Origin of the sequence: Aureimonas sp. Leaf324 (assembly GCF_001423245.1) — a bacterium.
Taxonomy (GTDB): Bacteria; Pseudomonadota; Alphaproteobacteria; order Rhizobiales; family Rhizobiaceae; genus Aureimonas.
On the sequence record NZ_LMOH01000012.1, the window covers coordinates 1 to 113,018 of the forward strand.

General features: G+C 65.7%; 104 protein-coding genes, 1 tRNA gene and 2 pseudogenes (1 of these 107 running past the window's edge). 57 read left to right on the plus strand and 50 right to left on the minus strand.

The annotated features are described in order from the left end of the window. Nucleotides 1-147: 147 nt before the first annotated feature. Nucleotides 148-1,641: pseudogene (gene istA / locus ASF65_RS07620) on the plus strand (IS21 family transposase); the annotation flags it as partial. Between the two features lie 5 nt (nt 1,642-1,646). Beyond that, nucleotides 1,647-2,375 (plus strand): IS21-like element helper ATPase IstB, encoded by a 729-nt coding sequence (gene istB / locus ASF65_RS07625; RefSeq protein ID WP_055887489.1) that lies wholly within the window; start codon nt 1,647-1,649, stop codon nt 2,373-2,375. A 394-nt stretch (nt 2,376-2,769) separates the two neighbouring features. Here the strand turns inward: istB and ASF65_RS07630 are convergent, their stop codons facing one another. The 10 genes from ASF65_RS07630 to ASF65_RS07675 all read right to left on the minus strand — a co-directional run bounded on the left by ASF65_RS07630 (nt 2,770) and on the right by ASF65_RS07675 (nt 11,485). Further along, nucleotides 2,770-2,961: a helix-turn-helix transcriptional regulator gene (locus tag ASF65_RS07630; protein ID WP_055887492.1), complete on the minus strand. Its 192-nt coding sequence runs from the start codon at nt 2,959-2,961 to the stop codon at nt 2,770-2,772. Nucleotides 2,962-3,061: 100 nt separating this feature from the next. Next, nucleotides 3,062-3,553, minus strand: coding sequence for a hypothetical protein (locus ASF65_RS07635; RefSeq protein ID WP_055887495.1), 492 nt, complete (start codon nt 3,551-3,553; stop codon nt 3,062-3,064). Between the two features lie 185 nt (nt 3,554-3,738). Next, nucleotides 3,739-4,227, minus strand: coding sequence for a hypothetical protein (locus ASF65_RS07640; RefSeq protein ID WP_055887498.1), 489 nt, complete (start codon nt 4,225-4,227; stop codon nt 3,739-3,741). Nucleotides 4,228-4,324: 97 nt separating this feature from the next. After that, nucleotides 4,325-5,224, minus strand: a complete 900-nt coding sequence (locus tag ASF65_RS07645; protein ID WP_055887501.1) for a carbohydrate ABC transporter permease — start codon at nt 5,222-5,224, stop codon at nt 4,325-4,327. Between the two features lie 11 nt (nt 5,225-5,235). Continuing rightward, entirely contained in the window at nt 5,236-6,177 is a 942-nt protein-coding gene (locus ASF65_RS07650) for a sugar ABC transporter permease (RefSeq protein WP_055887504.1), read from the minus strand. 77 nt (nt 6,178-6,254) lie between these two features. Further along, nucleotides 6,255-7,574: an ABC transporter substrate-binding protein gene (locus ASF65_RS07655; RefSeq protein ID WP_055888953.1), complete on the minus strand. Its 1,320-nt coding sequence runs from the start codon at nt 7,572-7,574 to the stop codon at nt 6,255-6,257. Nucleotides 7,575-7,656: 82 nt separating this feature from the next. Further along, nucleotides 7,657-8,715 carry a sn-glycerol-3-phosphate ABC transporter ATP-binding protein UgpC gene (gene ugpC, locus ASF65_RS07660; protein ID WP_055887507.1) on the minus strand — a complete coding sequence of 353 codons (1,059 nt, stop codon included), beginning with the start codon at nt 8,713-8,715 and terminating at the stop codon, nt 7,657-7,659. Nucleotides 8,716-8,854: 139 nt separating this feature from the next. Further along, complete coding sequence (locus tag ASF65_RS07665; protein WP_055887510.1) at nt 8,855-9,625, minus strand: SDR family oxidoreductase; 771 nt, start codon at nt 9,623-9,625, stop codon at nt 8,855-8,857. A gap of 36 nt (nt 9,626-9,661) precedes the next feature. Continuing rightward, nucleotides 9,662-10,657: a D-erythronate dehydrogenase gene (gene denD / locus ASF65_RS07670; protein ID WP_055887513.1), complete on the minus strand. Its 996-nt coding sequence runs from the start codon at nt 10,655-10,657 to the stop codon at nt 9,662-9,664. A gap of 51 nt (nt 10,658-10,708) precedes the next feature. Beyond that, nucleotides 10,709-11,485, minus strand: coding sequence for an FCD domain-containing protein (locus tag ASF65_RS07675; protein WP_055887515.1), 777 nt, complete (start codon nt 11,483-11,485; stop codon nt 10,709-10,711). 223 nt (nt 11,486-11,708) lie between these two features. On the opposite strand from ASF65_RS07675, the gene ASF65_RS07680 reads away from it, so the two are divergent. Further along, nucleotides 11,709-13,343, plus strand: a complete 1,635-nt coding sequence (locus ASF65_RS07680; protein WP_082505258.1) for a peptide chain release factor 3 — start codon at nt 11,709-11,711, stop codon at nt 13,341-13,343. Between the two features lie 99 nt (nt 13,344-13,442). Then, nucleotides 13,443-14,030 (plus strand): NADPH-dependent FMN reductase, encoded by a 588-nt coding sequence (locus ASF65_RS07685; protein ID WP_055887518.1) that lies wholly within the window; start codon nt 13,443-13,445, stop codon nt 14,028-14,030. 19 nt (nt 14,031-14,049) lie between these two features. On the opposite strand, the gene pncA is transcribed toward ASF65_RS07685, so the two are convergent. After that, entirely contained in the window at nt 14,050-14,679 is a 630-nt protein-coding gene (gene pncA / locus ASF65_RS07690; protein ID WP_055887521.1) for a bifunctional nicotinamidase/pyrazinamidase, read from the minus strand. 114 nt (nt 14,680-14,793) lie between these two features. Here pncA and ASF65_RS07695 point away from each other — a divergent pair, with 114 nt between their 5' ends. Beyond that, on the plus strand, nt 14,794-15,216 hold the full coding sequence (locus ASF65_RS07695; protein WP_055887524.1) for a DUF4174 domain-containing protein: 423 nt from the start codon (nt 14,794-14,796) through the stop codon (nt 15,214-15,216). 9 nt (nt 15,217-15,225) lie between these two features. On the opposite strand, the gene ASF65_RS07700 is transcribed toward ASF65_RS07695, so the two are convergent. Next, nucleotides 15,226-16,050: a polyphosphate kinase gene (locus ASF65_RS07700; RefSeq protein WP_055887527.1), complete on the minus strand. Its 825-nt coding sequence runs from the start codon at nt 16,048-16,050 to the stop codon at nt 15,226-15,228. Nucleotides 16,051-16,198: 148 nt separating this feature from the next. Between ASF65_RS07700 and ASF65_RS07705 the strand changes: the two genes are divergently transcribed. Continuing rightward, a complete protein-coding gene (locus tag ASF65_RS07705) occupies nt 16,199-19,516 on the plus strand; it encodes a DEAD/DEAH box helicase (RefSeq protein ID WP_055887530.1) in 3,318 nt (1,105 codons plus the stop codon). Between the two features lie 256 nt (nt 19,517-19,772). After that, on the plus strand, nt 19,773-20,810 hold the full coding sequence (locus ASF65_RS07710) for a heme-binding protein (protein WP_055887533.1): 1,038 nt from the start codon (nt 19,773-19,775) through the stop codon (nt 20,808-20,810). Between the two features lie 63 nt (nt 20,811-20,873). Here the strand turns inward: ASF65_RS07710 and ASF65_RS07715 are convergent, their stop codons facing one another. Further along, entirely contained in the window at nt 20,874-21,218 is a 345-nt protein-coding gene (locus tag ASF65_RS07715; RefSeq protein WP_055888959.1) for a cupin domain-containing protein, read from the minus strand. Nucleotides 21,219-21,503: 285 nt separating this feature from the next. Between ASF65_RS07715 and rplM the strand changes: the two genes are divergently transcribed. The 4 genes from rplM to argC all read left to right on the plus strand — a co-directional run bounded on the left by rplM (nt 21,504) and on the right by argC (nt 24,487). Continuing rightward, the gene (gene rplM / locus ASF65_RS07720) at nt 21,504-21,968 is read left to right on the plus strand and encodes a 50S ribosomal protein L13 (RefSeq protein WP_055887536.1); all 465 of its coding nucleotides are present in this window, start codon (nt 21,504-21,506) and stop codon (nt 21,966-21,968) included. Next, the gene (gene rpsI / locus ASF65_RS07725; RefSeq protein WP_055887538.1) at nt 21,968-22,444 is read left to right on the plus strand and encodes a 30S ribosomal protein S9; all 477 of its coding nucleotides are present in this window, start codon (nt 21,968-21,970) and stop codon (nt 22,442-22,444) included. Before rplM ends, rpsI begins: the two co-directional genes overlap by 1 nt. 115 nt (nt 22,445-22,559) lie before the next feature. Continuing rightward, complete coding sequence (gene speB, locus ASF65_RS07730; RefSeq protein WP_055887541.1) at nt 22,560-23,522, plus strand: agmatinase; 963 nt, start codon at nt 22,560-22,562, stop codon at nt 23,520-23,522. Nucleotides 23,523-23,563: 41 nt separating this feature from the next. After that, nucleotides 23,564-24,487, plus strand: coding sequence for an N-acetyl-gamma-glutamyl-phosphate reductase (gene argC, locus ASF65_RS07735; protein WP_055887544.1), 924 nt, complete (start codon nt 23,564-23,566; stop codon nt 24,485-24,487). A gap of 7 nt (nt 24,488-24,494) precedes the next feature. Here the strand turns inward: argC and ASF65_RS07740 are convergent, their stop codons facing one another. Next, entirely contained in the window at nt 24,495-25,571 is a 1,077-nt protein-coding gene (locus ASF65_RS07740; RefSeq protein ID WP_055887547.1) for a COX15/CtaA family protein, read from the minus strand. A gap of 216 nt (nt 25,572-25,787) precedes the next feature. On the opposite strand from ASF65_RS07740, the gene ASF65_RS07745 reads away from it, so the two are divergent. Continuing rightward, entirely contained in the window at nt 25,788-25,997 is a 210-nt protein-coding gene (locus ASF65_RS07745; RefSeq protein WP_055887549.1) for a DUF2842 domain-containing protein, read from the plus strand. A gap of 13 nt (nt 25,998-26,010) precedes the next feature. Here the strand turns inward: ASF65_RS07745 and ASF65_RS07750 are convergent, their stop codons facing one another. After that, nucleotides 26,011-28,014 carry a hypothetical protein gene (locus ASF65_RS07750; protein WP_055887552.1) on the minus strand — a complete coding sequence of 668 codons (2,004 nt, stop codon included), beginning with the start codon at nt 28,012-28,014 and terminating at the stop codon, nt 26,011-26,013. A gap of 186 nt (nt 28,015-28,200) precedes the next feature. Here ASF65_RS07750 and ASF65_RS07755 point away from each other — a divergent pair, with 186 nt between their 5' ends. The 3 genes from ASF65_RS07755 to ASF65_RS07765 all read left to right on the plus strand — a co-directional run bounded on the left by ASF65_RS07755 (nt 28,201) and on the right by ASF65_RS07765 (nt 31,376). Beyond that, nucleotides 28,201-28,761, plus strand: a complete 561-nt coding sequence (locus ASF65_RS07755; RefSeq protein ID WP_055887555.1) for a polysaccharide biosynthesis/export family protein — start codon at nt 28,201-28,203, stop codon at nt 28,759-28,761. 129 nt (nt 28,762-28,890) lie between these two features. Next, on the plus strand, nt 28,891-30,420 hold the full coding sequence (locus ASF65_RS07760) for an undecaprenyl-phosphate glucose phosphotransferase (RefSeq protein WP_055887558.1): 1,530 nt from the start codon (nt 28,891-28,893) through the stop codon (nt 30,418-30,420). Nucleotides 30,421-30,518: 98 nt separating this feature from the next. After that, nucleotides 30,519-31,376 carry a sugar phosphate isomerase/epimerase gene (locus ASF65_RS07765; protein WP_055887560.1) on the plus strand — a complete coding sequence of 286 codons (858 nt, stop codon included), beginning with the start codon at nt 30,519-30,521 and terminating at the stop codon, nt 31,374-31,376. Between the two features lie 42 nt (nt 31,377-31,418). Here the strand turns inward: ASF65_RS07765 and ASF65_RS07770 are convergent, their stop codons facing one another. Both ASF65_RS07770 and ASF65_RS21310 read right to left on the minus strand, forming a co-directional pair. Continuing rightward, the gene (locus ASF65_RS07770; RefSeq protein ID WP_055887563.1) at nt 31,419-31,763 is read right to left on the minus strand and encodes a RidA family protein; all 345 of its coding nucleotides are present in this window, start codon (nt 31,761-31,763) and stop codon (nt 31,419-31,421) included. Nucleotides 31,764-31,837: 74 nt separating this feature from the next. After that, entirely contained in the window at nt 31,838-32,011 is a 174-nt protein-coding gene (locus tag ASF65_RS21310) for a hypothetical protein (RefSeq protein WP_156369210.1), read from the minus strand. Between the two features lie 277 nt (nt 32,012-32,288). Here ASF65_RS21310 and ASF65_RS07775 point away from each other — a divergent pair. Continuing rightward, nucleotides 32,289-33,134, plus strand: a pseudogene (locus ASF65_RS07775) (ABC transporter substrate-binding protein); the annotation flags it as partial. A 64-nt stretch (nt 33,135-33,198) separates the two neighbouring features. Here ASF65_RS07775 and ASF65_RS21790 read toward each other — a convergent pair. The 6 genes from ASF65_RS21790 to ASF65_RS07800 form a co-directional block, all read right to left on the minus strand. Further along, the gene (locus ASF65_RS21790; RefSeq protein ID WP_200940010.1) at nt 33,199-33,363 is read right to left on the minus strand and encodes a hypothetical protein; all 165 of its coding nucleotides are present in this window, start codon (nt 33,361-33,363) and stop codon (nt 33,199-33,201) included. Between the two features lie 58 nt (nt 33,364-33,421). Further along, nucleotides 33,422-33,691, minus strand: coding sequence for a cell division topological specificity factor MinE (minE, locus tag ASF65_RS07780; RefSeq protein ID WP_055887568.1), 270 nt, complete (start codon nt 33,689-33,691; stop codon nt 33,422-33,424). After that, nucleotides 33,688-34,503, minus strand: coding sequence for a septum site-determining protein MinD (minD, locus tag ASF65_RS07785; RefSeq protein WP_055887570.1), 816 nt, complete (start codon nt 34,501-34,503; stop codon nt 33,688-33,690). The genes minE and minD overlap by 4 nt, the downstream gene beginning before the upstream one ends. 59 nt (nt 34,504-34,562) lie before the next feature. Further along, nucleotides 34,563-35,333: a septum site-determining protein MinC gene (gene minC, locus ASF65_RS07790; RefSeq protein ID WP_055888963.1), complete on the minus strand. Its 771-nt coding sequence runs from the start codon at nt 35,331-35,333 to the stop codon at nt 34,563-34,565. A 150-nt stretch (nt 35,334-35,483) separates the two neighbouring features. Beyond that, entirely contained in the window at nt 35,484-36,236 is a 753-nt protein-coding gene (locus ASF65_RS07795) for an SDR family oxidoreductase (protein ID WP_055887573.1), read from the minus strand. Between the two features lie 100 nt (nt 36,237-36,336). After that, complete coding sequence (locus ASF65_RS07800) at nt 36,337-36,861, minus strand: TspO/MBR family protein (RefSeq protein WP_244486589.1); 525 nt, start codon at nt 36,859-36,861, stop codon at nt 36,337-36,339. 68 nt (nt 36,862-36,929) lie between these two features. Between ASF65_RS07800 and ASF65_RS07805 the strand changes: the two genes are divergently transcribed. From ASF65_RS07805 to ASF65_RS07845, 9 genes are all read left to right on the plus strand, one after another. Further along, nucleotides 36,930-38,051 (plus strand): glycosyltransferase family 4 protein, encoded by a 1,122-nt coding sequence (locus ASF65_RS07805; RefSeq protein WP_055887576.1) that lies wholly within the window; start codon nt 36,930-36,932, stop codon nt 38,049-38,051. A gap of 182 nt (nt 38,052-38,233) precedes the next feature. After that, entirely contained in the window at nt 38,234-39,367 is a 1,134-nt protein-coding gene (locus ASF65_RS07810; protein ID WP_055887578.1) for a DegT/DnrJ/EryC1/StrS aminotransferase family protein, read from the plus strand. Nucleotides 39,368-39,480: 113 nt separating this feature from the next. Continuing rightward, entirely contained in the window at nt 39,481-39,711 is a 231-nt protein-coding gene (locus tag ASF65_RS07815; RefSeq protein WP_055887581.1) for a hypothetical protein, read from the plus strand. Next, nucleotides 39,708-40,010, plus strand: a complete 303-nt coding sequence (locus tag ASF65_RS07820) for a hypothetical protein (protein ID WP_055887583.1) — start codon at nt 39,708-39,710, stop codon at nt 40,008-40,010. The genes ASF65_RS07815 and ASF65_RS07820 overlap by 4 nt, the downstream gene beginning before the upstream one ends. Before the next feature lie 124 nt (nt 40,011-40,134). Then, nucleotides 40,135-41,172, plus strand: coding sequence for a cysteine synthase A (locus tag ASF65_RS07825; RefSeq protein WP_055887585.1), 1,038 nt, complete (start codon nt 40,135-40,137; stop codon nt 41,170-41,172). Further along, nucleotides 41,172-41,909, plus strand: a complete 738-nt coding sequence (locus tag ASF65_RS07830) for an alanyl-tRNA editing protein (protein WP_162239480.1) — start codon at nt 41,172-41,174, stop codon at nt 41,907-41,909. Before ASF65_RS07825 ends, ASF65_RS07830 begins: the two co-directional genes overlap by 1 nt. Before the next feature lie 25 nt (nt 41,910-41,934). Then, on the plus strand, nt 41,935-42,795 hold the full coding sequence (gene sseA / locus ASF65_RS07835; RefSeq protein WP_055887590.1) for a 3-mercaptopyruvate sulfurtransferase: 861 nt from the start codon (nt 41,935-41,937) through the stop codon (nt 42,793-42,795). Between the two features lie 10 nt (nt 42,796-42,805). After that, complete coding sequence (locus ASF65_RS07840; RefSeq protein ID WP_055887592.1) at nt 42,806-43,330, plus strand: GNAT family N-acetyltransferase; 525 nt, start codon at nt 42,806-42,808, stop codon at nt 43,328-43,330. Continuing rightward, nucleotides 43,317-44,351: an alpha/beta fold hydrolase gene (locus tag ASF65_RS07845; protein ID WP_156369211.1), complete on the plus strand. Its 1,035-nt coding sequence runs from the start codon at nt 43,317-43,319 to the stop codon at nt 44,349-44,351. The genes ASF65_RS07840 and ASF65_RS07845 overlap by 14 nt, the downstream gene beginning before the upstream one ends. Before the next feature lie 3 nt (nt 44,352-44,354). On the opposite strand, the gene ilvA is transcribed toward ASF65_RS07845, so the two are convergent. Next, nucleotides 44,355-45,608 (minus strand): threonine ammonia-lyase IlvA, encoded by a 1,254-nt coding sequence (gene ilvA / locus ASF65_RS07850; RefSeq protein WP_055887595.1) that lies wholly within the window; start codon nt 45,606-45,608, stop codon nt 44,355-44,357. A gap of 351 nt (nt 45,609-45,959) precedes the next feature. On the opposite strand from ilvA, the gene ASF65_RS07855 reads away from it, so the two are divergent. Together ASF65_RS07855 and ASF65_RS07860 are read left to right on the plus strand one after the other, a co-directional pair. Next, nucleotides 45,960-46,041 (plus strand) — tRNA-Leu (locus ASF65_RS07855). Nucleotides 46,042-46,299: 258 nt separating this feature from the next. Next, complete coding sequence (locus tag ASF65_RS07860) at nt 46,300-46,485, plus strand: hypothetical protein (protein WP_055887597.1); 186 nt, start codon at nt 46,300-46,302, stop codon at nt 46,483-46,485. Nucleotides 46,486-46,545: 60 nt separating this feature from the next. Here ASF65_RS07860 and wrbA read toward each other — a convergent pair whose 3' ends face one another. Further along, the gene (gene wrbA / locus ASF65_RS07865) at nt 46,546-47,145 is read right to left on the minus strand and encodes an NAD(P)H:quinone oxidoreductase (protein WP_055888972.1); all 600 of its coding nucleotides are present in this window, start codon (nt 47,143-47,145) and stop codon (nt 46,546-46,548) included. Nucleotides 47,146-47,337: 192 nt separating this feature from the next. Between wrbA and ASF65_RS07870 the strand changes: the two genes are divergently transcribed. Continuing rightward, nucleotides 47,338-48,084, plus strand: coding sequence for a competence/damage-inducible protein A (locus ASF65_RS07870; protein WP_055887599.1), 747 nt, complete (start codon nt 47,338-47,340; stop codon nt 48,082-48,084). Between the two features lie 32 nt (nt 48,085-48,116). Here the strand turns inward: ASF65_RS07870 and ASF65_RS07875 are convergent, their stop codons facing one another. After that, nucleotides 48,117-48,809 carry an LssY C-terminal domain-containing protein gene (locus ASF65_RS07875; protein WP_055887601.1) on the minus strand — a complete coding sequence of 231 codons (693 nt, stop codon included), beginning with the start codon at nt 48,807-48,809 and terminating at the stop codon, nt 48,117-48,119. Nucleotides 48,810-48,886: 77 nt separating this feature from the next. Here ASF65_RS07875 and gpt point away from each other — a divergent pair, with 77 nt between their 5' ends. Together gpt and ASF65_RS07885 are read left to right on the plus strand one after the other, a co-directional pair. Next, the gene (gene gpt, locus ASF65_RS07880) at nt 48,887-49,384 is read left to right on the plus strand and encodes a xanthine phosphoribosyltransferase (protein ID WP_055887603.1); all 498 of its coding nucleotides are present in this window, start codon (nt 48,887-48,889) and stop codon (nt 49,382-49,384) included. 446 nt (nt 49,385-49,830) lie between these two features. Next, a complete protein-coding gene (locus ASF65_RS07885) occupies nt 49,831-53,646 on the plus strand; it encodes a vitamin B12-dependent ribonucleotide reductase (RefSeq protein WP_055888975.1) in 3,816 nt (1,271 codons plus the stop codon). A 262-nt stretch (nt 53,647-53,908) separates the two neighbouring features. On the opposite strand, the gene ASF65_RS07890 is transcribed toward ASF65_RS07885, so the two are convergent. Further along, nucleotides 53,909-54,574 carry a hypothetical protein gene (locus tag ASF65_RS07890; protein ID WP_055887605.1) on the minus strand — a complete coding sequence of 222 codons (666 nt, stop codon included), beginning with the start codon at nt 54,572-54,574 and terminating at the stop codon, nt 53,909-53,911. A 400-nt stretch (nt 54,575-54,974) separates the two neighbouring features. Here ASF65_RS07890 and ASF65_RS07895 point away from each other — a divergent pair, with 400 nt between their 5' ends. The 3 genes from ASF65_RS07895 to ASF65_RS07905 all read left to right on the plus strand — a co-directional run bounded on the left by ASF65_RS07895 (nt 54,975) and on the right by ASF65_RS07905 (nt 57,213). Beyond that, nucleotides 54,975-55,838: an aldo/keto reductase gene (locus ASF65_RS07895; RefSeq protein WP_055887608.1), complete on the plus strand. Its 864-nt coding sequence runs from the start codon at nt 54,975-54,977 to the stop codon at nt 55,836-55,838. Between the two features lie 84 nt (nt 55,839-55,922). Continuing rightward, on the plus strand, nt 55,923-56,903 hold the full coding sequence (locus ASF65_RS07900; protein WP_055887610.1) for an aldo/keto reductase: 981 nt from the start codon (nt 55,923-55,925) through the stop codon (nt 56,901-56,903). A gap of 124 nt (nt 56,904-57,027) precedes the next feature. Next, the gene (locus tag ASF65_RS07905; protein ID WP_055887613.1) at nt 57,028-57,213 is read left to right on the plus strand and encodes a hypothetical protein; all 186 of its coding nucleotides are present in this window, start codon (nt 57,028-57,030) and stop codon (nt 57,211-57,213) included. Nucleotides 57,214-57,395: 182 nt separating this feature from the next. Here the strand turns inward: ASF65_RS07905 and ASF65_RS07910 are convergent, their stop codons facing one another. Then, the gene (locus tag ASF65_RS07910; RefSeq protein ID WP_082505262.1) at nt 57,396-57,752 is read right to left on the minus strand and encodes a cyclophilin-like fold protein; all 357 of its coding nucleotides are present in this window, start codon (nt 57,750-57,752) and stop codon (nt 57,396-57,398) included. A gap of 113 nt (nt 57,753-57,865) precedes the next feature. Then, a complete protein-coding gene (locus tag ASF65_RS07915; RefSeq protein ID WP_200940011.1) occupies nt 57,866-58,999 on the minus strand; it encodes an alpha/beta hydrolase in 1,134 nt (377 codons plus the stop codon). 360 nt (nt 59,000-59,359) lie between these two features. Here ASF65_RS07915 and ASF65_RS07920 point away from each other — a divergent pair, with 360 nt between their 5' ends. Then, nucleotides 59,360-60,253, plus strand: coding sequence for a LysR family transcriptional regulator (locus ASF65_RS07920; RefSeq protein ID WP_055887619.1), 894 nt, complete (start codon nt 59,360-59,362; stop codon nt 60,251-60,253). A gap of 179 nt (nt 60,254-60,432) precedes the next feature. Further along, a complete protein-coding gene (locus tag ASF65_RS07925; protein WP_055887621.1) occupies nt 60,433-62,061 on the plus strand; it encodes an MFS transporter in 1,629 nt (542 codons plus the stop codon). 66 nt (nt 62,062-62,127) lie between these two features. On the opposite strand, the gene ASF65_RS07930 is transcribed toward ASF65_RS07925, so the two are convergent. From ASF65_RS07930 to ASF65_RS07945, 4 genes are all read right to left on the minus strand, one after another. Beyond that, the gene (locus tag ASF65_RS07930) at nt 62,128-63,111 is read right to left on the minus strand and encodes a tripartite tricarboxylate transporter substrate binding protein (protein ID WP_055888980.1); all 984 of its coding nucleotides are present in this window, start codon (nt 63,109-63,111) and stop codon (nt 62,128-62,130) included. A 168-nt stretch (nt 63,112-63,279) separates the two neighbouring features. Continuing rightward, complete coding sequence (locus ASF65_RS07935) at nt 63,280-64,662, minus strand: MmgE/PrpD family protein (RefSeq protein WP_055888983.1); 1,383 nt, start codon at nt 64,660-64,662, stop codon at nt 63,280-63,282. A 56-nt stretch (nt 64,663-64,718) separates the two neighbouring features. Next, a complete protein-coding gene (locus tag ASF65_RS07940; RefSeq protein WP_055887625.1) occupies nt 64,719-65,621 on the minus strand; it encodes an SMP-30/gluconolactonase/LRE family protein in 903 nt (300 codons plus the stop codon). Nucleotides 65,622-65,667: 46 nt separating this feature from the next. Beyond that, nucleotides 65,668-66,426, minus strand: coding sequence for an SDR family oxidoreductase (locus ASF65_RS07945; RefSeq protein ID WP_055887628.1), 759 nt, complete (start codon nt 66,424-66,426; stop codon nt 65,668-65,670). 374 nt (nt 66,427-66,800) lie between these two features. Between ASF65_RS07945 and ASF65_RS07950 the strand changes: the two genes are divergently transcribed. Further along, nucleotides 66,801-68,672, plus strand: a complete 1,872-nt coding sequence (locus tag ASF65_RS07950; RefSeq protein WP_055887631.1) for an AAA family ATPase — start codon at nt 66,801-66,803, stop codon at nt 68,670-68,672. Between the two features lie 173 nt (nt 68,673-68,845). On the opposite strand, the gene ASF65_RS07955 is transcribed toward ASF65_RS07950, so the two are convergent. The 4 genes from ASF65_RS07955 to ASF65_RS07970 form a co-directional block, all read right to left on the minus strand. After that, a complete protein-coding gene (locus tag ASF65_RS07955; RefSeq protein ID WP_162239465.1) occupies nt 68,846-69,799 on the minus strand; it encodes an RES family NAD+ phosphorylase in 954 nt (317 codons plus the stop codon). Nucleotides 69,800-70,347: 548 nt separating this feature from the next. Next, nucleotides 70,348-71,160 carry an IclR family transcriptional regulator gene (locus ASF65_RS07960; RefSeq protein ID WP_348271171.1) on the minus strand — a complete coding sequence of 271 codons (813 nt, stop codon included), beginning with the start codon at nt 71,158-71,160 and terminating at the stop codon, nt 70,348-70,350. Nucleotides 71,161-71,245: 85 nt separating this feature from the next. Next, nucleotides 71,246-72,136 carry an NAD(P)-dependent oxidoreductase gene (locus tag ASF65_RS07965; protein ID WP_244486590.1) on the minus strand — a complete coding sequence of 297 codons (891 nt, stop codon included), beginning with the start codon at nt 72,134-72,136 and terminating at the stop codon, nt 71,246-71,248. Between the two features lie 226 nt (nt 72,137-72,362). Then, complete coding sequence (locus ASF65_RS07970) at nt 72,363-73,154, minus strand: cupin domain-containing protein (protein ID WP_244486591.1); 792 nt, start codon at nt 73,152-73,154, stop codon at nt 72,363-72,365. Nucleotides 73,155-73,467: 313 nt separating this feature from the next. On the opposite strand from ASF65_RS07970, the gene ASF65_RS07975 reads away from it, so the two are divergent. From ASF65_RS07975 to ASF65_RS07985, 3 genes are all read left to right on the plus strand, one after another. Beyond that, nucleotides 73,468-74,223: an aldolase/citrate lyase family protein gene (locus ASF65_RS07975; protein ID WP_244486592.1), complete on the plus strand. Its 756-nt coding sequence runs from the start codon at nt 73,468-73,470 to the stop codon at nt 74,221-74,223. A 94-nt stretch (nt 74,224-74,317) separates the two neighbouring features. Then, nucleotides 74,318-75,142: a glucose 1-dehydrogenase gene (locus ASF65_RS07980; protein ID WP_055887645.1), complete on the plus strand. Its 825-nt coding sequence runs from the start codon at nt 74,318-74,320 to the stop codon at nt 75,140-75,142. Nucleotides 75,143-75,163: 21 nt separating this feature from the next. Continuing rightward, nucleotides 75,164-76,618, plus strand: coding sequence for an aldehyde dehydrogenase family protein (locus tag ASF65_RS07985; RefSeq protein WP_055887647.1), 1,455 nt, complete (start codon nt 75,164-75,166; stop codon nt 76,616-76,618). Nucleotides 76,619-76,844: 226 nt separating this feature from the next. On the opposite strand, the gene ASF65_RS07990 is transcribed toward ASF65_RS07985, so the two are convergent. Together ASF65_RS07990 and ASF65_RS07995 are read right to left on the minus strand one after the other, a co-directional pair. After that, on the minus strand, nt 76,845-78,338 hold the full coding sequence (locus tag ASF65_RS07990) for an aldehyde dehydrogenase family protein (protein ID WP_082505266.1): 1,494 nt from the start codon (nt 78,336-78,338) through the stop codon (nt 76,845-76,847). 124 nt (nt 78,339-78,462) lie between these two features. Next, nucleotides 78,463-79,707 (minus strand): zinc-binding dehydrogenase, encoded by a 1,245-nt coding sequence (locus ASF65_RS07995; RefSeq protein WP_244486593.1) that lies wholly within the window; start codon nt 79,705-79,707, stop codon nt 78,463-78,465. A 118-nt stretch (nt 79,708-79,825) separates the two neighbouring features. Here ASF65_RS07995 and ASF65_RS21315 point away from each other — a divergent pair, with 118 nt between their 5' ends. Continuing rightward, a complete protein-coding gene (locus ASF65_RS21315; RefSeq protein ID WP_055887653.1) occupies nt 79,826-80,839 on the plus strand; it encodes a LysR family transcriptional regulator in 1,014 nt (337 codons plus the stop codon). A gap of 68 nt (nt 80,840-80,907) precedes the next feature. Here ASF65_RS21315 and ASF65_RS08005 read toward each other — a convergent pair whose 3' ends face one another. The 4 genes from ASF65_RS08005 to ASF65_RS08020 all read right to left on the minus strand — a co-directional run bounded on the left by ASF65_RS08005 (nt 80,908) and on the right by ASF65_RS08020 (nt 85,350). Next, nucleotides 80,908-82,410, minus strand: a complete 1,503-nt coding sequence (locus ASF65_RS08005; protein WP_055887657.1) for a tripartite tricarboxylate transporter permease — start codon at nt 82,408-82,410, stop codon at nt 80,908-80,910. 9 nt (nt 82,411-82,419) lie between these two features. Further along, entirely contained in the window at nt 82,420-82,908 is a 489-nt protein-coding gene (locus ASF65_RS08010) for a tripartite tricarboxylate transporter TctB family protein (RefSeq protein WP_156369213.1), read from the minus strand. Nucleotides 82,909-83,056: 148 nt separating this feature from the next. Then, entirely contained in the window at nt 83,057-84,022 is a 966-nt protein-coding gene (locus ASF65_RS08015; RefSeq protein ID WP_055888992.1) for a tripartite tricarboxylate transporter substrate binding protein, read from the minus strand. Nucleotides 84,023-84,423: 401 nt separating this feature from the next. Further along, entirely contained in the window at nt 84,424-85,350 is a 927-nt protein-coding gene (locus tag ASF65_RS08020; RefSeq protein WP_055887662.1) for a LysR family transcriptional regulator, read from the minus strand. A gap of 146 nt (nt 85,351-85,496) precedes the next feature. On the opposite strand from ASF65_RS08020, the gene ASF65_RS08025 reads away from it, so the two are divergent. The 4 genes from ASF65_RS08025 to ASF65_RS08040 all read left to right on the plus strand — a co-directional run bounded on the left by ASF65_RS08025 (nt 85,497) and on the right by ASF65_RS08040 (nt 90,295). Next, nucleotides 85,497-86,576, plus strand: a complete 1,080-nt coding sequence (locus ASF65_RS08025) for a tartrate dehydrogenase (protein ID WP_055887664.1) — start codon at nt 85,497-85,499, stop codon at nt 86,574-86,576. Between the two features lie 10 nt (nt 86,577-86,586). Beyond that, entirely contained in the window at nt 86,587-87,894 is a 1,308-nt protein-coding gene (locus tag ASF65_RS08030; RefSeq protein WP_055888994.1) for a glycerate kinase, read from the plus strand. 105 nt (nt 87,895-87,999) lie between these two features. Further along, entirely contained in the window at nt 88,000-89,484 is a 1,485-nt protein-coding gene (locus ASF65_RS08035) for an aldehyde dehydrogenase (protein WP_055887666.1), read from the plus strand. A gap of 169 nt (nt 89,485-89,653) precedes the next feature. Continuing rightward, entirely contained in the window at nt 89,654-90,295 is a 642-nt protein-coding gene (locus tag ASF65_RS08040; protein ID WP_055887669.1) for a hypothetical protein, read from the plus strand. 61 nt (nt 90,296-90,356) lie between these two features. On the opposite strand, the gene ASF65_RS08045 is transcribed toward ASF65_RS08040, so the two are convergent. Then, on the minus strand, nt 90,357-91,256 hold the full coding sequence (locus ASF65_RS08045) for a LysR family transcriptional regulator (RefSeq protein WP_055887672.1): 900 nt from the start codon (nt 91,254-91,256) through the stop codon (nt 90,357-90,359). A 405-nt stretch (nt 91,257-91,661) separates the two neighbouring features. Here ASF65_RS08045 and ASF65_RS08050 point away from each other — a divergent pair, with 405 nt between their 5' ends. The 6 genes from ASF65_RS08050 (at nt 91,662) to ASF65_RS08075 (ending at nt 98,532) form a co-directional block, all read left to right on the plus strand. Continuing rightward, complete coding sequence (locus ASF65_RS08050; RefSeq protein WP_055887675.1) at nt 91,662-93,134, plus strand: NAD-dependent succinate-semialdehyde dehydrogenase; 1,473 nt, start codon at nt 91,662-91,664, stop codon at nt 93,132-93,134. 415 nt (nt 93,135-93,549) lie between these two features. Continuing rightward, entirely contained in the window at nt 93,550-94,530 is a 981-nt protein-coding gene (locus ASF65_RS08055; RefSeq protein ID WP_055887677.1) for a tripartite tricarboxylate transporter substrate binding protein, read from the plus strand. 271 nt (nt 94,531-94,801) lie between these two features. Then, nucleotides 94,802-95,488, plus strand: coding sequence for an SDR family NAD(P)-dependent oxidoreductase (locus tag ASF65_RS08060; RefSeq protein WP_244486594.1), 687 nt, complete (start codon nt 94,802-94,804; stop codon nt 95,486-95,488). Nucleotides 95,489-95,531: 43 nt separating this feature from the next. Then, a complete protein-coding gene (locus ASF65_RS08065; RefSeq protein ID WP_055887683.1) occupies nt 95,532-96,017 on the plus strand; it encodes a tripartite tricarboxylate transporter TctB family protein in 486 nt (161 codons plus the stop codon). Between the two features lie 11 nt (nt 96,018-96,028). After that, nucleotides 96,029-97,522 (plus strand): tripartite tricarboxylate transporter permease, encoded by a 1,494-nt coding sequence (locus tag ASF65_RS08070; protein WP_055887686.1) that lies wholly within the window; start codon nt 96,029-96,031, stop codon nt 97,520-97,522. Nucleotides 97,523-97,569: 47 nt separating this feature from the next. After that, nucleotides 97,570-98,532: a tripartite tricarboxylate transporter substrate binding protein gene (locus ASF65_RS08075; RefSeq protein WP_162239466.1), complete on the plus strand. Its 963-nt coding sequence runs from the start codon at nt 97,570-97,572 to the stop codon at nt 98,530-98,532. Between the two features lie 263 nt (nt 98,533-98,795). On the opposite strand, the gene ASF65_RS08080 is transcribed toward ASF65_RS08075, so the two are convergent. The 3 genes from ASF65_RS08080 to ASF65_RS08090 form a co-directional block, all read right to left on the minus strand. After that, the gene (locus ASF65_RS08080; RefSeq protein WP_156369215.1) at nt 98,796-99,035 is read right to left on the minus strand and encodes a hypothetical protein; all 240 of its coding nucleotides are present in this window, start codon (nt 99,033-99,035) and stop codon (nt 98,796-98,798) included. A 314-nt stretch (nt 99,036-99,349) separates the two neighbouring features. Then, entirely contained in the window at nt 99,350-100,045 is a 696-nt protein-coding gene (locus ASF65_RS08085) for a hypothetical protein (protein ID WP_244486595.1), read from the minus strand. After that, on the minus strand, nt 99,981-100,331 hold the full coding sequence (locus ASF65_RS08090) for a hypothetical protein (protein ID WP_082505272.1): 351 nt from the start codon (nt 100,329-100,331) through the stop codon (nt 99,981-99,983). Before ASF65_RS08090 ends, ASF65_RS08085 begins: the two co-directional genes overlap by 65 nt. An 837-nt stretch (nt 100,332-101,168) precedes the next feature. On the opposite strand from ASF65_RS08090, the gene ASF65_RS08095 reads away from it, so the two are divergent. The 4 genes from ASF65_RS08095 to ASF65_RS08110 all read left to right on the plus strand — a co-directional run bounded on the left by ASF65_RS08095 (nt 101,169) and on the right by ASF65_RS08110 (nt 105,826). Next, on the plus strand, nt 101,169-102,128 hold the full coding sequence (locus tag ASF65_RS08095; RefSeq protein ID WP_244486620.1) for a sugar ABC transporter substrate-binding protein: 960 nt from the start codon (nt 101,169-101,171) through the stop codon (nt 102,126-102,128). A 46-nt stretch (nt 102,129-102,174) separates the two neighbouring features. Next, complete coding sequence (locus ASF65_RS08100) at nt 102,175-103,743, plus strand: sugar ABC transporter ATP-binding protein (protein ID WP_055887697.1); 1,569 nt, start codon at nt 102,175-102,177, stop codon at nt 103,741-103,743. Then, nucleotides 103,740-104,957, plus strand: coding sequence for an ABC transporter permease (locus ASF65_RS08105; RefSeq protein ID WP_055887700.1), 1,218 nt, complete (start codon nt 103,740-103,742; stop codon nt 104,955-104,957). Before ASF65_RS08100 ends, ASF65_RS08105 begins: the two co-directional genes overlap by 4 nt. Before the next feature lie 92 nt (nt 104,958-105,049). Continuing rightward, nucleotides 105,050-105,826: a glucose 1-dehydrogenase gene (locus tag ASF65_RS08110; RefSeq protein WP_055887703.1), complete on the plus strand. Its 777-nt coding sequence runs from the start codon at nt 105,050-105,052 to the stop codon at nt 105,824-105,826. A gap of 32 nt (nt 105,827-105,858) precedes the next feature. Here the strand turns inward: ASF65_RS08110 and ASF65_RS08115 are convergent, their stop codons facing one another. Next, on the minus strand, nt 105,859-107,775 hold the full coding sequence (locus tag ASF65_RS08115) for a hypothetical protein (protein WP_055887706.1): 1,917 nt from the start codon (nt 107,773-107,775) through the stop codon (nt 105,859-105,861). 82 nt (nt 107,776-107,857) lie between these two features. Next, a complete protein-coding gene (locus tag ASF65_RS08120; protein ID WP_055887708.1) occupies nt 107,858-109,264 on the minus strand; it encodes an MmgE/PrpD family protein in 1,407 nt (468 codons plus the stop codon). 232 nt (nt 109,265-109,496) lie between these two features. Here ASF65_RS08120 and ASF65_RS08125 point away from each other — a divergent pair, with 232 nt between their 5' ends. The 3 genes from ASF65_RS08125 to ASF65_RS08135 all read left to right on the plus strand — a co-directional run bounded on the left by ASF65_RS08125 (nt 109,497) and on the right by ASF65_RS08135 (nt 112,705). Beyond that, nucleotides 109,497-110,240, plus strand: a complete 744-nt coding sequence (locus tag ASF65_RS08125; RefSeq protein ID WP_055887711.1) for an SDR family oxidoreductase — start codon at nt 109,497-109,499, stop codon at nt 110,238-110,240. A 30-nt stretch (nt 110,241-110,270) separates the two neighbouring features. After that, complete coding sequence (locus ASF65_RS08130; RefSeq protein WP_055887713.1) at nt 110,271-111,125, plus strand: SMP-30/gluconolactonase/LRE family protein; 855 nt, start codon at nt 110,271-110,273, stop codon at nt 111,123-111,125. A 125-nt stretch (nt 111,126-111,250) separates the two neighbouring features. Then, nucleotides 111,251-112,705, plus strand: a complete 1,455-nt coding sequence (locus ASF65_RS08135; RefSeq protein WP_055887716.1) for an NAD-dependent succinate-semialdehyde dehydrogenase — start codon at nt 111,251-111,253, stop codon at nt 112,703-112,705. Between the two features lie 240 nt (nt 112,706-112,945). On the opposite strand, the gene ASF65_RS08140 is transcribed toward ASF65_RS08135, so the two are convergent. Beyond that, nucleotides 112,946-113,018, minus strand: the 3' end of a protein-coding gene (locus ASF65_RS08140) for a cupin domain-containing protein (RefSeq protein ID WP_055887719.1). It continues 392 nt past the right edge of the window; 73 of the gene's 465 nt are visible here — the last part of the coding sequence; the start codon falls outside the window, past its right edge; its stop codon occupies nt 112,946-112,948.

Sequence of the window (113,018 nt, forward strand, 5' to 3'; positions counted from 1 at the left end):
CCTGCCGTCCCATCGAACGACCCGAACGCAATGTCATTCGGCGTGCAACTTTGACCCCGTAGCGGGGGGTATCGGCGTCCAAAATTGACCCCCATCCGATGGACCTGAAGAGTTCGCTTTTCCTTCACGAGGATGGGCGGGCGGGGGATGAAGGGCGTGGACACAGTTGCGCGGATCCGGCGCGAGTTCTTCGTGCGGGGCCGGACGATCAAGGAGATCGTCCGGGAGCTGCATKTCTCGCGCAACACGGTCCGCAAGGTGCTGCGCTCGAACGAGACGGCGTTCGACTACGAGCGTTCGGTGCAGCCGATGCCCAAGCTCGGGGCGTTGAAGCCTGAACTTGATCGCCTCCTGACCGTCAACGAAGCCCGTCCCGCCCGCGAGCGCCTGACATTGATCCGGATCTTCGAGGAGTTGCGCGGGCTCGGCTACGAGGGCGGCTACGATGCGGTGCGCCGCTATGCTCGAGGCTGGCAGCGCAAGCAGTCCTCGTTGTCGGCATCGGCCTTCGTACCGCTGAGCTTCGACCCGGGCGAGGCCTACCAGTTCGACTGGAGCCACGAGGTCGTGCTGATCAACGGCACGACGGTGCAGGTGAAGGTCGCCCACGTCCGCCTGTGCCATTCCCGGATGCTGTTCGTGCGGGCCTATCCCCGCGAGAGCCAGGAGATGGTGTTCGACGCGCACGATCGGGCGTTCGCCTTCTTCCGCGGCGCCTGCACCCGCGGGATCTACGACAACATGAAGACCGCGGTGGAGACGATCTTCGTGGGGCGCGAGCGCGCCTACAACCGGCGCTTTCTCCAGATGTGCGGGCACTACCTCGTCGATCCGGTGGCCTGCACGCCAGCGTCGGGCTGGGAGAAGGGTCAGGTCGAGAACCAGGTCGGGCTGGTGCGCGAGCGCTTCTTCACGCCCCGCCTTCGGGTGAAGAGCTACGAGGAGCTGAACGCCTGGCTGCTCGACAGGACGGTCGCCTTCGCCAAGGCGCATCGCCATCCCGAACTGCGAGACAGGACGGTGTGGGAGGCGTTCGAAGCCGAGCGACCGAGCCTTGTTCCCTACCGAGGCCGCTTCGACGGCTTCCATGCCTTGCCCGTCTCGGTGTCGAAGACCTGCCTCGTGCGCTTCGACAACAACCGTTATTCGGTCATGGCGAACGCCGTCGGGCGTCCGGCGGAGATCCGGGCCTATGCCGATCGGATCGAGATCTGCCAGGAGGGTCGGATCGTGGGCGAGCACCCGCGCTGCTTCGGGCGTGAGCAGACGATCTACGATCCCTGGCACTACGTGCCCGTGCTGGCGAGGAAGCCGGGCGCCTTGCGCAACGGCGCACCGTTCAAGGACTGGGTTCTGCCGACGGGTCTGGAGCGTGTCCGCCGCAAGCTGGGCACGTCACCTGATGGCGGTCGCCAGATGGTCACCATTCTCACGGCGGTCCTGAGCGACGGCCTTCCGGCGGTGGAGGCAGCCTGCCTGGAGGCGCTCGGCGAAGGCGTCCACTCCGCCGACGTGATCCTCAACATCCTGGCGCGGGCTCGCGAGCCGGTGCGCCCGATCACCATCATGACCCCGGACGCGCTGCGTCTGCGCCACGAGCCGGTGGCCGACTGCGCACGCTACGACAACCTCAGGAGAGCACTGTGATGGAACGCTCCGAGATCCTCGGCGCCATGGGCGAGTTGAAGCTCTACGGCATGAAGGCCGCCTTCGACGAGATCGTCTCGACGGCCGTGAAGCGCCAGCACGAGCCGAGCCGCGTCGTCGGCGATCTCCTTCAGGCCGAGATCAACGAGAAGCAGGCGCGCTCGATCAAGTACCAGGTCACCATCGCCAAGCTGCCGCTCGCCCGGGACATCGACGACTTCGTCTTCGACGGCACGCCGATCAACGAGACACTGGTGCGCGACCTGGCGTCGGGCAACTTCATCGCCCATCAGCGCAACGCCGTCCTGATCGGGGGAACGGGCACTGGAAAGACCCATCTGGCGATCGCCATCGCCAGGGCCTGCATCCGGGGAGGCGCCCGAGGCCGCTTCTTCAACGTCGTCGACCTCGTCAACAAGCTCGAGGCCGAGACCCGAGCGGGCCGACAGGGCCGCATGGCCGACTACCTCTCGCGCATGGACTTCATCGTTCTCGACGAACTCGGTTACCTGCCGTTCGCCCAGTCCGGCGGTCAGCTCCTGTTCCACCTCATCAGCCGGCTCTACGAGCAGACCTCGGTGATCGTCACCACAAACCTGGCCTTCGGCGAATGGCCTTCGGTCTTCGGCGACGCCAAGATGACCACGGCGCTCCTCGACCGCCTGACCCACCACTGCGACATCGTCGAGACCGGCAACGAAAGCTGGCGCTTCAAGAACCGCCTCTGACCCCTTCGAGACCACGAGCCAGCGGTTCCGATCTCCGCTCCGCCTACGGCTCTACGGAGATCGGAACCGCGGCCGCACCCTCACGCCTCAGGGGTCAAAGTTGGACGCCGATCCGGGGTCAGTTTTGCAGGCCGTTTGACANTCCGATCTCCGCTCCGCCTACGGCTCTACGGAGATCGGAACCGCGGCCGCACCCTCACGCCTCAGGGGTCAAAGTTGGACGCCGATCCGGGGTCAGTTTTGCAGGCCGTTTGACAGGCTAACGCGACATGGACGCGACATGACCCCCTGAAGGCCCTGCAATGCATGGCTCCGGAGACTATTTGTAAACCGAAGGTCGGGGGTTCAATCCCCTCAGCCGGCACCAGTCGAGACCGCCCCTCGCCCCCTCAGATCAGCGCAGCAGCGCGTCGACGCTGACGCCGAAATAGCTGGCCAGCGACCGCAGCGATTTCGGTGAAGGAACGCGCCGGCCGCCTTCGATGGCGGCGATCAACGCGACCGGAAGGTTGGTGCTGCGCGCGACGTCTTCGATCGACTTGCCATCGGTCACCCGCAGGCGGGCGACATTCTCCGCGAGGGGCATCAGTTGGCGAGTCCTTCAAAATGGCGTCCGCGGGGTTCTAGCGGCCGGCATCCCTTGATGCCAGCCTCCGGTCAGCCGCGAGCGCGCTTCGAAGGACGTTTTAGCGCGACGGCCCGCGCAGGCTCTCGGTGATCGACTTCAGCAGGCCGTCGTAGGGATCGCGCAGGGCTTCGGGGTAGCGGACCGAGACCGAATGGGCAAGACGGCCTCGGAAGATGTAGCGCTCGTAGAAGATGCGGCCGTCCCTCAGGAAGCCGGACACGACAGCCCAGTTCGATCCGGTTCGCTGGTAGGTCACCTCGTCGAGAGACTTGCGCCAGCGCACGAGTTCGCGCGGCGTCGACCATTCGGGATCCTCGATCGCATAGACGACGAGTTCTGCGCCGGCGTCCGAGCGCCAGACCTGTCCTTCCGGCGTCGCCGGCTCGATGCGTGGAAACGCTTGCGCCGGGAAGGTCGCCGAGGTGCCGAAGGTCGGGTTGGTATAGGTATAGGCGCTGGCGGCCCCCGACAGAACGATGCCCGACGTGACGATCAGACCTGCCAGGGATCGCCGCAGAGCTGATGTCTTTCGCTGAAGCCGATCCGTCATTCGAACGCACTCCTCCGCATTCAGAGATCGACAAACGCGCCGAGGTGCCGGACAGTTCACGAGAGCCGGGACCGTCTGTCTCGTCGCAAGACCGCACCCCCGGCTTCGCCGTCTCAGGGAACAACTGAGGCGCCCCCGACGCGCTCCGTCGGGACGAGCGCCGGCGATGCGGTCCCGTCGGGCGATCAGTTCCCGCCCTCGCCCTCCTCGGGCGGATCCTTGGCCACGTTCTCCACGCTGACGGACAGCCGCTGGTAGACGCCGAGACCGACCATCAAGAGAATGCCCGAGACCAGCAGCAGCGTCGGATAGAGCATCAGCGGCATCGATTCCTTGCCCGCCTGGAAGACGGTGACGACCGCCTCGAGCAGCACCGCGATGACGATGGTCGAGATGAATTTCGTCAGGCTGCGGCGCGCCTCTCCGGCGCTGCGCATCTCGCGCCCCCGGATCGCCTCCTCCTCCAGGAGGTATTTGCCAACGTCGAAGACGGCGATCGCGATGACGGTATAGCCGACGGCCTCCAGAAGGGCCGCGCCGACATCGGCATCCGGAGCGCGGAAGCTGCCCCAGACGCCGGCGAAGGCGTAGACGATCAGTCCGCAGGCCAGCAGCATCAGGAGGAGGCTGGCCAGCCCGAACGCTGCCCGGGTGAAAAGATCGAACGCACGCATCACACTGTTTCCCGCCCGGAGCCGTCCGAGGAAACTGCTGCCGGGCGGCGAAACGGCAAGGGTCGGCGGCTCGGTGCCCGAACCGCCGTCGAGCGACTTATTCCTTCACCGCGCCCGTCATCGACGACACGTAATAGTCAACGAAGAAGGAGTAGAGGATCACGACGGGCAGCGAGCCGATCAGCGCGCCGGCCATCAGCGAGCCCCATTCATACACGTCGCCGCGCACAAGCTCGGTCAGAACGCCCACCGGCACCGTCTTGTTCTCCGACGACTGGATGAAGGTCAGCGCGTAGATGAACTCGTTCCAGGCAAGCGTGAAGGCGAAGATGCCCGCCGAGATCAGTCCCGGCACGGCGAGCGGCAGCACGACCTTGGTCAGGATCTGCCAGCGCGTTGCGCCGTCCACCAGCGCGCTTTCCTCCAGTTCGAACGGGATCGAGCGGAAGTAGCCCATGAGGAGCCATGTGCAGAAGGGAATGAGGAAGGTCGGATAGGTGAGGATCAGCGCCAGCCGAGAGTCGAAAATGCCGAGCTGGAACACGATGAAGGCGAGCGGAATGAACAGGATCGACGGCGGGATGAGGTAGGCGAGGAACACCATCAGGCCCGTCGCCCGCGCCCCGGTAAAGCGCACGCGCTCGATCGCGTAGGCCGCAAAGACCGAGGCGGCCAGCGCGATGATCGTCGAGCAGACCGCGACGATCACCGTGTTCCAGAGCCAGCCGGGATAGGAGGTCTCGAACAGGAGGTACTTGATGTGGTCGAGCGTCGGCCCGACCACCCAGAACGGGCTGTAGACGGAGTAGTTCGTCAGCTGATCGTTCGGTTTCACCGCCGTGATGGCCATCCAGTAGAACGGGAAGAGCAGCACGAAGATGAAGACGGCAAGCGGCAGGTAGATCACGAGGATCTTGCGCGCCAGCGTGTCGTGGTGGGACATGCCGACGACGTCGTCGGTGAGTTGCCCGGCGGTTTCGGTCGTGTTCGCGGTCATCGTCGCTCTCCTCAATCCGTACCGCCCTGCTGCCACTTGCGGCGCTGCAGGCCGAAGAAGCTGAACAGGATCGCCGCCAGCAGGAACGGCACCATGGCGACGGCGATCGCCGCCCCCTCGCCCAACGCCCCACCCGGAATACCGCGCTGGAACGACAGGGTGGCCATCAGATGCGTCGCGTTCACCGGTCCGCCCTTGGTCAGGACGTAGATCAGCTGGAAGTCGGTGAAGGTGAACAGCACCGAGAAGGTCATCACCACGGCGATGATCGGGGTCAGCAGCGGCAGCGTGATGCGCCGGAACCGCTGCCACGACGTCGCGCCGTCGAGCGCGGCCGCCTCGTGCAGCGACACGGGAATGGTCTGGAGGCCGGCGAGCAGCGAGATCGCGACGAACGGGATGCCGCGCCAGACATTGGCGGCGATCACCGACAGGCGTGCGTTCGTCGCGTCGCCGAGGAAGTTGATCGGCGCATCGATCACGCCCCACTGCATCAGCACCCAGGAGATGATCGAGAACTGCGAGTCGAAGATCCACCAGAACGCCAGCGCCGAGAGCACCGTCGGCACCACCCAGGGCAGAAGGATGATGGCGCGGAAGAACGTCTTGAACGGCAGGCTCTCGTTCAGGATGATCGCCAGCCACAGGCCGAGCGCGAACTTCAGGATCGAGGCGACCGCGGTGTAGACGATCGTGTTGAACACCGAGAGCCAGAAGACTTTGTCCTCCATCAGGTACTGGTAGTTTTCCAGTCCGATGAAGATGCCGGGACGCCCGATCCGCGTGTCGGTGAAACCGAGCCACACGCCAAGGCCGAGAGGATAGGTCAGGAAGCAGAGAAGGAAGACGGCCGCCGGCAGCATGAACAGGAAGCCGAGCCCGTTCCGGCTCTGCGACAGCCGTTCGAAGAAGGACGGTTTGGGTGGCAGGTCGCCCGCCGTGATGCTGGACATGGCAAGTCCCGATCGCGCGTGAGGGATGGAACCGCGCCCGCCCTCGAAGGGCAGGCGCGGCATCGGCGATGGCGGGGCTAGACCCGGTAGTAGCGGTTGGCGCGACGCTCGGCGTTCTTGATCGCGTCCTCGGGCGAGGACTGTCCGGTCACGGCCTCTGCGTACATGTCGACCAGGACGTAATCGGCCATCACGCCGGCGGACGCCGCGCCGAGCGGTCCGGCATAGCCGTTCGGCCGCAGGCTCGCCGACGCCTTCGCATAGGCCGCGTGGATCGGCTTCGAGGTCCAGACCGGATTGCTTTCGTAGGCCTTCAGCGGCTGGCAGCAGTATGCGCTGGCACCCTGGATCCAGGCGTTCATGTTGTCCGGCTGGTACAGGAACTGGAGATAGGCCTTGGCCGCCTCCGGGAACTTCGTGTGCTTGAAGATCGAGATCGTCGACGCCTGATGAAGCTCCACAGACTGGCCGACCGGGCCGATCGGCAGGTTCACCGAGCGCATGTCCTCGGCGATCTCCTTCAGCGCCGGATCCTTCAGCGCCGCGTAGTAGACCGACACGCCGTTGGCTGTCAGCGAGACCTGGCCGGCGAGGAAGGCGCGGTTGTTGTTGACGTCCTGCCAGCTCTCGGTGCCCGGAATGAAGGTCTTGTAGAGCTCCATCGCGTATTTGACGGACTCCAGCGTCTCCGGGCTGTTGATGGTAACGGTGCCGCTCTCGTCGACCATGCGCCCGCCATGGCTCCACAGGAGCCAGTGCGCGTAGTTGTTGCCGTCGCCGACCGCCTTGCCGTGCGGGAAGCCGGCAGGCGTCCCCTTCGCCTTCATCGCCTTGCAAAGCTCGAGGAAGCCGGCTGTGTCCTTCGGGAACTCCTGGAATCCTGCGGCCTTCATGTGGCTGTCGCGATAGACGACGGCGTTGCCGATGGCGCAAAGCGGCAGGGCGATGAAGCTGTCGCCGCGGCGCGCATAGCTCTCAAGGCCGGGGTACCAGCCGCCGCCCGCCGCGCCGATGGAGGTGCCGAGGTCGGTCACGTCGACCAGCTTGTCCGGGTACTGCTGCGGGTCGTCGAACCAGCTCATCACCATGTCCGGCCCGGAGCCGACATTGGCGGCCACGGCCGCCTTCGGGCGCACGTCCTCCCAGCTTTCCTTGTCGACGCGCACCTGAACGCCCGTCGCGTCGGTGAACTTCTTGGTGTTGGCGAGAAACGCCTCCTCCTCGGCGGGAACGAACGGCACCCAGCGCAGGAGGCGCAGGCTCGCGCCCGCTTCCGGCGTGAAGGTCGGCGCGGCGGTCTGCGCGAAGGCCGGGCCCATGCCGAGCCGGCCGCCGAGAGCCGCGCCGGCGACGATGCCGGCGGTGCCGGCAAGGATTTGTCTACGATTGATCACGATGTTCCTCCTCAAGGATCGGGGCGTTCTTTTGAGGTTTTCGCGCTGGTCGTGCCCCTTGCCGCCGGCGCCGATGCATTAGGCGCTAGAGGCGCTGTCCCGTGGCCGCGTCGAAGAGGTGCACGGCTTCCGGATCGATCGAGACGTTCAACGTCTCCCCCGGCTTCAGCGTCACTCGCTCGCGGAACACGCAGGTGACCGCCGTCTTGCCGAGTTCGCCCATGACCTGGCTTTCGAAGCCGGTCGGCTCGATCACGACCACCTTGATCGGGATGGGACCACCAAGGCTGATGGCTTCCGGCCGTGCGCCGTAGACGAGGTCGCGGCCCCTCGCCGCCTCGTGCCGGCCGCTGACCGGCAGCACCACGCCGTCCGAGGTGACGAAGCGCGTCGGATCGTTCGGGTCGAGCCGGCCGTGCAGCATGTTCATCGCCGGCGAGCCGATGAAGCCGGCGACGAAGAGGTTGTTCGGCCGGTCGTAGAGTTCGAGCGGCGCGCCGACCTGCTCGACGATGCCGTCGTGCATGACCACGATCTTGTCGGCCATGGTCATGGCCTCGATCTGGTCGTGCGTGACGTAGACCGTGGTCGTCGTCAGGCGCTGATGCAGGTTCTTGATCTCGGTGCGCATCGAGACGCGCAGCTTGGCGTCGAGGTTCGACAGCGGCTCGTCGAACAGGAACACCTGAGGATCGCGCACGATGGCGCGTCCCATCGCCACGCGCTGGCGTTGGCCGCCGGAAAGCTGGCGCGGGTAGCGGTCGAGAAGATGCGACAGGCCGAGAATTTCCGCCGCCGGCTTGACGCGGCGCTCGATCTCCTCGCGCGAGGCCTTCTTCAAGGCCAGCGAGAAGGCCATGTTGTCGGCCACCGTCATGTGCGGGTAGAGCGCGTAGTTCTGGAACACCATCGCGATGTCCCGGTCCTTCGGCGGCACGTCGTTGACGACGCGGCTGCCGATGCGGATCTGCCCGCTCGTCACGTGCTCCAGTCCCGCCAGCATGCGTAGCAGGGTTGACTTGCCGCAGCCCGACGGGCCGACGAGAATGACGAACTCACCGTCCTCGATCTGAATGTCGACCCCCTTGATCACGGGGTGCGAGCCGAACGACTTGCGAACGTCGACAATATCGACTGACGCCATCACTATCCTCCCGAAGGCCGGGACGGGAGAGCCCGGCTTATGCTGCCGGTTGCCTCGCCTCCACGGCCGTGTCTGTCTCTCTCAGGGGCGCGAGGCCCCCACTTCGTTGGTCGGCGGCCCGGCGGGCCGCCTCGAATGATCAGCCCCGTCCGACGAAGGGCATCTTGGTGGCCATGATGGTCATGGTCAGAACGTTGGCCTCCAGCGGCAGCGCCGCCATGTGGACCACCGCCGCGCCGACATGCGCCGGGTCCATCGTCGGCTCGGAGGCCGTGCGACCGTCGGCCTGCAGGATGCCGGCCGACATGGCGGCGGTCATGTCGCTGGCCGCGTTGCCGATGTCGATCTGGCCGCAGGCGATGTCGAACGGGCGCCCGTCCAAGGCGGTCGATTTGGTGAGACCGGCGATCGCGTGCTTCGTCGCGGTGTAGGGCGCCGAGTTCGGTCGCGGCGTCGTCGCCGAGATCGAGCCGTTGTTGATGATCCGCCCACCGCGCGGCTGCTGCGACTTCATCAGGCGGAACGCCTGCTGGGTGCAGAGAAAGGCGCCCGTCAGGTTGGCCGAGACGACTGTGCTCCACTGCTCGAATGACAGGTCTTCGAGCGGGATCGCCGGAGCGACCGAGCCCGCATTGTTGACGAGAAGGTCGAGCCGCCCGAACCGCCCGGCAATTCCCGCGAACAGCGCGGCGACGGACGCGGGATCGCCGATATCGGCCACCATCGCCACCGCGCCGTGGCCGATCTCGCCCGCCGCTGTCTCGAGAACGTCCTGGCGTCGACCGCAGATCACGACCGTCCATCCCGCCGCCGCCAGCGCCTTCGAGATGGCCTTGCCGACACCAGTGCCGCCGCCCGTCACCAATGCGATGCGGCTTGCCGTCCCGGAGTTTGCCGTCTCGTCCGCCATCCCGTCCAATCCTTCTCTTGCCGTCATCGTCATTCGTCAGGCCGGGGCCCGAACGGAGCCGCCGAGTTCATCCTCGATATGCGCGCGCACGATCTCCTCGAAGGAATCCTCGACGGTGAAGCCGAGGTCCCGCGCACGCTTCGCCTCGATGTCCGGCGCCCAGCCGTCCACGATTCGGATGATCGTCTCGTCCGGCACACGCTCGACGAGGGCGAGAGCCGCCTCGCCGGCCACGTCGCGAAGGGCCTTCAACTCGTCGCCGACTGTGGCGGAGAGGCCAGGCATGTTCAGGTTGCGGCGTGGACCGATCGCGCCAGTGTCCATCGTCGCGGCATGGAGGAAGAAGCCGACCGCCGCACGGGGGCTGGCGAAATAGTGCCGCACCGTGTCCGCCACGGGCAGGACCGCCGGCTTTCCGGCCATCGGCTCGCGCAGGATGTTGGAGAAGAAGCCGGACGCTGCCTTGTTGGGCGCACCGGGGCGCACGCAGATCGTCGGCAGGCGCAGGCCCACGCCGTCGAGGAAGCCGCGGCGGGTGTAGTCGGCGAGAAGTAGTTCGCCGATCGCCTTCTGCGTGCCGTAGCTCGTCAGCGGCGTCAGCGCGAAATCCTCCGGCACGCGATCGGCGAACGGTGCGCCGAATACGGCGATGGACGACGCAAAGACGACGCGGGGCTTGTAGCCGGAGCGCCCGTGCTCGTGCCGGATCGCCTCGAACAGGTCGCGCGTGCCGTCGAGATTGATGCGGTAGCCCTTCTCGAAGTCGGCCTCCGCCTCGCCGGAGACGATCGCGGCAAGATGGAAGACGACGTCAGGACGCTCGGCAATCAGGGGCTCGGTGGCGCCCGATGCGGAAACGTCGATCGCCTTGCAGACGACACGGCCGATCTTGCCGTCGGGTGCCTTCGGCTCGACGACATCCACCATCACCAATTGCTCGACAAGCTGGCCGCCGAGCCCGCCATCGGCCGCGATCCGCTCGGCGAGCTTGCGCCCGATCATTCCGGCCGCGCCGACGATCAGAACCTTCATGCGTCTTCCTCCCCTCGCGCCGGATGCCGCCTCCCCGCGGCCGGCCGGCGCCTAGCCCGTCAAACGGGCCTGTTCCCCATGGGCGTCGACCGGCGGCAGGCCCATCACGCGAAGCGTCGTGTCGTAGATACGCTGGATGTGCACGCCGAAGGCCCGAACCGTCGCGTCACGGTCCCGCCCATCGAGCGCCCGGACGATCTCGGTGTGATCCGCATGGCTGCGGGCAATCGCGCCCGGCTCCGAAACCGCGCGGTGGCGTTGCTGCATCATGTATCCGAACAGGTCGCCGACGAACTCGGCGAGCACCGGGTTGGCGCAACGACGGTAGATCGCGAGATGGAACTCGCGATCCAGCACCAGAAACCGAACCGGGTCCTGCAGTGCCTTCTCCTGCATCGCCAGGGACTGGTTGAGAAAACGCAGGGTCTCCTCGTCCATTCGCCCGGCCGCATCGCCGACCACCACCAGTTCGTTCAGGAGCCGCGCCTCATGAACGTCGTCGAGCCCGTAGCTGTTGATCAGCCGCGGCTCGCGCGAGCGGCGAAACTCCGGGCCGACGTCGTCCGAGCGAACGCGCGTGCGCGCGCCATGCAGCACCGCGAGCAATCCCTTCGCCGCCAGGATCTGGACCCCGCCGCGAACCGACTCTCGGCTGACCTGAAGCGCCGCCGCGAGATCGCGCTCGCTCGGCAGGTCGTCGCCGACCTTGAAGATGCCGGACGCGATCAGCATCGCGATCTTCTCCGCCACCACGTCCCGCACGTTCCGGCGCACGATGGCCTCGCGCAGCTCGGGCGTGTTCTCCAGGACGAATTCCGACAGCGACATGCGATCCAACCTCTGGCCACTGGCACGACCAGCGGACCAGTTGAGCCTTTCAGGACCGCTTTTGTCTGTCAATTGGTCGCATGTGCTGCGCTGCGGCGGCGCGAGGCTCCGAGCGGTCGTCAGCGGCGAAACCCTTGCGATTGCTTGGGCAAGTCGTCATTGGAAGGGCAAAGAATTCGGCAGCGGCTCGAGGCCGCTGCCCAGACGATCGGAAAGGGCGACCATGAGCGCCGCAACGGACATCACGACGGGACGCCGTCCAGGCGATTCGGCCGCGCCCAAGGGCTTCGCCGCCCGGCGGACCTTCGCCATCATCTCGCACCCGGACGCCGGCAAGACCACGCTGACCGAGAAGCTCCTGCTCGCGGGCGGCGCCATCAACATGGCCGGCGCGGTGAAGGCCCGCGGCGAGAACCGGCGCGCCCGTTCGGACTGGATGGAGATCGAGCAGTCGCGCGGCATCTCGGTCACGTCCTCGGTGATGACGTTCGAGCGCGAGGGTATCACCTTCAACCTTCTCGACACGCCCGGCCACAGCGACTTTTCCGAAGACACCTACCGAACGCTCACCGCGGTCGACAGCGCCATCATGGTGGTCGACGTCGCCAAGGGCATCGAGAGCCAGACACGCAAGCTCTTCGAGATCTGCCGCCTGCGCGACATCCCGATCATCACCTTCGCCAACAAGGTGGACCGCGAGGGCCGCAACGCGTTCGAGGTCATGGACGAGGTGGAGGAGGCGCTGCAGCTCAGCGTCTCGCCGCAGGTCTGGCCTGTCGGCATGGGGTCCGACTTCCACGGCTGCTACGACCTCTTCACCAACGAGTATCTCTATTCCTCGCTGCGAGCCGGCGGTCCGTGCGACAGCGTCAAGCAGATGACGGGCATCGACGACCCGGCGCTCGACGCGATGGTGCCGGAACACGTTTTGACCCGCTTCCGCGAGGAGGCGGAACTCGCGCGCGAAGGCTACGCCCCCTTCGATGCAGACGCCTATCGCCAAGGGCACCTGACGCCGGTCGTTTTCGGCAGCGCGCTGCGGGACTTCTCGGTGGATCAGCTCCTGCGCATCGTCGCCCGTTTTGCGCCGCCGCCGCGCTCGCAGCCTTCCGACAAGGGCCCGGTCGATCCGCGCACGGACTCGGTGTCGGCCTTCGTCTTCAAGGTTCAGGCCAACATGGACCCGAACCACCGCGACCGCGTCGCGTTTGTTCGCTTCTGCTCCGGCCACTTCAAGCGCGGCATGAAGCTGAACCATGTGCGCTCGGGCAAGCCGCTCGCGGTCAACAACCCGATCTACTTCTTCGCGCAGGAACGCGACCTTGCCGAGGAGGCCTTCGCGGGCGACGTGATCGGCATTCCGAACCACGGGACGCTGCGCGTCGGCGACACGCTGACCGAGGGCGAGACCTTCCGCTTCACCGGCCTGCCGTCCTTCGCGCCGGAAGTGATGCGGCGCGTCCGGCTGGAAGATACGATGCGGATGAAGCAGTTGCGCCGGGCTCTTGAGGATTTGGCTGAGGAAGGCCTCGTCCAGGTCTTCAAGCCGATCATCGGCTCGAACTGGATCGTCGGCGTCGTCGGGCCGCTCCAGCTCGACGTGCTCGCTTCGCGCGTCAAGCAGGAATACAAGACCGACATCGGCTTCGAGCCGGTGCCCTATTCCACCGCGCGCTGGATCTCCTCGCCGGACGAGAAGAAGCTGAAGACCTTCATCGACGAGAACAAGATGGCGGTCGCCGAGGACCGGGATGGTCGCCCCGTGTTCCTGCCGAAGGGCGACTGGGAGCTGCGTTATGCGCGGGAGCGCAACCCGGATCTGCGCTTCGACGAAACCCGCGAGCTCGTCGCCACCTGACGGATCGGCGACGCTCCGTTCACGGCGTCCGGCTTCCTCCGACGGTTGCAGCGCAGCATCGAACGCGGCACATAGGGATCAACTTTTCCGGAGTTCCCCATGACTGACGTCGCCGTCCTCGTCGGCTCGCTGCGACGCGATTCGATCAATCGCAAGCTGGCGCTCGCGCTTGGCAAGCTCGCTGCGCCCCGCCTCAACTTCCGCATCGTCGAACTCGGCGACGTGCCGATGTACAATGACGACCTGTTTCCGAACGTCCCCGAGGCGGTCCTGCGCATGAAGCGGGAGATCGAGGCGGCGGACGCGGTTCTCTTCGTCACCCCTGAGTACAACCGTTCCTTCCCGGCCGTCCTGAAGAACGCCATCGACTGGGGCACCCGCCCCTACGGCCAGAACGCCTTCAGCGCCAAACCGGGCGGTCTCGTCGGCACCTCGCCCGGCGGCACGGGAGCGGCGGCGGGCCAGAACCATCTGAAGAGCGTCCTCAACGTCGTGGACGTGGTGCTAATGGGCCAGCCGGAAGTCTACCTTGTCTGGAAGGCCGAGGACTTCGCCGAGGACGGCACGATCAGCAACGACCACACCCGCGAGTTCCTCGAGCGCTATGTCGACCGCTTCGTGAAGTGGATCGAGCGCACCTCGGAGCCGAAGACGTCGGCGCAGGCCGACGCCAACGGCACGAACTGACCCGTCGCGGGCCTCCGCCTCAATCGAGGTCGGAGGCCCGGATCCGCTGGATCCCGCGCCGGTCGAACTCGGCGAAGGTGCGATCGAGGGACCCGTTGAGGTCGATCGCCCGGCAGGCATCCTCGATCACGAAGACGGGCCAGCCCGCATCGGCTGCGTCGAAGGCGGTCCAGGCGACGCAGAAATCCGTCGCCAGCCCGCAGACGAAGACCCGCTGCGTGCCACGCTCCTTGAGGTAGCCGGCAAGACCCGTCGCCGTCGTGCGATCGGCTTCACGAAAGCCGGAATAGCTGTCGATCCCGGGCTGGTGCCCCTTGCGAAGAACCGCCTGCGCGTTCGGCACGTCGAGCGCGGGGTGGAACTGGGCGCCCACGCTTCCCTGAACGCAATGGTCGGGCCACAGGACCTGCGATCCGTAGGCGACGTCGATCGACGTGAACGGCGCGCGCCCATGCGTGCTGGCGAAGGAAATGTGGCCGGCAGGGTGCCAGTCCTGCGTCAGCGCGACGATCGCAAAGCGCGGCGCCAGCGCATTGATCAGGGGAACGACGGCGTCGCCGTCCGCGACCGCCAGAGCGCCGCCGGGACAGAAGTCGTTCTGCACATCGACCACGACCAGCGCGTCCCGCCCTCCGACGACCTGCCGCATCCGATTCGCTCCACGCTCCGTTCCTGCAGCCCAAGCCTAGGGCTGCGCTGCCCTCCTGCCAAGGAACACCGGCACCGCCACCCCGTTGTGGGAGACGGTCGAGGAGGCAATGCCATGGACTTTCATCTTCTGGCTCCGGTGCTGCTGGCCTCCGGCGTCGCGGCGTCCGCCGGCTCGCTTGATGCGCTTCGCTGGGAAAACCGCGTCCTCCTCTTCGTGTCGAGCGAAGGCGGCGCAGCGGATGCCGAGCGGCAGGAAGCATTCCTGCGCGGCCGGGAACGCGATCTCGCCGAACGCCAGATGACGGTGATCGCGGTTCGCGGACAGGACGTGCGCGTCCTGGCCGGCAAGGCGCCGCGCGACCTGTCCGCCGACGCGCTGCGCCGGGAAACCCGTGTCGGCGACGCACCTTTCGTCGCCGTCCTGATCGGCCTCGATGGCGGCGTCAAATGGACGTCGCGGACCCCGACGCCGCTCGACGAGATCAATGCGGTGATCGACGCCATGCCGATGCGGCGCGCGGGGCTCGACCGCTGACGGAGCTCGTCATCGGCCCTCCTTCTCGTGCAGCTTGCGAAGCTTCTCGAACTGCTTCTCGATCTCCTTTCCGACCGGCTCGGGCCGGAGGTCGACGCCGTCGGATAGCTTCTGGGCGATGTGCTCCAGCACCGTGATGCGCGCGTAGCGCTTGTCGTCGGCGGGCACCACGAGCCAGGGCGCGTTCGTCGTCGAGGTCCGCTCCAGCATCTCGTTCGCGGCGTCCTCGTAGTCGGACCAGCGCTCGCGGTTGCGAAAGTCCTCGTAGGACAGCTTCCAGCGCTTCAGCGGATCCTCCATCCGGTCCTTGAAGCGCTTCAACTGCTCGTCGGGCGTGATGTAGAGGAACACCTTGGTGATCCGCGTTCCCGAATCGGTCAGCAATTTCTCGAAGCCGTTGATCTCGTCATAGGCCCGCCCCCACTCGGCCGGCTTGGCGAACCCTTCGACACGCTCCACCAGAACGCGGCCGTACCAGGAGCGGTCGAACACGCAGATCTCACCCGTGCCGGGAAGGCGCTGCCAGAAGCGCGAGAGATAGTGCCGGCGCAGATCGTCCGGCGACGGCGCGGCGATCGGCCAGACCTTGAAGCCGCGCGGGTCCATCACGGCGGCCATCCGGCGGATCGTCCCACCCTTGCCGGCGGCATCCCAGCCCTCGAAGACGCAGACGGCGGCGTCGCCCGTGTGGAGATACGCCTGATGGATCTCCATAAAGCGGACCTGCACCGTCTTCAGCCGGGCCTCGTACTCGTCCTTGTCGATCGTCTTCGACATGTCGAGCCGCCCCAGCGGACGATGCGAATTGGGCGTGTCGTTCTTGTGGTCGCTCATTCGTCACTCCCGCATCCGCCGGCCCGCGCCACGGGGGGCGCAGGATCGTTGGCGACACATTGAACCACCTTCTGGCAGCGAGGATCGGAGTCCCCGATCGCGCGTTTCCGTCGCGACCCGGCCTTCGCCGCCAAGAGTGATGCGTAATATGCTCCAGTCCGTCGACCTCGACACCCGCATTTCGGCCGCCGAGACGATCTCGCCGCTGCACCCGGTGGGCGCGACCGCGGTTCGGCTGATCGATCGCCGGGGCACCGACAAGACCCGTCCGCTCGTGTTCGTAGCGCAGACCGCGCGCCGCGCCGCCGACATCGCGGCGATCCTTCGGGCGCTCGAGCCTGCGGCGAAGGTCGCCTACTTTCCGCCGTGGGACTGCCTGCCCTACGACGGCCTCTCACCCTCGCGCGCCGTGATGGGCCAGCGAATGGGCGTTCTGCGGTGGCTGACCAACCGGAAAAATTTGCCCGAGATCGTGGTGACGACCGCGGAAGCGCTCGTGCGGCGCGTTCCGCCGCGCAGCATCTGGAAGACGCTTCATCGGGAGTTCCGCGCCGGCGAGGCGTTCGACGTCAAGGCGATGCGCCCCTTCCTGCAGAGCCTCGGCTACCTGTTCGACGACCGCGTGGACGAGCCGGGCGAGGCCGCGATCCGAGGGCGCGTCGTCGACTTCTTCCCCGCCGGCGGCGACCTGCCCTGCCGGATCGAGCATGAGAAGGGCCGGATCGTCTCGATCCGTTCCTACGACCCCGTCACCCAGCGGACGATCGACGAGATCGAATGCCTGATCGTCGACCCGGCGAGCGAGATCGTCGGCGACGAGACCGCGCCCGAACCGGTGTCCGATGCGCGGCTGGCCAAGGGGCGCCGGAAGCTCGAAACCGTCTTCGATTACCTGGGGGCAGCCGATCTCCTTCTCGAAGAGGGTGCGGACCGGCGCGCCGAAGCATTCATCGAAGCGGCCGAAGCGGCTCACGAAGAAGCACGCGAAGCATCCAGCGCGAGGGCACGGGCCGACCTGCCTGCCCCCTCCAAAATCCTCCTGACGAGTGCGCAGTGGCGCGAGCAGGTTGCCCGGAGCCTTGCCGCGGTCATCGACGATCCGGCCGAAGACGACGCGGAGCGGGTCGCGAGCCTGCGGAACCTTGCCGCCGAGAACGCGCCCTGGGCGGCCCTTCGCGATCTCGTCGGCCAGGGAAAGACCCCGCTGCGCGTCGTCATCGCCGCCGGAACGCGTGCGCTCCTGAACGACTGGCACCGGCGCGCGCGGCGGAACCTCGGCGGGGAATGGGAACGCGCGACCGGCTGGTCCATCGTCGAGACCTCGCCGGCTGGCAGCAACTGGTCGATGCTCCTGCCGATCAGCGAGGGCTTCGTCCTGCGCGACCGGGGCGTCGTGGTGGTCACGCCGCAGGACCTCGGCGGTCGGACGGCGGCCAACGCGTCCGGCCAGGGCCAGGCTGCCCTCCTCGCCCATCTCGACGACTACGAGATCGGCGACGCCGTGGTTCACATCGACCATGGCGTCGGCATCCTGCGCGGGCTGGAGACGATCGAACGCGACGGCCGGACCATGGACGCCCTCCGCCTGTCCTATGCCGACGACGCGTCGCTGCTCGTGCCGATGGAGGAGATCGGGGCCCTCTGGCGCTACGGCGCCGACCCCGGCGACCTCAAGCTCGATCGTCTGAAGGGCGAAGGCTGGCTCAACCGCCGCAACGATCTTCTCCAGCGCGTTCAAGATACGGCGCGCGGGATGGTCGACCTGATGAGCAAGCGGCGCAGGTCGAAGGCACGCGCCCTGAAGCCTGAGCGTCGCACTTTCGAGCGATTCTGCGCAGGCTTCCCCCACGCGCTGTCGCCGGATCAGTCGGCCGCGGTGGACGCGGTTCTGGCCGATTTGGCGTCGGGCCGCCCGATGGACCGGCTGGTCTGCGGCGACGTCGGCTTTGGCAAGACCGAGGTCGGGTTCCGCGCGGCAGCCGTCGCCGTTTCGGCCGGTCGACAGGCAGCGATCATCGCACCAACGACCGTCCTCGCCCAGCAGCACACCCGCGCAGCCCTTCGGCGTTTCCGCTCTCTCGGCATCGAAGTCGCCCATCTCTCGCGCCTCACCGCTCCGGATGAGGCCAAGCGGGTCAAGGCTGGCCTGAAAAGCGGTGAGATCCGTCTCGTCGTCGGTACGCACGCCCTTTGCGCCGAGGACATCGCGTTCAAGGATCTGGCGCTGGTCGTGATCGACGAGGAGCAGCGGTTCGGCGCCCGTCACAAGTCGCGACTGCGCGCCCTCGCTCCGGGCGGCCACGTCCTGACGATGACGGCAACCCCCATTCCGCGCACCCTGCAGGCGAGCTTCGTCGGCCTCAACGACATCAGCGTGATCGCGACGCCCCCGGTTCTGCGGCGCCCGATCCGAACGATCCTCGCGCCTTTCGACGACGATGTGGTCCGCGATGCGCTCCAGCGCGAGAAGCGCCGAAAGGGGCAGAGCTTCGTGGTGTGCCCACGTGTTGAGGACATCGCACCGATGGCCGACCGCCTGAAGGCGCTGGTGCCGGAACTCGAGGTCGCCGTGGTGCACGGCAAGCTGCCGGTGGAGACGATCGACGAGGTCATGCTGCGCTTCGGCGAGGGCGGCGGCGACGTTCTCCTTGCCACCAACATCATCGAGAGCGGTCTCGACGTGCCCGCCGCCAACACGATGATCGTCTGGCGGCCGGACCGGTTCGGTCTCGCGCAGCTTCACCAGCTCCGCGGGCGCGTCGGTCGCGGGTCGCGTCGCGGCACGGCCTTCCTTCTCACCGACCCGGCGGTCGAACTCGGCGAGACCGCCCGGTCGCGCCTGCAGACGCTCGAGCGGCTTTCCGGGCTTGGTGCGGGCTTCACCATCTCCACCCGCGATCTCGATCTGCGAGGCGCGGGCGAGCTTCTCGGCGAGGAACAGGCAGGGCATCTGCAGCTCGTCGGTCTCAGCCTCTACCGACACCTGATCGAGCGGGCGCTTGTCGTCGCCGAAGGCAAACCGGTGGCGGACGACTGGACGCCCGACATCGTGCTCGGCGCGAGCGGTTCGATCCCGGCGGACTACGTGCCGGACCCGGCCGCGCGCATCAATCTCTACAGCCGCATCGACCGGCTCCGCGAGCGGTCCTCGCTCGAGCTCCTCGTGGAAGAGATCGGCGACCGGTTCGGACCGATCCCGGCGGAAACCAAGATCCTTCTGAAGGCGGCCGAACTGCGTCTTCGATGCCGCGAACTCGGCGTGCAGAAGCTGGCGTCCGGCCCGAAGGGCACCGCGGCCGCGTTTCGAACGAAGGACGACGCGGCACGCCACGAAGGTCTAAAGCTTCCGGCGGGCTGGAAGTGGAACGACACGAAGCTCGTGTCGCCGAAGGGTGGCGAGACCGTCGCCGAGCGCTTCGTGGCGGCTCGTTCGCTGCTCGAAACGATCGACGCCCCGGCGGCCTAGGGGCCAAAAAAAGGGGCGGCACGCAGGCCGCCCAGTTTGGCTGGAGTATCAGGTCCATGAAAAACCCGATGCTCATTAATTGGTTACGTCGGCCGAAGGTTGCGACGAATGTTACGGAAATTTAAGCGACGCTAGGTCGCCGTGATTTTACGTCGCGTCGCAACCAAGCTTCTCCCGCCACGTTACAACGGCGCCGCACCCGCCCGTTGGGTCGTGTCTGCTGCGGCACCTTGTTTGTGGAAGTAAGGAGAACGAGATGTTCCGCGATAAGCCTTCGGCCTACGATCGGATCAGCGACGCGATCGGCGACATCGGCGAGCGGCTTTCGGACGTCGAGTCGCGGATCGTCGAGAGGCTTCATCCCCGCCCGTCCAAGGCCGAGAAGCTGCGCCGCGCGGTGGAACGCGAGGTCAACCGTCTCTACGCTTCCGCCGAGCCGTCCTACAGCCGCTACCTGCCGAGCTTCCTTTCCGGCTGGTCGCTGCCCTCCGCCGAGGATGCCCGCTCGGGCCTTCACAGCGCCCGCCGCTCGCTGTCGGACGGCGCGCATGATCTGGCCGACCACGCGTCCGGTCTCAGCCGCTACCTGCCGTCGAAGTCGGCGCTGACGCCGTCCTGGGGTCATCAGGCGAGCTTCCGCAGCGGGCGCGGCTACCAGCGCAGCAAGGACTATCTGCGCGAGAACCCGAACGTCTCGACCGCGCTGATCGCCGGTGGCGCAATCCTGGCCGTCGCCGGCGCGATCTACGTCACCAAGAAGATCGCCGATCACGCCGAGGAGCCCGACTTCGACACCGTGCGCAAGGACGGTGACATCGAGATCCGCGACTACGATGCGCTGGTCGTCGCCGAGACGATCAAGACCGGCTACCATGAGAAGGCCCGTCGCCGCGGTTTCGAGAGCCTCTACGACTACATCGCGTCGAACAACCGTTCGGGCAAGAAGATCGCGATGACCGTGCCGGTCCTCCAGCAGTTGTCCGAGGGCGAAGGCCGCACCAAGGGCTGGGCCATCCGCTTCATCATGCCGAAGAAGTACACCAAGGCGAGCCTGCCGACGCCGAACAGCAACGACGTGGCGATCCACGAGGTGCCGGCCAAGCGCGTCGTCGCGATCCGCTTCAGCGGCAACTTCACCGCCACGACGGCGTCGAAAAAGCTGATGACGCTCTACAACTACATCTCGGATGAGAACCTGAAGCAGAAGGGCGACCCGATCTACGCGTTCTACGACGCGCCGTGGACACCGGGCTTCCTCAAGCGCAACGAGATCCTGATCGAGGTCGAGCGCTGAGGTCTTTCATCGCTCCATGAAAAGGGCGTCCGCTTCGGCGGGCGCCCTTTTCGTTGGGGCCTATCAGAGGCGCATCACGTAGGTCTTGCGCGTGGTCTCCAGAACGCGCCACGTTCCGCGAAAGCCCGGCCGGATCACCAACGCATCGCCCGGCCGTAGGTCGCGGGCGTTCCCGCCCTCCTCGGTGAGGACCGAATGGCCTTCCAGGATCTGGCAGAACTCCCATTCGTCGTAGGACACGCGCCACTCGCCCGGGGCCGATTCCCAGACCCCGGCATAAAGCCCGCCGTCCTGCTCCTCCACATTCCAGGTTCGATGGACGGGGTCGCCCGCGATGACCTTCTCCGTCGAAGGGCGTGAAATTTCGGGTTCGACGCCGTCGATCGTGACGGGGATGGCATGGCTCACCGGCAACTCCTGCACCTGATCGCAGGACGATCTACGCCTCGAAGACCCGCTCCGTCTATGCGGTATCATGCTACCAATTTTACGGTACCTTGACACCACATGTCTAAACTTCTGTTTCAGCTGGCCTTTTCCTAGTCAATGCGGATCGCCGGGCACCCTCCGTCTCTTGCGTCGCGTCCACACGGTGTGTATGGAGACCGCCAAGGAGTGCGGCCCGGCCTGCGCTTTTTCCGCCGCGGGCAGGTTTCGTCCTGTCCGCGCCATGAACGACCCAAGGATACCCCGATGAAGACCTTCTCGCAGAAGTCCGAGACGGTGGAGAAGAAGTGGATCATCATCGACGCCGAAGGGCTCGTTGTCGGTCGCCTCGCCTCCCTCGTTGCGCTTCGCCTCCGCGGCAAGCACAAGCCCTCCTTCACCCCGCATGTCGATGATGGCGACAACGTCATCATCGTGAACGCCGACAAGGTCGTGTTCACGGGCAAGAAGTATCAGGACAAGACCTACTACTGGCACACCGGCTATGCCGGCGGCATCAAGGAGCGCAAGGCGCGCGAGATCCTCGAGGGTCGCTTCCCCGAGCGCGTGCTCGAGAAGGCCGTCGAGCGCATGCTGCCGCGCGGTCCGCTCGGCCGTCGCCAGCTCAAGAACCTGCGCGTCTATGCCGGTGCCGAGCACCCGCACACCGCCCAGTCGCCCGAGGCGTTCGACGTCAAGGCGCTGAACTCCAAGAACGCGAGGGCTGCATAATGGCCGACCTGAATTCGCTGCAGGATCTGGGCTCCGCGAACGTCGCCGAGACCTCGTCCGCCCCGGTGCGCGTCCAGAAGCTCGACGCTCACGGCCGCGCCTACGCGACCGGCAAGCGCAAGGACGCGGTCGCCCGCGTCTGGGTCAAGCCGGGCTCCGGCAAGATCACGGTCAACGACAAGAACTACGTCGACTACTTCGCCCGTCCGGTTCTCCAGATGGTGCTGCAGCAGCCGATCGTCGCCGCCTCGCGCGACGGCCAGTTCGACATCGTCGTGACGGTCGCCGGTGGCGGTCTGTCCGGTCAGGCCGGTGCGGTTCGCCACGGCATCTCGCGCGCCCTTACCTACTATGAGCCGGGCCTGCGCTCGGTCCTCAAGAAGGGCGGCTTCCTGACCCGCGACTCGCGCACCGTCGAGCGTAAGAAGTACGGCCGCGCCAAGGCCCGTCGTTCGTTCCAGTTCTCGAAGCGCTAAGCGCTCGCCGCACTGGACCGCCGATCGAAGGGCCCTGGGAAACCGGGGCCCTTTTTCGTTCTTCAAGCCGTCGCGCTTCTCCCCTATCTCTGGCGCCGACGACGGAGACTGTTTCATGGCCGGACAATCGATCGACCACGCCTTCACCGCGACGCTGGCCACCGGCGCGGCGAGCGATCCGACCTATGCCGGCGCCCTGTCCTTCATGCGGCGGCGGATGACGAAGGATGTCACCGGCTCGGACGTCACGGTCTGGGGCATCCCGTTCGATGCCTCCGTGTCCAACCGCCCCGGCACGCGCTTCGGCCCGCAGGCGCTTCGGCGCGCCTCCGCGATCTTCGACAATGATCCGCAGTATCCGTTCCACGCCGACCTCTTCGAGGCCCTCGGTGTCGTCGACTACGGCGACTGCCTTCTGGACTACCGGCTGCCCGAGCGGGCGCATCTCGCCATGCGGATCGAGGCCGAGGCGCTTCTGGCAAAGACCGGCTTCCTCTTGACGCTCGGCGGCGACCATTCGATCACGTTCCCCCTCCTACAGGCGCATGCCGCCAAGCACGGGCCGCTCAGCCTCGTCCATTTCGACGCGCACCAGGACACGTGGCCGCTTGCGACCGACACGCATGGTCGCCCCCGCGTCGATCACGGCTCGTTCGTCTCGGCCGCTCTGCGCGAGGGCCTGATCGACCCGGACAGCTCGATCCAGGTCGGCATCCGCACCCATGCGCCGGAGACCGGCGGCATCGAGATCCTGCACGGCTACGAGGTCGAGGACCTCTCTTCGTCCACTATTGCCGAGCGTATCGCCGCGCGCGTCGGCGGCCGCCGCTGCTATCTCAGCTTCGATATCGACTGCCTCGACGTCGCCTTCGCGCCGGGCACCGGTACGCCGGTCGCGGGTGGGCCGAGCAGTGCCAAGATGCTGGCCGTCCTGCGCAAGCTCGGCGCGCTCGATATCGTCGGCGCCGATCTCGTCGAGGTTTCGCCGCCCTACGACCACGCCGACATGACGGCCGTCGCCGGCGCGACGATCGCGATGTACGTCCTCGGCCTCCTCGCCGAGAAGAAGACGCGCTGACCCCGGCGCCCGCAGTTTCACCTCCAACGACGGAGCGCAGCATGAAGCCCCGCATTTTCATCGATGGCGAGCACGGCACGACGGGCCTTCAGATCCGCTCGCGCATGGAAGGGCGCAGCGACGTCGAACTCCTGTCGATCCCGGAGGCGGAGCGGCGCAACGAGGCGATGCGCGAGGACCTCCTGAACTCGGCCGACATCGCGATCCTCTGCCTGCCCGACGACGCGGCGCGGCAGGCGGTCGCGCTGCTGGCCGGCAACAATCAGGCACGCGTCATCGACACGTCCACCGCTCATCGGACAGCCGAGGGTTGGGCCTATGGCTTCGCGGAGCTTTCGCGCGACCAGCCGGATAAGATCCGCTCGGCGCGGCTGGTCGCCAATCCCGGCTGCTACCCGACTGGCGCGATCGCGCTGGTGCGCCCTTTGCGCGACGCGGGCCTCCTGCCCGACGGCGAGACCATCACTGTGAACGCGGTGTCGGGCTACACGGGCGGCGGAAAGCAGATGATCGCCCAGATGGAGGATCCCTCGCGCGCGGATGCAATCACCGCGCCGCACTTCCTCTACGGGCTCGACCTCGACCACAAGCACCTGCCGGAAATGCGGGTCTACGGGCGGCTTCCTCGCGACCCGCTCTTCTCGCCTTCGGTCGGCAAGTTCCCACAGGGGATGATCGTGCAGGTGCCGCTGCTGCTCGACGGCACGGTCTCGGCCGAGCGGCTGCACGAGGCTTTGGCGGCGCACTATGCCGGCAGCGAGATCGTGACCGTATCGTCGCTGGCGGAGAGCGCCGCGTTGAAGCGGATCGATGCGACGGAACTCGCGGGCACCGACCGTATGGTGCTGCATGTCTTCGGGTCGAAGGACGGCGAGCGCGCCAACCTCGTCGCGGTTCTGGACAACCTCGGCAAGGGCGCCTCGGGCGCGGCCGTTCAGAACATGGACCTGATGCTGTCGGCCTGACGACGGGTCAGGCCGCGGCCGGCACCGGGTAGCGGCCGAAGAGACCGCGGGCGTGGAAGACCGCGCCCGCCAGCACCACGAGCGCGCCGGCCTGATGCGTCAGCGCCGCGTCGATCGGCACATGCATCAGCAACGTGGTGATGCCGATCATCGCCTGCGCCAGAACCGCCACCGCCAGCCACGTGGCGCCGCGCGCATGGTGAGACGCTGGCGCGATGCGGCGAGCCGCGATCGCGTGGAGGATCGCCACGGTCAATAGCGCGTAGGCTCCGAGGCGATGGACGAACTGGACCGTCATCGGGTTCTCGAAGAAATTACGCCAAGTCGGCGTCATCGCAAGGAGATTGGACGGGATCACCTGCCCGTCCATCAGCGGCCAGGTGTTGTAGCTGAGCCCGGCGTTCAGCCCCGCGACGAGGCCGCCGAGATAGATCTGGACCAGCACCATCGCGACCAGGAGGAAACCGACGAGATAAGAATGGTCCGTCGGCGCCCGCTCCGCGGGCCGGTTGACGAGGCCGCGCGCGATCCAGAGCGTCGCGGTCAGGATGAGACAGGCCATGGTGAGGTGAACGGCCAGCCGGTACTGGCTGACGTCGGTGCGCTCGACGAGACCCGATGCCACCATCCACCAGCCGATGCCGCCCTGAAGGCCGCCGAGCGCCAGAAGGCCGACGAGACGCGGCTTCAGCCAAGGCTCGATCCGCCCCGTCACCCAGAAGAACAGGAGCGGCAGCGCGAAGGCGAGGCCGACGGACCGCGCCAGGAACCGGTGGGACCATTCCCACCAGTAGATCACCTTGAACTCCGACAGCGCCATGCCGCGGTTGATCTGCTGGTATTGCGGGATTTGGCGGTAGAGATCGAACTCTTCCTGCCACTCCGCGTCCGATAGCGGGGGAACCACGCCGTGGATCGGCTTCCATTCGGTGATCGAGAGCCCGGATTCCGTCAGGCGCGTGGCGCCGCCGACCACGACCAGCGCCATCACCATGGCGGCGATGACGTAGAGCCAGATGCGGATCAGCCGCCGGTTGTCGGCGATGCGGGGCGAAGCGAAGGTTGCGTCGGTCAGGGTCGTCATGGAGCTCGCTGACGGCCTCCGGCGTCACCGCGCGGAACCGTCCCTTCTGGGATGACGGCTCGGCGACGCGCACCGTTCCGGGCGCCGGCGCCGAGCTTCTCGCGACGTGATGTGTTACGAAGCGCCGGGAATGGCAAGGATCATATTGTCCTACCCGCTTGCCGCCGCGCGCGGAACTTGCGAGGACACCTGCAACGCATCCCAAACGAGACCCGAATGCCCGTCCGTCTGAAGAAGCTCATCGGCGTCGTCGTCCTGCTGGCGCTGGTCGTCGTCTACGCCGTCTTCGCCACCGCCTTCGCCTCGCTGCGCCTCGCCGACGCGCCGGGCTGGGTGCACCTCGTCTACTTCGTCGTCACCGGCCTGTTCTGGATCGTGCCCGCCATGTTCGTGATCCGCTGGATGCAGCGCGAACCGAGGGCCTGACACGCCTTCCCGGCTACGACGCCAGCTGACGCGCGTTCGCGAGGATCATGTCGGCAAGGCCCGCCGCGCGCAGCCGCCGGGTTCCATCTGAGACCGCCTGCTCGTCTTCGCCGTCCACCGTCACCACCAGCGCCGCATCTGGCGTGAGCAGAGCCTGGACCGTCTCCAGCGGGAGCTCGCCGCAGACGACCAGCACGACCTCGAAGTTGCGCTCGATGAACTCCAGCACGTTGCGGCGCTCCATCGCGAGGAAGGCCGCCTCGCCGATCACGGCCTGACCGCCGCCAAAGACTTCGGCCTGCGTGGCGAAATCGCGGCGCGCGATCTCGGCGAACGTCGCCTCGCCCGCGATCATGTCCGAGACGCCCAGCGCATCCGCCTCCAGCCCCATCGCGCGAGCCGCCAGTTGCCGCTCGCTGAGATCCACGAGCGCGACCTGCGATCCGCGCAGCGAGAGGCGGCGGACGATCTCCACCGACACCGGCCGCTCGTCGCGACCGATCGGAACGATCACGACGCGACTGATCTCGCTCGCAAGAATCCCGCCGATCAGCTCGTCCGCCGGCGTGACGTCCGTCTGAGGCTTCGGCGGATGCGGCTCGACGGGGACGGATCGGGGGGGTGAAACGGATCGGGGACGCGTGCGACCGAAGGGCAGAGGGGCGGTCGGCTTGAACAGGGTGCGGGGCGACGCGAAGACGGCGAGAAGCGACGAGGCGAGAAACCCGAACGCGGCCGACCCGGCCACGATCGGCCAGACGTTCGGGCGAATCTCGGTCATGGTGACCGAGCAGGTCACAGTGGGCTGCACGGGTTCGGGGGGCCTGACGGGTTCGACAGCCACGACAGGCTGGGGCGGCGCGACCGGTTCAGGCGCTGGCACCGGTGCGGCCGACGCAGACTCGACCGACGCCTCGCGCGCCGCCAGAAGGGCGTCAAGCGTCCGCCGGGCCGCCGCGACCTCGGCCTCAGCGTCGGCTCGCGCAATCGCGGCTCTCTCCCTCGCGTCGGCTGCCGCCGCATCCTTCGCTGCGATCTCTTCGGCCCGCGTTACATCGCCGCGAAGCGCACGCACGCGTCGCTGGACGGCGCTCGCAAGGCGATCGCGTGCCGCGTCCAGCTCGGCGTCGAGATCGGCGAGGCGCAGGCGCACCGTCGTCATCCGCGGATGACCATCAAGCAGCGTGCGCGAGAGTTCGGCGACGGTCGCGGCCGCGGCATCGCGCCGGGCCTTGGCGTTGCGCCAGTTCGCCCATTCTTCGCTCTCGCGAAGGCTCGCTGGGGCATCGGCCGGCGACGCCGACGGCAGGGCGCGCGCGAAGCGCTCCAGCGCGTCGAGTTCGCGGCGAAGGTTCGAAGCCGTCCGACCACCGCCGGCCGGCTGTTGGCTCGTGCTCCGCGCCCCGGCCGGCGGCTGTTTCGCCAGCCTCGCCTCGGCATTCGCGAGGGCCGTGCGGGCCGACGCGACGGACGCATCCAGCGCTTCGAGCGGCGCATTGCGCGGCTCCGGCTCGGTTTGTCTTGGCGGCTCGGGCGCCGCTGCAACCGGAAGCGGTTCCGGAGGGGGCGGCGAGTTGTCGGCGAGGACGGGTGCGAGGTCGTCGACGATCCGATCGGCAAGCGCCTGCGCATGGGCCCGGGCGACGTCGGTGTCCCGGTCCTCGGCCCAGATTTCCAGTGTTCCGTCCATCGATCGACGGGCGCCCGCATCCGGCCGCCGGTTCGCGGTCTGATCGACGAGGTCGACCCACACGGCCAGGATCGACGGACGCGAGGGCTCGGGCCGCCCGGGGGTCTCGGAGACGAGACGCTGGAGAGCGGCATCGTCCCAGCGCGCCATGCTTTCGGGCGGTGCGGATACGCGGACGGTAGCGCGCTGGATCGGCGGAACGAGCGAGCCCGCCGCGAAGGCGGCAAAGCCCAGCGCCGCCGTGGAAGCCAGGATACGATTGCGGTTCGACCAGAGGGCTTGGGCGACGCCGCGCTCCTCCCCGTTCCGCTCGTACGTATCGGCCATTCGGCTTCCCTTCCGGTCAAGAGCGACTCCCTTTGGCCGACCTTCCCCTGCGTCCACAGGATAAGGTTGAAGGCTTTCCTAGCAATGCGACATCGATTTTACGGTTAATTAACCACGTTGCTCATAGGTTTGAGCCCGAAACGAGGCATCGGCCTCACAGGCCTGCCCCCGCTCTCGGAGACCACCATGCGAGTCGCCCGCGCAGCCCTCGTGGCGCTGACAGCCAGCCTGCTCGGCGGCTGCGTGACGACACCGCCGCCGCCGGAAGCCTTCCACGCCGCCCTGAACCAGGAATATCGCCTGGATGCCGGCGATCGGCTGCGGGTCACCGTCTTCGAGCAGGACAGCCTCAGCGCGATCTATGTCGTCGACAAGGCGGGCTACCTGTCGCTGCCGCTGATCGGCTCGGTGCCGGCACGCGGCAAGACGCCGGACGAAGTGCGCCTCGCGATCACGGCCGCCCTGCGCAACGGCTTCCTGCGCGATCCCGACGTCTCCGTCCAGGTCGAGCAGTACCGCCCGTTCTTCGTCATGGGCGAGGTCGCGACGGGCGGCCAATACTCCTACGTTCCCGGCATGACGGTGCAGAACGCGGTGGCGATCGCCGGCGGTTTCTCGCCGCGCGCCGAAAAGCGCACCGTCGACATTACGCGTCAGGTCAACGGACAGATCATCACCGGACGCGTGGTCCTCTCGGATCCGGTCCTGCCCGGCGACACGGTGACCATCCGCGAGCGGCTGTTCTAGTCAGCCGGCCAAGATTCCGCCGACTCATTCGAATGATAAAAGTCGTCGTGAGCCTTCATTAGCCTATCGATGAGAGGGTGCCAGTCGAGCACGATCCAGGATCGCGCCATACGACGGGGACCCTCGACCATGGCTTTGAAGCGGAGCGAACAGGCTCTTTTCGCGCGCGAAGCGATCCGGACATTCCAGCCCGACCACCCGCCGCGTCTGGTCGAGGCGAGCGTCCTCAATCCCCATGCGCGGCGCATCGCCGAACAGTTCAACAAGAACGTCCTGTCGCCGCGGCTTCTATCGGGCCTCTTCGGGCTCGGCGAGTTCGCCGCCCTCGGCGCGATCGCGCTCGGCGTGCTCGCGTCCTACGGGCGCCTGTCGGATGCCCTTCTCGCCCTGCCGCTCGTGGGGCTTGCCATCGCGACGCTCGCGCTTCTACACGGCTACGAGCCCTCGCAGCTCCGTTCGCAGCGGCGGCAGCCGGCGCGCGTGGCGCTGGCGCTTCTCGCCGGCATCGTCGCCACCCTGCCCTGCGCGGCATGGGCGGGCAGTCTCGACGCGTCGCTCGGCGCCTGCCTTCTGACCTACGCCGCCGTGTCGATGGGCGCCCTGACGCTGGCGCGGCGCGTCCTCGCTCATCGCATCCGCCACTGGAGCCGCACGGGCCGCCTCGAGCGCCGCGTCGTCCTTGTCGGTGGCGGCGGCGCGGCCGAGCAGTTCATCCGGCAGCTCGACGCCGTCCCGGACAGCGATATCCGCATCTGCGGCATCTTCGACGACCGCGACGGCGACCGTTCGCCGCCGCTCGTCGCGGGCTATCCGAAGCTCGGCACGGTGGCCGAACTCACCGAGTTCGCGCGTATCGCCAAGATCGACATGCTGGTCGTCACCCTGCCACTGTCGGCCGAGAAGCGCATCCTGACCATCCTCAAGTCGCTCTGGGTCCTGCCGCTCGACATCCGCATCTCGGCGCTGTCGCAGAACCTGCGCTTTCGCTCGCGCTCCTATTCCTACATGGGCGACGTGCCGATGCTGGACGTGATGGATCGCCCGATCGCCGACTGGAACCAGGTCGCCAAGCGCGGCTTCGACCTCGTCTTCGGCATCGCCGCGCTCGTCGCGGTCGCGCCGATCATGATCCTCACCGCTATCGCCATCAAGCTCGACACACCCGGCCCGGTCTTCTTCCGACAGAAGCGCCACGGCTTCAACAACGAGGAAATCCTCGTCTGGAAGTTCCGCTCGCTGCGCCACGACATGGCCGATCCGACCGCGCGCAAGCTCGTGACCAAGGGGGACCCTCGCGTCACCCGCGTCGGCCGCTTCATCCGCCGCTCCTCGATCGACGAGCTACCGCAGCTCTTTAACGTCCTGATCGGCAACCTGTCGCTGGTCGGCCCGCGCCCGCACGCCGTGCATGCGCAGTCCAGCACGCAGGTCACCTTCACCGAGATCGTCGACGGCTACTTCGGCCGCCATAAGGTGAAGCCCGGCATCACCGGCTATGCGCAGCTGAAGGGGTGGCGGGGCGAGATCGACGACGACGTGAAGCTGCAGAAGCGCTTCGAACACGATCTCTTCTACATCGAGAACTGGTCGCTGCTGCTCGACCTCTACATCCTCTTCGCCACGCCCTACAGCCTCCTCAACCCCAAGGGCGCCTACTGACGCGGGCCAAAAAAGCGCAGGCGCCAGCCAATTCACGCGTTCTTCCGCCTCCTCGTCCGTGCGATACGAAGCGATCGTCGACGAGGAGGATTTTAGCGATGAGCGTACAGGGATTTGGCGTCCACACGGCCATGTGGTCGATGGAATGGGACCACGCGGCGGCCGAGTTCGCGATCCCGGAAGCGGTGAAATACGGGATCGACTTCCTCGAGATCACCATTCCCGACCCTCGCGTCATCGACGCCGCGCACACGCGCGCGCTCCTCGAGCGGCACGAGGTGGACTGCGTCTGCTCGCTGGGCATGCCGCTCGACCGCCTGCCGACCAACAATCCCGAAGGCGCCTGGGAGTATCTGAAGATCGCGCTCGACCAGTCGAAGGCGATCGGCGCCAAGGCGCTGAGCGGCGTCGTCTACGGCGGGATCGGGCAGCGCACGGGCTTCCCGCCGACGCAGGACGAGATCGACGCGACGGCGCGCATCGTCGAAAAGGCGGCGAACTACGCCAACGATCTCGGCATGCTCTACGGCCTCGAGGCGGTGAACCGCTACGAGAACCACATCCTCAACACCGCGCGGCAGGCCGTCGACATGGTGGAACGGGTGGGCGCACCCAACCTGTTCGTCCACCTCGACACCTATCACATGAACATCGAAGAGAAGGGCATCGCGAACGGCATCCTGACCGCGCGCGAGCACCTGAAATACATTCACCTGTCGGCCAGCGACCGCGGCACGCCGGGCGCCGACACCGTGGCCTGGGACGAGGTCTTCGGCGCGCTCGCGGCGATCGGCTTCAAGGGCGGCATGGCGATGGAAAGCTTCATCACCGTTCCGCCGGCGCTCGCCGCCGCGCTGTCGGTGTGGCGGCCGGTGGCGCCCGCGCGCGAGATCGTGCTGGGCGAAGGCCTGCCGTTCCTGCGCAACAAGGCGCGCCAGTACGGCCTGATCTCCTGAAGCCGAAGCGAGGCGGAGGCTCGAAGCCTCCGCCTCGCAGGATCAGATCGCCGCGACGACGATGATCTCGACGCGGTACTCGGGCGTGGCCAGAGCCGATTCGCCGGTCGCGCGCGCCGGCGGGTTCGACGGATCGACCCAGGCATCCCACACGGCGTTCATCGCGCCGAAGTCCTTCATGTCGGCGAGCCAGATGGTCGCCTGCAGGATCTTCGACTTGTCCGAACCGGCCTCGGCCAGCAGGCGGTCGATCTCGGCGAGCACCGTCTCGGTCTGCTTGGAGACGTCCTCGCCGGGATTGCCGACCTGACCGGCGAGATAGACCGTGTTGCCGTGGACCACGGCGGCGCTCATGCGACGGCCGGGCTCGATGCGACGAATGCTCATGAAACTCTCCGAATCGTTCGGTTCTGCGAGAGCTTCATACGGCGTGCCGGTCAGATTGGACAGGCGCCGCGGGTTCAGCGCCCCGCGTGGGCCCGTGCCGCGGCCTGACGGTTGCCGGGTGACCATCCGCCCGGCTGGGCGTCGCGCTTGTAGAGCTGGTTCAGATCATCGACGAGCCCCTGCTCGATCGCCTCGTTGCGCGTGATCAGGCCGGCCTCGTAGGCCTCGATGATATCGGTCGTGCTCATGCGTCCCACCCTTCCTTTGTCCAGTTCGCGGAATCCGCGGATCAGGGTTCGGTTCCGAGTCTGTTAAGATTTTGAGGCGGCAAAGCGGCGCATCGTGCCCTTGTGAGGGAACTTCCTCGACCTTCGCCCCTTGAGAACGCCCGCTTCGGCGACAGAATCCGAAGGCGCGCAGCCGATCCCCGGCGCGAGGCGCGAGGGGAATGGTCCGATCATGCGTTTGAAGTCTTTTGCGCTCGCCCTGACGGCGGCGGTGCTGCTGTCGCAGACGGCGCTGGCTGCGCCGGTCGTCGTGTCCTCGAAGATCGATACCGAAGGCAGTGTCCTCGGCAACATGATCCTGCTCGTGCTGCAGAACGCCGGCATCGAGACGACGGACCGGATCCAGCTCGGCGGAACGCTGGTGGTCCGCAACGCGATCACGGCCGGCGAGATCGACATCTATCCGGAATACACCGGCAACGCGGCGTTCTTCTTCAACAAGGCCGACGACGCGCTCTGGAAGGACGCGGCGAAGGCCTACGAGGAAGCCAAGAAGCTCGACTACGACGCCAACAAGATCGTCTGGCTGACCCCCTCGCCCGCCAACAACACCTGGGGCATGGCGGCGCGCAAGGACGTGGCGGACGAGAACAAGCTCGTCACCCTGTCCGACTTCGGAAAATGGGTGTCGGGCGGCGGCGCGGCCAAGCTCGCGGCCTCGGCCGAGTTCGTGAATTCGGCGTCGGCGCTGCCCTCGTTCCAGACCGCCTACGGCTTCCAGCTGAAGCCGGACCAGCTGCTGACCCTGTCCGGCGGCGACACGGCGGCGACGATCGCCGCGGCCGCGCAAGCGACCAACGGCGTCAACGTGGCGATGGTCTACGGCACGGACGGCGGCATCGCCCCGTCCGGCCTCGTGGTGCTGGAAGACGACAAGAACGTCCAGCCGGTCTATCAGCCGGCGCCGATCGTGCGCGAGGACGTGCTGAAGGCCAATCCGCAGATCGCCGACCTTCTGAAGCCGGTGTTCGAAGGTCTCGACCTCGTGACGCTGCAGGAGCTGAACGGGCGTGTTCAGGTCGGCGGCGAACCGGCGAAGGCGGTGGCCGAAGCCTATCTCCGCTCGAAGAACCTGATGAAGTAACGCCGCCAAGGCGTTGCCTCGTAAGATAAAGGGCCCGGCAGCGTCGCTGCCGGGCCGTTTTTCGTTATTGGCGGAGCGCCGCCTTTTCGGCCTGCGCTTCGCAGACCTCGACGTGCTTGAGCAGCGCCTCGGTCGAGAGCACGGCCGCGATGCTGCGGATGTTGCGTCCCTGCATCTGCGGCAGCTGCTGCACGCGCTGCAGGCGGACGAGGAGTTCGGCTCGGTTCATCGCTATCTCCTTTTTCGCGATGGCGGAGGTCGGCCGGCGGCGTGATGCCGCCGGTCGATCAGTGCGTGGCGGCTGTCGCCAGCTGCGGCAGCTCGATGTCGACTTCGAGGGTCGAGATCTGCTCGCCCCGGTCCATCTTCACCTTCACCTTGTCGCGGTTCACCGGCATGTGCTTGGCGATCACCGCAAGGATTTCCTCGCGCAGCACGGCGACAAGGTCGTTCTGGCCGATCTCGGCGCGCTCGTGCGCCAGAAGGACCTGCAACCGCTCACGCGCGGCAGGCGCCGTCGTGGTCGATCGCTTCTGGAAGAAACCGAACAGGCTCATGCGGCCCTCCGGTTGAAGAACTTGCCGAAGAGACCCTTCTTGTCGGACGGGACGTTCATCGGAATGGTCTGGCCCATCAGGCGCTTGGCGGCGTCCATATAGGCGCGGGCCGGGGCGCTCGCCGCGTCCGACAGCGTGACCGGCGTGCCGAGGTTCGACGCGCGCAGGACTTCCGGACTCTCCGGCACGATCCCGAGGAGCGGGATCGACAGGATCTCGAGGACGTCGTCGACCTTGAGCATGTCGCCGCGCTCGGCGCGGGCCGTGTCGTAACGGGTGAGAAGCAGATGCTTGTCGATGCGACCACCGCTCTCGGCGCGCAACGTCTTGGAGTCGAGGAGGCCGATGATGCGATCGGAATCGCGCACCGACGAGACTTCCGGGTTGGTGACGACCACCGCGACGTTCGCGTGGCGCATGGCGAGCGTCGCGCCGCGCTCGATGCCGGCCGGGCTGTCGCAGATCACCCAGTCGAACATCGACCGGAGCTGATCCATCACCCGATCGACGCCGTCCTGCGTGAGGTTGTCCTTGTCTCGGGTCTGCGAGGCCGGCAGCAGGCAGAGCGTGTCGACGCGCTTGTCGCGGATCAGCGCCTGGTTGAGGTTCGCGTCGCCCTGGACCACGTTGATCAGGTCGTAGACCACGCGGCGCTCGGCGCCCATGACGAGGTCGAGATTGCGCAGGCCGACATCGAAATCGACGACCACCACCTTCTGGCCGTTCTGTGCCAGCGCGGCGCCGAGCGCGGCTGTCGAGGTCGTCTTTCCGACGCCTCCCTTGCCCGATGTCACCACCATCACTTCAGCCATTGGGGCCCGTCCTCTTCATGGTTGTCTTTCCGGTCGTCCCGCCGTCGCCGTCATGGCGATCAGTTCGCAAGGGCGACCGTCCTCAGCACGGTATCGTCGAGCCAGACGTGAACCGCCTGGCCGCGCATCTTGGGGTCGATGTCCTCGGCGGTCTTGTAGAGACCGTCGATCGCGATGAGTTCCGCTTCCAGCTTGCGGCAGAAGATGCGCGCATTGGCGTTTCCGGCCGAACCCGCCAGCGCCCGGCCGCGCAGCGCGCCGTAGACGTGGATCGAGCCGCCGGCGATGACTTCGGCGCCCGAGGAGACGGAGCCGAGCACGGTCACGTCGCCTTCGGGGAAGATGATCGACTGGCCGGAGCGGACCGGCTCGTCGATCAGAAGCGAGGGCGTCGTCGCGACATGCGTTGCGCGCACCGGCTCGGGCGTCTTCGGCGCATCGGCGCCTGCGGCCGCCGGCTTCGTCTCCTTGGCCGCCGAGCCGCCTTCCGGCGTCTCCGGCGCCTCGATGTCGGCGGCGTTGCGGCCACCCTTCATCTCCGGCGGCATGCCCGGCGAAAGAATGGAGGGCAGCGCGCCCTCGATGCCCATCACCCGCACGTTGCGCTTGGTGAGCTCGGCCAGAAGGTCGGTCAGCTGCTCGCGCGTGATCGGCAGACCCGCCACGTCCAGCACGATCGGCCGGCCGAGGAAGAAGCCGGTCGAGCGGCGCGCGAGGTCGTCCAGCTGGGTCAGCCATTCGCCGAAGGGAAGCTCGGGCGACAGCACCAGGGCCAGGAAGGACCGGCCGCGAAGGCGGACCGCTTTGCGTGTGGGTAAGGCTTCGGTCATCTTCATTAACGTTTCGTTGCCAGCCGATCTAAACGCCTCAGGCTTAACCGAGGGTTAACTCCTGCAGCACGCGCCAGCCTTGCGTCGGCGCGCAAACGAAAACGGCCGCCCCGTGGGCGGCCGTCGCGGCAGGCTCGAAGCGGGGTGCGATCAGAGCGCACCGCCCTCCACCATGAAGTTGTTGGCCGTGCACATCGCGGCGTCGTCGGAGGCGAGGAATAGCACCATGCGGGCCACGTAGACCGGCTCCACCGGCACCGGCAGGCACTGGCGCTCGAGCTGGGCGTTGAGGCTCTCCTCGGTGACCCAAAGCTGCTTCTGGCGCTCGGTCATGATCCAGCCCGGCACGACCGTGTTGACGCGAATCCCGTGCGGCCCGAGGTCGCGCGCGAAGGAGCGCGTCATGCCGTGAACGCCCGACTTGGCCGTCGTATAGACCGGCATGCCGCCGCTCGCCTGCATCCAGGAGTTCGAGCCGAAGTTGATGATCGAGCCGCCCTTGGCCGCGATCATGTCCGGCGCCACGGTCTGCGTCGCGAAGAAGGCATGGCGCAGGTTGGCCGCGATGCGCTCGTCGTAGTATTCCGGCGTCACCGTCTCCCAGCCGTGCCGGTCGTCGCGCGCAGCGTTGTTGACGAGGATGTTGGCAGCGCCGACCCGCTCCTTCAGCCGCCCGAAGGCCGCCTTCAGCGCCTCGATGTCGCGCAGGTCGCAGGGCTCGAAGGCGACGTCGGACCCGAGTTCGGCCGCCAGCGCCGCTCCGCGCTCCGCGTCGATGTCGACGAAGCCGACCCGCGTGCCCTGCTCCGCGAAGGCGCGCACCATGTCGGCGCCGATGCCGGACGCGCCGCCCGTGATGTAGGCCGTGCGCCCCTTGAGGCTCGGATAGATGGCGAAGGTCATGATCTCTCTCCCGGCGAAACGCTCGTGTCGCAGCGGCTTTGCGCCGGGGGCAGGATCAGGGTCAACCCGTCCGCCCGAAATACGCAGACAAGTTTCTCGTTCAGGCGAACACGCCGCGGTCGCGGTTGAGACGCCAGACCGAGAGGTTCAGGCCGAACGCCACGCAGACCCAGGCCAGATACGGCAGGAAAAGCCATGCAGCCGTTCGGCTGTAGGACGCGAAGGCAAAGGCGGTGGCTGCGACCGCCACGGCAAGAAGCCCGATATCGGCGAGGGCCCAGAGCGGCTTGCGCAATCTGAAGAAGAGCCAGGACCACAGGAAATTCAGGACCATCTGGATGCCGAACAGCGTGAAGGCGCCGGCCGGCCATCCGGCGGCCCGCCAGACCAGCCAGCCGGAGACGGCAATCAGCAGGTAGAGGATCGACCAGACGAGCGGGAACGCACGGTTCGGCGGGGTCCAGCCGGGTTTGCGCAGCCCGGCATACCAGGGACCCGGCTTGAACAGGATGCCGCTCGTGGCGACCAGACCGGACAGCGCCACGAAACCGAGGAGAACGAGACCGTCTGCGAGCGTCATGCGGATCATGCCCTTTGCCGTTCGGCGGAAGGTAGCGCCGTTCACCGGGTCTTTCCATTCGCCGCAACCGCGGCTAACCGGTCAACGACTTCGATCACCGCACCGGACGCCCCTTGGCCAAGCTCGCATTCATCGTCACCGAGGACTGGTTCTTCGCATCGCACTTCCTGCCGATGGCCCGGGCCGCGGTCGCGATGGGGCTCGATGTCGTGGTGATCGCACGGGTGCGCTCGCACGCGGCCGCGATCGAGGCGACGGGCGCGCGTGTGCGATCGCTCGAGGCGGAGCGGCGCAGCCTCAACCCGCTGGCGGCGGGCGCGACAGTGCTGCGCCTCGCCCGCATCCTGCGCGAGGAGAAGCCGGACATCGCGCACTGCATCTCGCTGAAGCCCATTCTCGTCGGCGGTGCCGCCTGTCGCCTCGCCGGCATTCGCCGCCGCGTGTTCGCCCTGACCGGTCTCGGCTTTCTCGGCGCCAAGACCGACCGCACCGGTCGCAGCGCGCGCTGGGCTCTCCGCCGGATCATCCGCGGCGGCCTCGCCTCGGATCGCACCCGGTTCGTGTTCGAGAACGAGGACGACCCCCGCCTCCTCGGGCTCGACCCGGCGGCCGACGATGTGACGATCCTCGGCGGCGCCGGGATCGACCCCGAGGCCTACCCCTCGACCCCACTGCCTCCGGGCGACAAGCTCCGCATCGCCGTGGTGTCGCGCATGCTGTGGTCGAAGGGCATCGACATCGCGGTAGAGGCCCTCGAGCGCGCCCGCGCAGCCGGGGCGGATGCCACGCTCTCGCTCTACGGCGCGCCGGATCCCTCGAACCCGAAGGCCATCCCGCTGGAAACGCTGCAGGAGTGGTCGAACCGTTCCGGCGTCACCTGGCATGGGCCGACGACGTCGCCGGCCGCTGTCTGGCGCGAGCACCACGTCGCCTGCCTGCCGTCGCGCGGCGGCGAGGGCCTGCCGCGCACGCTTCTGGAATCCGCCGCCTGCGGACGGGCGGCGCTGACCACCGACGTTCCCGGCTGCCGCAGCTTCGTGCGCGACGGGATCGACGGCTTCGTCGTGCCGGTGGACGATATCGAAGCTCTCGCGGGAGCCATCGGCAAGCTCGCGGCGGATCGCACCCTCGCCGAGCGCATGGGCGCGGCGACCGCGGCGCGGGTGCGCGACGGATTCACCGAGGCGGACGTGCGCGCGCAGATGCAGGCGCTCTACCGTGCTCTCCTTGCCTGAAGACACACCATTTCCATCACGCTGCGCCCACCCGACGCACCAAACGTGATGCCTCACCCCTGCAAGGCGCTTGATTTGCCCGTGCGAACGGGTAGCCCTGCAATCCAAGTCTTTCCCCACCGCGACGGGCCGCTCGGCACTTTTCCCGATGCGACGCCGCGAGCGCGAACCGCAGGACAACCATGAGCCAGCCCATCTCCTTCATCGACCTTGCCACCCAGCGTGATCGCATTCGCGATCGGATCGAGGCCCGCTTCTCGCGCATCATGGACCAGGGCTCCTTCATCATGGGCCCGGACGTCATGGAGCTGGAAGCGCAGCTTTCCGACTTCGGCGGCATGGCGCACACCATCTCCTGCGCTTCCGGCACCGACGCGCTTCTGATGCCGCTGATGGCCTGGAGCATCGGCCCGGGCGACGCGGTCTTCGTACCGAGCTTTACCTTCGCGGCGACCGCCGAGGTGGTCGGCCTCGCCGGCGCTGCCCCCGTCTTCGTCGAGGTCCTGCCGGACACGTTCAACATGGACCCGGCGCACCTTCGGCGCACGGTCGAGGAGACCCTAGCCAAGGGTGACCTCAAGCCGCGCGCCATCATCGCAGTCGATCTCTTCGGCCAGATCGCCGACTATCCGGCGATCCGCAAGATCGCCGATGACTTCGGCCTGAAGGTCATTTCGGACGCCGCGCAGGGCTTCGGCTCGACGCTGGAGGGACGGATGGCCGGCGCCTGGGCCGACGTCGTCGCGACGAGCTTCTACCCGGCCAAGCCGCTCGGCTGCTACGGCGATGGCGGCGCGATCCAGACGGACGACGCGGATCTCGCCGACGTCCTGCGCTCGATCCGCGTCCATGGCAGCGGCAGCGACAAGTACGACAACGTGCGCCTCGGCCTCACCGGCCGGCTCGACACGTTCCAGGCCGCAGTGCTGATCGAGAAGCTCGCGCTCTTCCCGGAAGAGATCGAAGCGCGCATGCGCATCGCCGCGCGCTATTCAAAGATGTTGGACGACCTGGTCGCGCCGCAGACCATCGCCCCGAACATCGTTTCGACCTGGGCGCAATACACGATCCGCGTGCCCGGCGGCCGCCGCGACGCCTTCATGTCCTCGTTGAAGGAAGCCGGCGTTCCCAGTGTGATCTATTACGGAAAACCGCTTCACCGGCAGACCGCCTACAAGCATTGGCCGGTCGGCGGAAACGGCCTGCCGGTGACGGATCAGCTCTGCACCGAGGTCATCAGCCTGCCGATGCACGCCTATCTCGACGAGGCAACGCAGGATCGCATCGTCGGCGCAGCCCGCGCGGCCCTAGCCTGAGACACCGGCCGGGCGCAGTCTGGAACTGGACTAATTATCATCTTATTTCAGTAACTTGCGCAGATTTTCTCGCGTGATACGACCGTTACGGTACGAGATTGCGGGAGTCGAGGATGAGTGTCGTCACACCGGTCGAAGTGCTGGCCGTTCTCGGACCGGTCAGTGCTATCGTGGTCCACGAAATGGTTCGCAGCCGCGTTTCGGCGGCCGAGCTCCGCGAAGCGCTCCGTCGCCTGCGGCATGGGGAGATGGACGAGTTCGAAGCCTATGCGGAGCTCGACGGCTGCACGCGCCGCGTCGTCGACCTTCTCGGAAGTGTCGAAGCCAGGAAGCCGCGCGCATGAGCGGCGATTCCGCGGAGCGGTCCGTCGAACTGACGCAAGGTCTCACCCGGCTTTTCGAACTTGAAATGCGCGACGGCCGGACGCCGCCGCTGGAGGCTCTGGAACACATCGCGCGAGCGCTCGGCGCCCTCTACCAGGACGTCGCCTCGGCACATCGCGACCCTGCGCCCTGTCCATGCGGCTGGGTGCCCACGAGCGACGATCCCGTCCGCCTCGCCGGGGCGCTTCGTGGGGGCTCAAGTCGTGAGGCGGTGTTCGGAAAAGACCTCCGCACGATGACGCCGGCAGGCTACGCGTGACGATCCGCTGGTCCTGATCGAAAACCGCGTTCCGCCGGATGGCTTTCCCGCAGCAAGCCCTTCCTTGTCTCGCCCGGTGCCGCACCTTACCGTCCTGCGAAACGAATCCCGCCGCCAGGACCCCATGCCCCGATACAACTCCGTCATCGACGCCATCGGCAACACGCCGCTGATCCGCCTCGCCAAGGCATCGGAGCTGACCGGCTGCGAGATCTACGGCAAAGCCGAGTTCATGAACCCCGGCCAGTCGGTGAAGGATCGCGCCGCGCTCTTCATCATTCGCGACGCCGAGGCCAGGGGCCTGCTTCAGCCGGGCGGAACGATCGTCGAGGGCACCGCGGGCAACACCGGCATCGGGCTGGCGATGGTGGCCGACGCGCTCGGCTACAAGACGGTGATCGTCATCCCGGAAACGCAGAGCCAAGAGAAGAAGGACGCGCTGCGCCTTTGGGGTGCAGAGCTGATCGAGGTCCCGGCCGTCCCCTACAAGAACCCGAACAACTACGTGAAGCTGTCCGGACGCCTTGCCGAACAGCTGGCTTCCAGCGTTCCCGGCGGCGCGATCTGGGCCAACCAGTTTGACAACACCGCCAACCGCGACGGGCATGTCGTCACGACTGCGGAGGAAATCTGGCACCAGACCGATGGGCAGGTGGACGGCTTCATCTGCGCGGTCGGCACGGGCGGCACGTTGGCCGGCACGGCAATGGGCCTGAAGCGCCGGTCCGGCCATATCAAGATCGGCATCGCCGATCCGATGGGCGCGGCGCTCCACAGCTACTACACGGCCGGCACCTTCGCTTCGGAGGGAAGCTCCATCACCGAGGGCATCGGCCAGGGCCGCATTACGGCGAACCTCGAAGGCTTCACGCCGGATTTCGCCTACCAGATCCCCGACGAAGAGGCGCTGCCGATCGTCTTCGACCTGATCGGCGACGAAGGCCTCTGCCTCGGCGGATCGTCGGGCGTGAACATCGCCGGCGCGATCCGCATGGCCCGCGAGATGGGTCCGGGCCATACGATCGTGACGATCCTGTGCGACTACGGCAACCGCTACCAGTCCAAGCTCTTCAACCCGGACTTCCTGCGCGAGAAGAACTTGCCGGTGCCGGCGTGGCTGGAGCGCAAGCCCGCCATCTCCGTTCCCTACGAGGCGGTCTGATCATGGCCCGCACCGAGGCCGCCTACCTCGACGACGCCTATCTCTCGACGCTGGAGGCGAGCGTCGTCGCGCACGAGGGCGAGCGCGGCATCGTCGTCGATCGCTGCAACTTCTATCCGGCGGGCGGCGGCCAGCCCGGCGACACCGGCTCGATCGAATGGGCCGACGGGCGGCAGGTCCCGGTCGTCGACACGCGCTACGGCGAGGACCGTTCGCAGATCGTCCTGCATCTCGGCGAGGGCGATATCCCGGCAGTCGGGGACACCATCGTCCTCCACGTCGACTGGGCGCGTCGCTACAAGATGATGCGTATGCACACCGCGCTCCATCTCCTGACCGTCGTCTGCCCTTTCCCGGTCACCGGCGCGGCGGTCGGCGAGGACGAGGGCCGTCTCGACTTCGATATGCCGGAGGCCGACACCGACAAGGACGAGGTCACGGAGGCGCTCGCCAGGCTCGTCGCCGACAATCACAAGGTGTTCACGCGCTGGATCACCGACGAGGAGCTCGACGCCAATCCGGGTCTCGTGAAGTCGGCCAACGTCCGGCCGCCGCGCGGAACGGGCCGTGTCCGTGTCGTGGCCATCGGCGAGGATGGCTCGATCGATTCCCAGCCCTGTGGCGGCACCCATGTCGGCGAAACGCAGGAGATCGGCGAGATCCACGTCGCCAAGATTGAGAAGAAGGGGCGCACCAACCGCCGGTTCCGCCTGCGCTTCGGCCCGCCCGCCCCCTGACACCCCCGGTTTCGAAGGCATCGTCATGACCGTCAACCCGTTCCTGATCTCCGCCGACCAGCTGGCGCGGGAGATCGGCCATCCCGGCCTGTCGATCGTCGATGCGTCCTGGTATCTGCCAGCGCAGAAACGTTTTGCGCATCCCGAGTATCTCGCCGGGCACATCCCGGGCGCCGTCTTCTTCGATCAGGACACTGTGGTGGATCCTGCCTCCGACCTCCCGCACACGCTTCCCTCGGCGGACGCCTTCGCCGAGGCGGCGGGGGCACTTGGCATCCGCGAGACCGATACGATCGTCGTCTACGACGGTCTCGGACTGTTCAGCGCACCGCGCGTTTGGTGGATGTTCCGAACCTTCGGTGCGAAGGACGTGCGGATCCTCGATGGCGGCTATCCCGCCTGGATCGCCGAGAGCCGACCGGTGGAAACCGGCGAGCCCGAGATCGAGCCGGCGACGTTCAAAGCGTCGTTCGATCCGTCGGCGGTGGCCTCGCTGGGCGAGATGCGCACCATCGTCGACGGTGGTTCGCGCCAGATCGCCGATGCCCGGCCGGCTGCCCGCTTCACGGCCGAGGCGCCCGAGCCGCGTGCCGGGGTCCGGGGCGGACACATGCCCGGCGCGCGATCCCTGCCCGCCTCGGACCTGTCCGCCGATGGCCGCCTGAAGTCGCCGGAAGAACTCGCGCGCCTCTTTGCCGAGGCTGGCGTCGACATCGACGCGCCGATCGTGACCTCGTGCGGATCGGGCGTGACGGCGGCGACGATCAATTTCGCGCTCGCCTCGCTCCACAAGAGCGACGTGAAGCTCTATGACGGCTCCTGGACCGAATGGGGCTCGCGCCCCGATACGCCTGTGGAAGGCGGACCAGCCAGCCCAAGGACTTGAACCGACCTACATGCGCATTCTGAGGACCACCGTCACTCAGCTCGTGATGCACCAGCCTCCCGAGCACCCGACGCCTGCGCCGCGCAACGGCCGGGCCTACGAGGTCCTGAAAGTTCGCCAGATCCCGCTGGCCTACTACCGCTTTCTCTATGCGGCGGTCGGGCGCGGGCATCACTGGACGTCGCGCAATCTTGGCGACGAGGCCTTGGCGCGCGAGATCCATGCGCCGAACGTGCGCATGCGCATCCTCTACTGCGACGGCGCACCGGCCGGCTGGTTCGAGCTCGACGCCGGGCGCGCGCCCCGCGAGACGCGGCTGGTCCATTTCGGCATCATGCCGGAGTTCCGCGGCCAGGGTCTCGCGCGTCATCTCCTCGGCCAGGCGATCGTCGCCGGCTTCGAGGAGATGCCGAGCGCGCTGACGGTCGAGACCAACACGCTCGACCACCCCGCCGCCCTGCCCCTCTACCGGAAGCTCGGCTTCCGCCCGGTCTCCACGCGCGAAGTCACGACGGCCGCCCATGACGACGACTGACCCGGCCCCTTATTCGTCGAACCCGACCCCTGCGGCTCGCGGCCGCGGCCTTCTCGGGCGCCTCGTGCTCGTGCTCGTCGGCCTTGTGCTCGTCGGACTCGCACTCGCCTTTGTGTTCGGCCCGCGCGAACCCGTCCGGCTGACGACGTCGTTCGATCCGACCGCGATCGGCAGCGATCCGGTGGCATACATCGCAGGTGAGGAGGCCAATGTCCCGAACCTTCGCCCGCAGGCGGAGAAGGAGATCGTCTGGGCCTATCCGGCCTCGCGCGCCAAGACGCCGCTCGCGATCGTCTACATCCACGGCTTCTCGGCCTCGAAGGGCGAGACCCGTCCGCTGGCCGACGCCGTCGCCCGCGAACTCGGCGCCAACCTCTTCTACACGCGCCTTGCCGGACACGGGCGCGACGCCGCCGCGATGGAGCAGGCGGAGGTCGGCGACTGGATCGACGACTTCGCCGAGGCGATGGCGATCGGCCGAGCGATCGGCGAGCGAGTGGTGGTGATCGGAACGTCCAACGGCGGAACACTGGCGACGATCGGCGCCGACCGGCCCGACCTCTCGCAAGGGCTTGCCGCGCTCGTCGAAATCTCGCCGAACTTCGCCCTGCGCGAATGGCGCTCCTTCATCCTGACGCTGCCCTTCGCCCGCAACCTCCTGCCCTATCTCGGACCGGCGACCTACGGCTCGGGCGACGGATCGAACGGCGTCTGGACCACGAACTATCCGTCGTCGGCCCTCCTCCCGATGGCGCGGCTCGTCGAAGTGGCGCGTCAGATCGATCTGTCGACGATCACGACGCCGGCGCTGTTCCTGTTTTCGCCGAACGACGCCACGGTGGACCCGCAAGGGACGCGTGAGGTCGCGGCGCGCTGGGGCGGGCCGCACGAGGTGATCGAGGTGACCGACAGCACCGACCCGACGCAGCATGTGATCGCCGGCGACATCCGCTCCCCCGCCACGACCGCGCCGCTCGCCCGCCAGCTCAGCGACTGGATCCGCCGGACACTCGGCACCTGACGATCAGATCAGGAGATCCGACATGATCTGGTTGTCGGTGATGTCCTGATAGCGGATGCCGGCTTCGGCGAAGCGCTGCAGCAGCGTGTCGAAGTTGCTAGCATGTCGCGTCTCGATGCCAAGGAGGATCGAGCCGAAGTCGCGGGCCGACTTCTTGAGATACTCGAAGCGCGCCACGTCGTCCTCCGGCCCGAGAAGGTCGAGGAAGGCGCGCAGCGCGCCGGGGCGCTGGGCAAGGCGGAGGATGAAATACTTCTTCAGCCCCTCGGAGCGCAGCGCCCGCTCCTTCACGTCGGGCAGGCGCTCGAAATCGAAGTTGCCGCCGGAGACGACGAGCACGACCGTCTTGCCGCGCACCTCGGGCCCGAGCGCGCGCAAGGCGTCGATCGCGAGCGCGCCGGCCGGCTCCAGCACGATGCCCTCGACGTTCAGCATCTCGATCATCGTCTGGCACAGCCGCCCTTCCGGGCACAGCAGCACGTGCTCGGGCGTGAAGCGGCTGAGGATCTCGAACGGCAACGCCCCGATCTCGGCGACCGCCGCCCCGTCGACGAAGCCGTCGACCTGCTCCAGCCGGACCCGCCGACGCTTGATGAGGCTGGTGCGAAGGCTCGGCGCGCCCAGCGGCTCTACGAGGCGGATGTCGGGGCCTGCCGGCCCCTCGAAGATCCGCGTCATGCCGCTTGCCAGACCGCCGCCACCGACCGGCAGGATCAGCATCTCGGGATGCTCGTGGCCGAGTTGCTGCATCACCTCGAGCCCGACAGTCGCCTGGCCCTCGACAATATCGGCATGGTCGAACGGCGGCACCATGGCGGCGCCCGTCTCCTCGGCATAGCGGCGCGCTGCGGCGTAGCTCTCGTCGAAGATGTCGCCGACGAGTTCGATCTCGATCGCGTCGCCGCCGAACATGCGCGTCTTGGCGATCTTCTGCTGCGGCGTGGTGACCGGCATGAAGACCCGCCCCTTCAGCCCGAAATGCTTGCAGGCGAAGGCGAAGCCTTGCGCGTGGTTGCCGGCGGAGGCGCAGGTGAAGCTCGCGGCGGTCTCGCCTGCCTCGATGCGCTTGCGCATGAAGTTGAAGGCGCCGCGGATCTTGTAAGAGCGAACGGGCGTCAGGTCTTCGCGCTTGAGGAAGACGCGCGCGCCGTAGCGGTTCGACAGGTGCTCGTTGAGTTGCAGCGGCGTTTCGGGAAACAGGTCACGCAGCGCGCCGAGGGCGGCCTCGACGCCGGGACGAAAATCGACGTTGGTCATGGATGATCCAGGATACTTCAGGAAAGGCGCGACACGGACCGGTGCGCCATAAGGGTGCGGGGATAAGTCCCCGGCGGTCGGATCGGGACGATGCGCCGGATCGGCGCCGGATCGTCTCCGCCGGACGTGCCCTCGTTGACCGTGCTTATCGGGCGGCGGTCAGCGAAAGGACGCCGGCGCCGATAATGAGGAAAACGGCTCCGCCGATCGAAGCAACAAATGGCATCGCGCGCTCCCTTTTTCCCTTGGGTTTCCGTGCTGCGTTCCATGGGCCAACGTCACCGACTTGTAAAGTCGCGCGCCCTCTTCCGCTGACCGGCCGCCCGCATTAGAAGCTGCCGGGGCCCCGACGCAGGCGTGGCGAAATGGTATACGCGACGGACTTAAAATCCGTTGTCCGAGTGGCATGCGGGTTCGAGTCCCGCCGCCTGCACCCCGGAACGCCGCGCATCATCTTGGCATCCGTCGAATCAAATGTTCAGCCCGCGCGAATTCTTGCGCGCAATCATCAGACCAAATAATCGTCGGAGGATCATTGCCGGCGTTCCATCGGCGCGCAGACGATAAGCCGGCGAACGCCTGCGCAAGTGTCGCAGGGACTTGTCGAGGATTTGTTTGTCTTCCGCGCGGGGACGTGTTCTTCTCGGATCGTTAACAGAGGAACGGCAGCAGCTCGAGAAGGGATCGATCCATGCCCGAGATCCAGCGCATCCCATTGTCCGCCTCGACACCGTCCGATCCCTGGCTGGACTCGGAGAACGAGACCGCATCCGATCTTCTGCAGCATCTCCAGAGCGACAATCTGGCGCTCGGCCGCTTGCGCGATGCGCTCGTCGCCGATGGCGAGCAGGGCGGACCCTCGAACGCTTTTTCCTGACCTGTCGTCGCCGGCCGGTGGTCCGGCTTCTCTCGCACGAGAGAAGCCGGAGACCTTGCGTCAGGCCGTGAGCTTGGCGGCGATCTGAGCGATGTGGCGGCCCTGGAAACGGGCGCCGTCGAGTTCGATCGCGCTCGGCTGGCGCGAACCGTCGCCGTTGGCGATCGTGGTCGCGCCGTAGGGCGAGCCGCCGACGATCTGGTCCGAGGCCATCTGGCCCTGGAAGGAATACGGCAGGCCGACGATCACCAGGCCATGATGCAGCAGCGTCTTGTGCACCGAGAGGATCGTCGCCTCGTTGCCGCCGTGCTGCGTGGCAGAGGACGAGAACACGCCGCCGACCTTGCCGATCAGCTTGCCCTGCGCCCAGAGGCCGCCGGTGCGGTCCCAGAACGAGGCCATCTGCGAGGCCATGTTGCCGTAGCGCGTGGGAACGCCGACGATGATCGCATCGTACTCAGCGAGCTCGTCCGGCTGCGCCTCGGGGAAGTCGTGGTTCGTCTTGAAATGCGCGGCGGCGACCACCTCGGCCGGCGCGGTTTCGGGCACGCGCTTGATCTCCACTTCGGCGCCGCCCTCGCGCGCGCCTTCGGCCACGGCCTTCGCCATGGTCTCGATATGGCCGTAGCTCGAATAATAGAGAACCAGTACCTTCGCCATCGCATCCTCGTCCATTGCCGGAAACTCCGTGCGGCGTCCGGCCCTCGCCTTGGGCCGCACTTAGAGCGTTCGCGTTACAAGAATACGAGGCCTCGGCGACGTGACGCACCGTTTACCGATCGGCCGCATCGTGCCCCCCCTTTCCTTCCGCCGGGTTCCGCCCCAAACCATCGGCTTTGGCGGAGAGAGCGGATGACGGACGCGCAGAAGGTTCACACGGCGGCGATGCTGGCGATCGGGGACGAGCTCCTGTCCGGGCGCACGAAGGACCGCAACATCGCCCATCTCGCCAGCGTGCTCACGCTGGCCGGGCTCGACCTTCGCGAAGTGCGCATCGTTCCCGACGTCGAGGACGAGATCGTGGCCGCGCTCAATGCCTTGCGCACGCGCTACGACTTCGTTTTCACCTCGGGCGGCATCGGGCCGACGCACGACGACATCACGGCCGATGCGATCGGGCGCGCCTTCGGCCTGCCGGTGGAGCCGCATCCCGAAGCCGAGCGGCTGCTGGCCGCCTATTACGAAAGCTGCTCCCTGCCTTTCACCGACGCGCGCCGCCGGATGACCCGCACGCCGCGCGGCGCCTCGCTGATCGACAATCCGGTGTCGGTGGCGCCTGGCTTTCGCATCGGCAACGTCTTCGTCATGGCGGGCGTGCCCGGCATCTTCACTGCGATGCTCGACAACATCCTGCCGACCCTGCCGACCGGCCCGGTGATGCTGAGCACGGCGATCGCCTGCCCGTTCGGCGAGGGCGACATCGGCGGCCCGCTTTCCGACATCCAGAAGCGTCACCCGGAAACGGCGATCGGCTCCTATCCGAAGTTCGACGGGCAGCGGTACTCGACCGAACTCGTGGTGCGCTCGCGCAGCGAGGCGGCGCGCGATGCGGCTGCGCAGGAGATTCGGGCGATGATCGAGGGTCTCGCCGCATCCTGACGGGACGGCAGCCGAGATCCGCAGCGTCTTTCCTATGAGCCGCCGAGGATGAGGATGCGCGCGTCGCCGTCCGTCCGATACGGACTGCCCTCGCCGTTCCGCCCGTCCTGGGTCGGTCCGATCCCGGTGACCGTGCGGACCTCGGCGACCGATCCCGTGGCCTCGAGGTCTGCGACGAGCCCGTCGCGCGCGCTATCGACATCGGGCGCGATCGTATGGGTCACGGCGCCGGTGTAGCGGCTGAAGCCGATGCCAGCGTCGAAGGTCACGGACCCAAGGAACGACACGCCGCCGTTCAAGGTCGGCTGCGCCCAGAACCGAACATGCTGGCGGCGGTCGGCGTTTCGCCCGACGGGCTTCTCGAAGGCGACGGTCTCGACGTGACCGTCGTAGAGGAGCGGGCTGACGGGCGCCTGGAGATACGGCCGGTCGAACAGGACGCTGGCCCCGATGCGCAGGCTCGAGACGAGCGTCACGGGATCGGCGGAATGCCAGCCGGCTGCCGCCATGGCGCGATCGAGGGCCGCACGATCCCCGACGATCCCGATGTTGACCGGGTCGCCGGGTCGCCCCTGCAGCGTCACCGTCACCATCGGTCGCAGCAGGCCGGCGCTGCGCTCGTCGTAGCGGGTCCAGATGCGGGGCAGAACGAGGTAGGCCGCCAGGCCGTAGGCCGTGACAACCAGGACGACCGCGAGGAGGCCGTGGGCGAGGATCCGTCGCATGGTGCTTCCTGTCCGGCTGTCTTGCGCAGGCCACGACGACAAGCTATCGCGCCCGCTAGCCTTGAGGAGATCCGCCGATGTCGACGCCCGAAAAGTCCTTCCCCGTCTCCTGGGAGCAGTTCCACCGCGATGCGCGCGCGCTCGCCTGGCGTCTCGCGGGGCAGCGGTCGGAATGGAAGGCGATCGTCTGCATCACCCGCGGCGGGCTCGTGCCGGCGGCAATCATCGCCCGCGAGCTCGGCACCCGCCTGATCGAGACGGTCTGCATCGCCTCCTACCACGAGTACGACACGCAAGGGGAACTGCGCGTCCTCAAGGACATCGCTCCCGCCCTGCGCGAGGACGACGGCGACGGCATCCTGATCGTCGACGACCTGACCGATACCGGCAAGACGGCCGCCCTCGTGCGCGCCATGCTGCCGAAAGCCCACTTCGCCACGGTCTACGCCAAGCCGAAGGGCCGACCGCTGGTCGACACGTTCATCACGGAAGTCAGCCAGGATACGTGGATCTTTTTTCCGTGGGATCTCGGCCTGTCGTTCCAGGCGCCGATCGCCAAGGGCTCGGCGGGCTGAGCCTGCCGCCCGGTGGGGCGCAGCCCCACCATGGCAAATCGCAAGCCTGCCTTATCCCCAGCTTCCACACCCGTCCCATGCCCTTTTTCGGGGCGTCTGGCGTGGTCATCCACGCGTCATTAACGTCGTCGGCATAACCGGACCCCCGGGCGCGATCCCACCAACCTGTGGATAAGCATTTCGCTCGGGAACCGTTGGTTCCATCGAGGTTTGAACTGCGAGACACGGACGGTCGAAATTCGTTCGAATTTTAACCATCTTCCAAGATGTGGATATCCGACCCCTAGAATTGGTAGTCGCTCGAAATGGCGACACCATATATGGCAGGGTCAACCAATTGAGAATCATCTGCCACCGGCACGGCTGGGTCTGGCATCGACTGAGGAGTCGATGAAGGCCTTGTCATGTCCGGAAGTGGCGAGAGGCATCGGAGCTGGACCATGGGCATGAAGATCGACCGCCGCTACACGCGGGCTGACCAGGGCGCCTATGACGCGATCGAGTTCCGCAAGGCGACGAGCGAGATCCGCAATCCGGACGGCTCGGTGGTCTTCCGGCTCGCCGATATCGACGTGCCTGCCCAGTTCAGCCAGGTGGCGTCCGACATCCTCGCTCAGAAATACTTCCGCAAGGCGGGCGTGCCGAAGGCCCTGCGCAAGGTCGAGGAGAACGACGTCCCCTCCTGGCTCTGGCGCTCGGTCGCCGACGTGGAGGCGCTGAACCAGCTGCCCGAGGGCGAGCGCACCGGGTCCGAGATGGACGCCCGGCAGGTGTTCGATCGCCTGTCCGGCACCTGGACCTACTGGGGCTGGAAGGGCGGCTACTTCCAGTCCGAGGAGGACGCGCGCGCCTTCCGCGACGAGCTCGCCTACATGCTTGCGACCCAGAAGGTCGCCCCCAACTCGCCGCAGTGGTTCAACACGGGTCTTCACTGGGCCTACGGCATCGACGGCCCGGGCCAAGGCCACTTCTACGTTGACTACCGCACCGGCGAACTGACGCGCTCGGCCTCGTCCTACGAGCACCCGCAGCCGCACGCCTGCTTCATCCAGTCCGTCGCCGACGACCTCGTCAACGAGGGCGGCATCATGGACCTGTGGGTGCGCGAGGCGCGCCTCTTCAAGTACGGCTCCGGCACCGGCTCGAACTTCTCGGCCCTGCGCGGCGAAGGCGAGAAGCTCGCCGGCGGCGGCAAGTCGTCGGGGCTGATGAGCTTCCTCAAGATCGGCGACCGCGCGGCGGGCGCCATCAAGTCGGGCGGCACGACGCGTCGCGCGGCCAAGATGGTCGTCGTCGACATCGACCATCCCGACATCGAAAACTACGTGATGTGGAAGGTGCGCGAGGAGGAGAAGGTCGCCGCGCTCGTGACCGGCTCGAAGACCGTCTCCAAGCACCTGAAGGCGATCCTGTCGGCCTGCGTCAACTGCGAGGGCGGCACGGGCGAGGAATGCTTCGACCCGAACGTGAACCCTGCCCTCAAGCGCGCCGTGAAGGACGCCAAGAAGGCGCAGGTGCCCGAGAACTACGTCAAGCGCGTCATCCAGTTCGCGCGCCAGGGCTACACGGACATCGACTTCCCCGTCTACAACACGGACTGGGACAGCGAGGCGTATCTGACCGTCGCCGGCCAGAACTCCAACAACTCCGTGCGCGTCACCGACGACTTCCTTCAGGCGGTCGAGCAGGACGGCGAGCACAAGCTGATCGGCCGCACCACGGGCAAGGTCACGAAGACCCTCAAGGCCCGCGAGCTTTGGGACCAGATCGGCTACGCTGCTTGGGCCTCGGCCGATCCCGGCATCCAGTTCCACACCACGATCAACGACTGGCACACCTGCGCGGCGGCCGGCGCGATCAACGCGTCGAACCCCTGTTCGGAATACATGTTCCTCGACGACACGGCCTGCAACCTGGCGTCCATGAACCTCCTGCAGTTCCGCGAGGCGAACGGCCGGTTCGATATCGACGCCTACGAGCATGCGACGCGTCTCTGGACGATCGTGCTCGAGATCTCGGTGCTGATGGCGCAGTTCCCGTCGAAGGAGATCGCCCAGCGCTCCTACGACTACCGCACGCTCGGCCTCGGCTTCGCCAATATCGGCGGCCTGCTGATGACCGCCGGCATCCCCTACTCGTCGGCCGAGGGCCGCGCGATCTGCGGCGCGCTGTCGGCGATCATGACCGGCATCTCCTATGCGACCTCGGCTGAGATGGCGCGTGAGCTCGGGCCCTTCCCGGACTACGAGCGCAACGCCGCCGGCATGCTGCGCGTCATCCGCAACCACTCGCGTGCCGCGCACGGGCTCGCCAACGGCTACGAGGGCCTTGCCGTCGACCCGGTGCCGCTCGATCACGCTTCCCTGAAGGACAAGCGCCTGTCGGCTCGCGCAAGACAAGCCTGGGTGCTGGCGCAGGAGCTCGGCGAGAAGCACGGCTATCGCAACGCGCAGGTCTCGGTCATCGCGCCGACCGGCACGATCGGCCTCGTGATGGACTGCGACACGACGGGCATCGAGCCGGACTTCGCGCTGGTGAAGTTCAAGAAGCTGGCCGGCGGCGGCTACTTCAAGATCATCAACCGCGCGGTTCCCGACGCCCTGCGCACGCTCGGTTACTCCGAGGCGCAGATCGCCGAGATCGAGGCCTATGCCGTCGGCCACGGCAACCTCAACCAGGCGCCCGCCATCAACCCCGGCTCGCTTCGCGCCAAGGGGTTCGGCGACGATCAGATCGCAGCGCTGAACGAGGGCCTGAAGAGCGCCTTCGACATCAAGTTCGCCTTCAACAAGTGGACGCTCGGCGAAGCCTTCTGCAAGGACACGCTCGGGGTCACCGACGAGCAGCTGAACGACTTCTCGTTCGAGCTCCTGCCCTTCCTCGGCTTCTCGAGGAAGGACATCGAGGCCGCGAACATCCACGTCTGCGGTGCGATGACGCTGGAAGGCGCGCCCTTCCTGAAGGCCGAGCACCTTCCGGTGTTCGACTGCGCCTCGCCTTGCGGCCGCATCGGCAAGCGCTCGCTTTCGGTGGAATCGCATATCCGCATGATGGCGGCCTCGCAGCCCTTCATCTCGGGTGCGATCTCCAAGACCATCAACATGCCGAATGACGCGACGGTGGAGGACTGCAACAGCGCCTACATGCTGTCGTGGAAGCTCGCGCTGAAGGCGAACGCCCTCTATCGCGACGGCTCCAAGCTCAGCCAACCGCTCAACGCTTCGCTGATCTCCGACGAGGACGACGAGGATGATCTCGTCGAGGAGACGGCGGCGGCCATCGCCGCGGCTCCGGCCGCGGTGCAGGCGACCGAGATCGCCGAGCGCATCGTGGAGCGCGTCATCGAACGCGTCACCCGCGAGCGCGAGAAGCTGCCGAACCGACGCAAGGGCTACACGCAGAAGGCCATCGTCGGCGGCCACAAGGTGTACCTGCGCACCGGCGAGTTCGACGACGGCCGCCTCGGCGAGATCTTCATCGACATGCACAAGGAAGGCGCCGCCTTCCGTGCGATGATGAACAACTTCGCCATCGCGATCTCGCTCGGCCTACAGTTCGGCGTGCCGCTCGACGAGTACGTGGAGGCCTTCACCTTCACGCGCTTCGAGCCGGCCGGCATGGTCCAGGGTAACGAGGCGATCAAGAACGCGACGTCGATCCTCGACTACGTGTTCCGGGAGCTCGCGGTCTCCTATCTCGGCCGCCATGACCTCGCCCATGTCCAGCCGGAGGACTTCGGCGCCTCGACCATCGGTCGCGGTGTGGAAGGCGACAAGCCGGCCGCCCTGCCGATCTCGAGCGGCATGGTGCGCGGCCAGACGGCAAAGTTCCGTCTCGTCTCGTCCGACACGCAAGGGACGGCCGCGCCTGCCGGGCAGTCGAAGCCGGCCGGCGTCACCTCGGTCGCCCGCCCGGTGACGACGGCAAGCGCCGCACCGCGCGCCGCCGCGACGCTCGGCGGCGGTCAGGCCGCGGCCTTCAAGCGCGACTACGAGGCGGCCCCGCTCGACGAGCCCGCCCCGACCGCGGACGCGTCGCCGGCGCAGGGCCTCTTCGACAGCCCGCTCGCCTACGCCGCCTCCCCGCGCGACGTCTCGCGCGTCGAGGCGCCGGCTAAGGCGACGAGCGCCGAGCGCCGGGCCCAGGCCCTGATGAAGGGCTACACCGGCGACAGCTGCTCGGAGTGCTCGAACTTCACGATGGTCCGCAACGGCACCTGCCTGAAGTGCGACACCTGCGGCTCGACCAGCGGCTGCTCCTGACGGGAGCCTGTCGCGTCGCCCGAAGGGCGCACTCGATGCCCTTGGGCGTCACCGTATCTCGGACTCCGTCGCGGTAGTTCGTTCTGGGTACGCGGATAATTCGGACTGCCCATGGCGTGAAGCTTGAACGCCGTCGCGAGCCGGTCCCGACAGGGGCCGGCTTCTTTGTGTGATGAGACCTACGGGCGGCCTTGCGCCGAGTGCATGCCCCCTCTCACCTCGCTTCGTCGGCGGACGAACAAGGGGATCAGGCGCGTCGACGTCACATGAGGGTTGGCGGAGGGGGCGCGATCGTCATGCCGGGGGAGAGATATCGCGGGATACCCAGGACGAGAGCCTGAGCGCAGACCGCATCGAACGATCTCCTATCGTCGGGTGCGAGTGCGTCGATGTCGGCGCGGGTCACCCGCCGCTCGCCGGCCGTCATGAGCATGCTGACCTGTGCTAGACGTTCGAGCGCGAACTCTACCGTAGGCAGGTCCTCGAACGCGTTGTACGCGAGCGCGGTATCGAGCGAACGGATCGGAAAGGACAGCTCGACCCCGTCCATCGAGAAGATGGCGATTTCCTCGACGTCCGCGATGCGCGTCTGGCTGGCCAGTTTGACGAGGGCCATCATGCTCAACCCGTTGGCGATCGCCTCGGCGGTCGTTGCCGCCTCCATTCCGTCCGGGGTTCCGACTACCGTAGGAATGCCGGTCGGAAGGCCCGCGAACACGAGGTCCGCGCACCACCCTCCGGAACTCCGATACACGTGGACACCCTCCACCGATTCGAGGTCGTAGTATCTCAGGGCGTTCTCGCCGACCTTCGACACGGTATCGCTTCGAGCGATGTCGGCCATCGCCTCGTCGACCCTGGAGAGAAGCAGATTGCGCAGTTTGCGGGCCCGGATGCGGTTCTGTGGGTTGGAGTAGGAGTAGCTCATTGGATCCTTCCTTCGACCCGAAGGAGCATCCGTTGCATCTCGGAAAGCCGAAAGGGCTCGACCTTACCAGCTGGATTTGGCGAGCCAGACGGTTTCCCCTCGGTACCGCGCAGCAACGGTTCGTGTCTGTCCAGACCGGTCTCGCCAGCCTATTCGCGAGAGACGCCGCCGCTCGAAGATCCGTCTGTACGTCGCTCGCTGACGAGGGTTGATCGCTCCTCCAGGTCCGATCCCCATTCATGAGCGTTGTTTCTGACAGCTAGCGCCCGCCATGAGCTAATACGGTGTCTGTCCTACCTGTATCGTTCGACCGGTTCGTGAACTCCCACGGTCGAAGGCGGGCTGGACCTGGGTCCAACCACGGGAGGTTCGTCCCCCTGCCCGAAAGGCTCTGACAGACATGATCCTCGACGAAACCTACACCCTATCCGACGGCGTCACGATCCCGAAGCTCGGCCTCGGCACCTGGCGCATCGACGATGCGAAGGTCGCGCAAGCCGTTCGCGACGCGATCCGGATCGGTTATCGACACATCGACACAGCACAGGCCTACGGCAACGAGCGTGGTGTCGGCGAAGGCGTCCGCACCTCCGGCGTCGCACGCGATGAGATCTTCGTCACGACGAAGGTCGCGGCCGAGATCAAGGATTACGAGAGCGCCCAGGCGAGCATCGACGGCTCGCTCAGGACGCTCGGCCTGGAACACGTAGATCTGATGATCATCCATAGCCCGCAGCCCTGGGCCAGTTTCCGCGATGGCGACCATCGCTTCGAGGGGAACCTGGAGGTCTGGCGGGCTCTCGAGGATGCCCAGCGCGCCGGAAAGCTCCGGGCGATCGGTGTCTCGAACTTCGAGAAGGCCGACCTCGACAACATCATCGAGAACGGCAGTGTGAAGCCGGCGGTCAACCAGATCCTCGCGCATGTGGGGAACACGCCGTTCGATCTCATCGATCATGCGCGGCGCAACGACATTCTCGTAGAGGCCTATTCGCCCGTCGCCCACGGCAACCTCCTGCGGAACTCCGATCTGGCTGCCATGGCGGATCGGTATGACGTGAGCATGCCGCAGCTCTGCATCCGCTACTGCCTCCAGCTCGGCCTTCTTCCTCTGCCGAAGACCGCGAATCCCGATCACATGCGTTCGAACTCAACCCTCGACTTCAAGATCTCCGTGACCGACATGGAGACCCTGAAGAGCGCCGATAGCATCAAGGGCTACGGGGATGCAGATCACTTTCCGGTCTTCGGCATTAGGTACTGAGCCCGCGTCTCACGGACCCGGACGCCACCTTCGTCCGGATCGGTCCGATCTACGTCTCCGCTCCCATCCAGCGAGGAGAACACCATGAAATACGTCAAGCTCGGCAGAACCGGTCTGGACGTCTCCCGCCTGTGCCTCGGCTGCATGACCTACGGCGATCCGAAGCGCGGGAACCACGAGTGGACGCTGGACGAGGATGCGAGCCGTCCCCTGATCAGGCAGGCGGTCGAGGCGGGCATCAACTTCTTCGACACGGCCAACGGGTACTCCGACGGCACATCCGAGGAGATCGTCGGCCGAGCTCTCAAGGAGTTCACGCGGCGGGAGGAAGTGGTCATCGCCACCAAGGTCTTCCTGCCGATGCGGCCGGGCCCGAACGGTGGCGGCCTCAGCCGCAAGGCGATCCTGCAGGAGATCGACGCGAGCCTTCGACGCCTCGGCACCGACTACGTCGACCTCTATCAGATCCATCGTTTCGATCCGCAGACACCGATCGAGGAGACGCTCGAGGCGCTCCATGACGTCGTGAAGGCCGGAAAGGCCCGCTACATCGGAGCCTCCTCGATGTACGCTTGGCAGTTCGCGACAATGCTGCACACAGCGGAGGCGAACGGCTGGACGCGGTTCGTCACGATGCAGAATTACGTGAACCTCCTCTACCGCGAGGAGGAGCGCGAGATGCTCCCCTTGTGCGAAGCCGAGGGGATCGCGGTCATGCCCTGGAGCCCGCTCGCTCGTGGTCGCCTCACCCGCGACTGGGACGAGGCGACGGATCGGTCGCGCACAGACAACTTCGCGCATACGCTCTACGACCGGACTGCCGGTGCCGATCGCAAGGTCGTCGAGACCGTCGCGGAGGTCGCGTCCGAACGTGGCATCCCCCGTGCACAGGTCGCGCTGGCCTGGGTACTCGCGAAGCCGGTCGTGTCCTCCCCGATCGTCGGCGCGTCGAAGCCGCAGCACCTCCAGGATGCCCTGTCAGCGCTGGACGTCGCGTTGACCGAAGAAGAGATCGCCCGTCTGGAGGCCCCGTACGTACCGCATGCCGTCGTGGGCTTCGGCTGATCTCGGCATCCTACCGAGCACTCGAAATCAAGGGACGTGCGAGAGACGACGATCCCGGTTATCGTCCGAAAGGACGGGCATTCGCCGAAGACAGGTACGACGCTGGGTAGCCGGAGAGATAGCGATGATGGACGGTGAGGACGTCTACCGAGCCCGGCTCGGCGCCTGTCTGGCGGCTGCCGAGTCCGCGACGCTGCCGCAGGTCAAGGAACGGCACCTCGCGGCGGCACGTTCCTGGCAGATCCTACTCGATGACGCTGTCGAACTGAGACGGAACGGCCGGCCCACCATCGCCGTGCGGACCCCTTGACTTGACCCAGTTGCAGCATCGAGGCTGCAGGGACGACGTCGTGAAATGGCGGAATCGCTGATGCGCGGTTCGGGACATTCCAGAACGCGGCGTCCCGGCCTCCTCAGATAGTTCTTGTCTCTCGAGATGTCGGAAGCGTTCGACAGCCCGCGTCGGCTCACCCCTTGCGATCGTACGAGGCGTCAGCGCTCGGAGCGCTCGATCCGAATCGATACCCTACCTGGGCGATCGAAGATCGAGACATCTCCCTCGGCGTGGCCGAGCACGACGATACCGGGCCGAGGAACCTGGCCCTCACGATAGTAGACCACGAAGTCGTTCGAACCCCACAAGCCGATGGTGCCTGGTGAGAAATTTCGCCGACGAGCGCTTCGAGGAAGCGGAAGGGGCAGTTCCCCGGTCTTCTCCTGGCGTAGGTGATCGCGCATGTCGAGGGTGATCGGAAGAAGGTCTAGAAGGCCCGAGGCGGCCTCGTTGTCCGCGAGAACCGCGTCGACGGTGCCCCAGTCCGACGAGATCGTGATCCGTTCCTGGGCCATCGCATAGTCCATCGTAGCCAGTGATACCGTCAGAGTCAGTGCGAAACGAAGCATGACCGATCGTCCCCGATGCCCGACGGGCGAGGTCTACACCTCGCCCGCACCCGCTGGTCTCAGTCCTCGGAAAGAGCCGCGGCTCGTTCGGCGAGGCTACCCTGGAAGAACGTATCGAGCCGGTCGAACGGGATGAGATCGACCCGGTCGTAGAGATCGACGTGGCCGGCCCCCTCGACCCAGACAAGCTCCTTCGGTTCGGAAGCGAGTTCGTAGGCCTTCTCCGAGAACTCCTTCGAGTGCGCCTGGTCGCCCGAGATGAACATCATCGGTCTGCCGATCGTCTCGATATCGTTGAATGGGTAGAAGTTCATGAACTTCACGTTGGACGTCAGGGTCGGCATCGTGGTGCGCTCCGCGGACGCACCTTCGGGCGTGAACCGGCCGCGCTCCGTTCGGTAGAAGTCGTAGAATTCGCGCTGGATCGGGTGCGTGTCCGCCGTCAGTTCCAGCGTGGTCCCGCCGGTGACCGCCGTCTCGGCTCCGTCGACCTCGGCCCAACGCTGTTCCGCCGCAGCCGCGATCACGGCCTTGCGGTCCTCGACGGACAGGGAGTTCTGTAGGGCGTTCCGGTTGGCGGCACCCATATCGTACATCGAGACCGTCGCGATCGATCGGATGCGCGGGTCGATCTTGGCGGCGGAGATGACGAACGAGCCGCTGCCGCAGATACCGATCGCCCCGATCCGGTCACGATCCACGAAGTCCTGCCTGCCGAGATAGTCGACCGCGGCACTGAAGGCCTCGGCATATAGTTCCGGCGCCACGGCATTCCGCGGCTCGCCTTCGCTGCCACCCCAGTAAGGCAGGTCAAGCGAGACGGTCACGAAGCCACGTTCCGCCATCTTTGTGGCGTAGAGGTTGGCGCTCTGCTCCTTCACCGCGCCCATCGGGTGGCCGACGACGATCGCGGCATGATCGACACCGCGGTCGAGATCCTTCGGGATGAAGATGTTGCCAGCGACCGTCGTCCGGTACTGGGTCTGGAAGGTGATCGGCTGCACCGTCACCGCATCGCTGACGTAGAAATTGGCTGCTCCGTTCGAAAGGTCCTGCGCCAGGCTCTTCGAAGTGGTGGCGACCGAAGCGAGGCCCAGCGACATCGCGCCGGCGGCGGCCATTCTCACGAGGCCGCCGAAAGACGCGACGCCGGAACGATTGGTCTGCGTCTGTTTCAGTTCGAGGGTGGGCATTCGTGCGTCTCCGTTCTCGTCGGGATGGCGATTGCGCCCCCCCTGTCCATGGCCGGAGACTTAAGGCATCGGACCCCGGAGGATTATCCGTTCTGTCTCGCTTGTAGTCATGAATGCCACTCATGACTCGTAACGCGTCCGTGAGAATCTATGATGAGTTCATCGGAAGCGCCGGCGGACTTCGTCATCGACGGGCCGCATGCGGCAGGAATGGTCGACGGTCTTCCGCTGCGCAACGAGCAGAGCCGCGGGTCGCCGCAGAGGACGGGTCGGACCGGATACAGGTACCGGTGGACGCTATCCTCTGGTACGCATCCTGGGATCGCGCACTGCGCCTTATCTTGGAGACCCGGCCGTTCGATGCCACGCCAGAACCTCAACGACCTGCTTGCCTTCGTTGCGGTGGCTCGGGAACAGAGCTTCACGCGGGCTGCGGCGAAGACCGGGGTGTCCCAGTCAGCCCTCAGCCACACGATCCGACAACTTGAGGCGCGTCTAGGCGTGCGGCTTCTCACCAGGACCACACGCGCCGTATCCCCGACGGAAGCCGGCGAGCGGCTCCTCGCGGGCATAGGTCCACGATTCGACGAGATCGACGCCGAGATCGAGGCGCTCAGCGATCTCCGCGACAAACCGGCAGGCACGATCCGAATCGTCGCCGCAGATTATGCGATCGAGCACGTCGTCTGGCCAAAGCTCCGTCAGTTCCTTCCGAATTATCCGGACATCGCTGTGGAGTTGATTCTCGACAACGGCCTCACCGACATCGTTTCTGAACGTTACGACGCCGGCGTCCGTATGGGAGAGCAGCTCTCCAAGGACATGATCTCGGCTCGCATCGGCCCCGACTTCCGTTTGGCTGTCGTCGGGTCGCCCTCCTACTTCGAGGGTCGGTCGAAGCCGGCGCATCCCCGCGAGCTGGTCGAGCACCGATGCATCAACTTCCGGCTCCCTTCCTCCGGCGGCCTGTACGCATGGGAGTTCGAGGAGGATGGACGGGAGATCAGGATCCGTGTCGAGGGCCAGCTCGCATTCAACAACATCTTCCATGCGCTTGACGCCACACTGGACGGGTTCGGACTAGCCTACATCCCCGAGGAGATCGTCCTGCCGCTCGTCGCCGAAGGGCGGCTTATCCGCGTACTCGAGGACTTCTCGCCGTTCTGGGACGGGTATCACCTGTACTATCCGAGCCGGCGTCAGGCCTCCCCCGCGTTCGTCGCCCTGGTCGAGGCGTTGCGGCATAGGACCTAGGCGAAACCGCCTTCGGCAGGCTGGCCCTAGGGGTATAACGTTTCCCGCGTCCTGCCGAACGATCGGGTTGCCACGCATCTGCGCGTGAAACTATCCTACCGCGACGACCAACCTCAGCCGGCGATCGACGTCGGCTTCAGACGGGTCACCCATCTCGTCTTCCCCGACAAGGCCGAAGATTGTCCGACCGCCCTTCCCTCGCGGCTCCGTTCCGCAGTCTCGACTTTCGCTTTCTCTGGTCGGCAGTCCTCGTCTCGAACCTCGGAGGTCTCATCCAGGCCGTCGGCGCCGGTTGGATGATGGCGACCATCGGTGCGTCCGACGACACGGTCGCGCTCGTGCAGGCCGCTACCACGCTTCCCATCGTCCTCTTCTCGCTCATGGCGGGGGCACTAGCCGACAACTTCGACCGGCGTCGGGTTCTCCTGGCCGCACAGACGCTGATGATGACCGCTTCGGTGATCCTGGCGACGCTCGCGTTCGTCGGCGAGGTGACACCGTGGCTTCTTCTCGGCTTCACCTTCCTGATCGGCTGCGGGACGGCGCTCCACAACCCGTCCTGGCAGGCGTCGATCGGCGACCTCGTGCCAAGGCGCGACATCCCGGCCGCCGTAACGCTCAACAGCATGGCGTTCAATCTTATGCGAAGCATCGGCCCGGCCGTCGGCGGCTTCGTGGTCGCCTCCGCAGGAGCGGCCGGCGCCTTCGCGATCAACGCCCTGAGTTACGTTCCGATCATCTTCACGCTGAGACGTTGGCAGCATCGCCGCCCCGTCTCAGATCTGCCACGGGAGACACTGGGCGACGCGATGTTCGCGGGGCTGAGCTTCGTCGCCATGTCCCCGAACCTCCTGACCGTCATCCTGCGTTCGGCCTCCTTCGGCATTGGAGCCGTCGCGATCCTCGCGTTGCTTCCGCTCGTGGCCCGCGATCTAGTTCACGGGCAGGCGACCACCTTCGGCCTCCTCCTCGGGAGTTTCGGTATCGGAGGCATCGGCGGAGCGCTCCTGAACACGCGGTTGCGGGAGGCCTTTACCAGCGAGACGATCACCAGGGTCGCCTATCTGGGCTTTGCCGGAGGCACCGTCGTCGTCGCCTGGAGCCGCGAGGCCTGGCTGAGTTGTCTGGGTCTCGTTCCAACCGGTGCCTGCTGGGTACTGGCTCTGTCGCTATTCAACGTCACAGTGCAGCTTTCCGCGCCGCGATGGGTGGTAGGTCGAGCCCTCTCGATCTACCAGATGGCGACCTTTGGAGGCATGGCCGCGGGCAGCTGGGCATGGGGTGTCGTCGCCAGGGACTACGGGCCAACCTTCGCTCTTCTATGCGCAGGGGGTGTGCTGACCCTCGGAGCCCTCGTCGGGCTGCGATTCCCGTTGCCACCGCTCGTCTCCCTCGACCTCGATCCGCTCGATCAGTTCAAGGAACCCGAGGTCCGATTGGACCTGCGTTCGCGTAGTGGTCCGATCATGGTGCTCGTCGACTACGAGATCTCACAGGCGGACGTTCCGGCTTTCCTCGCGACGATGAGCGAGCGCCGACGCGTGCGCATCCGCGACGGAGCACGGCAATGGTCGCTCCTCCGCGACCTCGAGAATCCCGAGATCTGGACCGAGACCTATCATGTCGCGACATGGGTCGAGTACGTGCGCCACAACCAGCGTCGGACCAAGGCCGACGCCGAGATCAACGACAAGCTCCGCGAACTGCATAGGGGACCCGACCGCCCAAAGGTTCATCGTATGATCGAGCGACAGACCGTCTCGCTCCGCGACGACATGCCGATCAAGGAGTACCCGGAGGTCTCGTGACAGGCGTCCGATCGCGGCCAGGGCATCGAGCACCGGTGTCCCGTTCGGACGCCGGTGCGCCGTCGCCTACCCGTGGAGCTTGATGTCCAGGCTCCGGATCAGTGGCTGCCAGAGTGCCTTGTCCTCGTCCCACCGCCTCCGGAACGTTTCCGGATCGCTGGCCGGCATGTCGAGTCCGAGTTCGGCGTAGCGTGTCTTCACAAGCGGATCCGTCAGGGCGGTGGCAAGCCCATCCGAGAGCCGACTCACGACCTCGTCCGACGTTCCGTTCGGGACGATGAGACCGTGCCATGCCCCGGCGGCGAAACCGGGAAGCCCCTGTTCCGCGATCGTCGGGACGTCGGGAAGGACAGGAAGGCGCGCCTCGGAGAAGACCGCCAGCGGCCTGATGGTGCCGCCCTTGATGGCAGGACCGGCCGTCGTGTAGTCGATCACGATGCTGTCGACGACTCCGGCCAACAGGTCGTTGAGGGCGGGCGCCATCCCCTTGTAGGCCACGTGCTTCAGCGGCACCTTCGCGTCACGGGCCAGCCGTTCCATCGCCAGGTGCAAAGGCGTTCCGATGCCCGGGCTGGCGTAGAGGAGCGGTTGCGTAGCCGATCCTGCCTTCTCGAGATACTCGGCCCCCGTCCGGATCCCGGAGTCCGTTCGAACGCAGAGAAGAAGATTGATGCCCGCGTACAGCCCCACCGGTCGGAAGTCGCGATCGGGGTCATACTGCAGCTTTCGATAGACAACCGGATTGATGATCAGCGTTCCGTTGTCCGCACTCGCCACGGTGTAGCCGTCCTTGGGCGATGCTGCCAAAGCCGAGGCACCGACGGAGCTGCCGGCTCCCGGCCGGTTGTCGACGATGATCGGTTGCGCCAGCGACGTCGACATCGGACGGCCGATGAGACGAGCGATCGCATCCGTGGCACCACCCGGCGGGTACCCGACGATCCAGCGGACCGGCTTGTCCGGATAGGCGGCGTGGGCGCTCCCTGCGAACGCACAGCTGGCCAGTCCGGCCACGATGAAGCTGCGCCTCGTCAGACTGAATTCGGTCATCTTCATTCCTCCCGTTTTTCGACTACGTGGATCGTTCGATTGCGCAGGCCGGACCGAAGCTACGTTTCCCGATACCGACCACCGATTGCCTGTTCATGACCGCCTCGTCGCCGAAGACGGTCACGGTTCGTCCGCCGTCACCCGGCCCCTCCCGGGCCAGACGATCGGTCAGTCGAGCAGCTTCAGGAGCGTGGAGACGCTCCCGCAGCTCTCGAGGTCGCGAATCGCCTTCTGGGTGTCGACGATCGATGCGTCCGGCAGGGGCTTGGCGGCAGCCGATGCACAGTCGCGGAACTTGTCGAACAGTTCGTCCCAAGTCATCGGACGGTCCGCGCTTCCTGGCACCAGGGATCCCAGACGCTCGATGCGGCGCCCGTCCCGGGTAACGACGACGACCTTTCCGTCGGGCAACTTGGCCGTCCAGTCGTAGCTGCTGTCGGGAACCGGTACGACCTTGCGTGCCAGGGTAAGGACGACGGGATCCTTCAGCGCCTCCGTCGAAAAGTCCGAGATCCGCATGCTGCCCTTGGCGAGGGAGAGGCCCACGAGGAAGGGGAGACTGAACTTGGCGTCGACCAGCGTCCCGGGCGCCTGCCGCTGATCCAGCGGCGAGCACATGCGCTGTTGGAAGTCACCGACATGGACGAGGATCTCCTCCACGTCGTCGGGTGTCAGTTCATTCTCGCGCATGAGTTCGATAGAGGCGTGGATGTACGTGTGCGCGTTGCCGACGGCGGGCCAGTACTTGTATAGCATCCCGCCGCTGTGGAACTCACGACCAAGCCCCTGCAGCATCTTCTCTCGGTCGAACTCGCCCTTGAAGTAGACGCGGAAGTGACCGGCCTCTCCCTCGAACAGGTTCCGGATGCCCGTCATCCCCCTCCCTGCGAGAAGCACCGCATTGACGCAGGCCTGCGCGGTGAAGCCCGCGTACATGCCACGCAGATCGCTTCCGGTGCCGAAGATGAGTTCCATGGTGCCACCGGACTGCATGCTCGCGATGCCCAAGGCATGCGCGGTCTGCTCCGCCGACAACTTCATCACAGACGATCCGGCAGCGGCGGCCGAGAAGCATCCGACGACGGTGGAGAGGTTCCAGTCCATGTGCCAGCCGACGTTGCGACGGAGGCGGATGAACAGTTCCTGGCCGATCGCGACCGCTGCGATCAGTTCCTGGCCGGTCACGTCGCCCTTGAGTTCGGCGAGAGCGAGGACAGTCGGGACGACCGAACTGTCGGGATGGGCGCCCCAGGGCGTCTGGTCGTCGAAGTCGAGGGCGTGAGCGAGCGCCCCGTTCGCGAGGGCCGCGGCCGACGCCGGCACGCGCCCCCCGAACCCGAGGATCGAGCACTCCTCCCTGCCGCCGTTGCCCTGAACGAGTTCGATCAGCGGCCTCACGGCCGGCTCCGTACCGCTTGCGGCCAGGATGACGCCGATCGTGTCGAGAAGGCTCTTCTTCGCGGCATCGATGACGTCGAGCGGGAGATCGGAGAACCGAGTCGTCGCGGCGAAGCGGGCGAGTTCGGTTGAGAGGTCGGCGGCAGGCGTCATGGTGCGCATCGTCCTTGGCAGGAAAGTCTGTTTCGATGGGTGTCGGGAGACGGCAGTCAACCGGCGAAGCGGGGCTCGGGAATGCCGGTCACCCCGAGCCCATGGATGGCGAAGAGGCCACCGGCACCGGCCTGGCGCGGCGGGATGCCCCGCATGGGACGCCCCATGCTCGTGAAGTACAGGACATCGAGGTTCGGACCGCCGAACGTGATGCTCGTGACGTTGCGTACGGGGACTTCGATCGATCGATCGATGGACCCGTCCGGTGCATGGCGGATGATGCGCCCGCCCAGGACCTTCGCGTTCCAGAGGTAGCCTTCCGAGTCCACGGTGGCGCCGTCGACCGCCCTCGAGAACCTGCGGTCGGACAGGAACTCTCGCTTGTTCGAAACCGCGCCGGCCGCGATGTCGTAGTCGTAGGCCCAGATCACGTTGTGCTCGGAGTCTCCGCAGTAGAAGGTCCGATCGTCGGGGCTCCAGCAGGGCGCGTTGGCACAGACGAAGCCCGTGTCGATCTCGTGCATGGTGAGATCGGGATCGAGGCGATACAGCGAACCGTCGCGGGCCGGGCGCCGGGCCACGGTGACGTCGAGCGGATCGAAGTCGTAGCCCATGCTGCCTGCGAAGAACCGACCGGCGCGATCGACCTTTCCGTCGTTGAACCGGTATTCGGAACCGGGTCCGAACGGATCGGCGACCGACGTCACCTCCTGAGTGTCGAAGTCGTAGAGGGCGAAGCCGCTGGCGAGCGCCAGCACCGCCCCGCCCCGTTCCCGCAGGGCCATCGACCCGACGTAGTTCGGGACGTACCAAGTTCGGACGTCGCTCCCGTCGGCCCGGCAGCTCCATATCTCCGCGGACGTGGAGTCGACCCAGTAGACCCGCTGCTCACGAGCATCCCAGATCGGTCCTTCGCCGAGGTCGTTCCTGCAATCGACGAGAAGTTTGATCGTATGCATCGTGGCCCCTCCCGGCCATTCCGCTCGGCGGCGCGAGTCGCCGCGTTCAAAGACAGGCGGTCTGGCCGCCGTCCACGGACACGATGGATCCCGTCATGAAGCTCGCGTCGCTGGTCAGCAGGAACACGATCACGGCCGCGATCTCCTCGGGCTCGCCCATGCGTCCGATCGGATGGGCGGCCTTCACTCGTTCGACGGCTGCAGGATCCTGCAGCATGTACTCGGTGAAAGGCGTCCGGGTCATGCCCGGCGCGATGGCGTTCACGCGGATGCCGAAGGGTCCGAGTTCCGGCGACATGGACTTGGTGATGCCGGTGACACCGAACTTCGACGCCACGTAGGGAAGTCGGTTAGCGACGCCCAGGATGCCGGCCCCGGACGAGATGTTGACTATGGCGCGGGGGTAGGCGTCGTCCCGTACGACTTGGGCGAACGCCTGGCACATGTTGATCGTGCCGTCGAGATTCACCGCCATGACGCGCGTATAGTTCTCTGGATCGACGTCGAAGACGTTCCCGATGCCCTTGATGCCGGCGCAGTTCACAAGGCCATGGATCGCACCGTGCTTCTCGCGGACCTGCTGCATGAGCTGGAGCGAAGCCGCATGATCGCAGACGTCCAGAACGACACCATCGACGCGCTCTCGCTCCTCGAAACCAGCGACCAGACGATCGACCGCTTCGCGGGTCACGTCCGCGGCGACGATCGTCGCACCCTCCCAGTGGAGCCGGCGAACCGTCGCGGCCCCGATACCGCTGGCGGCCCCCGTCACCACGACGACCTGTCCCTCAAAACGTTGAAGCATCGATCTCTCCCATGGTCGACACGCGAGATCTCCATCCGTCGCGCTCCACTTCGAGGCGGCACGGGCTCAACCGAGATGCGTGTCTTTGATCTGTAAAAGACACTTTCATATATGCATGTGGGCGTCAACGCTCTTTTGTCGGCGCGTGTGCAGGTGACTTCTGCGGTACGGATGCGCGACGGCACCGCGTCCCTATTCCGAGGGTGCCCGCATCCCACCGGACCGGGCGTTCCCTGCGCCCAGGATCAGCACGACATGATCTCGGGCTGAACGTCCCGATGCGACGGCGCGAGTTTCGGCGAAGGGTCCATGCGCCTTGCAAACGGGTTCGACGATGCCAGAATGGCTGCCACACGTCCGACGCCTGGGTCCGCATGAAACTCCTGAGATACCGTGTGACGAACTTTCGTTCGGTCGATGACAGTGGCTGGATCGACGTATCCGACGTCACCGCACTGATCGGCGAGAACGAGGCCGGAAAGACCAATCTTCTTCTGCCACTCTGGAAGCTGAATCCGTCCGGAAACGGGAAGATCAGCCTGCTCGACGACATGCCTCGAGCCCGGTATGCCGAGATGCGGAGCGCACCGGAGAAGCACGACTTCATTGATTGCATCTTCGAGCTGAGCGATCGCGAACGTGACATCTGCGAGCGCTGGGGTGCCGACCGGACGAAGACGGGCACGATCCGTGTCGTTCGGGATTTTGCCGGGCGGTACGGCATCTGGTTCGAGAACTATACGTTCGACCCGTCGAAGGCGTTCGAGACGGCCCGCCTAGCCAAGCTCGCCGAGGACGGTGCCGACGAAGAGAAGGCGGATGCCAAGGGGCCGACTCTGCACGGAGTGCTCCGCGCTCGGCTTCCGAAGTTCGTCTACTACTCGAACTATGGCAACCTCGACGCGCAGATCTATCTGCCGCACGCCGTCGAGAACCTATCCCGCAGCGATCTCGGCGCCAAGGAGGCTGCGAAGGCGCGCACGCTGAAGGTGCTGTTCGAGCTCGTCAGCCTCAGCCCCCAGGAGATCCTCGAACTCGCCAAGGCAACCGGTGTCACCGAACGGGTGAATCACTACGGCCAGAAGACTATCGACGAGAAGTCCGAGGAGCAGATCGTACTCGACGACGAACAGCTTCGCACCCGGGCAGCGCTGCTGCAGTCCGCGTCGGCAAAGCTGACCCGTACGTTCAGGGACTGGTGGAAACAGGGCGATTACCGGTTCCGCCTCCAGGCGGACGGGAATTATTTCCGGATCTGGGTGGCGGACGATCGTCGAACCGAGGAGATCGAACTCGAGAACCGCAGTACCGGGCTGCAGTGGTTCCTGAGCTTCTTCCTGGTCTTCACCTACGAGAGCGAGGACGCGCACGAGAACGCGATCATCCTGCTCGACGAGCCGGGGCATTCGCTGCACCCCCTCGCCCAACGGGACCTGACGAGGTTCTTCGACAACCTGGCGGCGACTCACCAGCTTCTGTTCACGACGCATTCGCCGTTCTTGATCGACGCCGACCGCCTCGATCGCGTCAGGAAGGTGTTCGTCGACGAGAGGGGTGGAACGAAATCGTCCGGAAACCTCGCCGTAGGTACACGCGGAAGCGGGGCCGCCTACGCCGTCCACTCGGCTCTCAACCTCTCGGTCGCGGAAAGTCTTCTCCTGGGTTGCACGCCGGTCATCGTCGAAGGGCCATCGGACCAACATTACCTCTCGGCGATCAAGACGATCCTCATCAGGAAGGGGAAGATCAAGCCGAGCAGGGAACTCGTCTTTCCTCCCTCCGGGGGTGCCAAGACCGCCCGACTGATCGCCGCTATCCTCATGGGGCGCGACGACACCCTGCCCGTCGTCCTCCTCGATGGCGACGCTCAGGGAGCGCAGGCTGCCAAGAACCTGCAGGAGACCCTCTATCAGGGATCGGAGAAGCTCGTCTTGACGACCGATCAGTTCCTCCCGGGGATGAAGGCGACGGAGATCGAGGATCTCCTCCCAGCGGAACTGATGATCGGCGTTCTCGACAAGATGGAGCGCCGGCCCCGGGACGAGTTCGAGGACGTCTACAAGACGGGTTCGCCCATCGTCCCACAGATCAAGTCGTGGGCTGCCTCAAACGGAATCACGCTGCCGGACGGTTGGAAGGTCGAGCTTTCGCTCGGCGTGAAGAACAAGCTTTTGGCCAACGGCGATCGGTTCGTGGACGACGCCCTCATGAAGCGTTGGGTCGAGTTGTTCCGGAAGTTCGTCTGAAGTTCCGAAATCTCGAAGGCGGCTAGCCCTCCGGGTTCTGCTGAGGGACTTCTCGACGGTCGAACCCGTACCTGAAGATCATGCGGACGTTGGGCCCGCGCACGCCTGCAGGCGAAGGCGGTCGCCCTGCGACGCGTCGCGGCACGCTCTTCGGAAGGCGATAGGGAAATGGATCAGAAACGATCCTCGTCCGCGCCGGTCGGCGAATCCGCGTCGCCGAGCGAGACATGCTGCACGCCGACCGAATACGTCGCGGAACGGACCGTGACGAGTTCGATCGAGCCATCGACGTACTCCAGTCCAGGATTCTCGCGTGGAGCCAAGGGCGACGTGAAGTCGTAGAAGTCCAGATCGTCGGGTTCGGTGGATCGGCTGCCCTCACGTTCCGGGACGGTGGTCGTCGCTCCGGCGACCTTCGCGGCATCTCCCATGATCGCGATGTTCTTGCCGCCATCGCGCTGAGCGGACCGGAACATGACGGCGTCGGGCGTCACGTCGGTTCCTCGCCACCGTACGGATTGGGTCGTCAGGTACTCGGCGACGACCTGAGCCGGAACGTACTCGAGATGCTCGTCGCCCGGCAGGACCGGTTTGCTGATCTCGAGCGCGAAACTCTGCATGAACGCCCACTGCGTCGCCCGCTTGGCATGATTCTTCGAAAGGATGTCCAGCCGCTTGCCCGGTCGGTCGAACCGGGTAAGGTCGAGCACGTGGATTGGTCGCTGAGGCCTGAATGCCGCCACGGCGATGCGGGCCCCAACTGCGGGGCGGAGTTCGGCGGTCGCCGTGTCGCGTTCGGTCGCACCATAGAAGACCGGGATGCCCGCAGCATTCATCCGGCCCTGCCTACGCAGCGACGGGGGCGGCGTCCCCATCGACGCTGCAGGATTCTTCGCGATCTGCCGGAAGGCCGCCTCGTCCGCGACGACGCGAGCCCGAAAGATGATGAGTCCGTCGTCGGCAGACGATCGATAGAAAGTCGGTCGACCCGAGACGTCTGACTGGTGCTGAATTCCTTCGAATATCTCGTCGAGGAACCCCTTGGCACGATCGTTGAAGAAGCGCTGGCGATGCAGGATCGCCTCGCGGAAGCGTTCCCAGAGGACGCTATGTCGCCATCCGTCCAACGGAACCGAAACGTAGTTCCGGTCGGTCGCGTAGAACGCCTCTTCGCCGTCGGGCGGCCAGTAGGAATCGTTCGCGACGAGCCAGTCGACGAGTTCCGAGACGACAGCCTCTTCCGAAGCTCCCGTCATGTCCTCGATCAGGAAGTGCAGATCATCGCCCTCCTCCTGATCGTATCTCCATTCGCCGAAGCCGTAGTTCGCCCTGAAGGCGGGATCGACGATCCGCCCGACTTCATCGATGGGAACAGCCTTGAGGTTCGGATGAAACCGGCACTTCTCGCCGGAGGGAAAGCGTGGTCGAATCTCGATGAGCCGCCGCTTCAACGTCTCGTTGCCGAAGCATTCCGGGCAGACATTCATCGGAAAGCGTCCAATGGCACGCCTCGGTCGATCCTCGGCCTTCGGTCAGGATCGATATCTCGTAGAAGGCCCTTGGCCAAGGGCGGTCTCCGTGCGGACGTTCGGGTAGCATGCAGGTACGCGCGGCGATGGCTTGCTGCACCCGACGCAGTCGGGATCGCAACCGAGATGCTGGATGGCAGCTTCCGTCAACGAGCCACGCCGGCGCCCATGCGGTTGGAAAGGTCGCGGCAGGTCGCCACAATCTCCGCTCTTGCCTCTTCGACCGGGACGTTCGAGGTGCCCGTCAGACGACGAATGAACGGCGTCGTCACGGCGGCGACTGCCTTCCCGGAGAAATCGAAGACCGGGGCGGACAGGTTGACGACGCCCTCGATGGTCAGCGATTCGCCTTCGCAGTAGCCCGAACGTCGAACACCTTCGAGATCCGCCAAAAACCGGGCTCGACGGTCCCTGGGCTCGTCTCCGGCGAGGACCAACAGGTTGGCGAGGCCATCGTCGTCCATGAACGCTGCCAGGACGCGCCCCGAAGCGGAGTCGTAGATCGGGATCTGGGCACCGAGCCGGACCGAGTTCAGGTTGTTGTCCGGACAGTCGACCTGCGCGATCACGAGCAGCTTGCCGGAGTTCAGGATGCACATGTGGATCGACTGGTTGATGCGGTTCGCGAGCTTTTGCATCGCATCGCCGGCGATCGACGTCAGGCGCCGGATAGGCGGATGGCGGTGGGCCACCTCGAACATCTTGGTGGTCAGACGGTAGGTGTCGGAGCCGCCGAGTTCGACGTAGCCGCGCTCGCACAGCACGACCAGCATTCGGAAGATCTCGGACGTCGTCCTGTCCAGCATGCGGGCGATCTCGACCTGGGACAGTCCCTCCTCCGCCGAGGCCAGGAGTTCGAGGATGTCGAGGCCCTTCGTCAGAGCTGGCGCACGGTACTTGCCGCCCGCCGCGTCGTCCGCATAGTTCGCCATGCCTGCCTGCCCTTCGCCGTCGGCCATCTACGAACGAGACGACCACTGCAAGTTTCATATATGAAACCTTGGTGTAGAAACAGGTCCCTGCAGGAGCGATAGATCGAGTTTTCTAGACGGGGACCGATTCGTCTAGCTCCGCCAACACTTCGTCCTCCGCGATCCGGGCCCCTCTGGAGCGGGCGCCCCACGTGGCACCACCGATGTGCGGCGTGATCGCGACGTTACCCAGAGCCGCCAACCTCGACGGAACCGTCGGTTCGCCTTCGACCACGTCGAGACCGGCTCCGTAGATCGTCCCCGACTCCAGGGCCGCGATGAGGGCGGACGTATCGACGAGGTCGCCCCTGCCGACGTTCACCAGACGCCCCTTGGGCCCGAGGGCCCGCAGTTCGGCCTCGCCTACGACGTGCTTCAACGTCTGGGTGCCTGGCACGGCTAGGACGAGGACGTCGCACGCTTCGGCAAGCGACACCATGTCGGGATAGAGGGCGTCCGACAGGCCCACGTTCGACGGACGGTCGAGTCCTGCGACTGTCATGCAGGATGCCTCGGCCCGACGAGCGATCGCACGACCGATCCTGCCACTGAGACCAGCGATGCCGATCGTGGCGTCCACGAGGCTCAGGCCCGGCTCGTATCGTTTCTCCTTCCAGTCGCCGCTTCGTGCGAACCGGTCCGCCTGAACGAGGCGACGGGACGACATCTGAACGAGCGACATCGCGAGATCGGCCACGTCCTCGGTCAGGGCCTCGCCGACGTTGCGCAGGCGGATGCCACGCGCCTCGATCGACGGAAGGTCGAACTTGTCGCGTCCGGCCCCCTGGGACACGACGAAACGCAGATTCGGCAGGGCTTCGACGATGGAGGCGCCACAGCCCAGACTCGCGCTGGTCATCAGGACCCGGACGCCGGCCCGCCGCTCGGGTGGTAGCGAGACGATCGCCGCTTCGTCGGCGACGACGTCGACGAGGTCAGCGGCGTCGAGCCGCGGGTATTCCATCCCTGTCATCATGGGATAACGGAGCACGGGTCTCAAATTTCGCTCCCTGAAATGCTCGGACGATCGGGTCGGTCGACGACGTCACGAGACTTGAGGATGGTCGCAGGACGCACCTCGTCGGGCCGACGGTGAAGTCGACCCGACGAGGTGCGTCCCTCCGCAGGGAAGGACGCGGAAGGACGCGAGGATGGGCGGCAGGGAGGTCTGCGCCGCCCGTCCGCAAGGTTCAGAACTGCGGGAGGGTCACGGTGAAGAACAGGGACTCCTCGTTCGCCTTGATGTCCACGGGCGCATCGCTCGGAAGCAGCTCGATGGCGGTCTTCTCGCCGTATGTCCTGCCGTCTACCGTGATGCTGCCCTTGCTCATGAAGAGCACTTCGATCTGGGACCGGGTACCGGTGTTGTAGGTCGCGCCCGCGTCGATCTTGAGGAAGCCGATCCGGGTGTTGCGTTCCGTGAAGACGCCGAGAACCTTCGAGGAGACGCCCTCGGTTCCGGTGCCGACCCAGGCGTAGGCCTCCGGATCCATCATCATGATGTCGTCGTAGCGGGGCGGATGGAAGACGAGTTTCTTGCCGGTCGCTTCCTCGAAGCAGGCCGCCGAGCCGTCCATGTTGTGCTTCTGGCCCTTCTCGTCGAACCAGGTGAAGATGCCGTTCTTGAACTCGCCCTTGGCCTTCAGCGCCTCGTTCGCAGCTTCGCGCTTGGGTGTGGACAGGAAGCCGTCGCCGCTCGCGCCGCCGAACTGGATGACCATCATCTCGAGGCCTTCCGGCCGGTCCTGCGGGCCGTAGTGCACGCTCTCCGGGAAGTAGGCCACGGAGCCCTCGCCCATGATCTTGTGGGGCGACGCCGGATACTTGCCCTTCAGCACGTAACGGATCTGGTCGAAGTTGTGCCGATGCCGGGGCGTGCCCCACCCGCCGGACCCCGTCAGACCCACGTTCAGGAGGTAGTTGTTCGGGGAGTCGTCGTCGCCCTGCAGGAGGAACTTCTGGTCCAGCTTGCCGTCGCGCATGGATCCAACCTGACCGCCCTCGGCAGTCGATGCTTCAGAAATACGCATATCCGGTCCTCATATGACGTCGGAGCAAATGATTTGGCAGGACCGACTATAGATCAGGGCCTCCGCGCATTCCTATAGGCGTAGCAGCGGGGCTATAACCCTCCTTTATACGGAATGTCGTCCGCACTTCCGTACCGCTTGCTAAGCTTGGGACCGAGTAGCATTCAATTGCGCCAAGTTCGCCATACCCGGCGACAACATGGCCGGAACGGCCGCGAGGGGCCCGTTTATTATGTCGATGATCGAGATTCCGCTAAAGAACGCCATGAAGGCCAAGATGGACGCGGGCGAACTCGCCGTCGGCATGATCGTGCGTCTCATGCGGAACGTCGAGATCGCGGCGATCGCGAAGAGCGCCGGCTTCGACAGCCTGTACGTCGATCTGGAACATTGCAGCTTCTCGCTCGAGACGGTCAGCCAGATCAGTCTCACCGCAGCCGCCCTCGGAGTGACCCCGCTCGTGCGCGTCGCGGGCATCGATACCGCCGAGATCGGTCGTGTGCTCGAGTCCGGCGCACAGGGCGTCATCATTCCTCACATGGAGACCAAGGCGGACGCCGAGCTGGTCGTGGAGGCGGCGAAGTTCCCTCCTCGCGGCCGTCGCTCCCTCCTCGGCATCAACCCCCACACCCTGTTCAAGGGCGGTCCTGCCGCCGAGGTCATGGAGAAGATGGACGCCGCGACCCTCGTGGTCGGCATGATCGAGTCGGTCGATGCCATCGAGAAGGCGGACGAGATCGCATCCGTCGACGGGCTCGACATGCTCCACGTCGGTACCAACGATCTCTGCAACTCGCTGGGAGTTCCCGGCCAGCTCGATCACCCCGACGTGCGCGACGCGTACGCCCACATAGCATCCGTCTGCCGGGCACGTGGCAAGCACCTCGGCATCGGCGGCCTAAATTCGAGGCCCGACATCGCTCGAGAGATCATCGGGCTGGGCGCCCGTTACGTCTCGGCAGGCAGCGACACGGGTTTCCTGATGAATGCGGCGACCTCCGCCGCCCGCGCATTTGCCTGATCGCCCGCCTGCGGTCCCTCGCCTCGGGTCGTCCCGAGGATCGCGGCTGCAGGTCGTCCTCCCGAAGCTTCGTCACATCGACCGGAGAAACGCCGTGAACTTCGCCGCCACACAGACCAAGCAGAACGCCGATCTCTCGGCGGATGCCCGCAACTTCGGGGTCCAGGACCGCGTGGTTCTCGTCACCGGCTCGGGCCAGGGCATCGGGCGCGAACTCGCCCGCCAGTTCGCCGCCGCCGGGGCGAAACTCGTCGTTGCCGATCTGAACCTCGACAAGGCCGGCGCGGTCGCGGACGAGATCGGTACCGCGGGGGGCGAGGCGCTATCTCTATCCGTCGACGTATCGAGCCGCGAAGCCGTCGAGAAGATGGTCGCGTCCACGATCGAGCGCTACGGCCGTATCGACGTCCTGATCAACAACGCCTCGATCTTCTCTGCCCTGATCAAGCGTCCGTTCGACGAAATCCCGACGGAAGAGTGGCAGAGCGTCATGAACATCAACGTCAACGGCGTATTCTACTGCGCCAGTGCCGTAGCCAAGCCGATGAAGGAGCGCGGCTTCGGACGCATCATCAACATCTCCTCCGCCTCCGTGCATCGAGGCACGAAGAACTACCTGCACTACGTGACCTCCAAGTCGGCGTTGATCGGCATGACCAACTCGATGGCGCGTGAACTTGGGCCCCACGGCGTCACGGTGAACTGCATCAGGCCCGGCACCGTCGCGACGGAGGTTCCAGCCCGCGTCGCGAGCCTGACGCCGGAGGTCCTTCAGCGCAACATCGACCTGCAGTGCATCCCGCGCACGCTGGTTCCATCCGACCTCGTCGGGCTCTCGATGTTCCTGAGCACGCCGGCGTCCGGCTTCATCACCGGTCAGACGATCGCCTGCGACGGCGGCTACACGCACAGCTTCTGAGCCTACGACAGGACGGATCCCATGATCTCCTACGAGAACCACTTCATCGACGGACAGTGGGTGAAACCGTCGAACGCTCACCTGAAGCCATCCATCGATCCGTACACCGAGACGCCGTTCGCGATGGTCACATCCGGGGGAACGGCCGACGACGTCGATCGGGCCGTCATGGCGGCGCGGCGTGCCTTCGCATCGTTCTCGCGAACCAGCCTCGACGAACGGATCGCTCTTCTCGACCGCATCGCGGCAGCCTACGAGGAACGGGTCGACGAGATCTCGCTGCTGATGGCCCGAGAGGTCGGCATTCCGGTCAGTGCACGCGCACAGGCGACGGGTCCCGTGGGCCATATCAGGGTGGCCAGGGATCTTCTCCGGAGCTACAGCTTCGACAAGCAGCTCGACGGCACGATCGTCCGCCGGGAGCCGATCGGCGTATGTGCCCTGATCTCCCCCTGGAACTGGCCGATGCAGACGCCGGTGATCAAGGCGATCTACGGTATCGCCGCAGGCTGCACCGTCGTCCTCAAGCCGTCGGACGCCTCGCCGATCACCGCGATCGTCATGGCCGAGATCTTCGAGAAGGCCGGCGTACCGCAGGGCGTCTTCAACCTCGTCCTGGGCAAGGGACGCGAGGTCGGAGCGGCACTCTCGATCCACCCCGAGGTGGACATGATCTCCTTCACCGGCTCGACCGGAGCCGGTGCGAAGGTCGGAGAGGCTGCTGCCCGGACCGTCAAGCGCGTCTCGCTGGAACTCGGCGGCAAGTCGGCGAACATCGTCCTGAAGGATGCCGACATCGAGAAGGCAGCCCGGTGGAACGTCCAGCGGTGCTTCTTCAATGCCGGACAGTCGTGCCACGCCCCGAGCCGGATGCTCGTGCACAAGGACCAGATGGATCAGGCGGTTTCATTCCTCGTCGACGAGGCTTCTCGATACCGCCTCGGAGATCCGAAGGAGGCCGAGACGACGATGGGGCCGGTCGTCAATCAGGCGCAGTTCGACAGGATCCAGCGATACATCCAGGTCGGCATCGACGAAGGAGCGACGCTCGCCTGCGGAGGTCCCGGCAAGCCCGACGGACGGAACCAGGGATACTTCGTCAGGCCGACCGTGTTCGGCAACGTCGCCCCGGAAGCGACGATCGCCAGGGAGGAGATCTTCGGTCCGGTGCTGGCCGTAACCCCCTACTCGACGGAGGCGGAGGCGTTGGACATCGCGAACGACAGCCCCTACGGCCTCGGAGGCTACGTGTTCGGAGGGGACCGTCGACGGTCCTTCGAGTTCGCAGCCGGTCTACGCGCCGGTCGGATCTGCTTCAACGGGGCCGCGACGAACTCGGTCACGCCGATGGGTGGCTACAAGCAATCCGGGATCGGTCGGTCGATGGGAGCCGTCGGGCTCGAGGAGTATCTCGAGATCAAGTCGATCTACGGCTTCGAGGATGAAGCCGGCCGCCTTCCGGAATTTGCTGCCTGACACGGCCGCCAGCGAACTGACTGCGCCGGGCGCTCACGACGGATCGTGGGCGCCCGGCTTCGTTGATCGGTCGGAACCTTATCTGGCCCACCGCACGGGACGCCTGCATTGTCGCCAATCAAACCGCATGACCGCCGTTATTAGGCCGCGCACCAGCGGTCCCCTCGCCCCTGTATGGGTAGGTGGGTGACCGCGACGAGGAGCCGCGATCGTTTGGAGCGTACCGTCAACGCTGGACGTAGACGCTCTTCGTGTAGAGGTAGTTGTCGAGGTGTGCGAGACTACCCTTCGCTCCGTAACCGCTCATCTTGGCACCATTGAAGCCGACGAGCGGATCGATCAGGCCGTAGCAGTTCACCCACATGACACCGGCGTGGATGCGATCGACGACGGTCAGGGCCGTAGAGACGTCCCGCGACCAGACGGCGCCAGCCAGACCATACTCGGTCTGATTTCCGATGCGGATGGCGTCCTCGACGTCATCGAAGGGAATGATCGATACGACAGGGCCGAAGATTTCCTCACGAGCGATCCTCATGTCCATGTCGACGCCGGCGAAGACGGTCGGTTGGACGAAGTACCCGTCGGCATACTGACCGGTCAGGGCATTTCCTCCGGTGACGAGTCTCGCTCCCTCCGCTCGGCCGGCGTCGACGTACGACAGGACCGTATCCCGTTGCTTCGTCGAGATCACCGGCCCGAGCTGGGCGCTCGGATCCATCGCCGGCCCCACACGGAGCGTCTCGACGAATGCCGAAAACCGCGAGGTGAACTCGTCCGCGATCCTTCGTTGCACCAGAAGGCGCGTACCGGCGAAGCAGACCTGCCCGGAGTTTCCGAACACGCCCAAGGCCGCACCGGGCACAGCCTTGTCCAGGTCCGCGTCGGCGAAGACGATGTCGGGCGACTTGCCTCCGAGTTCGAGCTGCAGACGCTTGATGTTGACCTTCGAGGCATCGATGATCCGTCGTCCGGTCTCGGTCGATCCCGTGAAGGCGATCCGGTCGACGTCCGGGTGACGCGCCAGGGCGTCTCCGGCCGTAGAGCCATGCCCCGTGACGACGTTGACGACGCCCTTCGGAAGCCCGATCCCATGAAGCAGCTCGACGAGATACAGGATGCTGAGCGACGCCTCGGCCGCCGGCTTCAGGACGGTCGTGCATCCGGTCGCCATGACTGCCCCGACGATCCACCAGATGGCGGTCAGGGATCCGTTCCACGGAACGATGCCGGCGACGACGCCCGCTGGAGCCCGGATCGTCATCGTCGTGACGTCGCCGGGCAGGCCGTTCTGGATGGTCTCGCCGCGGATGTTAAGCGCCATCGACGCGAAGAACTGAACCATGCGGAGGGCAGCGGCCTTCGAGCCACGCGTGCGAGAGATCGGCGCCCCCATGTCGAGAGTCTCGATCGATGCGATGTCGTCGAAGTTCTCGTTCAGTAGCTGATACGCCCTGAACAGAAGCGCCTGCCGGTCGTACGGCGTCCAGTGCCTCCACTCCCCCTCGAAGGCGGCTCGCGCAGCGCGCACGGCCTTCTCGACGTCGTCGGCCTCGCCGGCGGCCAGATGTCCGAGAACGACACCCGACGATGGATCGAACGTCTCGATGGTCCCACCTCCGACGGCCTCCACCAGACCACCGTCGATGATGAGTCGATGGGAACCACGATCGAGGAAGCGTCTTGCAGCGTCGCCGATCTCGAACGTCTGGGAAGTCATTTCGCGTTCCTCGAAGTCGATGTCGTTGAGGGTTGGAGCCGGCGGGCCGTCGCTTCGGGGACCCCCTGGAGCAAGCGCTTTGAAGCCAGGTCTGCCGGATCGGCCATGGTCTCCGGAAGCCCGGTCAGTCGAAGACGAAGACGCCCTTGCCGATCTTCTTCTGATCGAAAAGACCGTAAGCTTCCTCCGCCTGCTCCAGCCGGAACTCGTGGGTGAAGAGTTCGTCCACCGGGAGGCCACGTTCCATTACGAAGTCCGAGCAATCCGACTGCAGGTTCTTCGAGAACGTGAGGGATCCGAGGACCGACCGGTTCTGCAGGATGATGTCGTTGCTGTGGAACTCCACGTTCCCTGTCACGCCGATCATGACGGTGGTGCCCCAGGTCCTGGTGCATCGGATCGCCTGGCGCCGCGCCTCGACGTTCGCGCTGCATTCGACCGCCTTGTCCGCCCCGCTCCCGCCACGGGTGACGTCCCGGATCGCCTGAACAGGCTCGACTTCCAGCGGGTTGATGACGATGTCGGCCCCGAACCTCCGCGCCATGGCGAGGCGCTCCGCCCCGACATCCAGTGCGATCACCCTCGCCCCCATCGCCTTCGCGAACATCGTGACGCTCAGACCGACCGGTCCCTGCCCGAAGACGGCGACGGTATCGTCTCCCGAGAGGTCGATGCGTTTGAGGGCGGCATAGGCGGTACCGCTTCCGCAGGCGACCGCCGCACCGGCTTTGAACGTCATGTCGTCGTGCAGCCTGATCAGCGTATGCGCCGGTACCTTCATGAATTCCGCGTGCGCCCCGTGACCGTTCAGCCCTCCGTAGACGACACGATCGGTCTCGCAGAGCTGTGTCCACCCCGAGCGACAGTGACTGCAGGTCCTGCATCCGTCGTAGTGGTGGACCATCACCCGATCGCCGACTCGGGCTTCGGCAGGGCGCACGGCCGATCCGACGAGTTCGACGACGCCACAGGGTTCATGCCCCTCGATGACGATCTGATCCTCGCGTCGACGGGGCTCGTGCAGGTGATGGAGATCGCTCCCGCACATTCCGGAAGCCTTCATGCGGATCACCACCTCGTCCGGTCCCGGCACCGGATCGGGGAACTCCCGCAGCTCGAGTTTCCCCTCCCCGAGAAATACGACGGCCTTCATGATCTTCTCCCATTCGCGGACATCGGGTCGGAATTGGCGGATCCATGAGCGCGCCAAGGGCTCCGCAGGCGGGACCGCCTCCGAATGCGCCGAATGGCTGCAGAGATCACGGATGGGCCGCCCTCGCGGCGGGACGCCTCTTCCTGGTTCGGAAGCGTCCTGTTCACCCAACTCAGGAGTAGGTGATTTCCGGCCCCGACGGAACGGGAGCTTCACGGCCCGCCGTGGAGGCGATAAGTTTCCTTATGGTCGCCGCGCATCTTCACCGCATGTCTGCTCGGCCGTTCTGACGCTGGATCGGCCGGCAGGATCTCACGACTGGAAAGGATGCCGCATGGGCGACGATGCGCTCGCGGAAGAGGCTGCCGGACCTCGCAGGCCCGTGGACGCCCGAAAGGTCACCTACTTCGCTCAGATCGTGCTCGAAGGGAGCCTGAGCAGGGCTGCGAAGGTTCTCGGGCTCTCCCAACCGGCCCTCTCCATGTCGATGGATAGTCTGGAGAGGGAACTCGGGACGAAGCTTCTCCGACGTGGTGCCCATGGCGTCGAGCCCACCGAGCAGGGAGAGATCCTCTTCCGGCATGCCCGGAACGTGCTCGAGACGTTACGGACGGCCGAGGACGAGCTTAAGGGGTCACCTGGGAACAGCCATGGTGTCCTGAGATTCGGGTGCCTCCCGACACTGGCAGGCAGCATCGTGCCAAGGGCGATCCGCCAGTGGCGCGGCGAGCATCCGCATCTGGAGCTACAGGTTACGGAGCGACCTCAGAACGAGCTTCTGTGGGGTCTTCTGCGCCACGACCACGATTTTTCGATCGGCGTGGTCGACCCGGCCAACCATGCCTACGGCCTCAGACAACGCGTCCTGTTCCGTGAGCAACTGCACGTCGTGGCAGGCTCCTCGCATCCCCTCGCCGCGCAGGCCGTCGTGACCCTCGACGACATCATCGAGCATCACTGGGTCACGCCGACGACCGGTTGGCGAAATACGGCCTTGGAAAGAATCCTGGAGCCGGCAGGGCTCACGCTCCGGCACAAGGTGACCGTCTGCAGCTCGATGTCCCTCCTCAAGTCGCTCATCACCGACAGCCCCCATCTGGCGCTCCTGCCCGCCCACGCGGTGCAGGAGGAACTCGCTGATGCGAGGGTCGTCCTGCTGCCATTCCATCAGGTCGAACTGGAGCGAAGCATCGCGGTGTTCCTGAGGGACGGAAGCGAGTTGTCGCCGCCTGGACAGGCGCTTGTCAGATGGATCCAGCAGCAAGGACGTCGACGCTTCTCTGGCGAGAGCGATGCGGACATCCCGATGCATGCTCCGGCTCGGGCAGACACCAGGGACGTTCGTTAGTCGCCTTCGGTCTGCCGGAGCGTTCCCGTCGTGAGGGATGTGGGAAAGGGGTCGACGGCGATCTTCCCTCAATCCTCCTTGAATGCGACCTCACGCGTCTTGCCGAATGCGGGAAGCAGGAGGAACACGAGGAGGATCGCAGCCAGCCCGAGCATGACCGCACTGATCGGCCGCGTGACGAACACGCTCGGATCTCCCGCCGAGACCAGGAGGGCCCGACGCAGGAAGTCCTCCATCATGGGCCCCAGGACGAATGCCAGAAGAAGCGGCGTAGGCTCGGCGTCCAGCTTTCGAAAGACGTACCCGACGATCCCGAACAGTGCGAGCGGAAGGACGTCGAAGCTCGTGTTGTTCAGACTGAAGGCGCCGATCAGGCAGAACACGATGATGGCGGGATAGAGGAAGTGATACGGGACTGCGGTCATCCGGACCCAGAGCCCGATGAGGGGAAGATTTAGGACGAGCAACATCAGGTTGCCGACCCACATGGACACGATCAGTCCCCAGAACAGCGTCGGCTGTTCCGTCATGACGGTGGGGCCTGGCTGGATACCCTGGATGATCATCGCCCCGATCATGAGCGCCATCGTCGGATTGGACGGGATGCCAAGCGTCAGCATCGGAATGAAGGAGGTCTGGGCGCCGGCGTTGTTCGCCGCTTCCGGACCCGCGACGCCTTCGATGGCGCCCTTTCCGAACTGATGCGTGTTCCTTGAGACCTTCTTCTCGATGGCGTACGAGGCGAACGAGGCGAGCAGGGCACCGCCGCCCGGCAGGATCCCGAGAGCGGAACCGAGTGCGGTGCCCCGCGCCATGGGAGCGAACATCCTCTTCCAGTCGTCCCAGGTCGGATAGGGCCGCTTGATGTTGGTGATGGCAGGAAGGCGCGTCGATTCATGCTCGAGATTGGCGATGATCTCCCCGATGCCGAACACACCCATCGCCACGACGACGAAGCTCAGGCCGTCTGAGAGTTCGGGAATGTCGAACGTGAAGCGTCCCATTCCCGTGTTCGTGTCCGTTCCTATGAGGCCCAGCAGCAGACCGATAAGGATCATGCCCAGGGCGTGAAGCAAGGATCCTCTTGCCAGGACGATCGAGGCGACGAGCCCGAGCACCATGAGCGAGAAGTACTCTGCGGCACCGAAGCTCAACGCCATCTCCGCCAGAGGAGGCGCGAAGAGCGCGATGATGACGGTCGCGACCGTGCCCGCGAAGAAGGAGCTGATGGCCGCTGCCGCGAGTGCCCGCCCCGCCTCTCCCTGTCTGGCCATCTGGTATCCGTCCAACGCGGTGACGATCGACGTCGCCTCGCCGGGGAGATTGATCAGGATCGCCGTCGTCGAGCCGCCGTACTGCGCGCCGTAGAAGATGCCGGCGAGCATGATGAGCGCAGTCACCGGCGACAGGCCCAGCGTGACAGGTAGAAGCATGGCGATCGTCGCCGTGGGCCCGAGCCCAGGCAGGACTCCGATCGCGGTACCGAGGAACACCCCGATCAGGCAGTAGAACAGGTTGCTGAAGTTGAGAGCGGTCTCGAGGCCGAGCCAGAGGTTCGAAAGGACGTCCATGTTCCTACCTCAGAAACCCGACCAGCCCGGAACGATGCCCGAGATCCAAGGTCCGACGAGCGGCATCGGTACGCCGAGACCACGAACGAAGACGAGAGCGCAGAAGGCAACCATCACGGCCATGCCGATGAGGGCCTTCCATTCGAAGCGAAACCGCTCGCTCGCCGACGCACCCACGAGGATGCTCACCGCCATCGCGACGAGCAGTCCTGCCGTGTTGACGAGGAACGCGAACGAGAGGACCGAGGCGGTGATCAGTGCCATCGGCTTGAGCGCGAGTCGTCCGACCGGATCCCCCTCGATCCTAAAGGAGCGGACGATCGCGATCGCACCGACGAGCACGAGCAGGGCGGAGATGACGAACGGGAAATAGCCCGGACCCATACGGGCCGACGAGCCGAAGGGGTAGTCGCGGCTCACGACGTAGCCTGCGAGACCTGCGAGCGAGTAGATCGCTCCCGTCCAGAAGTCCTTCGGTGCGCGAATGCTGAGACCCACGACGTTGCGCTCCTTACCGTAGATTTGCGAGTCCTCGCGCCCGATGCAGGACGAAGCCCGTTGCGGCCGGCCGGCTGCCGAATCCGAGGACGTCAGGGCGGACAGGACGCCGGTTCGAGTGCCCAGCGTCCCGATCGACTGCACGTGGTCAGTCGAGGGAGATGTTCTCGCGCTTCGCCACGTCCCCGAAGAGCTTGGAGTCCTCCTCGAGGGCCTTCGCCAGACCGGCAGGCTTGTCGGCCCAAGGCGTGAAACCGACTGAGATCAGGCGATCCTTGACGTCGGCCTCGGCGAGCGCCTCGGTCACGTCGGCGTTGATCTGGTCAACGATCTCCTGAGGCGTTCCCGTTCGGGCGAACAGAGCCACCCAGGACTTCAGTTCGAAGTCGGCAGGCCCACCAGCCTCCGCGACGGTCGGAACGTCGGGGAACGTCGGGTGCCTCTTGGGTGCGGCGAGCGCGAGATACTTCACCTTGTGCGCACGGTACATCGGTCCGGACGACGAGGCCGATCCGAACGCCCAGTCGAGTTCGCCGTTGGCAACCGAGACGAAGACCTGCGGGGTGTCCTTGATCGGAACGTGCGTCATCTTCACGTCGGTCGCGCTCTCGAGCATCTCTCCACCGAGATGCATGTGGCTCGCGACGCCCGAGGACCCGAACGTCATCCCGCCGCCCTTCGCCCGTGCCGCCTCGACGAGGTCCGGGATGGTCTTCCAGGGGGATTCGGCCGGAACGACGACGAAGAAGTTCGTCTGGTAGAGAGGCGCCACGGGAACCAAGTCCTTGGCAGGGTCGAACGGCAGCTTCTTGAAGACGTGGGGCTGCAACGCGAAGAGCAGGTTGTCGATCTGGAGCAGCGTATAGCCGTCCGGATCGGCCTTCTTCACGGCTTCGACGGCCGTCCATCCGTTCGCCCCCGGTCGGTTCTCGACGATGAACGGCTGACCCCACTTCTTCGAAAGCTTGTCGCCGACCTGGCGCATCACCGAATCGGGCCCGGTCCCCGCCGGGAACGGCAGGATCACCGTGACCGCCTTGTCCGGGAACTTCTGTGCGGACGCAGGCGATACCAGCGCCGCAATCGCCGACACGGCGACGACGAACGTGCTCATGAGCTTCAAGTCGAATTCCTCCCGTTGTTCGCGGCGATCCCGACCTCTTCGACGAGGTGTGGCCTTCGCTCGCGATCGCTTCCACCACGTGGAAGTCGCTCTTCTCTCCCGATCGCTCCCCAGCCGCTTCTCCGGTCGCCTGGGTCGATCAATGTGCCCTTCGAAGCCCCGAGCGTGGCATCGGCCGGTCGCTCGGTCCTTGTGTCGTTCGGCGCATCATCGACGTCACAACATCACGGTTCCCGCCGGATTTGAAGGATTACGACGGCCAATCCCAGGCAAACGTCTCAGATGGTATAAGCAGCACTGATAGGCTTCCATTCCGGCGAGACACCCGGCGAAGCCGTTGCAGGGCACGGCCGCAGGTGAATTCGCCGCGCCCATCCGAGGTTCTCACCCCTCTATCCGTCTGCCTCGGCCACGTAGCGTGAGACGTTCGCCTCCATCATTGCGATCAGTCGGTCACGATTGTCGTCCCGAACGTGCGCGTGCCATGCAGCCGCCAGCGGCAGTCGCGTTCCGTCATGCACCGCCCGATCCGCCTCGCGCACTCGCGAGAAGGCGACGCCCGGACCGCCGAGGCGGGCGGACCAGACTGGAATGATCGCGGCACCGATCCCTGCTGCGACCATTCCGACGATGGTCTGCTTCTCGTCGGCCATCTGAGCGATATGCGGTCTCAGTCCTGCCTGCTCGAACAGCCGGATCGTGAGGTCATGACTGTGCGGCCTCGATCTCCGCTCCGGTACGATCATCGCGACGTCGGCGATGTCCTGTATCGACACCTCCTCCCGTCCGGCCAGCGGATGCCATCGCGGCAGCGCCAGAACCACCGGCTCGTCCAGGAGGAAGCGCGTCCGGACGCGTGGATCGAAACGAGGGCTGGGTCGGATGATCGCAAGATCCAGTCGCCCTGACAGGAGCCTGGGGACCAGGCGGATCGTCTTGTCCTCCACGAGTTCGATCCTCGCCTCGGGCTCGATCTCCGAGAAATCGTGGATCAACTGCGGCACGAGACCGGCGGCGGCACTGTCGATGGCACCAAGCCGGATGACGCGATCCAACGATCGGTCTCGCGATCTGAAACGCTCGGCGACGGCGTCCGTCATTGCCAGGATCGTCCGGGCCTCGGCCACGAAGGCTCGGCCTTCGCGACTGAGAGACACCGCACGTGTCGTGCGCTCGAAGAGCCTGATCCCGAGTTCTTCCTCGAGCATTCGGACGTGCCGACCCAGCGCCGCCGGCAGCATGTCCATTTTCTGCGCCGCACGACCGAAGTGCATCTCGTCGGCGACTGCGATCACACATCTCAACTGACGAAGTTCCATGCCACCGATTGTATCGAACGTTTGTATAATCGTCACGGTCTCGTTCGGATCGACGGCGTTTCCTAAGGTCCGGTCACTCGCTCGACCGCCCGCCGTCGCCAGCCGGATCGGTCGGATGCCGCTTTCGGCCCCTACAGGACAGACCCATGCAGACCTACAAGATCGCAGCCATTCCCGCCGACGGCATCGGCCCCGAGGTGATCTCGGCCGGTCTCCAGGCCTTGGAGGCGCTGGAGCGACGCGACGGCGGGTTCAAGCTCGACGTGACGCATTTCGACTGGGGCTCGGACTACTACAAGCGAACCGGCACCATGATGCCGGTTGACGGCACCCAACAGTTGAAGGGTTTCGACGCCATCTTCTTCGGGGCCGTCGGCGCGCCGGACGTGCCCGATCACATCACGCTCTGGGGCCTGCGCCTGCCGATCTGCCAGGGCTTCGACCAATACGCCAATGTGCGCCCGACCAAGATCCTGCCCGGCATCGTGTCGCCGCTGGCCGGCGTGAAGCCCGGCGACCTCGACTGGGTGATCGTGCGCGAGAATTCGGAAGGGGAGTATTCCGGCCATGGCGGGCGCGCCCATCGCGGGTTGCCTGAAGAGGTCGGCACCGAGGTCGCGATCTTCACCCGCGTCGGCGTCACGCGCATCATGCGCTACGCCTTCAGACTCGCTCAGTCCCGTCCACGAAAGCTCCTCACCGTCGTGACGAAGTCCAACGCCCAGCGCTTCGGTATGGTGATGTGGGACGAGATCGCGGCCGAAGTGGCGGCCGAGTTCCCGGACGTCACCTGGGACAAGATGCTGGTGGACGCGATGACGGTTCGCATGACCCTGAAGCCGCAGAGCCTCGACACGATCGTGGCGACCAACCTCCATGCCGACATCCTGTCGGACTTGGCGGGCGCGCTCGCGGGCAGCCTCGGCGTCGCGCCGACGGCCAATATCGACCCGGAGCGGCGCTTTCCCTCCATGTTCGAGCCGATCCACGGCTCGGCCTTCGACATCACCGGCAAGGGCATCGCCAACCCAGTGGCGACCTTCTGGACCGCAGCGCAGATGCTGGAGCATCTCGGACAGCCGCAGGCCGCCCGACGCCTGATGCACGCGGTCGAAACGGTGACCGGCAATGGCGTGATGACTCCCGACGTCGGCGGCACGGCAACGACCAAGGACGTCACGAACGCCGTGTGCGAGGCGATCCGCGGCTCCAACATCGTGCTCTGACATGGAGCGGATGGCCGGCACCGACGTCGGGAATTTCGTTCCGGGGAACGAGGAGGCTCGAGGAGTTCTTCTCAAGTTGTTCCACGCCGCGGTCGCGAGTGTGGATCCGTTGAAGATGCTCGCCGGCCATCTCCCCGGACGACCACGGGGACGATGCGTCGTCGTCGGGGCCGGAAAGTCGGCGGCCCTGATGGCTCGTGCAGTCGAAATGGCCTGGCCGGACGTCGATCTCACCGGGGTCGTGGTCACCCGTTACGGTCATGCGGTTCCCACCGAGCGGATCGAGGTCATGGAGGCGGCGCATCCCGTCCCTGACGCCGCCAGCGAAGCGGCGGGCCGCCGCATCCTCGATGCCGTCTCGGGCCTTGGAACGGACGACCTCGTGCTGGCGCTCGTCTCCGGTGGAGGATCGTCGTTGATGGCCTTGCCTGCGGACGGCCTCACGCTCGAGGACAAGCGGACCACCAATCATCTGCTCCTCGCGTCCGGCCTCGGCATAGGCGACATGAACAGGATCAGGCGTCGGCTGTCCGCGATCAAAGGCGGACGTCTCGCCGCAGCCGCCGGGCCTGCGCGGGTGGTAACCCTCGTGATGTCGGACGTACCGGGCGACGACCCGTCGGCCGTCGCATCCGGCCCGACCGTGTTCGATCCCGATGCCGGGGGCGATCTATCGTCCCTGGTCGAGCGTCTCGGTCCTGGGCTCCCCGAGAACGTCCGGAGGCGCCTGCTCGAGCATGTGCCGGCGATGCCCGCGTTCGCATCGGACATTCGGATGATCGCAACCCCCGGAATGGCGCTCGCCTCGGCGGCCGAGGTGGCCCGTCGATGCGGTCTGACGCCGCTCGTTCTTGGAGATGCCCTCGAGGGCGAGGCGCGGGAGGCCGGGATCCTGATGGCCGGCATCGCACGATCCGTCGTGCGTCACGGGACGCCGGTCGCCGCGCCGGCGGTCCTGCTGTCCGGAGGGGAGACGACCGTAACCATCGGCGACGATGCACCCGGACGCGGCGGCAGGAACACGGAGTTCCTGCTTTCCTTGGCGAATGCCCTCGGCGGCGACGCGCATATCCATGCCCTTTCCGCCGATACCGACGGCATCGACGGGAGCGAGGACGCGGCCGGGGCGGTCGTGACGCCCGATACGCTCGAGCGAGCGCGAGCCGCCGGTCACGATCCGAACTCCGTCCTTCGTCGCCACGACAGCTATACGCTGTTCGAGAGCATCGGCGATCTCGTCGTGACAGGCCCTACCCTCGTCAACGTCAACGACTTCCGGGCGATCCTGATCACCAGTCCGCCGAACATCCCGTCCTGAACGACCGAACTTCCATGACGCCAGAGCGATAGGGCCCTGTCGGCCTATCGCAGCGCGGGCAGATCGTCAGTCCCGCGAACCACATGATGCCATCCGGAGCTTACCATGCAGACCTTCGAACACTGGATCGCCGGTGCCTACACCGCGTCCCGGAGCGGGGAATGGATCGAAAGCGTCGATCCGTACAGCGGAAAGGTCTGGGCCCGCATTCCGCGTGGGAACGGCGAGGACGCGGATCATGCGGTCTCGGTGGCGAGGGACGCGATGCGCAGCGGTCCCTGGGCGAGCTTCACCGCGACCCAGCGCGGCAAGGTCCTGCGGAGGATCGGTGACCTGGTCCTCGATCACGCCCGCGAACTGGCGGAGCTTGAGGTACGGGACAACGGAAAGCTCCTGGCGGAGATGCTCGGATCGCTGAAGTACAAGGCCGAATACTGGCACTACTACGCGGGCCTCGCGGACAAGATCGAGGGATCGGTCATGCCCGTCGACAAACCCGACCTGTTCGGCTTCACGCTGAGGGAGCCGGTGGGCGTCGTCCTAGCCCTCACGGCGTGGAACTCACCCCTGACGTTCCTTGCCATCAAGTGCGCTCCGGCCCTCGCCGCCGGGTGCTCTGTGGTCGTGAAGCCGTCGGAGTTCTCGTCGGCAAGCTCCCTCGCCTTTGCCAGGCTGACGAAGGAAGCGGGCCTGCCCGACGGGGTTCTCAACGTCGTCACGGGCTATGGTGCGGACATCGGCGCTCCGCTGGTCGAACATCGCGACATCGCCCACGTGACGTTCACGGGCTCCGACACGACGGGCGCCAAGGTCTACGAGGCCGCCGCAAGACACATGAAGCGTGTCGCCATGGAACTGGGAGGGAAGTCCCCCAACGTCGTCTTCGACGATGCGGATCTCGACAGGGCCGCCGCCGGGGTCGTCTCCGGCATCTTCGGAGCGGCCGGCCAGATGTGCACGGCCGGCTCCCGCCTTCTCGTCCAGAACTCCATCAAGGAGGCCTTCACCGAAAGGCTGCTCGCGATGGCCCGGACCGTGAGGGTCGGAGATCCGATGGACGTCGCGACCCAGATGGGTCCGATCTCGACCGCTCCGCAGTTCCGCAAGGTGCTCGACTACATCGACATCGCAAGGTCCGAGGGTGCACGCTGCATCCTCGGAGGGAAGCCGGCCGAGGGGCCGGGCATCGGCGCCGGTCAGTTCGTGGAACCGACGATCTTCACGGACGTCACGAACGAAATGAGGATCGCGCAGGAAGAGGTGTTCGGTCCCGTCCTATCCATCATCGGGTTCGACGACGAGGCACAGGCGATCGAACTCGCGAACGGTGTCGCCTACGGCCTCGCTGCAGGGGTCTGGACCAAGGACGTCGGACGTCTCATCCGGATGTCCAAGGCGCTGGAGGTCGGGACGGTCTGGGGAAATACCTATCGGACCTACAGCTTCATGATGCCCTTCGGTGGAATGAAGCGATCCGGTGTCGGCCGCGAGAACGGGATCGAGGCCATCGAGGAGTTCCTCGAGACCAAAAGTGTAATGATCTCGACCGCGACGGACGCCGGCCCGGCAAACAACTTCGTGCCGCGGTAGATCGACGACATCCCGCACGCCACTTTCCGATCGAACTGGGGGAACTGCCGATCGTCCGATCCCCCGCATGGAGCGACAGGTTGAGACGGCGCCGGGCGCTCGGTCCGGTCGCCAACGGCCCCGAGGTCTGACACGATCTGTCGTCGAATGGACGTTAGGGGCGGAAAGCATGAGTAGCAGCGAAAGATTGGGCGGTACCGAATGGTTCGATCCCAGCAGGCGAACCTTCTGGCTTCTGCTGCTTGCCTTCTGCTGGATCCTGCTGGGACTGATCGTACGCCACCTTCCGGAATTGGCTGACCCCGCCGTGGGGGCTGGCGTCGGCGCCACGATATCGGTTGCGGTCTTACTTGCGAACCGTGACCAATCACGCCGTCAGACGACGCTCGACCTGCTGGCCGAATACTTCACACCCGAATTTGCCCTGAACCGCCGCGCTGCAGAACGCTTCATGGCGACCCACTCCGCTGCCGACTGGTCCCAGGACGACCCTTACGTCCTGGGTGACGACGACCCGGACCTATCGGGCTATGGCGCGGTCGTACGTTACTGGCAGCGGGTCGCCAGCCTCGATCTCGAGGGAGAACTCCGATCGAGGCTGGCGTACCGACTCCTCGCACGTGAGGTCGGCTACTGGAACGCGATCCTCTTCGCTCCGATGGCCGTCAGGCCCAACATGTATGTCCGTGGACTGCTGAACGAACTTGTTGCGAGGTTCTCAAAGGGTCAGGCGGATTCGTTCGAATTCGGCCAGACGGCAGGTCGAGTCCAGGCGGCGAAGGCCGCAGCTCGGAAGTCCTCAACGACCTGACGCAGACGAACGACGCCGACAGTCGATGCGGGCTTCATGAACGCCGTCGATCGTGGTTGCGTCAGCTAAGGGCCTGACCGGCAGCCTCGATCTCCTCCACAAGACGACGCCCCGCGTCCGTCAGGGGCGTCCGCTCGCGGAACATCACCGCGATGTCGCGGTGAAGCAGCGGATCCGGGATGTCGATGGAACGCAGACGGCCTTCGGCTATGTCGGCATTCACTGCCGAGGCCGGAAGCAGAGCGATGTTGTCGCTCTCGGCCACCATCGTCTTGATGCAGGCGACCGACCCGCATTCTGTCAGCTCCCTGGGGAGGCCGAGGCCCTCCTGTGCGAAGAGCTGCTCGACGAGGGTTCGCTGCTTCCCGAGCATCTGCAGGATCCATGGGTACTCGGCGAGGTCGGACCAGGTCAGTCCCTCGCGGGGGACGGCAGGATGGTCGGGTCTCGCGATCACGTGCAGCTTGTCCCGAAACAGGACGCGTTGCCGAAGTCCGTCGATGAAGCCGTACGATTCGGACATCCCGACGATGAACGAGACCTCTCCTCGGATCAGACCGAGGAGCAGATCGATCTGAACCTTCTCGACGATGCACAGGGTGGGCGTCTCGCTCCGGGCCTGCCAACGGCACACGGCCTTGGGAACGATCGCTGCGGCGAGGCTCGGCAACGTCCCGAACGTCAGCGTCCCCTGATCCTGGTCCTCCCGTTTCGTCATCCGCCGTTCGGCAAGATCGAGTTCGTCCCGGATCAGCCTGGCGTGGGCGTAGATGAGTTCGCCCGTCGGGGTCAGCGTGACGCCGGTCGGACTGCGATCGAGTAGCTTCTCGCCAAGTTCCCGCTCGAGACGATCCATGGAGGTCGACAACGCAGGCTGTGAGACCTCGAGCTGCTTGGCCGCCTTCTTGAAGCTGCCGTTCTCCGCGATGCAGGCGAAGTAGAGAAGCTTTCTCGGATCCATCCCATCCTCCGTGCCGCGGAGGCGATGTCATTCCTCCCTGCCCCCTCCCTAGGTCGGCAGTCGCGCTTGTCCCTCTGTGACACCTCAGGCCACTCAAGTCGATCCTCAATGGTTCGGGTCCCCGAAGGAATGGGATGGCCACCTGACCCCCTCGGCCGGCGACGGCTATAACCCAAGCTTATCAGCCGAAGTCTACAGGCGTTGCAGTCGAAAGACCTGACGCTTTAAATCTTAGTCACGAGAGACGACGGCGACCGTCTGGGAAAGACCAGGGCGCCACTTACCCAGAAGCTTCATTCCGGATGTGCCGGTTGGACTTGCATGGTCTGCTGCGCCTACGCGTCTGCGTTTCCGCACGGCGCATTGCACTGCACAAGAACTACTCGATCCTTTGGGAATAGAGAAATGCTGGATACCGCAACGCGTCTTCCCGTCGAAGATACCGGCCTGTTTCGTCAGAGCAACTTCATCGACGGAAGCTGGGTCCACGCCGACGGAGGCGCGACGCTCGAGGTCCGCAACCCTTCGACGGGACAGATCGTGGGAACGGTCCCCGCGATGGGAGCGGCGGAGACGCGACGGGCAATCGAGGCTGCCCACCGCGCCCTACCGGCATGGCGTGGACTGCTCGCCAAGGAGCGGGGTGCGATCATCCGGCGGATCGCCGAACTGATGCATCAGAACGTCGACGACCTCGCGATCATCATGACCGCCGAGCAGGGCAAGCCGCTGGCGGAGGCCAAGGGCGAGATCGCCTATTCGGCAAGCTTTCTAGAGTGGTTCGCCGAGGAAGGCCGGCGCGTCTACGGCGAGACCGTACCACCCCATGCGCATGGCCGACGCGTACTGGTGACGAAGGAGCCGATCGGCGTCTTCGCCGCCATCACGCCCTGGAACTTCCCGTCCGCAATGATCACCCGCAAGGCCGGCCCAGGTTGGGCGGCCGGATGTGCAGGCGTCATCCGCCCCGCATCGCAGACCCCGTTCTCGGCGCTCGCACTCGCAGTTCTCGCCCAACGCGCCGGGATGCCGGCAGGCGTCTGCAACGTCGTCACCGGTCCTTCCGGAGCGACCGGCGGCGAGCTGACAGGCAACCCGCTCGTCCGGAAGCTCTCGTTCACGGGCTCCACCGAAGTCGGCAGAACGCTCCTCGGGCAGTGCGCGAGGACGATCAAGAAGACGTCCATGGAACTCGGCGGGAACGCGCCGTTCATCGTCTTCGACGACGCGGACCTCGACGAGGCCGTGAAGGGCGCTCTCGCTTCCAAGTACAGGAACACGGGACAGACCTGCGTCTGCGCCAACAGGCTCCTGGTGCAGGACGGCGTCTTCGACGCGTTCGCCGGTAAGCTGAAGGCAGCGGTCGAGAAATTCCAGGTCGGCGACGGCATGGAGCCGGGAACGACCCAGGGCCCACTGATCAATTCCGCCGCCGTCAGGAAGGTCCAGGAGCACATCGACGACGCGGTCGCCAAGGGGGCCTCCATCGTCACCGGCGGCAAGCCCCATGCCCGAGGCGGAAACTTCTTCGAGCCGACGATCCTTGCGGACGTCCCGAAGGATGCCGTCGTGTTCCGCGAGGAGACGTTCGGACCCGTCGCGCCTCTGTTCCGCTTCCACACCGAGAAGGAGGCGGTCGAGATGGCCAACGACACGCCCTTCGGTCTGGCAGGCTACTTCTACACCCGCGACATCGGTCGCATCTTCCGGGTCTCCGAAGCTCTCGAGTTCGGCATCCTGGGCGTGAACGAGGGCATCATCTCCGCCGCAGAGGTTCCGTTCGGTGGCGTCAAGGAGAGCGGTCTGGGCCGTGAAGGCGGAAGCCACGGGATCGACGAGTACCTGGAGACGAAGTACGTCGCGCTGGGAGGCATCTGAGATGTGCGGCTCAATGGACCGATCTCAATCCTCAACCTCCGAAGTCCTACCGGGTTTCGTGGCCCACTTCCACGGAGGCGTCCACGCGACGTCGGCAAGTGCTCGCCCGCCGACGGACGCCGGTCAGGCACGCGGCGCGACGACGTACGGAGCGGAAGCGGCCTTCGGCATCCCCCGGACCCGGACCTGTCCGAAGGAGAACTGCGCTCTCGCGGACCGATGCCGCCACCGGGTCCGGACCGCCTCGTCCGAATGCTCCAAGAAGGATCTCTGGTAGCTCGGTCGATCCGACCGGCGACCGACGGGAGGTCGGCACCGGCACGACGACGTCCGAAACCGCGACGACCATCGCGTCACCATACTGCCCCGCCGAGACGGCGGTCAGAACACTTTTGAATTCAACGGGAGGTTTCAAATGCTCTCACGTCGCGAACTGCTGGCCGGCGCCGCAGCCCTGGCCGGTTCCAGCCTGCTTCTCTCAGGCGTCGCGTTCGGCCAGTCGACCTGGCCGACGCGTCCGATCACCATCACGATCGGCAACGCGCCTGGGGGCGACGACGACACCCTCAGCCGCTTTCTCGCTCCGTCGCTGACCCAGACGCTCGGCCAGTCGGTCGTGGTCGAGAACCGGGTCGGCGGCTCGACGACCGTCGCGGGCAACACCGTGGCGTCCGCCAAGCCTGACGGGTACACCCTCCTCTGCCTCATCACGGCCGGCGTCGTGCAGACCCAGCTCCGCAAGAATCTGACCTACAACCTCGACAGCTTCGTCCCGATCGCGAAGATTGGTGGCTATCCCCTCGCCTTGATCGTGTCCGCGAAGATGGGGATCAATTCCGTCGACGAACTGATCGCCGCGGCTAAGACCGCCGACGGGGTGACCTTCGCCAGCGGTGGCGTCGGCACCGTCGGACACCTGACTTCCACGATGTTCCTGAAGGAGATCGGCGGACAGGGCGTCCACGTCTCCTACAAGAACAATCCCGAAGGCATCCAGGCGCTGGCCGGCGGCTTCACGCAGATGATCTTCGCATCGGCCCGCGAGGGCGGCGTCCTGAAGGACGATCCGAACCTCAAGGTCCTCGCCGTGACGTCGCCGGAGCGGACCGCCAACCTTCCCGACGTGCCGACCCTGAAGGAACTCGGCTACGGGGATATCGACCAGAGCGTCTGGTACAGCTACGCGGCGCCGGCCGGCACGCCCGACGAGGTCGTCGAGAAGCTGAAGGACGCGATCGTCAAGGGCGTCGAGGATCCCGCATTCCAGGAGCGGTTCGGTGCCATGGCGTTCCAGATCGACATCCGCACCGGTCAGGATCTGAAGGCCTACATCGCCAGCGAGGCGGATCGGTTCAAGCAGGTCATCGCGGCGAACGACATCCAGCTCAGCAACTGAGGCAGGGGAACGGTCCGGAGGGACGGGACTATCCCGTCCTTCCGGACGAACGAGCCCGCTCGCCGCTCGAACGCACGTGATCGCCGTGAGCCTCGCGGCAAGGCGGATCACGTGGGCCGGGCAGCATGAACTCGAGGCGGAGCCGCGCACTGGCCCGTCATTCGACGATCAACGAACCGATCAGGCAGTCACGATGGAAAACCTCACCCGAACGACCCTTGATGACCAGCCGAGCACGCTCCGGTCGCGTCTCGCAGGACGGCGCATCGTATTGACCGGGGCCGCTTCGGGGATCGGGCGCACGACCGCGAAGCTCTTCGCGGAAGAAGGGGCAACCGTCGCGCTCTTCGATCGGGATGCCGAAGGTGTCCGCCGGACGGCGGAGGAAACGTCGGGGCACCCGTTCCAGATCGACATCACGGACGAGGATGCGGTTCTTGCGGCGGTCGGCGAGGCGGCCACCGCGATGGGTGGGATCGACGGCGTCGTCAACGCGGCAGGCATCATGACGAAGGGTCTCGCGGCCGACGTGCGCGCCGCGGACTGGAGACGGGTTCTCGAGGTCAATCTCACCGGAACCTACATCGTCAGCCGGTGCTGCGTCCCATACCTCCTGGAGGCCGACAACGCCACCATCGTGAACATCGCGTCCGCGCAGGGCCTCCTTCCCAATGCACCGGGCCATACGGCCTACGCAGCCTCGAAGGGCGGCGTGGTGAACCTCACACGGGCCCTTGCGGCCGAACTCGCCCCGAAGGTTCGCGTGAACAGCGTGTGCCCTGGCATGGTCGACACCCCCATGGCGGACGGCTATCGCGCCAACGTCGGCAACTATGCTCTGAAGCGAGTGGCTGATCCCCGTGAGATCGCCGAGGCCATCCTGTTCCTGACGAGCGTGCAGGCATCCTACGTCACCGGCGCAGCCTTGGCCGTGGACGGTGGGCGCTCCTTCCACTGAGACAGAACACGAACCGCATCGACGGGTCAGGGAGGCCGGAGACATGCACGAAGACAACCGAGCCGTAGAGACGGCAAGCACGGTCAACGCACGGGATGTCGCCACGGGCCTCGTCCTGATGGGCGTCTCGTCACTCGGCCTCTGGATGAACACCGCCTACCAAGTCGGATCGTCGTCGCAGATGGGGCCGGGGTACATGCCCCTTCTCGTCTTCTCGATCGTCCTCGTGCTGGGCGTCGCGATCCTGCTGGCGGGACTTCGGAACGGGCCGGATCCGCTGGAGGCATGGGCGATCCGGGAACTCGGCCTGATCCTCGGCGCGATGACGGTGTTCGGCCTCCTTCTCGAGAGGACGGGTCTGGCGATCTCGATCGTCCTTCTCGTCGTGATCAGCGGTCTGGCGGACAAGTCCCAGACCCTCAAGGGCATCGTCGGCCTCGCGGCATTCCTGGTCGTTCTCTGCTGGGTCGTGTTCATACTCGGCCTCGGCCTGAACGTGCCCTTCCTGCCGCCCGCCCTGGCGCACTGAGGAGGAACGTCATGCTCGACAATCTCGCGCTCGGCCTCTCGGTCGCCTTCACGTTTCACAACCTTCTGTTCGCGTTTGCGGGATGCACGATCGGGACCGCCATCGGCGTCCTTCCGGGCATCGGTCCGCTGGCGACGATCGCGCTACTGCTTCCCCTCACCTTCACGCTGGATCCCGTGACGGCTCTCATCATGCTGTCAGGCATCTACTACGGGGCGCAGTACGGTGGCTCCACGTCGGCGATCCTCCTCAACCTGCCAGGCGAGGTCACCGCGGTCGTGACCTCGCTCGAAGGTCACAAGATGGCTCGGCGCGGACGCGCCGGCGCGGCTCTCGCCGTCTCGGCGATCGGCTCCTTCTTCGCCGGCACGGTCGCGACGTTCGTCGTCGCGGCCTCGGGTCCGGTCCTCACGACCTTCGCCCTTTCCTTCGGGCCAGCCGAGTACTTCTCGCTCATCCTCCTGGGCCTCGTCATCGCCACCGTGCTCGTCAGCGGCAACATCTTCAAGTCGCTCGCCATGCTCATGTTCGGTCTCGCCATGGGGCTCGTCGGGACCGACATCCAGAGCGGCGAGATCCGGCTCACGTTCGGGTTCCCGCAACTCTTCGAAGGCATCAACTTCGTCGCGGTCGCCATGGGCATCTTCGGCCTCGCCGAGATCGCCCGGAACCTCGAGAATCCGGAACACCGCAGCGGCACCGTGGCGAAGGTGGGCAGTCTCTGGCTGAACCGGGAGGAGATCCGGCGTGCGACGCCATCGGTGCTGCGAGGCACGGCGGTCGGCTCCGTCCTGGGTCTGCTTCCAGGCGGCGGCCTCGCCCTGTCGACCTTCGCCTCCTACATGATGGAGCAGCGTATCTCGAAGTACCGTCACGAGTTCGGTCACGGCGCGATCGAAGGCGTCGCAGGTCCCGAGAGCGCCAACAACGCTGCCTCCCAGACATCCTTCATTCCGATGCTGACCCTGGGGATTCCGGCGAACGCCGTGATGGCCCTCATGATCGGCGGGCTGATGATCCACGGCATCCAACCCGGACCCGGCGTGATGCAGGCCCAGCCGGAACTCTTCTGGGGCCTGATCGCGAGCATGTGGATCGGCAACCTGATGCTCCTCGTCATCAACCTGCCGCTCATCGGCATCTGGGTCTCGCTGCTGCGGGTACCCTACCGTTTCCTCTACCCGACGATCCTCGCGTTCTGCGCGGTAGGCGTCTACTCGGTGAACTACGCGACCTTCGACATCTTCCAGACCGTCTTCTTCGGCTTCGTCGGCTATCTTCTCTACAAGCTGAGCTGCGAGCCCGCGCCTCTCCTGATCGGGTTCGTGCTCGGTCCTCTTTTGGAAGAGTATCTCCGGCGGGCGATGGTCATCTCGCGTGGCGATCCGATGGTCTTCCTCGAGCGCCCCGTCAGCGCGGTCCTCATCTCGCTGTCCGTCCTCGCGCTCGCGGCGATGGTGCTGCCCGCGATCCGCAGACGCAAGGATCAGGCACTCGAAGAGTAACCGGCTTGAAGGCCGCGACGCATCGATCGATGATGTTGGAGGAATGCATGTCCAAGACCCTGGCCGCCGCGACTCTGGCCCTGCTCGCAATGATCGGAGGCGCGAGGGCAGAAGCCTGGCCGACCGGGACGGTGACGATCATCGTGCCCTTCGCTCCAGGCGGCAACACGGATATCACGGGGCGTCACCTCGCCAGGTTCCTCGAGCAGAAGACGGGCAAGACCTTCCTCGTGGAGAACCGGCCCGGCGGCGGCGGCGCGGTGGGAACGATGGCGGCGGTGGCAGCGAAGCCAGACGGCCAGACTCTCCTTCTCGGAAGCAACGGGACGTTCACGGTCAACCAGAACCTCTACGCGGTTCCCTATGACACCCTGCGCGACCTCAGTCCGGTGACACAGGTGACGGAGAACACGCATGTCGTCTTCGTCCCATCCTCGTCCGAGTTCACGACCATCCAGCAGTTGTTCGAAGCGATCCGGAGCCGAGGCGAGGACGTCGCATTCAGTTCGGCCGGGATCGGCAGCGGAACCCACATCTCCACGGAGTTCATGGTCGCGAAGGCCGGGTCCAAGGCGCTCCACGTTCCCTATCCCGGTGCCGGCCCCGCGAACATTGCCGTGGTCTCCGGAGAGGTGGACTTCGGGGTGGATGCGATCGCCTCCGCCCTTCCCCTGATCCAGAATGGCAGCGTTCGTCCGTTGGCCGTCCAGTCGGCCTCACGCGACCCGATGCTCCCGGACGTTCCGACCCTGTCTGAGACCGTGCTGCCCGGCTTCCAGACGGGTGGTTGGCTCGCGCTCCTTGCGCCGGCGAACACGCCCCGCGAGACCATCGACACGATCAACCGCGACCTTGCGGAGGTGATCGCGTCACCCGAGGCCGTCACCACCTTCTCTCAGCAGGGCATGAAGGTATCCGTTCCAGGCCCCGACGAACTTGCTCGACGCATCTCGGCCGAGACACGGGAAGTGAAGGCTCTGATCGACGAGGCAGGCATATCCGTGAAGTAGGCACCGTGTCCGGGGTCGCGGCTTCGTCGAGATCTCGCATGTCTGCGTTCGGTGTACAGGATCGCCCGTCGCACGGAGCGGCAATGGAGAGAGGGTCGGCCAGATTCAACGCCAACCCAAAGGCGGCAAAAGGTTCGGCAAACCGCCCTGGAACCATCCGACTGGTTAGTCAGGCAGTTCCAGTCGGGTCGAGTATCAAGGCTTGGGAACGGTTGATGGAACCGCATCGACGGGAAGGCCAAGGCTCTCTCGCAGTCGATCCATCAAATCGATGTCCCGATGTCGATGGCGAGTTCCATCAGGTGGACTGTCGGCAGTTCGCCTATCCGTGCCACGACATCGTCTGGCAGTTCGCCGAATGCCGTGAAGAGTTGCGCGACGAAAAGATCCGCCATGCCCGCCGAGCGTCCCTGCTCGATCCCTTGCTCCAACCCCTCCCTGGCAGCGCGATAGATGGGTTCGCGCAGAACCGGGATGTTGGATACGTCGATCGTGATGCTCACGTCGTCGATCTCCCTCTGAACGAGTTGGCTCGCATTCCTCAACTTGGCGACCAAGAGCATTCTCGCCGAGGCGTCCTGACGCGATGCCCCGGTCTCCCATAGGATCCGCTCGAGCGCTCGACGGATGGTACCAGGGTTCGGTCGCCGCGGCAGAGCAGGACGAAGACGGCATGGGACGCGTCTTCATCCAAAAGTAGAGGCTCAAGATCGAGATCGATCGCGTTCACACGTCGTACGTGAACTCGATGCCTCGGGATGCGATCCCCTGAGGAGGTCCCACCCGCTCGTCCGGGACGTTCCGCGACAATCCGTCTTCAAGGCTCGAATATTGACCGGCGTCTGATATAGACGGGATCGGGCGTGACGCCGTCGTCGGTCTCGAGCCCCTTGGCCAGTCTCACGGCCGTCCAGGCGTCGGCGGCTTCCTCAACGCCGTAATCGACGTGAACCATTCGGATGAACGTTCGTGTGCCCATCATGTCGACGTCCGCTCGAACAACTCTCACCGCGTCCCTCGCCTCGCGATCATCGACCACGACGAGGAAGGACTCGCCGACGCCAAGTGCGTCGCTCGTCGATTTGAGAACATCCAGAACGCTCCGTTCGCCTCGATCTCCCCAGTTGGGTTTCAGATCCGGGGGATTGCCGGCAAGCCGCCAAAGTTCCATTTCGCGGGCGTACTTCCGTCCCTCCCTTGTGACGATGCGCTTGATCCGCCAGCGATTAGCCTCGATCCAATCTGCGATCGTCGATCTGATCTCATTTCGTCTGTCCCGATCCTCTCCTGGATCACGAGTGACCTCTTCCAGGACGAGATCCGTCATCCAGACTTCGCAACCCGGTGCATACAACCAGTCCAGAGCGTCGATGGTCCCAAGAATGGACAGCGGACTGCTGTCCATTATCAGAATCTTCGGAAGCCTGACGTCCGCAGGATCCGGACGATCAATCACGGTCTCGTCCGAACCGTCTCCGAACGGCGGCGAGTTCCCGTTCGACAGCCTCTTCACCCTTCCCGGCCAACGCATCCGAACTCATTCGATCGATCGCATCGTCGATGTCCGACACGTCATATCCAAGGGGATCGTCGATCAAACGCACGGTTTCCGACCGTGGCTCCTGGAACTCGAACGGCACCGGTTCGGCGGCGACCATCTTCAAACGAGTGAACTCCTCGATCGAAACAAGCACATTCCTGACCTTGCCGTGCGATGAGATCCCGACAGGCCCCATTGACGCCAGACGTTGGGCGTCGCCTACCCGTCGTTGTAATTCGGCCGAAGTAAGAATGGGCATCGCATCATTCTCCGATATATATTATGCATAAAATACATATTTTTCATCGCATCGCAAGCGATGATGCCAACGGTGTTGGCTGCATCCGCTGATCATGCCGAAGCACGCTACCTCCCCAAATTGGACCAGTCGGGTAGAGACCCTCATAGGAGCCAGCACGCCATCTCCTGACTACGTTCGTTCCGTTGATAGTGCACGGGTCTTCGGAACGTGGATTTGGCGCAGCAAGCCCCTCCCGCCGCCCTGGAGGACCGACTTGATCGTGATAGGGTACTAGCCCATCGCCCCCACCTCGTTCACCTCCGCCTATCCTGGGTGCAGGTCCGGAATGTCGCAACTCGAGCCAGGAGGCAAAGTATGTGCGTCGCGCCTGGCACGACAGTCGGCGTGGATGGGGGCATGGGAGCAGAGAACATCATGATCCGCGGATGGTGTGCGGCACCAAGGCTCCGCGTGAAGTGCGCAACGCCCAGACGGGTCAGACGCGACCGCGACATTCGCAGATAACGCGGAATTATAGCCTCGCCATGCGGTGGCCGTCCGGGCTCTGTATGAGCGCTCGTCGGCATGTTAGCCAGTTGGACAACGAAAGATCAGGTTTTCAGGCGCGGCGGACAATACAGGCGTAGATGAAATCCAAGTAGCTTCGCGGACGCGAATGCGACTGGGCATCGACGATACAAGTCCAGTCAAAGAGTTCCGCCCGCACGATACATGAGACGGGGCGAAGCATCCACGCTCGGATGTGCCGCCCTCGCTCGACACCGTTTTCGTGTCCAAAGGGAGGAATGCATGCGTGAACTGAAGTCTCGTGCCCCCATCGTCGGGTTCTGCCGCATGGCGCTTGTGGGAGCGTCGGCCCTGGCGGCCTCGACGGTGTCGATGTCCGGAGCGGCCTTCTCGAAGGACCTGACCTTCGGGTACGTCCCGGCAAGTCTCGAATACCCCTACAATGTCATGACCGCCCAGGGCTTCGAGAAGGCTGCCAAGGAAGCCGGCGTGAAGACGGTCGTGCTCGATCCGCGTGGTAGCGTCGAGAAGCAGGGCAATGCGCTCGACGACCTGATCAACCAGCAGGTCGATGCCATCGGGTTCCTTCCGCTCGACTCCGTCGTCGCCGAATCCTTCGTGGACAAGGTCAACGACGCGAACATCCCGATCGTTGCCATTGCCCTGCAGGTCGGCGACTCGGCAAAGCGTCAGGTCACCGATCCGTATCCGGGCCTTTCCGCACTCGTGGCAACCGACAACTACAAGTCGGGCGAAGTCGCCGGCGAGATGGCCGCAGGTCTCCTGCCGAAGGATCGCAAGGCCAAGATCGGCATCGTCATGGGCGACCCCGCCTACACGATCGTCAAGCTCGACACCGACGGCTTCCGGGCCGCGCTCGACAAGGCCGGTGCGAACTACGACATCGTGGCCGAGCAGCCCACCAACTGGACGCCCGACGAAGGCGAGGCGGTCTGTCAGAACTTCCTGACCGCCCATCCCGACATGGATCTGATCTACAGTCATGCCGACGACATGGCGATCGGCTGCGCACGGGCGATCGACTCCGCCGGCTCCAAGGTCCAGCTCGTCGCGACCGGCGGCGGCTCCAAGCTCGGCACCGACGCGATCGCCGCCGGCGAGATGTACGGCTCCGTCTGCACCCGCCCCGAACTTCTCGGAACCCTGATGTTCCAGTCGATGTACGAGGCCGTCACAAAGCCCGAGACGCCGAAGGCCCGCTTCGTCACCTACGACATGCCGGCCATCACCAAGGCGACCATCGACGCCTGCCCCGAGAAGTGGTGATCCGAATAGCGATCCCGACTTCCGGATAGCAGGGGAGAGCCAGCCGATGTCGTCATCCGAACCCATCATGAAGCTGCGAGGCGTCGTGAAGGCGTTTCCCAACGGGACGCTGGCCCTCCGCGGTGTCGATCTCGACATCGAGAAGGGAAAGGTGCACGGCCTGCTCGGCGCCAACGGCGCCGGCAAGTCGACCCTGATCAAGATCCTCTCGGGTGCCTACTGGGCGACGCTCGGCGAGATCACCTGGCGGGGCGAGCAGGTGAAGTGGGACAGCCCGAAGGCGGCGAACGACATGGGTGTCGCCACGGTGCATCAGCACATCCCCCTCGCCCCGACCCTCTCGATCCTCGAGAACGTGTTCCTCGGCAAAGTTGGATGGTGGCGTCGCTCGTCCTCGATCAGGACGCAGTTCGACGAACTCTGCCAACGGGTCGGCTACTCGCTCGACCCGGATGCGCTGGTCGAGAACCTCTCGATCGGCGAACGGCAGATGGTCTCGATCTTCCAGGCGCTGGCGACGGGGGCCGACCTCATCGTCATGGACGAGCCGACCGCATCGCTGGCGTCGGACGAGCGCGAACTCGTCTACGAGACGGTCCGGCGCCTGACGAGGATCGAAAACAAGGCGATCCTATTCGTCTCCCACTTCCTCGACGAGGTCATTGCCCTCACGGATCAGGTGACCGTGCTCCGGGACGGCATGGCCGTACTCCGGGCCGAGACCCGTGACCTGGACGAGGGAAAGCTCGCCGAGGCCATCGTCGGCAAGCAGGTGATCGCGCTGGAACGGGAGGCTGCCCAGCGCAGACCGCTCGAGACCGACGATGTCGCACCACGGCTCCGCCTTCGTGACCTGGCGTCGCCGGGAAGACTTCATCCCATCTCGCTGGACGTCGCCCCCGGTGAGGTGGTGGGTGTAGCAGGGCTCCTCGGCTCGGGTCGCAGCGAACTGCTCCACGCGATCTACGGATCGGACCGCTTCGCGACCGGCACCGTGACCTTGGACGGCGTGCAGCTCGCCCGGAGCCCGAGAGCTGCCGTCGCTGCGGGCATCGGGCTCGTTCCTGAAGACCGGATGGGACAGGGCCTGGTCCCAGACTTCGAGATCTGGCGGAACACGACCCTTCCGGCCCTTGGGGGCGTGTCCGCCCTCAACGCCCTTCCCATCTCCGAGCGCGAGCGCCGGAGGGGCTGGGACGCGATCGAGAAGCTGTCCATCAAGGCGAGTTCGCCTGAGATCCTCGTGAGCGAACTCAGCGGCGGCAACGCCCAGAAGGTCACGATCGCGAAGTGGCTCTTCAGCGACGTGAAGCTGTTCCTACTCGACGAACCGACGGCGGGCATCGACATCGGCGCGAAGACCGACATCCTGCGGCTCGTCCGCGAACTCGCCTCCGGCGGCAAGTCCGTCATCGTCGTCTCCTCGGAGTTCGAGGAACTTCTCGCGGTCTGCGACCGCATCCTCGTCATGCGCGACGGCAGGTGCATCGCGGAGCGGAACTTCGACGAGACGTCGGAGCACGACCTCCTACTCCTTGCGGGCGGACAGTCCGCGACGATCACCTCCGCCCCCGCCGCACCGGCAACTCAATCCGTAGTGGGCCCTCAATCATGACCATCGCAGCACAGGACCACGTGCAGCCGACACCACCGTCCCCCTCGGGGTCGCGGGTGTCCGCTCCGACGAACTGGGGGCGCGTCTTCGGCCTCCGCGAGAAGGGTGTCTACTATGCCCTCCTCCTGCTAATCGCCCTGATCACGCTGGCGACCACCTATATCGGCCAGTCGAACTACCTCAGCATCCAGAATTTCTCGAACGTGGTCTACCAGTCGTCGCTCATGGCCATGATGGCCGTGGCGATGACGGTGGTCCTGATCAGTGGGAACTTCGACCTCTCGGTCGCGTCCGTCGCGGCCCTCGCGGCTGCGGTCCTCATCGGTAACGCCGATGCCGTCGGCTTCTGGCCTGCCGCCGCCCTGGCGATGGCTGTCGCCATGGGCATCGGCCTTATCAACGGCTCGATCGTCCAGTTCGTCGGAATCAACGCCTTCATCGTTACACTGGGCACCATGACGGCGGTGCGGGGCCTCGTCCTGATCTACACCGACGGACGGTCGCTTTCCGTATCGGATCCCGGCGTCATCGCGACAATGCGCGCCTTCGAGGGAGGCCGTCACGAAGGCTTCTGGATCGTCGTCGCGGGTGGCGTCGCCCTGCTTGCCGCCGGTATCTTGGGGGCGATCAGGAACAGGGCCTCCGGCCGCTCCCTGCAGCCCGGCCCGGTCGGCATGACCATCGGCGGGATCGCTCTCCTTCTCCTCGCCTGGGGTTCGGGTGGGGAACTCCTCTTGCGAAACCCCGTCATCTACCTTGGCATTTTCACGGCCATCGTCTGGTTCGTCCTCGGCTACACGATGGTCGGGCGCCGCCTCTACGCGGTCGGCGGAAACGCGGAGGCTTCCCGCCTCTCGGGAATTGCCGTGACGCGTTACAAGATCATGGCCTTCGTCTTCTCCAGCGCCACGGCCGGTTTCGCTGGCATCCTGTTCGCCAGCCGCCTACGATCGATCAACCCTGCCGGCCTCCAGGGAGCCGAACTGACGGTCATCGCAGCGGCGATCCTCGGCGGCACGTCCCTCTTCGGCGGTGCCGGCAGCGTCATCAAGACCCTGGCCGGCGCGTTGCTCCTGTTCTCGCTGACCAACGGCTTCAACATCCTGAACCTCGGCGCGAACTGGCAGGGACTGATCGAAGGCATCGTGGTGGTGGTCGCCGCGGCGATCTACACGGTCGGTAACAAGAAGGCGAAGTCGAAGACCGGCGGCTGACCCTCTGCCGAGGTCGTCCGCATCGTCGCCCGGTCCCACCCGAGGTCCGGGCGGCCCTCCATTCCAGTCATATCCGAACGTAGAGAGTTCCCATGAGCACGACCGCCGCCATCGACTACACGGGTAAGGTCGCCTTCGTGACCGGCGCCGGCAGCGGCATCGGCCGGGCGACGGCCATCGCCTTCGCCAAGGCAGGTGCTTCGGTCGCCGCCGTCGACATCGGCGAGAAGGGTCTCGCGGAGACCGTGGCCCAGATCGAGGGGATGGGTGGCAAGGCCCTCACTCTGGTCTGCGACGTGACCAAGGGGGCTGACGTGAAGGCGGCACTCGACAGGACCGTCGAGACGTTCGGTCGCCTGGACGCCGCGTTCAACAACGCGGGTATCGAGCAGCCGGCGCAGCCTCTGGCAGACCTGTCCGAGGACGTCTGGGACCGCATCATCGCGGTGAACCTCAAGAGCGTCTTCCTCTGCATGAAGTACCAGATCGAGATCATGCTTCGGCAGGGAAGTGGAGCGATCGTCAACACCTCGTCAGGCGCGGGTGTCCTCGCGATCCGCGGCCAGTCGAGCTATTGCGCCTCCAAGTTCGGCGTCGTGGCGACGAGCAAGGTCGCGGCGCTCGAATACGCCGACAAGGGCATCCGCGTGAACGCGATCTGCCCGGGCATCATCGATACGCCGATGATCGCACGCTACACCGGGGATACCGACGAGGGTCGTGCCCGTATCATCTCTCAGGAGCCGGTCGGGCGCATGGGGCGACCGGAGGAGATCGCCGGGACCGTGCTCTGGCTGTGTTCCGAGGCCGGCGGCTTCGTCACCGGCCATGCCATGGTCGTCGACGGCGGTCAGACGGCGGGTATCTGACGACATCCGGGCGGCTGACTCATCCTTGGCGTTCAGCCGCTCGGCCCGTCCGGTGATCGAACCGGCGACAACTTACCTACACGCGATACCTTCGACAGGAACGTCAGGTCCTGGTTCTGTCCGACCTTCTCCCCGAATGCGCTCTCGATCTCGTCGAGAAACGCCTCGAGCGCTGGGACTGTCCGAGCGTACTGCAGAGCCTTGGCGAGCACGTTGAACATCGGTAGGATCGGGAATGTGCTGATATTCAGGTACCAGGCGCCGATACTCACACCGGCGTCCAGTCTGTTGATGCGTCGGGCGATCTTGGCCCGCTGCACCTCCAGTTCCGCAAGATCATGGCTCAGCCGCTCGACCTCGGCCTGGCGCATGTCTTCCGGAAGATCGGCGAGCCGGGTGATCAACGCCCTTCCCTTGCGACGATCGACGGACGTGAAGTGCAGGATCTCGTCGATGCCGACGTCGGGGCGCATCTCGATGATGGGGATCGGCGGGAGGATGATGCGTCGTTCTTCCTTGCGTCGCTCGTTGGCAGCCCAGGCCGCCGCTATCCGATCGTTCGCGGATCGGTAGAAGTTGAGCCGGTCGCCCATCAGCCTCATCGGCGAGATCCAGCTATCTACGAAGGATGCCTCTCCGGGCCATGCCGGGACGAAGGTCGCATCGAGAGCATGCGCGAGGTGGACACCGCGCCCGAAGTACGACGCTTCGCCCGATAGAGTCTTGCCCGAGAGACGTTCGTAAGACCTCTGGAAGTCCGCACCTACGACATCGAACGACATGAGACCGCGGTCGACGAGCGGCTGCAGGCAGGCGCGGCGAGCATGGTCCGGACCGAGCAGGAGTTGCGAAACGTGCTCGATCGGCGTCCCGGTCTCGGCAGACAGTTTCTTGATGATCTCGAAGACCTGAGGGCCGAGAGCGGACTTGCCTAGGATGTATTCGTCCGCGGTCTCCACGAGATCCGAGGCGAAGAATGCGGCCGATCTCCGACGACCTATCACGCCTCGAGGATTGACCTGCCTCGCCTCGTTCAGAAAGCCGGTGTCACCGAGTTCCTCCGGACGGGTGTGAAGGAATCTGACGCGATCGGCGGAGACGAGGGTCAGGAGGTCGTCGCGGGAAACGGCCTGTTCCTGCCAGAAGCCGTCCGCGTCAACCAAGGGAGGTGGTTCCATATAGATGGTGTCGTAGGCTATCAGAGCCTGTCGCAAATCGATCTGAGGTACCGCGTTCGGCTGTACGTAGCAGGCATTCCCGGCGTCCTCGACGAAGGAAGCCAGCTCTTGCCGCAGCTCGCCGCGGAACAACGCAGGAAGGCTGGCGAACCACCAATCCTCCTCTTCTCTCACGAACTGTGGGACCTCCGGTCGCTTTCGGAGCGGCTTGAACGAGGTTCGTTGAAACGAGGCAATGACCTCGTTGCTCGCCTCCGAAAGAGGAGGCGTAGGTGCCGCCACAGGCAGTACGTCGAATTCGATCGGTCGTCCGCGGACGAGTGTCGTCATGAACGACCGCAGGCTAGCCTCGCTGGCAGCGTCCAGCGGCGACGCGAAACATAGGCGCATCGCCCCCGAACGCTGGTCGTTGAAGGCCGTGAGAGCAGGTAATCGCGGGAAACAACCGGCCAGGATAGTCTCGAGATCGGGGCGGCTGAAGACGAGGCTCTCGATCCCCGATCCGATGTCACGATCCGCTATTCCCCCGATCCGTACTCCCTGCGAAGGGCGGGTGTTGAGGATCCGGACATTCTGACCGATCTGGACGTAGCTGTCGGCGAACTTGTCTCCCAGGACCGATAGATTCAGCTGGTCCTCGGGAACGTAGATGACGTGGAGGTAGGGAGGGATCTCGTGGATCTCGGTCCGCAGATGTGGGTAGTCGGCGCGCAAGCGCAGGTCGGTCCGCCGCACCGATCCTCTCTGAGCTTCGAGATCGTACTTCGTCATTCGCGGCTCCTGGGACCGGAAGAGGCTGCCCCAAGCATGACGGCAAGCGAGCCCGGCCGACAAGGTCGATGACGACGGCAAGCTAGGACGGTGGCAATGCGGAAGGTATCGCGAGGCAATGCATCAGGCGCGTCGCATCGTCGAGCCCGTCGAGTCCATCGGCCAAGGCGATCGCCTCCGTAAGGGCGTCCGGAGAGAGCCTAGCGAACGCGACCGTGGCGCACTCGCGGAACTTGGTAGCGATGTCGCCCCAGCTCATCGGATTCTCCCCGTTCCCCGGGACGTCGTGCCCTTCGACGAGCCAGCGCCGTCCGTCGCGAGCCAGGATCTCGACACGACCGGGGGGCATCTCGAGCTTCCAATCGAGGCTCGGATCGGGAACGAGGGTCATCTTCCGTCCGATGGCGAGCACGCACTCATCTCGCAGGCCGGGTTCCGAGAAGTCGGAGACGCTCATGCCTCGCCGGGCGATCGCCACCGAGACGAGGAACGGTAGACTGAACTTGGCGTCGGCCAGGGTGGCGGGAGCGCGTCGCTCGTCGAGCGGCTGGCACATCAGGTCGTGGTAGTCGCCGACGTGCAGCCGGATCTCTTGGATGTCGTCGAGCCGCAGGTCGTTCTCCTGGACGATGTCGATGGCGGCCTTCATGTGGCTGTGGGCCGTACCGACGCAGGGCCAGCGCTTGTACAGCGTGCCACTCCCAAGGAACGTCCTGCCGAGGCGGTCCAGAATTCCCGCCCGGTCGTAGCCCCCGCCGAAATAGGTGTTCATGAAGCCGTACCGCCCCTCGAAGGCGCGATCGATGCCGGTGACCCCCTTCTCGGCCATCATCGCCGCGAGGACCGCGCCCTTCGCCGAGAAGCCCGCGTACATTCCTCTCAGGTCGCTCCCTCGGCCGGCAACCATCTCCATGACGCCGCTCGACTGCATCGTCGCGATCCCCATCGCGTGTGCGATTCTGGACGCCGGAAGACCCATTACGCGTCCTGCGGAGGCCGTCGCCGCGAAGACGGCCAGCACGGTGGAGAGGTTCCAGTCCTTCTTCCACTCGACGTTGCAGCGGAGCCGCCCGAAGATGTCCTGGCCCGCCGCCACCGCCGCGATCAGCTCCTTTCCTGTCACACCACCCTGCCGCTCGGCGACGGCAAATACGGCCGGCACGATGGAACTGGCGCAGTGCTGCCCCCACTGCGTCTGGTCGTCGTAGTCGAGGCAGTGGGCCAGGGCACCATTCGCCATCGCCGCCATCAACGCAGGGGCACGGCCACCGAATCCGAGCACGGTGCAATCCGGCCGCCCTCCGCTCTCGGCGACGATCTCCATGACGCCGCGGACCGCAGGTTCCATGCCGCTCGCGGCCAGGATCACGCCGAGCGTGTCCAGGATGCTCTTCCTCGCAGCCGACCGTGCCTCCTCCGGCAGATCCTCGTAGCGCAGGTCCGCGGCATGGGAGGCAAGGATGTGGACGAGGTCGCGGTCCGCTGACATGGCGGGATCCTTCTCGAAAACGCCGGCGCGGCGGCGCGATCTGGGGAAGCGGGTCCGAATGGAGTTACCCATTCAGCGGGCGGGGCGGAACCCCGGCGTCCCCTTCCCCCTCATGCATCGGTCCACCCCTATAGCCCACCATTATATCGCTTGGGCCTGCCGCAGCTTTCACGGTTTCATTCCCTCCGCCGAGATGGAATTTTCAGCTCGATACCGAATGCGGGAGACTCTCATGGGACAGCTGAGCGGCAGGACCGCCCTGATCACCGGCGCGCTGGGCACGATCGGCGAGGCGCTCGTGGCGCGCTTCCACGAAGAAGGTGCCCGGGTGATCGCATCGGACCGCCCCGGGCTGGACTCGCACGGGGACCATGCAAGCAAGCTTCCATCGGACGTTCAGTACTTCGGGTGCGACCTGAACGATCTGGCGGGTACGGAAACGGCAGTGAGGGCTCTGGCGGACGAGGTCGGGGGCATCGACGTGCTCGTCAACAACGCCGCCTTCGTCGTCAACAAGCCCCACGAGGAGTTCTCGATCGAGGACTACGAGAAGGAGATTCGCATCAACTCGTCGGCGGCGTTCGTGCTCTCCCGAGCATGCGCGGAGCACATGAAGCGGAAGAAGGCCGGCAAGATCGTCAACATGACCTCCCTGACCCTCACCGGGCACTGGGACGGCTTCGTTCCCTACGTAGCGTCGAAGGGCGCGATGTACGGGCTCGTGAAGTCGATGGCACGCGAACTCGGACGGCACGGCATCAACGTCAACGGCATCTCCCCGGGCGCCGTGCTTTCCGACGCAGAGGGCCGGCACTTCGGAGCACGACGCCAGGAGTATCACGACTGGATCATGGAACGTCAGAGCCTGAAGCGTCGGATCGAGCCGGTCGACATCGCCAACCTGGCCGTCTTCCTCTCGTCCTCCCAGGCCGATCTGATCAGCGGCCAGGATGTCCACTGCGACGGCGGCTGGTAAGGCCGCGAGAGGATCGGCTGGGAGGCTGGGATGCAGACCCTGACACCGGCGAGGTTCGCCGACGGCTTTATGTTTCTGGAAGCACCCAAGTGGCGCGAGGGACGTCTCTTCGTCTCGGACGTTTTCGCGCACGAGGTCTGCATCCTCTCGGACGAGGGAGCGGTCGAACGGCGAATTTCCGTGCCGACGCGACCGTCGGGCCTTGGTTTCCTATCCGACGGGACGCTGATCGTCGCCTCGGCGAAGGACTGCAGGCTGCTTCGCCTGGACGGCGACGATCTCGCCGAGCACGCGGACCTTTCGAACGTCGCGAACGGTTGGCTAAACGACTTCGCCATCGACCGGCAGGACCGCATCTACGTCGGTGACTTCGGATACGATTTCGTCGCTGGCGATCCACGAAGGACGACTTCGCTCCATCGGGTCGATCCCGACGGTACCTTCGAAGCCGTTGCCCACGAGGTCGATTTTCCAAACGGCTCAACGATCGTCGACGAAGGGCGGACGCTGGTCCTCGCAGAGACCTGGGAAGCCCGCATCGCAGCCTTTGACTTGGACGGCTCCGGCAGACTGACGAACCGCCGGCTGTTCGCGGATCTCGACGGCCGCCAGCCCGACGGCCTGTGTGCCGACCGCGATGGTGCGCTCTGGGTCGGGATCTACAACACCGGCGAGTTTCTGAGAGTGCTCGACGGGGGAGAGATAACCCATCGGATCAAGGTCGACGGCTCCGCTATCTCCTGCACTCTCGGCGGCCCGGATCGACGCACACTGTTCATGACCGCCTTCCTCGGGACGGACGAGGACATGTCCGCCGGGAAACGGAACAGCGCGATCCTCACGGCACGCGTGGATGTCCCGGGACCATCCGACACGTTGCCCTGACCCCGACGGGCTGCTCGACCCTCGGCAACGGAGGCCCCTCTCCCGGCATGCCGACCGCGACGGGCCAGTGTTCCAACGATGAAATGCAAGGCCGCCTCACCGGCGGCCAACCGAGAGAGACCGACATGAGCGACACTCCGAAACCCGCCTATCCCCGCATCGGACTCCTGATCGACGGCGAGTGGATCTACGACCGTCCGACGCTGTGCGACGTCGAGAACCCGAGCGACGAGTCGATCATCGGTCAGGTTCCCAAGGCGACCGCCGAGGATCTCCAGAACGCGCTCGCATCATCGGCGCGTGCATTCGACGTCTGGCGTCGCACGCCGCCGTCCGAACGCTCGGCTGTCATGAAGCGGGCCGCTGCCCTCATCCGTGAGCGGGCGTCCATGATCGCCCCGATCTTCACGATGGAACTCGGCAAGACGATCGCCGAGTCCCTCGCCGAGATCGAGCGTTCCGCGACGTTCCTCGACTGGGATTCGGAGGAGCTTCGCCGTCTCTACGGCCGCATCGTCCCGACAGATCCTCCGATCCAGCAGTTCGTGGTCCGGGAGCCCATCGGGCCGGTGGCAGCCTTCACGCCGTGGAACGTGCCCATGAGCGCTCCATCGCGGAAGGTGAGCGCCTCCCTGGCGGCAGGCTGCTCCGTCATCCTGAAACCCGCGGAGGAGACCCCGGCGACGGCGTGTCTGTTCGCTCAGTGCTTCATCGACGCCGGCCTCCCGAAGGGGGTCCTCAACGTCGTCTTCGGCGATCCCGACGAGGTGTCTCATACCCTTGTACTGTCTCCGATCACCCGGCTCGTGACGCTGACGGGCTCGATCCACGTCGGCAAGCACCTTACCCGGCTTGCCGCGGAGACGATGAAGCCCGTCCTGATGGAACTCGGCGGCCACGCGCCGGTGCTGATCGATGAGAACGTCGACGTGGACGGCGTCGCCCAGATGGCTGTGAACTGGAAGTTCCGTATGGCGGGCCAGTTCTGCTCTGCCCCGTCGCGCTTTCTCATCCACAGGTCGGTCTACGGCGACTTCGTCGAGAGCCTAGCCTCGAAGGCGAGCAAGCTGAAAGTCGGCGACGGTTTCGAGGAAGGGGTCCAGATGGGACCCCTCGCGAACCGGCGACGTCTGGCGGCGATGGCGGATCTCGTCGAGGACGCGGTCTCGAACGGAGCGAGGATCGCGACCGGAGGTCAGCGCGTCGGCAACCGCGGTTGGTTCTACGCGCCGACCGTACTGGCCGACGTGCCCCTGGAAGCGCGCATCATGAGCGAGGAGCCGTTCGGACCGATCGCGCCCTGCGCCTCGGTAGACTCGATGGACGAAGCGCTGGAGATCAGCAACAGTCTCGAGATGGGGCTTGCCGCGTTCGTCTTCACGAACTCCATGCAGCGTGCGGATCACCTTGCGCGGGAACTCCAGGTCGGCTCCGTCGCCTTGAACGTCTTCACGAGTCCCGGTGCCGACGCCCCCTTCGGAGGGTATCGGGAAAGCGGTATCGGACGCGAGGGCGGCCCCGAGATGTACCACAGCTACACCGTGGCCAAGACCATCGCGGAGCGCCGGATCGCGGTGTGATGAATTCGGAGCGACGCGGCGACCGTCTCAACCCGCTCGTATGATGCCATGCCTAGCCGAAGCCGGATCGACATTGTCGATCCGGCTCGCGACCTTTCGGTGCGAGCTGGTGCGCAGCATGAGCCACCGTCTTCTCCTGGGCCGCAACAAAGTACGTTCCAACGCACCATAGACACCTGTTGCGCGATCGTGGCCAGGATGCACGGAGGATGATGACGGACATTCTCGGTGTGACCCGGCTCACCGATCGGCGTACTGCCCGTCGGTCACGAGTTCCATCCAGTCGGCGTTCTTGCCGTCCCGAACGTAGGTG

What these genes read in the sequence shown, in the direction of transcription:
- ASF65_RS07760 (WP_055887558.1), top strand. Translation starts at nt 28,891, where the DNA reads ATGGCTTTGAAGCGGAGCGAACAGGCTCTTTTCGCGCGCGAAGCGATC.
- ASF65_RS07870 (WP_055887599.1), top strand. Translation starts at nt 47,338, where the DNA reads ATGACGGACGCGCAGAAGGTTCACACGGCGGCGATGCTGGCGATCGGG.
- ASF65_RS07635 (WP_055887495.1), bottom strand. Translation starts at nt 3,553, where the DNA reads ATGACGGATCGGCTTCAGCGAAAGACATCAGCTCTGCGGCGATCCCTG.
- ugpC (WP_055887507.1), bottom strand. Translation starts at nt 8,715, where the DNA reads ATGGCGTCAGTCGATATTGTCGACGTTCGCAAGTCGTTCGGCTCGCAC.
- ASF65_RS07630 (WP_055887492.1), bottom strand. Translation starts at nt 2,961, where the DNA reads ATGCCCCTCGCGGAGAATGTCGCCCGCCTGCGGGTGACCGATGGCAAG.
- ilvA (WP_055887595.1), bottom strand. Translation starts at nt 45,608, where the DNA reads ATGACCAACGTCGATTTTCGTCCCGGCGTCGAGGCCGCCCTCGGCGCG.
- speB (WP_055887541.1), top strand. Translation starts at nt 22,560, where the DNA reads ATGGCCGGACAATCGATCGACCACGCCTTCACCGCGACGCTGGCCACC.
- ASF65_RS07940 (WP_055887625.1), bottom strand. Translation starts at nt 65,621, where the DNA reads ATGCATACGATCAAACTTCTCGTCGATTGCAGGAACGACCTCGGCGAA.
- ASF65_RS08070 (WP_055887686.1), top strand. Translation starts at nt 96,029, where the DNA reads ATGCTCGACAATCTCGCGCTCGGCCTCTCGGTCGCCTTCACGTTTCAC.
- ASF65_RS07935 (WP_055888983.1), bottom strand. Translation starts at nt 64,662, where the DNA reads ATGACGCCTGCCGCCGACCTCTCAACCGAACTCGCCCGCTTCGCCGCG.
- ASF65_RS07840 (WP_055887592.1), top strand. Translation starts at nt 42,806, where the DNA reads ATGCGCATTCTGAGGACCACCGTCACTCAGCTCGTGATGCACCAGCCT.
- minC (WP_055888963.1), bottom strand. Translation starts at nt 35,333, where the DNA reads ATGACCGAAGCCTTACCCACACGCAAAGCGGTCCGCCTTCGCGGCCGG.
- ASF65_RS07845 (WP_156369211.1), top strand. Translation starts at nt 43,317, where the DNA reads ATGACGACGACTGACCCGGCCCCTTATTCGTCGAACCCGACCCCTGCG.
- ASF65_RS07975 (WP_244486592.1), top strand. Translation starts at nt 73,468, where the DNA reads ATGAAGGCCAAGATGGACGCGGGCGAACTCGCCGTCGGCATGATCGTG.
- ASF65_RS07910 (WP_082505262.1), bottom strand. Translation starts at nt 57,752, where the DNA reads ATGGCCCAGGAACGGATCACGATCTCGTCGGACTGGGGCACCGTCGAC.
- ASF65_RS07965 (WP_244486590.1), bottom strand. Translation starts at nt 72,136, where the DNA reads ATGGAATACCCGCGGCTCGACGCCGCTGACCTCGTCGACGTCGTCGCC.
- ASF65_RS07765 (WP_055887560.1), top strand. Translation starts at nt 30,519, where the DNA reads ATGAGCGTACAGGGATTTGGCGTCCACACGGCCATGTGGTCGATGGAA.
- ASF65_RS08100 (WP_055887697.1), top strand. Translation starts at nt 102,175, where the DNA reads ATGTCGTCATCCGAACCCATCATGAAGCTGCGAGGCGTCGTGAAGGCG.
- ASF65_RS07890 (WP_055887605.1), bottom strand. Translation starts at nt 54,574, where the DNA reads ATGAGCTACTCCTACTCCAACCCACAGAACCGCATCCGGGCCCGCAAA.
- ASF65_RS07950 (WP_055887631.1), top strand. Translation starts at nt 66,801, where the DNA reads ATGAAACTCCTGAGATACCGTGTGACGAACTTTCGTTCGGTCGATGAC.
- ASF65_RS07985 (WP_055887647.1), top strand. Translation starts at nt 75,164, where the DNA reads ATGATCTCCTACGAGAACCACTTCATCGACGGACAGTGGGTGAAACCG.
- ASF65_RS08130 (WP_055887713.1), top strand. Translation starts at nt 110,271, where the DNA reads ATGCAGACCCTGACACCGGCGAGGTTCGCCGACGGCTTTATGTTTCTG.
- istB (WP_055887489.1), top strand. Translation starts at nt 1,647, where the DNA reads ATGGAACGCTCCGAGATCCTCGGCGCCATGGGCGAGTTGAAGCTCTAC.
- ASF65_RS08095 (WP_244486620.1), top strand. Translation starts at nt 101,169, where the DNA reads ATGGCGCTTGTGGGAGCGTCGGCCCTGGCGGCCTCGACGGTGTCGATG.
- sseA (WP_055887590.1), top strand. Translation starts at nt 41,935, where the DNA reads ATGACCGTCAACCCGTTCCTGATCTCCGCCGACCAGCTGGCGCGGGAG.
- ASF65_RS07945 (WP_055887628.1), bottom strand. Translation starts at nt 66,426, where the DNA reads ATGCTTCAACGTTTTGAGGGACAGGTCGTCGTGGTGACGGGGGCCGCC.
- rplM (WP_055887536.1), top strand. Translation starts at nt 21,504, where the DNA reads ATGAAGACCTTCTCGCAGAAGTCCGAGACGGTGGAGAAGAAGTGGATC.
- wrbA (WP_055888972.1), bottom strand. Translation starts at nt 47,145, where the DNA reads ATGGCGAAGGTACTGGTTCTCTATTATTCGAGCTACGGCCATATCGAG.
- ASF65_RS07990 (WP_082505266.1), bottom strand. Translation starts at nt 78,338, where the DNA reads ATGACTTCCCAGACGTTCGAGATCGGCGACGCTGCAAGACGCTTCCTC.
- ASF65_RS08015 (WP_055888992.1), bottom strand. Translation starts at nt 84,022, where the DNA reads ATGAGCACGTTCGTCGTCGCCGTGTCGGCGATTGCGGCGCTGGTATCG.
- denD (WP_055887513.1), bottom strand. Translation starts at nt 10,657, where the DNA reads ATGAAGGTTCTGATCGTCGGCGCGGCCGGAATGATCGGGCGCAAGCTC.
- gpt (WP_055887603.1), top strand. Translation starts at nt 48,887, where the DNA reads ATGTCGACGCCCGAAAAGTCCTTCCCCGTCTCCTGGGAGCAGTTCCAC.
- ASF65_RS08045 (WP_055887672.1), bottom strand. Translation starts at nt 91,256, where the DNA reads ATGGATCCGAGAAAGCTTCTCTACTTCGCCTGCATCGCGGAGAACGGC.
- ASF65_RS07680 (WP_082505258.1), top strand. Translation starts at nt 11,709, where the DNA reads ATGAGCGCCGCAACGGACATCACGACGGGACGCCGTCCAGGCGATTCG.
- ASF65_RS07650 (WP_055887504.1), bottom strand. Translation starts at nt 6,177, where the DNA reads ATGTCCAGCATCACGGCGGGCGACCTGCCACCCAAACCGTCCTTCTTC.
- ASF65_RS07930 (WP_055888980.1), bottom strand. Translation starts at nt 63,111, where the DNA reads ATGACCGAATTCAGTCTGACGAGGCGCAGCTTCATCGTGGCCGGACTG.
- ASF65_RS08020 (WP_055887662.1), bottom strand. Translation starts at nt 85,350, where the DNA reads ATGGAACTTCGTCAGTTGAGATGTGTGATCGCAGTCGCCGACGAGATG.
- ASF65_RS07675 (WP_055887515.1), bottom strand. Translation starts at nt 11,485, where the DNA reads ATGTCGCTGTCGGAATTCGTCCTGGAGAACACGCCCGAGCTGCGCGAG.
- ASF65_RS08075 (WP_162239466.1), top strand. Translation starts at nt 97,570, where the DNA reads ATGTCCAAGACCCTGGCCGCCGCGACTCTGGCCCTGCTCGCAATGATC.
- ASF65_RS07640 (WP_055887498.1), bottom strand. Translation starts at nt 4,227, where the DNA reads ATGCGTGCGTTCGATCTTTTCACCCGGGCAGCGTTCGGGCTGGCCAGC.
- ASF65_RS08040 (WP_055887669.1), top strand. Translation starts at nt 89,654, where the DNA reads ATGAGTAGCAGCGAAAGATTGGGCGGTACCGAATGGTTCGATCCCAGC.
- ASF65_RS07815 (WP_055887581.1), top strand. Translation starts at nt 39,481, where the DNA reads ATGAGTGTCGTCACACCGGTCGAAGTGCTGGCCGTTCTCGGACCGGTC.
- ASF65_RS07745 (WP_055887549.1), top strand. Translation starts at nt 25,788, where the DNA reads ATGCCCGTCCGTCTGAAGAAGCTCATCGGCGTCGTCGTCCTGCTGGCG.
- ASF65_RS08090 (WP_082505272.1), bottom strand. Translation starts at nt 100,331, where the DNA reads ATGCCCATTCTTACTTCGGCCGAATTACAACGACGGGTAGGCGACGCC.
- ASF65_RS07685 (WP_055887518.1), top strand. Translation starts at nt 13,443, where the DNA reads ATGACTGACGTCGCCGTCCTCGTCGGCTCGCTGCGACGCGATTCGATC.
- ASF65_RS08115 (WP_055887706.1), bottom strand. Translation starts at nt 107,775, where the DNA reads ATGACGAAGTACGATCTCGAAGCTCAGAGAGGATCGGTGCGGCGGACC.
- ASF65_RS08125 (WP_055887711.1), top strand. Translation starts at nt 109,497, where the DNA reads ATGGGACAGCTGAGCGGCAGGACCGCCCTGATCACCGGCGCGCTGGGC.
- ASF65_RS08110 (WP_055887703.1), top strand. Translation starts at nt 105,050, where the DNA reads ATGAGCACGACCGCCGCCATCGACTACACGGGTAAGGTCGCCTTCGTG.
- ASF65_RS07860 (WP_055887597.1), top strand. Translation starts at nt 46,300, where the DNA reads ATGCCCGAGATCCAGCGCATCCCATTGTCCGCCTCGACACCGTCCGAT.
- ASF65_RS07905 (WP_055887613.1), top strand. Translation starts at nt 57,028, where the DNA reads ATGATGGACGGTGAGGACGTCTACCGAGCCCGGCTCGGCGCCTGTCTG.
- ASF65_RS07885 (WP_055888975.1), top strand. Translation starts at nt 49,831, where the DNA reads ATGAAGATCGACCGCCGCTACACGCGGGCTGACCAGGGCGCCTATGAC.
- ASF65_RS07915 (WP_200940011.1), bottom strand. Translation starts at nt 58,999, where the DNA reads ATGCCCACCCTCGAACTGAAACAGACGCAGACCAATCGTTCCGGCGTC.
- ASF65_RS07750 (WP_055887552.1), bottom strand. Translation starts at nt 28,014, where the DNA reads ATGGCCGATACGTACGAGCGGAACGGGGAGGAGCGCGGCGTCGCCCAA.
- pncA (WP_055887521.1), bottom strand. Translation starts at nt 14,679, where the DNA reads ATGCGGCAGGTCGTCGGAGGGCGGGACGCGCTGGTCGTGGTCGATGTG.
- ASF65_RS07705 (WP_055887530.1), top strand. Translation starts at nt 16,199, where the DNA reads ATGCTCCAGTCCGTCGACCTCGACACCCGCATTTCGGCCGCCGAGACG.
- minE (WP_055887568.1), bottom strand. Translation starts at nt 33,691, where the DNA reads ATGAGCCTGTTCGGTTTCTTCCAGAAGCGATCGACCACGACGGCGCCT.
- ASF65_RS07740 (WP_055887547.1), bottom strand. Translation starts at nt 25,571, where the DNA reads ATGACGACCCTGACCGACGCAACCTTCGCTTCGCCCCGCATCGCCGAC.
- ASF65_RS07770 (WP_055887563.1), bottom strand. Translation starts at nt 31,763, where the DNA reads ATGAGCATTCGTCGCATCGAGCCCGGCCGTCGCATGAGCGCCGCCGTG.
- ASF65_RS08120 (WP_055887708.1), bottom strand. Translation starts at nt 109,264, where the DNA reads ATGTCAGCGGACCGCGACCTCGTCCACATCCTTGCCTCCCATGCCGCG.
- argC (WP_055887544.1), top strand. Translation starts at nt 23,564, where the DNA reads ATGAAGCCCCGCATTTTCATCGATGGCGAGCACGGCACGACGGGCCTT.
- ASF65_RS08105 (WP_055887700.1), top strand. Translation starts at nt 103,740, where the DNA reads ATGACCATCGCAGCACAGGACCACGTGCAGCCGACACCACCGTCCCCC.
- ASF65_RS07900 (WP_055887610.1), top strand. Translation starts at nt 55,923, where the DNA reads ATGAAATACGTCAAGCTCGGCAGAACCGGTCTGGACGTCTCCCGCCTG.
- ASF65_RS08025 (WP_055887664.1), top strand. Translation starts at nt 85,497, where the DNA reads ATGCAGACCTACAAGATCGCAGCCATTCCCGCCGACGGCATCGGCCCC.
- ASF65_RS08065 (WP_055887683.1), top strand. Translation starts at nt 95,532, where the DNA reads ATGCACGAAGACAACCGAGCCGTAGAGACGGCAAGCACGGTCAACGCA.
- ASF65_RS08035 (WP_055887666.1), top strand. Translation starts at nt 88,000, where the DNA reads ATGCAGACCTTCGAACACTGGATCGCCGGTGCCTACACCGCGTCCCGG.
- ASF65_RS07810 (WP_055887578.1), top strand. Translation starts at nt 38,234, where the DNA reads ATGAGCCAGCCCATCTCCTTCATCGACCTTGCCACCCAGCGTGATCGC.
- ASF65_RS07695 (WP_055887524.1), top strand. Translation starts at nt 14,794, where the DNA reads ATGGACTTTCATCTTCTGGCTCCGGTGCTGCTGGCCTCCGGCGTCGCG.
- ASF65_RS21315 (WP_055887653.1), top strand. Translation starts at nt 79,826, where the DNA reads ATGGGCGACGATGCGCTCGCGGAAGAGGCTGCCGGACCTCGCAGGCCC.
- ASF65_RS08030 (WP_055888994.1), top strand. Translation starts at nt 86,587, where the DNA reads ATGGCCGGCACCGACGTCGGGAATTTCGTTCCGGGGAACGAGGAGGCT.
- minD (WP_055887570.1), bottom strand. Translation starts at nt 34,503, where the DNA reads ATGGCTGAAGTGATGGTGGTGACATCGGGCAAGGGAGGCGTCGGAAAG.
- ASF65_RS07895 (WP_055887608.1), top strand. Translation starts at nt 54,975, where the DNA reads ATGATCCTCGACGAAACCTACACCCTATCCGACGGCGTCACGATCCCG.
- ASF65_RS07825 (WP_055887585.1), top strand. Translation starts at nt 40,135, where the DNA reads ATGCCCCGATACAACTCCGTCATCGACGCCATCGGCAACACGCCGCTG.
- ASF65_RS08050 (WP_055887675.1), top strand. Translation starts at nt 91,662, where the DNA reads ATGCTGGATACCGCAACGCGTCTTCCCGTCGAAGATACCGGCCTGTTT.
- ASF65_RS07875 (WP_055887601.1), bottom strand. Translation starts at nt 48,809, where the DNA reads ATGCGACGGATCCTCGCCCACGGCCTCCTCGCGGTCGTCCTGGTTGTC.
- ASF65_RS08135 (WP_055887716.1), top strand. Translation starts at nt 111,251, where the DNA reads ATGAGCGACACTCCGAAACCCGCCTATCCCCGCATCGGACTCCTGATC.
- ASF65_RS07970 (WP_244486591.1), bottom strand. Translation starts at nt 73,154, where the DNA reads ATGCGCGACGGCAAGCTGGACCAGAAGTTCCTCCTGCAGGGCGACGAC.
- ASF65_RS07920 (WP_055887619.1), top strand. Translation starts at nt 59,360, where the DNA reads ATGCCACGCCAGAACCTCAACGACCTGCTTGCCTTCGTTGCGGTGGCT.
- ASF65_RS07700 (WP_055887527.1), bottom strand. Translation starts at nt 16,050, where the DNA reads ATGAGCGACCACAAGAACGACACGCCCAATTCGCATCGTCCGCTGGGG.
- ASF65_RS07645 (WP_055887501.1), bottom strand. Translation starts at nt 5,224, where the DNA reads ATGACCGCGAACACGACCGAAACCGCCGGGCAACTCACCGACGACGTC.
- ASF65_RS07820 (WP_055887583.1), top strand. Translation starts at nt 39,708, where the DNA reads ATGAGCGGCGATTCCGCGGAGCGGTCCGTCGAACTGACGCAAGGTCTC.
- ASF65_RS07960 (WP_348271171.1), bottom strand. Translation starts at nt 71,160, where the DNA reads ATGGCCGACGGCGAAGGGCAGGCAGGCATGGCGAACTATGCGGACGAC.
- rpsI (WP_055887538.1), top strand. Translation starts at nt 21,968, where the DNA reads ATGGCCGACCTGAATTCGCTGCAGGATCTGGGCTCCGCGAACGTCGCC.
- ASF65_RS21310 (WP_156369210.1), bottom strand. Translation starts at nt 32,011, where the DNA reads ATGAGCACGACCGATATCATCGAGGCCTACGAGGCCGGCCTGATCACG.
- ASF65_RS07665 (WP_055887510.1), bottom strand. Translation starts at nt 9,625, where the DNA reads ATGGCGGACGAGACGGCAAACTCCGGGACGGCAAGCCGCATCGCATTG.
- ASF65_RS07795 (WP_055887573.1), bottom strand. Translation starts at nt 36,236, where the DNA reads ATGACCTTCGCCATCTATCCGAGCCTCAAGGGGCGCACGGCCTACATC.
- ASF65_RS08005 (WP_055887657.1), bottom strand. Translation starts at nt 82,410, where the DNA reads ATGGACGTCCTTTCGAACCTCTGGCTCGGCCTCGAGACCGCTCTCAAC.
- ASF65_RS21790 (WP_200940010.1), bottom strand. Translation starts at nt 33,363, where the DNA reads ATGAACCGAGCCGAACTCCTCGTCCGCCTGCAGCGCGTGCAGCAGCTG.
- ASF65_RS08055 (WP_055887677.1), top strand. Translation starts at nt 93,550, where the DNA reads ATGCTCTCACGTCGCGAACTGCTGGCCGGCGCCGCAGCCCTGGCCGGT.
- ASF65_RS07710 (WP_055887533.1), top strand. Translation starts at nt 19,773, where the DNA reads ATGTTCCGCGATAAGCCTTCGGCCTACGATCGGATCAGCGACGCGATC.
- ASF65_RS07755 (WP_055887555.1), top strand. Translation starts at nt 28,201, where the DNA reads ATGCGAGTCGCCCGCGCAGCCCTCGTGGCGCTGACAGCCAGCCTGCTC.